This window comes from Paenibacillus apis (assembly GCF_018333295.1).
In the GTDB taxonomy this organism is placed as follows: domain Bacteria; phylum Bacillota; class Bacilli; order Paenibacillales; family Paenibacillaceae; genus Fontibacillus; species Fontibacillus antibioticophila.
The window spans coordinates 1-115343 of the sequence record NZ_BORS01000004.1; the positions used below are offsets into that span (position 1 = coordinate 1).

Below are 115343 nucleotides of genomic sequence, written 5' to 3' on the forward strand. Positions count from 1 at the left end.
ATCGCTTCTTTCACAACTTGTAAACGTTTTTCTTCATTCAGCCTTTTTCCCATACCGATCATCTCCCTTTGTCCTAAGTTTAAATTATTGGGCAGGGAGACTCCAGTTTAATTAGGGGGCCTTGGAGTCAATTCATGATTTGGATTCGAGGTATCCTGTAATATACGGTAGTACTGGGACTTGGACTGTATTAATACCAATTAAGAAGCTTGAGTCTTTTAACAGGATGGTTCCTAATAACAAGGAGTTCCCCAACATACTATTAGAGAACTCTCGTGCTTCTATACATCCGTTTTGTTTAGAGACTAAGTATCCGGATTCATTAATGCATGCAAGACATTTTTCTTCTCCATATTCAGGGACAGTTGAAGATCCGGTAACAGGGACTGCATCCGGAGTAATGGGAGCATATTATCTGAATTATATTATGTCAGGAATAGATTCAGTTAAATTTACTGTTGAACAGGGTCAAGAAATAAATCGAGATGGAAGAGTATTTGTGGAAGCCTATAGAATAGATCAAGAATTAATGGAAATCTATATTTCAGGCAATGCGGTGTTTGTCAAGGAAATAGAAATTTGAGTTTCGAAGAAGAGCCAACATCACCTAACACCGTATTCACGCAACGGGCCATTCGGCCCTTGGTCCGGCAGAAGTTAGAAGCGGATTCAGCGAGGCATTTCAGCTGCAAGGAAGTAGATTCCGCCGAACACACCCTCACCACCTAACCGCATCGCGGCCGGTCCCGTTGGGACCTTAAGGTGGTGGGACGTCGTGAATACTTGAACGTTATACGACAGATCAAATGAAAAGAGAGCCGTTTGGCTCTCAATTAGAAGTTATATTTAATTCATTATGTAATTGAAGAGCATCCTTAAACCCCTGTAAATAAATTTCTCGTTCTAATATTGTATGAACAGAAAGGTCTGCGTCATCGTAAAGAAATAGAGTTTTATGCATATCCTGAGGTAGAAGCTCATGTAACTGTTTGAAGTAAAGATTCCGATCGGATGAGAATTGATTATAGATGGAGTTGTTTTTGAGAAGATCACTATATAAAGCTTCAATTCGATTACTAATCAACGAATCTAGTAAAACTTCTAAAGAATTGTGCATGGATGATCACCGTCCGCTATGTTTTATTTTACGAACAAAAATTTAACTTATTGAATATTATTTTATCATAATGAAATTTGCGGTCAAGACATGTCAAATATATTTTTGATTAAGAAAATATACTTTCATATAATTAAAGAAAAATTCAATTCAGATATGAAGGGGTACCAGATGATAAGTTATAAACCATTTCAAAAATTATTGATTGATCGGGATATTAAGAAACAAGATTTATTAAAAATTACGGGAATTTCATCGGCAACGATGGCAAAGCTCAATACGAATGAATATGTATCGTTAGAAGTAATTGATAAATTATGTACGGCATTAGAATGCCAACCTGGAGATTTATTGGAACATAGAGCAGAACCCAAACAAAGTTAAAGAAGAAAAGAAGATGTGAGTCAATCAGAGAAGCGATTCCGTCGTATAACATAATATTCATGCTTCGGCTCCTCACGGAGCCTTGGTCTGCTGGAAGTATTTTATGAGAGCGCTTCAGCAGACACATTCAACTACGTTGAACGTCATGAATACAGGAACGTTAGACGAAATAAGCCTAGTGGGAAAGGACTATAAAAAAACAAAAGATCTATTTACACAAATGACGATAGCAAAAAAGACTTGGGAAAACATAGATTATTTATATTAAAGGGAGCGAAAAAAGCATGGGGATTATTTACAATGATATGAAAAAAGATTTGCCATCTGAGCAATTACATAGATTATTTGTGTCTGTAGGTTGGTCAGATGGTTCAGATACTCCAGAGATGATAAAAAAATATAATGTTCCGTTTATTAATTCCACTCTTGTAATTTCAGCGTGGGAAAATGAATGTTTGGTTGGAGCAGTGCGGGTATTGAGTGATAAAATGTTTAGGTCGATTATTTATGACCTGCTTGTTTTACCGGATTTTCAAAACAAAGGGATAGGCAAAGAATTAATAAAACGCTGTATTGATCATTTTCCAAACTCGGAATGGTTAGTTCAAACAACAGAAGAAATATCAGGTTATTACGAAAAAAATGGCTTTAAGATTAATAATGATGTGTTTTTATACATACCGTGTAAATTATTTTCAAACAACTAATAGCATAATGTGTAGTTGTGGCAAGATAAACAGAATTATATAACTGGGGTACTAGAAGTTTCGATAATGATAGATAAAGTATTAATTTGTGTATTATGTGAGTGACGGGTTACATCGTCTAACAAAATATTGCCGGTTCCATTCCTAACGTCATTTCACCCAAATTCATGAACCTAAGCCAGGTCTGGCTAAGGTTCATGAACTTCGGCAATACGGATACGTTATAGGAAATCAACGGATATACAAACTTCATAAAACAATATCTGATTATAAGGAGAATATATGAAAATCACTATGGAAATGAGCGAAGCAGCTTATGAAATAGCAAAGAAGGTATATTCAGGGCAAATTACAAGAACTGAAGGAAAGATAGAAATTAATAAGATCACAGGAATGAATGAAGGATCGGCACAAGCGTTTATCACCATATTTTTGGCGATGATGAGTGGAGAAGTCTATAAAAGGGCATTTAATAATGGAACCAATAGATTATTGTTTGAAAGTATAAAAAGAGATTATGGAAAAGAATTTTTTATAAAAGCTTTAAATGCATCCCAAAAGCACGTAAATTATTATTCAACACTAGGTAAAGGAAATCTTTCAGGTCTTCAAAGCATAATAAATGAGATGAGATCCTAGAGTATGTAGCAAGTTGCAGAGAAGTCGTTGACATCCTATAACATAATATTCAAGCTGCGGCTCCTGTCGGAGCCTTGGTCTGCTGGATGCATTTCGAGAAGCAATTCAGCAGACACATTCGGCTTCGCCGGACGTCTTGAATACAGGAACGTTAGCTGAAATCCCTAAATTATATAAAATCAAAGGAGGATATCTCAATGGAGATACTAAAAAGTATTTGGGAATGGACTATAGCCCCTGTACCATTGATTGTAGCTTTATCATTTTACTTTATTCCGATTTATTGGAGACGGTATAAAAGTAATATATATACTCCAATTTATTTTTCTATTTATCCTCTTGCAAAGTTAAACGTTCCTCTGGCTGCTTATTTAGGTGAAAGCTTTATTGATGATTATATTGATGACGATGTCGCTGAAAGAGAGAAAAAAATAATTAAAGTAAAGAGTATTTTTTCCTCTGTTATCTTTGTAATTGTGATTCCATTATTGTTAGCGTTAGTATGGTCTTTTATTCTCACTGAAGAGTAATTTTTTATTGCAACACTAGTAGTTTTAATTTCTGTTGTCTTAAGATTTACTAGCACTATAAGAAACTTTAACAGGTATACAACAGCAAGTTCAAGAAGAGGATTCCTATCGGTTTTTTATGGCTGCGTTCTTTTTGTATTTTTTTATATTTTGCTTAGAGCCCACATTTGGATTTCTCCAATGATTAATTCGAAAAATTATTGGGGTATTATCACACAATTCGGCGATTTCTTTGTGATAGAGGTAATGATAGGTGTAGTCCTTGTAGGAATACTGATTCCTATAATCATCACTCTTGTTTTTGATAAAGAAGTTAGGAGAACTAACTATGAACAATACAAAAAGTGGCAGCAGGAGTCAGCAACAGCTTATTCGGAATTTGAACAAGCAGATCAAGAAGAACCCTCTTCCAGCAGCGATCATTCTAGTTGAATCAGAGTTCCGCCCTCTTCCAATCCGCTTATTTGAATATTTATTCTTTTTATATTGTTCTATTATGGGTCGAGGTCGAATTTTAAAGTTATCTTTAGGTCTTTCTCAAGTTCAATTCAGATATTGGTTAGAGTATTATGGATATAATAAATCATTTTTACAATTTGTTCGTTTGTTTGAGAACCAAAAGTCAAATTATTACATAGTAGAGTGGTATATTAATCAAAATAATTTCAGAGATTTATTAGATTTATCAAAGATATATACTGGTAAGAAGAACATGTATTATGTTAAAAAGTTGGTTGAGGCATTAGAGATAATAAAAATAACTAGGAGTGACAATATGAGTTTTCTTCAAGGTTTAAGTAATAAAAACATAATTGACAATTGGGATACATTAATTAGTCACTCGTTAAAAAAGGCGGACAATATAATCATTGAAAAAATTGAAAAAGGTCAGGATCAACTAATAAAGAGTCGTAAAGAACTTGGCGCTACTTCATGGTTTGTTATTGAGTGTTTTGAACTGCCTGAAAATTATTTTGCTGTGATGTTGGAAGAAGGTCATGTAATTAATTACGTACTATTGAAGTATGATCAAACTAATGATGAGTTTTTTTCAATATATGAATCAAATATAAATGAGAACGATGGATAATTCCAAGAAGTACGGGACATCAGCTAACACCATATTCACGCAACGGGGCTATCGCCCTTGGTTGACAGATGTATCATCATGGAAGAAAGCTCAGTCAACAAACGCCCCAGCCTAAGATAAGAGCTATCTATGGCTGGGGCGTTTCGCGAATACAAGAACGTTAGCCGCCACCTTTGCAAAATACATATTTAAGAAAGAGGAAGCAGGAAGCAATATGTATTAATAGAAGCAGATCGATGAAGATCGGTGTGTGTGGAAGTAATTCAAGAGGGCAAAGGCGGCGTCTAACATAATGTTCCCGCAAGCGGCTGTGGCCGCTGGTCCGCAAGAAGCAGTAAGAAGAATAATCAAATCGGAGTTGAATCAGTAGCGGTGGAGTCTCAGACGGACACGTCTGCAAGGCTAAGTGGCGAAGCCACCCGGCAACCCGATCGCTTCGCTTGACGGGTTAGTAGCTTAAGCCTTTCGACGTCGGGAACACAAATCGTTATCGAAAATTCTCGAAAGAGGTTGAAAAACATGAGCATAAGAGCGACAAGAGCTATTTTTTATAAAGTACATAAAGGTAATGCAACAACTATAGATTACTTGAATTGGGCTTATAGAATGATTGAAGAAGACCAAGAATCCAAATCATTATATATGCTTAGCTCAATGGAAGAGACAGAAAATATATTTAGGTATCAAGATTATTTCAACAGGTCTTTAAGTGAACTAGGAATTACAATTCCTGATTTTGAAGACTGTGCAAGAGAGATTATAAGAAAACTGTGCTTAGAGATCGTGAATAAAACGAAGGATCCATTTGAGGCCACAAAGGACATTTTTAAAGTGACATTTGAGATTGACTATCCAGCGGATTTGTCTGTATGGATTAATTTAGATGAAGGAATTGATAGGATAATTTATGATGACGAGTATTACAAACCAGATGAAAAAGAATTGAAGGAACAAATTGAGTTAGAGGCAAAGAACTATTTAGCTGCTCAAGATGTCGAGAACATCCGATAACATTATATTCACGCTGCGGGTCGGCTGGCGCCGCCCCTTGGTCCGCCCGGGGCATTTCGAGAAGTGGAGTCAGGCGGACAACCCTGCGAACCTAACCGCAGTCGCGGCCGCCCCCGTTGGGGGCTTTAGGTTCTCGGGTTCGTGAATACGGGAACGTTAACTGAAATCAACGATAGTTGAAATAAGAACTCCAAAAAAATTTTTTAATCTTTGGGATAAGCTTGTTTAATGTTAGTTCTATTAAGAAGATAATCGGTGCTGGTTTGGTGGAAGTCGGCAAGTTTAATGAGTATGGCGGTTGGAATATCAACTTCACCGCGTTCATAATTACTGTATATACGTTGACTACAGTTGAGATATGCAGCAATTTGAGTTTGAGTTAAATCCTTATCTTCACGCAAGCTTCTAATTCTTGGGTACATACAAACACCTCCAACATAAAAATACTCTAGCGAGTAATTCGCTATTGAGATTTAGCGATAAAATCGCTAAAATGTTCTTATGAGAAATACAATGGAGGGAATGTAGGATGAGTAGCTTATTAGAGCAGTTGTATTTTGGAGAAATTAGACCAGAAGAAAAGATTATACCAAAGAATCCAGAGTATAAATTGTTGAATAGCGAAATTTCAAGCTTCAAGGAGAAGTTACTCACAAGTCTGACGGAGGATGAGGTAGAGCTTCTTGAAAAAATATATGATCTGTTGAGAAAGTCTTCTTCGATATACTCAACCGAAGTATTCATCTATGGTTTCAAAATGGGTGTTCAAATTGTAACGGAGGCTTATGCGGATGGAAAATAAAGAAGAATTTTAAAGACGGATGATATATTAGAGAGTAAAGTAGCTCGAGGAAGTCGTTGACTTCAGTTAACACCGTATTCACGCATCGGGGCTTTCGCCCCTTGGTTATCAGATGTATAATCATGGAAGAAGCTCAGATAACAAACGCCCCAGCCTAAGATAAAAGCTATCTAAGGCTGGGGCGTTTCGTGAATACTAAGAACGTTAGATGAAATACCTGAAACTGAAACTCTTCGAAGACCAAAAGATGAAATCTAATAAAAACAGGAGGTATGAATAGTGTGGGAATACCTAACTGCTAGATTACTGGTGCTTGTCGTGTTTTGTTTCTCCATGGTACTAATAGTGATATCACCATTGATAAAGAAATATAGTACAGCCTTTTCTAGACTCAGCATTATATCAGGCTGTATTATCTTATTACTTCTTCTATATTTCTTGTTTAGTAGTCCAGTGATAAGGGAACAGATTTATAAGTACGGGTTTAATTAACTAGCATTATCTAAAGAGACTAATACAAATGACAAGAACATTTAAACATGTAAAATATAATTATTGAGAAGATTCGAAGAAGTCAGGAACTTCATCTAACAACGCATTCACGCATCGGGCCTGCGGCCCTCGGTCCGCACCGAGGAATTTCGAAGAAGATGAATCAGACGGACAACCCTGCACTGGCTAAGTCTTCGATCCGGCGGACCGATTGCTGCGCTGAATCGATCGGCAGCTTAAGCCAGTGAGGGGTCGTGAATGCCTGAACGTTATATGAAATCAGCGCAAATCCGAAATAACAAATTGCCTTTCTCGAAGGAGATGAGCTTATTGCTCTATATATTTAGTGGACTGCCTGGTACCGGGAAAACCACATTATCATCGGCTTTAGCGAGAGAACTAAGTGCTACGTATCTTCGAGTCGATGTCGTAGAGCAGGCTATGCGGGATGTTGGAATAGCCATTGAAGGACCTGAGGGCTACATTGTGTGCTATGCAATTGCAGCGCAGAATCTTCAGTTGGGCCTAGATGTAATTGCAGATACAGTTAATCCTATCGAAATCACGCGCCATGCTTGGCGCAACGTAGCGGATTCTCTGGGAATCCCTTTTGTTGAAATTGAAGTGATCTGCTCTGACTATGACGAACACAGGAATCGAATAGAAACGCGCACAGTTGATATTCCAGGCTTTATTCTACCGACGTGGGAGCAAATCAGAAATCGAGAGTATGATGTTTGGGACCGGGACCACATAGTCATAGATACAGCACATCAAACTGTGGAAGAAAGCTTTAATACATTATTTAAACAATTGGAAGATAGATGAAATCCTTAAACTTATGGAGGTAATTATTTGTACAGGTATATCAAGGAAGGCGCTGACATCATATAACACCGCATTCACGCTACGGGACGCTGTCGCGTCCCTTGGTCCGCCCGAGGGTTTTCGAGGAAGAGGAATCCGGCGGACAACCCTACACTGCCAACCGCATCGCGTCCGTTCCCTTTGGTCGCTTAAGGCAGTAAGGGTTCGTGAATGCCATAACGTTATATGAAAGGAATGCAACACAATATTAAAATCAAGGATAGAGGGTTGAACATGGATGAATTGAATAATATTTATCTTCGGAAAATGTCCAGTAACGATATTTCACTTGTTAAAGAATGGTTGAATAAGGCATATATAAAAAAATGGTTCGGCGATCCTCAAGAATGGCTGAATGAAATCAAAAATGATGATGGACGATATTCATGGATAGTTCATCATATAGTTGAATATAATCAAGTTCCGATTGGATTTTGTCAGTATTATGATATTGGTAAGACTGGAGTAGGTTACGCCTGGGATAATGAACCATGTGGAACATATGGAATTGATTATTTGATTGGTGATGAACAATTGTTAGGTAAGGGGATTGGAAATAAGTTGATAAAAGAATTGAATAAACTGGTTATAGATAATGAAAAGCCTGTACAACTGATTGCAGATCCCATTAAGGAAAATATTGCATCTATAAGAGTATTAGTGAATAACGGGTATGAGTTCGATAAAGTAACAGGACTCTATAAATTAATAGTTAAAAATCAACTGGAATAAAAAGCGTATTGGGAAATGATTTTTGGCAAATTCAATGAAGGCATTCTCATCATATAACATCGTATTCACGCTACGGGGTTATCGCCCCTTGGTTGTCAGATGTATAATCATGGAAGAGGTTCAGACAACAACAAACGCCCAAAGATAAGAGCTTTCTAAGGCTGGGTCGTTTCGTGAATACAAGGACGTTATATGAAAGATAGGCAGAGATAGAGAATTATAGTGAAAAGGAAAATACATAAAACCCTCGGGGGATTTATATGGAGCAATGGGAAAGACTAATTGAAATATTGCTAGATGAAAGAGCATCAGATGCTGAGCGGGATGATGCTGCTATGGATCTAAGTGGATATAGTCATGAAGCAGTTATCGAGGCATTAGCGGTAATAATAAAGGATGATTCGGTAGACGACATGATTAAAGCAAGCTGTGGAGAGTCCCTTGGAATGATTTTTATACAGCAAAACAGATTTGAAGAAAAGATTTATAATGAGTTGAAGGGCATAGCAAAAATAGAATTTGATGGATCTATCCGTTCGCAAAAAGGAGAATGGCAGAGATACCCAAACAAGGAAACCTGATGAGTAAGAAGGATCGAGGAAGGCGTGTCCATCAGATGGATTCATGCTTCTGGTATATGCCCTCGGTCTGGCGAAGGAAATTCGGAGAAGCGGAACCTGCCGGACACACTTGGCATTCGCCAAGCGTCGTAAATACAACAACGTATGAAAGATAGGCAATGAATATTTTCAATGAGGTGTTTCTATGAAGAAATCCTTAAAAGATCTTGCAGATAAGACATTAAAATACTTATGCGTTGGTTCGTATATTGAGGGGATTAATTTCTATGGACTTAAGATATTATTTGCTGAAAATGAAGTAAACAAGGCTAGAATAGATGGACAAATATATTTAAATATTGAAGGAAAGTTTGCAGTGCTCCCTTCCCTGCCAGAGTTCTTTCCAACAGCAGATACTTTACCTGAGTTGGATTGGATAGAGCGTTCAAAAATAATTTGTGAACTTAGAATGAAGAAAGTAATAGATCTATGGTTATCGATTGATGTACCGAATCTAATTATTATATTTGAATCAGGTGAAGTCCTTTACGTAAATGGACACAATGATAAATATGAAAGCTGGCAATTAGGGGTATGGGGGAATAAAAATAAATATGAAATATGGGAAATCGTTTGTTGTCCTGGGGATGATATTGCAGTATGGGCACCGGATGATTTTGTTGGCTAAATCAATGATGGCCTATCCATCATATAACATAGTATCTACGCTGCGGGCCATTCGACCCTTGGTTCACACGATACGATAAGCAAAGAAGTGGAATCAGTGAACAACCCTGGGAGGCTAAGTCCCTCGGACCCAGTCGCTTTGCTCCTTTTAAGCCTCTCGGATTCGTAGATACAGGAACGTTATAGGAAATTCCGGCAAACTGTATACAAACATAAAACACGAACAAACATTCTATTAATGAATGGGTATATGTGGTAGAATGAGGAAGTACAATTGAATCTTGGGTGGGCATGGTTTCCCTTTGAAAGGAGGTGAAGCCATGGAGGTTAAAGATGCATTGACAATAATGTTCCTTTTCGGAACGTTTATCCTTGCCCTCTTAACATACATTAATTCGAACAACAAGAGAAAGTAAAAACCCACCCAAAGGTTAGCGCCAGAGGTGGGTTTTTATTGCCCTAGACTCGGAAGGGAATAAACCATCCAAGCCAATTGTATAGCCGAGTGTTCACAGCACTCGGTTTTCTTATATAAATGATACCATATCAAAAAGGCAATGAAAACTCTGATTGCAAAGAAATGATAAGGGCCTGAATAAAGACCAAACAACCTTATAAGGGCAGTATGAAGCAACTCGAAGATGGCCGGAGCATCCTATAACACCGTATTCACGCGGCGAGACCTAACGGTCCCTTGGTCTGCAAGAGGATTTTCGGAGAAGTGGAATCAGCAGACAACCCTGCACTGGCTAAGTCCGTCGGACCCGGGGCTGGCGCCCCTTAAGCCAGTGAGGGTTCGTGAATACAAGAACGTTAGACAAAAGTCCGCAAATACAATCTTATAAATAACTATGTTGCGTACCACTAACACTATATTACTTAAAATGTATTCTAAAAACCGATGTTTATAGTTTAAGTTGAGGAGCAAAATAAATGTCTGAAAAAGAAAATCCCAACATTAATTCAAAGTTAATGGAATGGTTTAATCGACATGGATATCAATTAGAGATGAAATTAGGTAGAAAGATGAATGATGCTAACTACTTCACTAGAAACTCTGAATATTACATTGATCAAGATAGTAACAAATTCAGAGAAATTGATGTAATTTCTCAATTTAAAGAACCAACTGGATTATTAAACATCTTTTTTGTGTTTGAGTGTAAATCATCTAAATCAAATCCGTATGTGCTGTTTACCTCTAAAGATACATTAAACTATCGAAACAAATTTTTATCATTCTCTTATAATTCCCAATTATCAAGAGAAATTTTAACAGAAAACTACAATGAAATTGAAAATATGCCTTGGCTCAATAAAGATGGAAGGATTGGCTATAACCTCGTTCAAGGTTTTAAAGACGATCAATCGAGTACATATCAAGCAGTTACAGGTGTACTCAAAGCTTCAAAGTACACTTTCGACAATATAAGAATTTCTGATGGTTACAATTTTGTCTTTCCAATCATTCTTGTTGAGGGCGAATTATTTGAATGTTATTTAGACGAACATTATGAAACCAAATTTGAATCAATACAGAGAGGTTTTTTGTTGGAAGACATATCTATAGGAAATTCATATTCACCTTGTATATTGGTAATGAGATTTGATTTTTTAGACTCATTTTTAGAAGAAGCCAATAAGTTAACAGATGATTTAACGAATTTAACAAAAAGTAAAATAGTAAATGCATTACATAATATAAGGAATTAAGATAATTTACAACAACAGCTTTTATAAACTAGAATTGCATTTATAAAAGTGATCTGAAGTAACTCGAAGAAGGCGGACAATCGTCTAACACCATGTTCACGCATCGGGCATTCGCCCTCGGTCCGGCACGAAGTTAGCGGCAGTTTCAAAGAGGCATATCAGCAGCAGGAAGTTGATTCAGCCGGACACACCCGCACCACCTGTAATCCCATACGGGGTTAAATGTGGTGCAGCGTCGTGAACACAATAACGTTAGGCGAAAGATCTGCTGATCATATAAACCCATACTTGCATTGTTGATTATAATGGTTAACTCAATTGTCTTATTTGTTAGCACACCGGAGGGTATATGAATCATAAAGAATACAATATATTTAGAGCTATAGCTGTCGGAAATATTGGATTTGTTAAGGATTTTCTCTCAAATGGGGGAGATCCTAACTTTGAGGATAATGGTTGGACATTATTAACATGTGCTATTGAAAATGAAAGAATAGAAATAGTAGAGATTTTACTGAATAATGGGACTGATGTTAATTATAGATCATCTAATGGATGGACCGCCTTACATCAGGCAGTAGACATCTCAATAGACGGGACCATTCAAACAGGCGGAAAGCCAGGGGAAGAACCTATCGATATAATTAAATTTTTATTAGATAAGGGAGCAAATATTAATATTGAAGATATACAAGGGAATTCTTCTTTAGATATTGCTATGAGATATAATTCAAAAAAGATAATAAACTTTTTAAAAGAGTATAGAACAAATAAATAATTCAATAACATTTTAAGAACTGAGCAAAGCTTCGTTTGAGTAACTCTAAGATGGCAGATCCATCGCCTAACACTGTATTCACGCTGCCGCTCCTGACGGAGCCTTGGTCTGCCCGAGGTATTTCGAGGAAGTTGAATCAGGCAGAAAACCCTGCGAGGCTAAGTGTCGCTGGCGCGTCCTTAAGCCTCTTGGGTTCGTGAATACAAGAGACGTTATCGGAAATTCATGTAAGACTTCATAGATAAAGTCACAAAGCAAGATTCTAAAAAAAATTTAAAGGAGCACTATTATGTCTTCTAAATTGATTGGCGCTGCTTCAGTTATCTTTGATTCAGAAGAAAGAGTACTATTAGTCAGACACAGTTATGGAAGAAATAATTGGGATCTCCCCGGAGGCAAAGCAGAATCAAATGAATCGGCTGAAGAGACTGCAACTAGAGAGGCATTAGAAGAAATTGGAGTACAAATTACTGTCGGTGAGATAACAGGTATTTATTACGATCCGACATACGATATGCATCATTTTGTATTTCTTGCTCGAATAGTACAAGATTTAATACCAACTCCAAGTTCGCCAGAGATATTAGAATGTGGATTTTTCAATATACATGTTTTGCCTAAACCTATGAGTGACTTTACATATAATCGTATTCTTGACGCCCTGAACAATAATAGGAAGAAACTATTTCATGAAATTGGACCAAGAAAGTGGATTGAATAAAGTGATACATCTTTGACTGCAATTCAAAGAAGACATGAACTTCGGATAACACCATATTCACGCATCGGGCATACGCCCTCGGTCCGGCAGGAAGTTAGAAGTGGAATCGGAGAGGCATTTCAGTTTCGGGGAAGTTGGAGCAGCCGGACACATCCGCACCACCTAACCGCATCGCGGCCGGTCACTTCGTGACCTTAAGGTGGTGGGACGTCGTGAATACAAGAACGTTATAGGAAATCAGCGCAAAACAAAAATATAAACATAGCTAAACCAAAGATGAAAGGAGAATACTGATGTATGAGAACTCTGAAAAAAAGATATGATTCTTTAGAAAGATCCAACTGTTTCATTGGTGGTAATGATGTGTGGCGTAGCGGGCTCTGGTAAAACTACTTTTACTCAGCAGTTAGAGAAAGATGGTTAAAAAATAACCAAATTCAATTTGAAAAAAGACTCAGGGCGTAGAATAAGCAACCCTGAGCCTTTGTTGCGTTCAATAAAATCGTAAGCCTTGGACGATAATTAAGCCCTAGATTGCCGCTGGTATAGTAGACTGTCGTTTTCCTATCCCAAAAGGCCATATTATTTAGTGCTATTGTCTTATAATAAGAATGTCTCGAGGCGGTCTTCCAGTGCTTTGAATTTGAGATATTTCCGTGTTAGTAAGATTGCGGCCTACCAAGATTAACGAAGATGTGACGTTGTTGAAATTGAAATTACCCAAGTTAGCCACATTTTGACTGCCACGGAACACCCGGAATGACCCCTGAAAGTTAATTCCCGAAAACAGTACAAGTGTTACTTGAGTGCTTTGCACAACATTTCTGAGTCGAAAGCTTGAAAGCGCATTGTCAAACCGAAACGCTCCAAGATCACGAACCGCAACCCCTCCACGTCTGAAGAGGATCCGACGACCAGAAAAATTGGTACCAGACCAAAGTGCAAGACGTACATCACTGTTTGCCAACTAAATCACTCCTTTTCTAAGGTTGATATAGTGTATTGCGGTTTTTATGAATGGTATAGACAAATAGAGCGGGGTGATAGTCTGATTTTACTAAAATAGGATAGGTGTCGGTCGTATGACAAAGAACGCTGATTTAGTCGAAGAATTCAATGAATTTTTTATGGAAGTAGAAAAAAAGTATTACCAAAGGGCTTATGCCGGAGGAGGAGGAAACCTTAAAAAAAGTTAAAACAACGATATGGAAAAGGCATATTTTTACCCTCAAGAGAAGGTTCCTACCCTGTGGCGAAAGAAGGAGATTCGATAAGGAACAACAAGCTTCCAATAGTTTTTCGAAGAAGATGTTGATATCCTATAACACCGTATTCACGCATCGGGGCTACCGCCCCTCGGTTGCCAGATGTATAATCATGGAAGAAGCTCAGACAACAAACGCCCCAGCCTAAGATAAGAGCCATCTAAGGCAGGGGCGTTTCGTGAATACAACAACGTTATCTGAAATCCCAGTTTAAAGGAGTACATAATGATACGTATTGATGATCTCGTGGGTGAAGAACAATTCTATTCTGTATCTGGACTTATTGAGTTTGAAATATTTTACAATCGAATAACGCATTCAGTAAAGTACTATAATCATTCATTGATGAGTTACTATGATTATCTCGAAAGGACAACATTCAAGAGATTTTAAAGTCTGCTGATTCTCAAAATATCTCTGTTACTGAGGATGAACTTTTCACTTCAATCGATGATGAGATTCTGGGGATAAAGTTCAACTATCAAGAATATCAGAAAATGACATTAATTATTATTCTTTTTTCTGAAGTTGAAAAGCTTATTGACAATATCATAATTTCAGATAACACAAATAGCAGTAAGAAGATCAATGGAAAGATAGAAAAGATATTTGAAGAAAACGGTATATACGGGGAAGAGAAAACCCAAATCCTAAGTAGTATAAATTCTCTAAGATTTGTAAGGAATAAGCTTGTCCATAGATACGACCATTGGGATGACGAATTTGAGATACGTGGTCATTTATACAAGGGATTGAATCAGTTGAGTGAAGAAATTCTAGGAGACATTATTAATAATATTATCAGTTCAATTAAGAAAATAGATGAATGTTATATAAAAAATGAAATTGATTGATGAGCTTCGAAGCCTGGGACATCACATAACACCGCATTCACACATCGGCCGCTGTCGCGTCCCTCGGTCGCCCGAGGAGGAAGCAGGGGAGTATATTCAGGCGACAACCCTGCACTGGCTAAGTCTATGACCCGGCCGACCGATCCAGCGCAGCGATCGGTCGGCATCTTAAGTCAGGAGGGTTCGTGAATGCCGAAACGTTATGCGAAACCCTTGCAAATTGCTAGAAACCTTTGAAGTACATTAAAACCACATATGTAAAGGAGTTAAAGAATATATGCTGGTTAAGATATCTCATGTAAATATGAATGATTTTAATAAGTCAAATGAGAGTTTAACTGTGTTCGGGAGAATAATCCCTAAATACGAAAATGATAAATGGAGTTATACCGAAGAGATATATTCGGAATCATATGAAAAACGATATGTCGATGAAGACATTGACAAAAGTTATGTTGATGATGCTAGCAAAGCAGTTTTTTTCTACTATGATGACAAAGACTGCGTAGGGCGGATACGACTTCGTTCTAATTGGAATGGCTATGCTCTAATGGAAGATATATCTGTCGCCAAAAAGTGGAGAGGAAGAGGCATAGGAAAAGAACTCTTGAAAGAAGGAGTTGAATGGGCGAGGAATAATGACTTTGCTGGTCTAATGCTCGAGACACAGGATGTTAATGTATCTGCATGCAGATTTTATGCAAAGAACAATTTTGTACTCGGCGCAGTAGATACTATGCTATACACTAATTTTCAGACAGCTAATGAAAAAGCGATTTTTTGGTATTTGAAATTTGAAGAAGAATAATGAATTAGGGTTTATTCGTAGATCGCATAACACCGCATTCACGCATCGGGCATTCGCCCTCGGTCCGCAAGATGGATTTTCGGGGAAGTGATTCAGCGGACAACCCTGCACTGGCTAAGTCTCCGACCCGGCAAGCCGATCTCTACGCTAGTTCGGCCAGCAGCTTAAGCCAGTGAGGGTTCATGAATGCCAGAACGTTGTATGCAATTGGGGCAAATTCGATACTGAAAGGTTGATCAGATGATGAGTAGTTACACAGACCCGAACTTTAAAAAATGCGCGATCATTACTATCGATACTCAGAACGATTTTAGTTTACCAGGAGCTGTTGCAGAAATTGCAGGCACAGTTAATGTACTGCCACAAATGAAGCGAGTATTGGATGCATGTAGGAGTAGAAATATTCCTATTATGCATGTAATTCGATTATATAAGAAAGATGGCTCGAATGTTGACATTTGCCGTCGAGAATTAATTGAGACAGGTGTGCCAATTGTAACACCAGGATCTATGGGAGCAGATTTAGTTGAAATGATTAGCCCACAAAATTCAGTTCAGATAGACGACGAAGGGCTGCTCCAAGGAAGAATTCAATTAATCGCAAATAATGAATGGGTAATGTATAAGCCAAGATGGGGGGCATTTTATCAAACCGATTTAGAAGTATTTCTAAAAGAGAAGAATATAGATACGCTAATCTTTCTCGGGTGCAATTTTCCGAACTGTCCAAGAACAAGTATATATCAAGCAAGTGAAAGGGACTTTAAGGTGGTCATGGTCGAGGATGCTATATCAGGTGTTTATGATAAGGGTATTCATGAAATGATTAATATAGGAGTTAAAGTAACAAGAACAGAGGAACTTATTAGACAATTTGCAAGCACATACGAAGAAGGCCCCAACAGCATATAACAACGTATTCACGCATCTGCCATTCGCCCCTCGGTCCGGCAGAAGATTGAAGTGATTCGGTGGGGCATTTCAGAGCAGGGAAGCTCATTCAGCCGGACACACCCGCACCACCTAACCGCATCGCGGCCGTCCCTTTCGGGACTCAAGTCGGTGAGGGTTCGTGAATACAAGAACGTTATATGAAATCAGCCAAGAACAATAATAAATTTATGGGAGTACTTGCGATGGAGCGGATCTATAAGCATATTGAAGAATACTCCGATCAAGAAATTGAAGAAATGCTTGAAAGACAAGAAGTAGAAGAACTAATGTACTTATCTCTTTCTGTTGGGATGTATCATCACAACTGGAAATTTGCACAAGATATTTGTCTTAGGTTAGCTCAACATGAGAACCCAATTGTAAGATCTAATGCAATTATGGGAATAGCACATGTTGCAAGAACGAAAAGGAAGTTAGATAAAAGACTCGTTAAACCAATAGTACTTAAAGAACTAAGGGAAAATAAAGAGAATAAAGGGACAATATTAGATGCAATAAGTGATATTAACCTATTTTTAAAGTGGAATCTTGCAAAAAAGCATAATTAGTAAGTCATTCGAGGAAGTGGCTGACATCATATAACATCATATCCACGCATCGGCCCTGACGGCCCTCGGTCCGCGAGAAGCTATTAGCAGAGGAGTGGTATCGCTGACACATCCGCACCGACTAACCGCATCGCGGCCGGCTGCTTTCGCAGTCTTAAGTCGGTGGGACGTCGTGATACACGAACGTTATCAGAAAGATATGCAAATTAACGTTGGAGGTAACTTATGAAGCAGAATGATAAAGTAATCGAATTGACAGCCAACGCTTACTTCGAGTCATACAAATGTTTAATGGATAGTCATATTTCGGTTTGGGACAAAAACAGAGAATCATATTCTGTCTTTTTTGTTCCAGCAATTACAACAGCTGCATTTTCATGCGAGCTTGCAATTAAGAGCATGATTCAAAAAGAGAGCGAGACTATTCCAAAGACTCATGATCTAAATAAACTCTTCTATCAACTAAATAAAAATACCAGGAAAGAAATCATAAAAAACTATTATTGCTTATAACATTAAGGCAGATTTATTTAATTCAACTGATAAAATTAATGAAGATAAATTTAAAGTTCTTCTTTTGAATTACAAAGATACTTTCACTGATTGGAGATATTTCTTTGAAGCTTTACCAAGTTTGGATTTGGATTATACGAAACAGCTTGAAGAGAGGTTTCATATGGAGAGATCAATTAGTTCTAAAATAACTCAATTTATTATATTAATGATACTTTCAGTATTTTGTTTTATATCTGGCCGTAAAGTTATTGCAATACTGGATGCAGACTTCATAAGTCATTCAGCAGTTCCCCTTAAATATTCTTTAATATTTGTCTTTTTGTTGATTGGTATTGGAATAATATTTGGATTCTTAATCAATGTTACATCTGTGTTTGGTAAAGTCATTTTGTGGTGGCCATTTATGCATTTTGCAATTCTATTGCTATGTTATTATTTGGGACAGGTATGGGAAATACTTTTAGGATTAGCCTTGTATACTGTAATAGTATTGCCAATAAACTTAATTGGTGAAGGTGTATCCTTAGGATTTCAGATGAACTGGTTAATATTTCAAAGAAATAACAAAAACATAGTTGTAGTTTTAATTGGATTGCTTTTGAATATTATTGTTATTATTTATGTTATTAATAAGATATCTAAAGATTATCTTGCAAATCTATTCATGTAATCAGAATGCCAAGGTGCTTCGTATAACACCGTATTCACGCATCGGGACTATCGTCCCTTGGTTGTCAGATGTATAATCATGGAAGAAGCTCGGATAACAAACGCCCCAGCCTAAGATAAGAGCTACCTTGGGCTGGGTTGTTTCGTGAATGCAACAACGTTAGGCGAAAATTACAGAAGCATGATTTTATTGGAGGTTAATCAGGGATGATAAGGTTAAAGGAACTCGAAATTAATGATGCTGAAAGACTGGCAGAAATTGATCGATCGGAACAAATTGATTTAATTTATGAGATTCAAGATGGCCAGATGTTAGAAGTTGTAGCAGGGCATGAGTGTCCGAATTGGAATCAACATCAGATTAGAGAAATAATAGAACGATTTAAATATGAACTTTCCAACGGTGGTAAAGCTTTTGGAGCATTTGATAAAGATCTTCTTGTTGGGTTTGCTGTACTGGCACATAAATTTAGAGGGAAGAAGAAAGACCAACTACAATTAGATCTCATGTATGTATCACGGACATATAGAAGACAAGGAATTGGTACCCAACTGATGGAGAAGATAAGTCAAGAAGCTAGAAAATGGGGAGCTGGATCCTTATATATATCATCTACGGAAACGGAATCTGCAGTCAATTTTTATAAGAGTGCTGGCTCTGAGTTGACGGATGAAATTGATCAAGAGTTATTTGAACGAGAACCTAAAGACATACACATGATAAGGATTCTTTGAGAGTAACTCAGGTAAGCTTCGTCTAACACCGTATTCACGCATCGGGGCTATCGCCCCTTGGTTGTCGGATGTATAATCATGGAAGAAGCTCAGACAACAAACGACCCAGCCTAAGATAAGAGATATCTAAGGCTGGGTCGTTTCGTAAATACAAGAACGTTATACGAAACTGGATGAAAGGATTTAAAAAATATGAACATTCAAGGAATAAATCATTTTTGTTTTTCTGTTTCCGATTTAGATAAATCTATTGAATTTTACTCGCAGGTATTTGAAGCAAAGCTTCTAGTAAAAGGAAGAAGACTGGCATATTTTGATTTGAATGGATTGTGGGTTGCATTGAATCAAGAAGATGTTTTTAGAGACCCTAGTAATAGAACTTACACCCATATAGCTTTTACAATCGATAAAGAAGACTTTGAACTAATGATAACTAAACTGAGGAACTTGAAGGTTGAAGTTTTGCCAGGGCGCGAAAGAGAAGAAAGAGATAAGAAATCGCTTTATTTTTTGGACCCAGATGGGCATATGTTTGAATTTCATACTGGGCAATTACAAGATCGTCTAGATTATTATAAAGAAGAAAAAGACCATATGTTATTTTATGAATAATATAAATTTTTTGGGTGATTCATCTAGCTTCGTATAACACCATATTCAAGCATCGGGCCATCCGCCCCTCGGTCTGAAGGATTTTGGGGAAGTAGGGCAGCCGGACAAACCTGCGAGGCTAAGTCCGTCGGACCCGATCGTGTGCGCTCCCTTAAGCCTCTCGGGTTCGTAGATACAGAAACGTTAAGCGAAATAACCCGAAGTATTTTCAGAGAGGAGATCTTAATGAAGTTTCCAATAATAGTTTTGGATTTAGATGGTACACTCCTCAACTCCAAAAAAGAAATATCAGATCGAAATTATAATGCCATTATGGATTGCTCGAATTTGGGGATGAAATTTATCTTTGCAACAGCACGCCCTCCAAGGGCAGTGAGATCGTTTATGAACGAGGAAATACTCAAAGTAGGTTCATTTGTTTATTACAATGGAGCCTACATTGATTGTAAACATACAGGAATTTACAAACATATATCAATTGAATCTGAAGTTACAGCAGAACTCATAGATTACTGTCTCAATTGCAATCCGGATCTTGACTTAAGTTTAGAAGTGAAAGATGAATGGATAACTTTAAGGGAATATGACTATTCAACAGTGATGCAAGTTAAAGACAATCCTATTGTAAAACCATTGGAAGAACTTAAAAGGCTTGAGGCATCAAAAATCTTGTTTTCAGGAAAAATTGATATGATTTCATTTCAAGAGAAATTTAAAATGAAATTAAACATTCTGATTACAGACAATGGAAATCTTGTTCAAGTTTCATCACCGAAGGCTTCTAAGGAAAATGCAGTAGCAGCTTTGTGTAAGGGATGAATGTCTGTCTCGAAAACGTCATGGTTTTTGGTGATGATTTTAATGATATAGGATTATTTAATATTTGTGGCTGGCCCGTGGCAATGGGGAATTCAATAGATGAATTGAAGTTAAGATCTAGAGAGATTACAGAAACTAATGATAATGATGGAGTGGCAATGATCTTGGAAAGACTTTGTGGGTAATTCATGGTTACTTCGCCTAACATCGTATCTACACTGCGTCACTGACGCTCCTTGGCCTGCCCGAGGATTTTCGAACAAGTAGGATCAGGCAAACAAACCTGCACCACCTAACCGCAATGCGGCCGGCGGCTACGTTCCCTTAAGGCTCTCGGGCTCGTGAAAACAAATACGTTATAGGAAATTCCGGAAAAACATATTCAAACATGAAACGCGAACAAACATTCTATTAATAGATGGGTATATGCGGTAGAATGAGGAAGTACAATTGAATCTTGGGTGGGCATGGTTTCCCTTCGAAAGGAGGTGAAGCCATGGAGGTTAAAGATGCATTGATGATCATGTTCCTTTTCGGAACGTTTATCCTTGCCCTCTTAACATACATTAATTCCAACAACAAGAGAAAGTAAAAACCCACCCAAAGGTTAGCGCCAGAGGTGGGTTTTTATTGCCTAGACTCGGAAGGGAATAAACCATCCAAGCCAATTGTATAGCCGAGTGTTCACAGCACTCGGTTTTCTTATATAAATGATACCATATCAAAAAGGCAATGAAAACTCTGATTGCAAAGAAATGATAAGGGCATGAATAAAGACCAAACAACCTTATAAGGGCAGTATGAAGCAACTCGAAGATGGCTGGAGCATCATTAGCCTAACGTTCAGTGGTATATTTTTATGGCTCACCACAGATGCAGTCCTATCCAAAATGAGATTTTGGGTGTTTATGAGTTTGCCATACATAGTTCTATCGGTTGTACCTGCAATAATATCTTATTACTTAACAGGAAACGGAAAAAGCATTATTTTATTTGTATGCTGGATAAATCTTGTAATAGCAGCTTCCGACATTATTAATTCTTTTCTGATTGCTTTGAAACCTAGGCATACAATATTTTATAGAGGTCATTATAAAGTAAAATAGAAATAATGTGGATTTTAAGGAACTTTATAAGTAATTAGAAGAAGTGGCTGATATCCGATACCATTATATTCACGCTGCGGGTCTTACGACCCCTGGTGCCGGCGACTTAGTTTCCTTAAGTCTCTCGGGATCGTGAATACGACAGCGGTTATCAGAAATTGGGGCAAGAATCAAAGACAGGGAGGTGACGTCTTGAAGCCTTTTTTTCACTTTGATACAGAAGAAGCAAGACAAAGTTTACTCGCGAGAGCAAGGAATGTTGCGCTTTGGGCAATTCAACAGTATGAAGTTGATTGGAATTGTTTACGCTTCATTCAATTGTCAGATACCATTACTTACAAAATAGAAACCAATACAATGGGAAATTATTTACTTCGCATACATTCAGAAAGGGTAAACAAAGAAGAAATCATTTCTGAGATTATGTTCCTTAATGAAATAAGGAAAATAGAAGATTTAATAGCGCCTGAAGGAGTTATTAGCCGGAATGGCTCTTATGTTTTGGAATGTGAAACGGAGGATGGGTATCGGAATCCCTGCGTATCAATAATGAGATGGGTCGAGGGAGAGCATTGGAGAGGGGAATTCACAGATAGTCATGTATTTAACATTGGCGTTATGATGGGGAAACTTCATGAAGTTTCTTCGAGTTTAGATGCACCATATAATTTTGTTCGACCTCACTGGGGGATTCCTAGTTTCAGGCAAGAGGTAACCAAACTAGAGCATTATTATCCACGATTTCTATCGGGCGGATCATGGATACTTTATCAAAAAGCCATAGAAAAGATCATCCATCAATTGGGAAGCATGCAACGTGATGCTCGAAACTACGGTCTAATTCATGCGGATTTGCATTCCGGGAACATTGTATTTAACAACACGCTCCCATACCCGATTGATTTTGGGCGATGTGGTTATGGATACTTTTTGTATGATATGGCAGCGGCATTGTTGGAGCTTTATCCAAAACACCGATGGTTATTAATTCAAGGCTATGAGAGCATTATCAAACTTGATAAGGATTACATTCGCGATCTAGAATGTTTTTTCATCATGTTCATGATAGAAAACTATTGTCACCACTCGTCGGATGTTAGAGAAACTCCCAGTTTAATCGAAGAACAAAAATATGCTCTGGCTTATATCACAGAATATATAAATGACAAGCCATTCTTATTTAAAGTGATTGAACCTATAGTTCCCGAAGAATTATAGCCTTTTAGCGAACTCGGGGAAGACCCCAACATCTGATAACACCATAATTCACGCATCGGGCTGATGCCCTCCGTCGCAGACGTGGATTCGAAAAATCGGCTGCTGCGACAACCTCCTTCGGAGGTTCGTGAATACACCAACGTTATGTGAAATTCCAGAAATACAAATAAAATATGAATAAAGAAAGCGAGGATGATGAAACATGGGAGCTTGGGGTTATGGAATTCTTGAAAATGATACTGTGTTAGATTGGGTAGAGGATCTTTTAGAAACACAAGATTTAAGTTTAATTACTGAAGCAATTGAAATGGTGCTTTCTGATAGTGAAATAGAATCATATACTGCAGAAATTGCACTAGGAGCGATAGAAATACTTGCTGCCTTGCAAGATAGACCAGGTAATGAAGAATATGATGAAGAACTTGAAAGCTGGATAAACCGTCATAATGGCCAAGGCAAAGAATTATTAGTGCATTCCCAAAAAGCATTGGGGAAAATCTTATACGAATCAGAATTAAGAGAATTAAGGGAAGGATCCGAAAAGTTTGAGGAATGGGTAAAGATTATCAAAGAATTAGAAGGAAGATTAATGTGAGGTTGATTCAAGATGTCGAGAACTTCACATAACATCGTATCTACACTGCGGGCTACGCCCTTGGTTCGCAAAAAGAGGTAATCATAGAAGTGGAATCAGGCTCACAACCCTGCGAAGCTAAGTCCGTTGGACCCGGTCGTTTACGCTCCCTTAAATTTCAAACCATATAAATTAATCATATTAAGGGGAATTTTCATGATAAAAATAAGAGAAATGACAATTAATGATTATGATGGCTCTTTTGAATTATGGAAACGTACTGAAGGTATGGCACTAAGTAATGCGGATTCTAGAGACTCAATAAATTACTATTTAAATAGAAACATCGGCATGAGTTTTGTATGTGTGGACGAAGAAAAAATAATAGGAACAATATTATGTGGTCATGATGGCAGAAGAGGATATATTTATCATGTAGCAGTAGACCCTAAATATCGGGGACAATCTCTCGGTAAGAAATTAGTTGAAAATAGTCTGAAGAAAATTGAATTGGCAGGAATCGATAAGTGTCACATAATGGTCATTGCTGATAATGAAATAGGAAATAAATTTTGGACAAGAACAGAATGGATAAGAAGAGATGGAATAATATTATATTCAAGTAAGTAAAACGAAATTAATCAGGACCGTAGAAGAGCATATTCTAAGTAATTCGAGGAAGTCCTGACCATCACATAACACCGTATTCACGCAGCGTCGCTATCGCTCCTTGGTTCGGCCGAAGTAGAAGAAGTGGTTTCGGAGAAGTTGATTCAGTAGCAGGGAAGCGTAAGCAGTTGGACAACCTTGCACTGCCTAACCGCATCGCGGCTACTCCCTTTGGTTACTTAAGGCCGTGAGGATTCGTGAATACAGAAACGTTATAGGAAATCAGCGGGAAGCTTGAGAGATAGGGAGTGATCAAAATCAAGTTTATTCTTTTATTCGGTCCCCAAGCCGTTGGGAAAATGACAATAGGTCATGAATTAACAAAAATCACTGACTTAAAATTATTTCACAATCATATGTCAATCGAATTATTCCATCCTTTCTTTGGCTTTGGTAGTGAAACGTGGAGGCTTTCTAATCTTATAAGAAGAGAGTTGTTTGAATCATTTTCTAATAGCAATCAATATGGACTTATTTTTACATATGTATGGGGATTTGATCTTCAAGGAGATTGGGAATTTGTGAAACAAACCTGTGATATTTTTGAATCAAAAGGATCAGAGGTTTATTTCGTTGAATTAGAAGCAGATATTGATGAAAGACTAAAAAGAAATAAAACTAGTTTTAGACTTGATCAAAAGCCAACAAAAAGAAACATCGAACAATCTGAAAAAAACATGTTGAATACTATGGAGAAACATAGACTGAATTCTTACCAAGGAGAAATTCAAAGAGAAAACTATTTAAGGATTAATAACACACATTTAAGTGCTGAAGAAGTTGCAAATCAAATAAAAGTAAAATTCAATTTGTAACAACACGATGTGAGTGGTTCGAAGTTCAGGGATTCGTAAACGCAGAACCTGATTTTGAAGAGCATCATAAAGTTCTTAATGGGTTTTCAGAGCTAATGTACGAAGTATTCGAAGAAAAAGGTGTACATGCTAGGTCTGTGTTTGGAGCGGTTTCTGTAAGAGATAATCTACCAATAATAATCGATTCAATATTTCAAGTGGAAGAATGATAGCTTTATTCTGGGGCAGCTCGAAGATGGATGGGACATCACATAACAATGAAATCACTGCGTTCCTCTCTGAGTCCCTGGGTCGCCAGAGGAATTTTGGGGAAGTGGTTTCAGTCGAAACCTGGACCTACTAAGCGCATGGCACCCATAGACCCCACGGCTTTTAAGTCGGTGAGAAATCGTGTGTGCGGAAACGTTATGTGGCAAGCTTAATTAATGAAGTTACCTAAATATTATGGAGGTGAAGTCATGAATAACATAAAAGAATACTACATGGGTTATGATGAAGAAAACAGGCTCAATAAAGACAATGCACATAGAGTCGAATTCGATACAACTATTCATTTGTTAAATAGATATATAAACAAAAACTCAAGAATACTCGATATTGGAGCAGGGACAGGCCGGTATACTTTTTTTTATGCAAACAAAGGTGCTTCGGTATTCTCAATGGATCTTGTTGAAAAGCATGTTGAAATAATAGAAGATAAACTAAATAAGAGCCGTGGATTGAAAATTAAGGTAGAACAGGGAGATGCTTTAGATTTATCCAGATTTGCTGATGGCGAATTCAGTACTGTACTCTGCATGGGTCCGCTATATCATTTGCATGAGCAAGAGCAACATATGAAGTGTCTAAATGAATGCAGAAGAGTATTACAACCTAATGGTATCTTGGCAGTAGCTTATATAAATAAAAGAGCGCTTATGGAGTTTGGTGAGAACCCTCATTTTGTTGGTTTGGAATCAGATTATATGGAAGCTATTCTAAATGGAATGGATTTCAGAGTTAGGGAACATATTGCTACAGATGGTGTTACCCCAAAGATCGGGAGATTAGTTAATGAATTAAGTGAAAAACAATATAAACGTTGGTTAGATTTCCATATAGAAATGTATAATTCGAAAGCCGCAATTGAAAATACACTCCATGCTTTGATAATAGCAGAAAAGGTTTAGCTCAGACAGCAAACGCCCCAGCCTAAGATAAGAGCTATCTAGGGCTGGGGCGTTTCGTGAATATAAGAACGTTAGCTGAAATACGGAAAGGGAGTAATATCATGAAAATGATAAGTGAAACTAAAGTCTATAAAAGGACTGAGCAATCTTCAATTTATGCTGATATCTATTATCATGGAAGTCAAACTCCGGTTATTATCTATATACATAGTGGAGCACTGATATTTGGTACAAGAAAGTGGTTGCCAATTGAGCAGGTTGAGATATTCAAGAATGCTGGATTTAGTATCATAAGCATTGATTATAGACTTGCTCCAGAGACGAATTTTCAATTAATAATTGGGGACATAGAGGATGCCTTAAATTGGGTTAGATCTACTGCATCGAAAATGTACGATTTTAATACGGATAAGATTGCTCTTATTGGAAGTTCAGCGGGAGCTTACCTTAGTTTGGTCAGTGGAACAATGGAATATAGACCTAATGCAATAGTTTCCTTTTACGGTTACGGTGATATCTTAGGAAAGTGGTATTCTGAGCCTAGCGAATTTTACTGCAAAAGACCAATTGTTAATCTTGTAGAAGCCGAAAAATATCTTAGTGACTATGAAGTATCAGAAGGCTCGTGGGAAAGGTTTGATTACTATCTTTGGTGCCGTCAGCATGGAACTTGGGTTGAAAAGGTAACAGGTTTTGATCGAGATATAGATAGTGAGTTATTAAGAAAGTATAACCCTATCGATAATATTTCTAAGTCCTTTCCCCCAACACTCTTTTTGCATGGGAATAAAGATACTGATGTACCATATGAACAGTCTTTGATAATGTATGAAAAATTACGAAAAAATGGTATTGAAACTGACCTAATTACAGTTGATGGTGCTGATCATGTATTTGATCAAAACATAAATGATGTACATGTTAAAATTGCGTTTGAGAAAACAGTAGAATTTCTCAAAAAACATTTATGTTGAACAAATTTAAGAAGCTCCGTACTTCAGCTAACACAACATTAACACATCGTCACATACACACCTCGGTTGGAAGAAGAAATAGCAGGGAAGTAGGCTCACCAACACAGACCCCGCCTAGATAAGAGACTATCTAAGGCTGAGGCGTTTCGTGAATGCAAGAACGTTACCAGAAAACAGCACAAACGAAAAAAAAGCATATTTCTATCAGAGAAAGAACGATTGCTGCGAAGAATCTGGAAAAACGTTGAATCGATGAAAGGAGGAATTTCGATGCAATTTAAGTTGTATACGGATGTGCATGAGTTTTACAGAGACACCTATGAAGTGCTGATGCGTCATGAGGCACAAAATATGATACCTCTGGGCAATATCATAATTGGGCATGAAGGAAAAGACAAAACAGATTGGCGTGACCCTGTAAATTGGCTTATGGTAACTATTTCGGATGCTAAGGGCATACAACTTACCGCAATAATGACACCGCCACACAATATTACGCTTTATGCAACAGACAACATAATGAACCCAGAGGCTATAAACTGTTTGATAGATGGGCTGGATGGCCGTGAAATTCCAGGTGTGACAACTGAAAAAAACTTGGCAGAGTATTTTGCTAAAGAATATACCTTGCGCAAGGGAATAACTTTTAAAACAACCATGAGCCAACGTATATATGAACTTACAGCAGTAAACCCAGACATTCAAAAGATTGGTATCGTTCGATTGCTAGATGAAAAGGATATTCACTTTTTCCCGTACTGGGCTGAAGCATTTTATGCAGCGGCGAGTTATGGTAAAACAGAAATGTCCATCCCGCAAGATGCAGAGCCTTACCTCTACCGAATAGCATCGAAAAAACTCTATATTTTAGAGGACGACAACGGGATCCCCGTTTCTATGGCAGGTTATACAAGGGAAATGCAGACGGCTATTGGTGTGGCATTTGTATATACCCCTCCATATGAGTGCAGAAAGGGTTACGCTACTTCAATTGTGGCGCAAATAAGCCAACTTGCATTGGACAAAGGATTTAAGAAGTGCGTCTTATATACGGACTTAGCAAATCCCACATCCAATAGCATCTATCGAAAGATAGGCTATATGCCAATTTGTGATTCGCTTCAGCTGAAATTTGAATGGTAAAAGGGGAATATCTTATGAAATTATTAGGTTATAATGAAAGCATAATCTTGAAACAAGGAGGGAATTTCAATGAGGCGAGAAGATATCGAAAATAAGTTAAAGATTGAAAAGAGATTTTTGATGGATCGTTTTTATGTTTCAAAGATAGGATTATTTGGTTCTTTTGCTCGTGATGAACAGACGGAAACAAGCGATATCGATTTATTAGTTGAATTTTCTCGCCCAGTAGGATTTGAATTCTTGGATTTGAAGGATTATTTAGAGTCTGTATTTGACAGAGAAGTCGATCTTGTAACCCCTAATGCCATTAAACCGTACATGAGAGATGAAATTCTTAGTGAGGTACAATATCAGTGAAACGATCGGTCAATGCACTAATGGACATTCTAGAGTCAATTAATCGAATAGAAACTTATCTCGGTGCTGTTAAATATGATGAGTTTTTAGCTAATCAAATGCTTTTGGATGCAGTAATAAGAAACTTAGAAATCATCGGAGAAGCCGCTAGAAATCTTAGCGATGAAGTTAAGAAGAGGTATCCAGAAGTCCCTTGGAAGAATATGATCGGACTAAGGAATGTCTTGATTCATGAATAATTTGGAATTGATGAAAGTATCGTTTGGGAAGTAGCTACAAGAAACCTAAAAGAAGTTAAACCCATTATTGTAAGGGCAATTCAAGAAGAGGGAGACTTCACTTAACACGTATCACGCTGTGAGACCTATTGTCGGACGAATAACCGAAGAAGAAAGCTCAGACAACAAACGCCCCAGCCTAAGATAACAGCTATCTATGGCTGGGGCGTTTCGTGAATACAAGAACGTTACCTGATATCGTCGGGATAAAAACATGTTAAGAATATCAATAATGGAGGTATGGAAATGGATCTACGCTTAACATTCAATGAGGATGTGTCAAACTATGAAAGACTTCGTCCAACATATACAGACGAACTGTTTGACGACGCAATTCGGTTTTCAAGTCTTAGCAGAAATAAAAGGGCGCTGGAAATAGGAATCGGTACAGGCCAGGCAACTTTACCTTTTTTAAATACTGGTTGTAAAGTTACCGCTATTGAAATAGGTGAAAAACTAGCGCAATTTTCTAGGGAAAAGTTTGCGGAATTTAAGAGTTTTGAAGTAATTAATCAAGATTTTGAAAGTGTTCAACTTGATGAAAATGCTTATGACTTAGTTTATTCCGCTTCAGCTTTCCATTGGATACCGCAAGAAATAGGGCTTCCGAAAGTTTATGGACTTTTGAAAAGCGGAGGCGTGTTTGCATGGTTTTCAACCCAACCTTTTCCCGCTCAAGAACATACGCACATACATGAGGCTCTGCAAAAAGTATATGACAAATATAGTGAATTTTTCGGAGAGCAAAGGCCTAAACTAGACCCGCAAATAAAGCAACAACAACTTGAGAAAAAACGTTTGGGAAGATTCAATGCATTAAGACATTACGGATTTGTTGATGTTACTGATAAGTTTTATTATGGCACAAGGACATTTAACGCAAAAGATTATACTATACTAATCAGTACATATTCAGACCATAAGGCAATGCCTGAAGAGATCCGAATACCATTCTTGAAAGAAATCTATGACATAATTGACCGCTGTGGTGGAAAATTCACCCTTTCTGATACTATGTTATTGTGCATGGGAATCAAACCATAACCACTTTAATGCTAATAAGCTTACTCTACAGTATAAGCAAAAAATAAATAAAAAGGAGATAAGAGTTGTATGACAAACCCTATTCAAAACCAAATCAAAGGTGTATTTATTCCGGTTAAAAATATTGAAAGTGCTAGGGATTGGTATTGTAGTTTACTTGGATTGTCTACCGATGGGGAGATCTATTTTGGCCATATTTATGTTTTAATGATGCAAGGAGAAACCAGCATTGTTCTAGATAGCAAGATATATTCGCCAGAAAACGTATATAAAATTCCTGTATTACAATTAGCCACTGATAATATTGAAAAGGCATATCAATTTATGAGATCAAGGAATGTTGAAGTTATTACTGAAATTCAGAATGGTCATTGGTTTAATATTAAAGATCCAGATGGGAATGTATTAATGATTTGTAAGTAAAGATATTTGCGGGCGAATTCCAAGATGTCGTCACCATCAGATAACAATGCATTCACGCGACGGATCGGCAGGCGATCCTTGGTCGCCGAGAGGCATTTTGAGGAAGTGAATTCAGGCGACAACCCTGCGACCTAACCGCGTCGCGGCCACCCCCTTTGGGAGCTTAAGGTCCTTGGGTTCGTGAATACAACAACATTATATGAAATTAATTATGGGGGGAAGGGATTTGAGGGCTACCCAAGATGTACTTAGTATTTGGAGGAAGTTTGACAATTTTCCCATGGAAACAATAACAAAAGCTTGGTATTTTCAATTAGCTTCGGAATTTAAGCAACGAACAATTGAACAAATGAAAACACATAGAGGGCAGTATGGAACTTCAGGAAATTGTTTTGATTTAGCAATGTGGTTAATTCATGAATTCAGACAAGAGAAATTTACTAGTTATGCAATATTAACGCCAGACTCCCACGTTGCTGTGGTTGCATTAAACGAGAAAGGAGATAGGTACTTATGTGATTTAGGTGATCAATGGATTGAACCGATATTAATAGAACAAAATAATGAAGATTATACGGAAGAGTTCATGGATAACTTCTTTCCAGGTGCACAAGTAAAATTGGAATCACAAGTGAATAGCCTATTAGTGACATATAGGAGGCCAAACGGCAAAGAAAGTAAGCAAAAGTATATCCTAGATCCTATATCGGATGAAAGATTAATCGCTGAGGGTGAGAAGACTCAACGTTCTCTAAGGACAGCACTTGTTGAAAGGAGAATTTTTACTGATAGTCAGGTAATCCATTGGGAGTTTGACAACTATATTAGTTTCTTTAGTTCAATGGATGGAAAGCAGATTGAGAAAAAACTTCAAACTATAGAAGAATGGGCTGAACGAATCGGTAACGTAAGTGGTATAGATAAGAGGATCATAAGAAATGCTTTGGAAGTGTATTCGAAGAAGTCCCCCCAGAATTAACATCATATAACACAGTATTCACGCGGCGGGGCTTTCGCCCCTTGGTTGTCGGATGTATAATCATGGTAGATATAGCAGACAACACACGACCCAGCCTAAGATAGGAGCTATCTAAGGTTGGGTCTTTTCGTGAATACAAGAACGTTATCCGAAACCGGCGTGATCGAAAGGAGAAAAACTATGATACTTGGATTATTTGAAGCACATTTACCAGTGAGTAATTTAAATAAATCAATTGAATTTTATTCTAAATTAGGATTAGAAGAAAAATACTACAATTCGCTAGTAGCACCTGCTGGAAAACAACTCTTATGGATGGAGAAGTCATCCCATATGTTTCATCCTGATGATGCTAGAGAGATTGAAAACATATTATTAAATATATTAAATCCAAAGGGAATGTTGTAGTTATTTTTAAGGATGCATGGTACATCACATAACAAAATATTTCTGCATCGTCGCTGGCGCTCCTCGGTCGCTTAGATGGATTTTCGGAGAAGTGAATTCAAACGACACATGCAATTGGGTTAGTGGCATATCCACCCGGACCTACGGCCCTTAAGCCGTTTGGTCGTCAGAAATACGAAACGTTATCTGAAACCATATGCATTCTTTTGACGGGGGATGAATCAAAGTAGTGGAAACGATCATTTACTTCGTAAGGCATGCAGATTCTCCATATGTTGAAGGGCAGGAAAGAAGTCGAGGTCTTTCTGATATAGGTATGAAGGACGCTTTAACAGTAAGGAATATCTTAATGTTTGAGGATATTGATGTTTTTTACTCCAGTCCATATGAACGAGCAATAAGTACAATTCGTCCAACTGCTAACCATTACGGAATGGATGTATTAGTAGTAGAAGATCTTAGGGAGAGAATGATTGGTGATTTCACCCCCAATAGTTTTTGGGACGCAAAACAACAAGTTTATAATGATTATAGTTTTTCTTTCCCCCAAGGAGAAAGTAGTTTTCATGCCCAGCGGAGAGCGTTTGTTGCTCTTTTAGAGATTATTAAAAAGAACAATAACAAGAAAATTGCGATTGGAACTCATGGTGACATTATGACTTTGATGTTGAATGGCTTTAATAAAAACATCGGTTTTGGATTCTGGCAATCAACCTCAATGCCGGACATATACAAGGTTCAATTAAGTGGTCAGAAAATATTGAATATGAAGAGATTGTTCGAGGGATGATTCGAAGATGGCCGAAAATCTTAAACCTTAGAAAGTGTGGGGGAGCTCTTATGACGAATGCATCTGTTCGAGTCATAAAACTGAATGAATTAGATCAATTACTATTACTCTATAAGCATCTAAATCCAGACGACCCAGATTTGAATATTAGCGAGATTCAAAATCATTGGAATGAGATTAACAGTGACCCGTTAATGAAGATCATTGTTGTTGAACATGAGGGAAAGATAATTTCGTCATGTGTTGTAGTTATTATTAAAAATCTTACAAGGGGAGCTAGACCTTACGGGTTAATTGAGAATGTTGTTACTCATTCTGATTATAGAAAACAAGGTTACGGTAGATTAGTCCTTCAGAAGTCAGTTGAAATCGCCAAAGTGCATAATTGTTATAAGGTTATGTTAATGACAAGTTCTAGAATGGAAGGAACTCATAAATTTTATGAAGAATGCGGATTTAAAAAAGGGGATAAGACGGGATTTATAATAAAGATGATGTGAAGGTAACTCAATGAAGCGGCGCCATCCTATAACACAAACGTTATAGGAATAAGCATAGGGAGGAAAACATGAGTAAGTATTCTTTTATAGTTTCAAATATTCCATTACCAGAGGTAGACTTCACAGCAGCAAAGAGAATGAAATATAGGGAATACAAAAAAATAAACAAGGAAAAGGAAAGTAATTCTATTCTAAGTCAATTGGATGATGAAGCAGTGGTTCTAATTATGGACCCAACAAAGATGAATTATCTTAGCGTAACCATTTGTACCAACCCACCCTATGGTTTAGAAGAATATACACAGAAAGATTATATTTATTGGCTCGAGGGTGACTTAGATAACGAAATATGGCAAGAACAACTCTATGAGTATTTGAAAGGGCTAAATAAAGATGGACTAGAAATATGGTCAATATGGTTCGGTGATGGTCCTCAAGATATTAAAGAAATGAAAATTAAATTAGCAGAATCGAAAATAGCGGATTTAGAAGTATTGAAGAGTTTGAGTATGAATTACTGCATAAAAATTGAATGAAGTTGATTAGCTGATTCCAGAGAGATGCCCACATTCTATAACATAATATTTACTCTGCGGGCATACGCCCTTCCTTGGTCGGCATTCGCCGGACACTCAGCATACGCTGAGCCGCAAATACAGGAACGGTATACGATATTAATGCAGAGTAATTTTAAAAAACTCAAGCCCTTTCATGACTTTGCAAAGGAGACAAATATGAACATTCAAATCATTTCAAAAAATTCAGATGAAGAAAGCAAATATGTAAGATTCAAATTAATTGAATTCAATGCAAATCAATTGCCAGATAACATTAAGGATAATTATGAGGAAATTAATCTAAATGTTAAAGATCCGGAAGGCAATATAATAGCAGGTATTCTCAGTGTATTTTGTTGGACTTGGTTGGAGGTTGATATTTTATGGGTCGACGAGAATTATAGGGGACAAGGATATGGATCTAGACTACTAATTGAAGTCGAAAAAATCGCAAAGGATAAAGGGTGTACTTTTATTAAGCTTAATACTTTTAGCTTTCAGGCGCCTGATTTTTATAAGAAACATGGATACAAAGTAATTGCAGCAATTGATAATGCACCTAAGGGACATAAACATTACTACCTAATAAAAGAATTGAATTAAAGTGGGATTTGGAGGGAAAAGTCTATGATTATTAAGAACCATTTCATTTCACATTCATGTACGAAAAATTAACAACAAACTAATTTTCTTTACATATTTTGCGCAGTAATTGTAAAGATCTATTGCGAAAAAATCCTACAATTATAGTTAAAGGAGGTGGCTAATGGATAACTTTAAAGCCCTTGAAAGCGTAGTTGAATATCTGGAGAATGAAATTTCCGGTTCAAATGAAGTTGATTTTACTGTCATTTCAAAAATTGCATGTTGCCCTGCCCCTTTATTCCAGCGAATTTTTGTATATATTACCGGAATAACAATATCCGAATACTTAATGCGTCGTCGATTGACATTGGCGGGTTATGACATAAAAAATAGCAAGGAAAAAATAATTGACATAGCTATGAAATACGGATTTAATTCTCATTCTTCGTTTACTAGAGCATTCAAACAGCACCATAAGATTTCGCCCTCCAGTATTAGAAAGGGAGGAGTTAAGCTTAATGATTATCCTAGAGCCTCCTTCACCAATATCAGAATTGTAGGAGGAAAACGAATTATGGCAGATTTAAAAAGAATTGAATACATGGAATATGGTCCTCGAAAAATTGTAGGCATGATGAAAATGACTTCATTTCAAAAAGCAGGGGAAGAATGCTGGGGTTCAGCCTTTAATGAAGGTTTGTTTGACAAATTCTCCGAAATTGAAAATTGGATCTGCAAAGACATTGATAATTATGTTGGGCTTGGTCACATGAGTAAATTTATCGGAAAGGATAGCTTCCAGTATATCATAGGTAAATTTGTTCAACCTGATGCACCAATCCCAGAAAATATGTATTTTCAGAATATTTCAGCAGGAACAGTGGCTAATGTATGGATCGAAGCAGATAATCTTAACGATATTATTGATTCTGCATATTTAATTTGTTCCGAGGCGATTGAGAAAACAGGATATAAAATTGATCATGAAAACTTTTATTGGTGTGATGTTTACACATACGATAGATACTGCACCCCGCTAGAAAAGGGAGAGAAAATTATTCTTGATTATTTATTGCCTGTTATTAAACGCAAATAGCAAATAAACTTCAATCAGGACGGATCAACTTTTATTTGGTTGGCTCCTTTTTGAGCCGGGCATTTTTTTCAGCAAATGAATTACAACCACGATTAACAAAGGAACTGTGAATCCGGTCAGCTTCCATAGGGGAAGGATTACCGTGATGTGCTCCGTCAATTTTGTTTCGCTTCGGTGCATAATAAAAGCGAATAGCATATTGATGAAAGCCAGCGGAAGTATAAACACGTTCTCATCTTTTAATTTGAATGTACGTACAATTAATTGATTTAATATGAAAAGTGTAAGGCAGGCTTTCATGTAGGAGCTTACAATTAAAGCTATCCCAACAATGAACTCCACCCGCTGAATAATAGGTTGTACATTAATCACTCGCGCAACTTCTACCATCGAATACTTTCTTTCCCCGGCTAAAGGTCCGAAAACAAGGATGGTTGATATCGTGACCGCAATCAAGGTGACCAGAGCGATAACAAACGTAACCGTCAGCTTTTTAGGTAAACCCCGGGCCGGCCGGCGAACAAAAGGAAGGAGCAGGGCAAGCAAGACCGGTTCTGCGTGGGTGAAACCATAGGAAAGGTAGGCGCCATGCAGTACAGGTTTGATTCCGTCAGGGAGAATAGGTAATAGAAATTCGCCGTGATAATTGGGAAAGGATAACAGCATGGTCAAGATGATGAACAGCATTACGGCGAAGATCAAAATGGTAAACATTCTGCTCATGACTTCAATCCCTGCCCGTACCGTCATGGCCACTGTCGTGAAGATCAAGAAATCGAATATGTATTGGGGAGTTTGCCTCATTAAAGAGCTGTTGGCATATTTGCCTACCTCAAACACGATATCCGTACTCATTTCGAACAACAGCGAAATAAACGGGATAGCAATCACAATGGCTGGCAAGGTTCCCAAAATCGCTTGGCTATATTCACTAAAGGATTGTCCGGGATATTCTTTATCCAAGTAAAGGACAAGCAGCAATTGAAGCATGGCAACCGCGCCGGAGAGCAGCAGAGAAATCCACACCCCGTTCTTGGCGAATCCAATTAACGGCCCGGGAAGGTTGACAATAACCGAGCCGGTTAAATAAACAAAAAACAATACGATCAATTGTTCTTGACTTACGATTTGTTTATTCATCAAGATGCTGCTGCTCCTTTTCTAAGACTGTACGTCCAAATACTCGACAATCCGATGCCCCCAATCTTTATACAGCCATGCTGCAAGGGTATGAAGAATCGGCATTCCAAATCCTCCAATATACTCAATCCCAAGATAAATGGAGACAATAACGGTCACTCCATAGGCGATCTTGTCGCGAAGCACCATTTTCTTTATTGTGGCAAGATTATAGAACGTCATTAACAAATAACTCGAAATCACAACGATCATTTTTTCGGCCATTCGTGTGAGCTCCTTTGCTACTTATCCTGAGAAAGCGGTTTTGGCGTGGCGGTTCCGCTATTTTTGATTTCAACGTTTGCTTTAATGTCGATTTGAGTCTCAGCAAAGCGCGCTTCCCAATTCTTCTTCCACCGTTTCCATAGGGCTGGATCTTTACGATAAATCCGGTCTCCTAATCCAATCAGGTCCAATTTCTTATGTTTCATTCGGTTAAAAGTTTCTCTTAAAGATTCTTCAACGGTCCGTGCTGCCGCTTCCGTGAATTTTTTTTCATCTTCCGGAGTTTTTAATTTTGTGCACTTCATCTCTCCAAGAGCTCCCGAGATTTGAACGAATACTTGAAGGTGGACGGCTTCATCTTCAATATGGGGTTTTAGTTTGGAATGGAAAGATAAGACTTCCAGAGAATTGTCATTATCACCGCTCGAATCGCTCTGAGTTTCGCACGGAACGCGGATAATTCCACCCTTGTATTTATTAAGCAGCATATGAATCGATCGGGAATCTTGAGAAGAAACGGTCCCCTGCCATTTTCCTTTTTTTAGGACGGCCATTCCGTCAGCTACTAGCTCTTCTCCTTTTGTTTCGTCTTTTGTGATATAAGGAACTAACGAAATCCCCGTCTGGCTGCGAAGACCAAGGAAGAGATCAAGTAAAGAAGTGTCGGTCGTCTTGTGATTGAACCGGTTGGAATATTTGGTGATCTGCAATAACTGTTGACTTACCGTTTTTTCGATTAAAGGCTTCATTTCCAAATATTGCGATGCTTTTCCGCGGGTAATAAAAAACGAAGAACTAAGTCTAGCCTCATGATCCCGATAAAAGAAATCTAAAATCTCACCGATCGGATAAACTTGCACTAATTGATCTTCGACAATGATGGCCTGCAAATGGCTCCATTGTGCTTTGCGTCCGGTATGAAGGATAATATCCCGAATCCCGTCAAACATCGTTTCGCCCTTTGTTTGCACATTGACATAGGAAATTGCTCCACCGCCTTCCGTTCCCGGCGAACCGCCGGAATGCACCGGCTTGTAGATTTGCACGGTAAGATCAACCATTCCGTTATCGGCTTTGTCGACAGCAAGTCCTAAGATAAAGGAACGATCCGTAAGTTCTGCCTTGTCCCAGCAACCCGGCAGCAATAGAAGGCAGACCATCAGACAGCCGGCAACCGCGATTCTTCGCATCATAAGCCTTCTTTCAAGAAAATTGCCCGTTATTTTTTGGATCCGAATATTTCCTTGCTTCGTGGTGAACGGAGTAACATTTTTAATGGGGCGCGAATGATCGTATCCAACAGTTGCTTAGGTTGAAGAGGCGCTAAAGGGGTTAGATACGGCTGCCCGAGGGATCTGAGACTCGTTAAATGCAGCAAGAGCCAGAGTAAACCGATCATCAGACCGAATCCGCCCAGGATCGTGCTTAAAATCATGAGCGGAATCTTGATAATTCTTAAAGCGGTAGCCATGTTGTATTGAGGAATGGCAAAAGAAGCAATTCCGGTTAAGGCAACGACCACGACCATCGTCGGAGAAGCAATACCTGCGGATATGGCTGCTTCACCAATAACGAGAGCGCCGACAATACTTATCGTGGCACCAATCTGTCTTGGTAAGCGCGCTCCGGCTTCCCGAAGAAGCTCAAAGAAAAATTCCATGATAGCGGCTTCAATAAATGCAGGGAAGGGAATTCCCTCGCGCGCATTCATGATGGCAAGCAAAAGGACGGTAGGAATCAATTCCGGATGAAAAGTCGTCAATGCTATGTAGATGCTGGGCAAGCTTAAAGCAATAAAAAAAGCAATGATCCTCATTAAGCGAATTAGAGAGGAAATGATGCTTCTTTGGTAAAAGTCTTCCGAGGATTGATACATTTCCGTAAAAAGCCCCGGACATATCAAAATCGAACCTGTGCCTTCGACAAGCACGATGATTTTGCCGTCCAGCAAAGCCGCCGCGGCGGTATCCGGCCGTTCTGTATAGCGGTATTGAGGGAATGGAGAATACGTCGAATCCTCAACCCACTCTTCAATAAAAGAGGTATCAAGCACATTAACCTGGTTCATTCCGGAGACCCGCTGTTTTAACTCAGCCAAAACCTCCATGTTAACTGTATTTATCAAATAAGCGACCGCAACTTCCGTTTTGGTGTCCGCCCCAAACGTAAACCTCTCCAATTTTAAATTAGGCGTTTTTAGCCGCTGCCGTAGCATACCGATATTCTTTTGCAGATTTTCGACCGTACTCTCGCGCGGACCATGAACTACGGATTCCGAAACGGGTTCGGTTACTTGCCTGGTGATTAGCGAAGCAATTTTGTAAGACAAAGCTCGATCCCAGCCATTTAAGAAGATAACAAGATGCCCTGTAACAATATCATCAATGACTTCATGCAGATCGGTTACAAGCTTGGCAGAATGCGAGGAAACACCGTGGTTGCTGAAAAAGCGAATGACATCTTCGGGAATGACGGAAATTGCCGGACCTACTTCGTGGGGGACAAGGTCTTGAAGCGATGCTTTCATATAATTTAATGTCTTATTTTCGCTTAATGATTCGAAATAAGCGGAAAATGCTTTGTGTCGAAGCTCCGGTCCAAAGTGCCACTGAAAAACGGAAAAATCACCGCAATATTCAAAACGCGTTTCGAGCCACTTTAAATTAAATTCCAATTCGGGTGAGATCGGTTGGGTATCCGTTTCTGAGCGGGCACCGGAAAAGCTCGTTTGGCTCATGCTGCTAACCTCCGGAAGTGAGAACTACGCAAAATTATTTCCAGTCCAAAGGGGATTCATTCATGTTTCTTGGAAAAACCCCGGGACTAACACCCAGATGGTTAATTAGATGACGAAATCAACCGCTGCTCGTGCGGATTTTGGATTTCCTGACATAATAAACGATTATCAGCAGCAGAGGGATCACAAAAGAAACGGTAAAATCCCAATCTACCCAGGTGGATGGGATTTTTTTCATATAAAAGACAATATCCTTCGATACCAGCTGCGAAAGTCCAAACACGAGAAAACCAACCGGGAATATCAAGGAACGGAAGCTTTTCAGGTTAAACAGTTGGGCGGAACCAAGCGTAAAGGCATAGAAATACAGGGCGGTTTTGAAAAAGGTGGTGATGACCCACACAATGGCCATAAGGGCTTCGATTCGCTGCAGAAAATTGCCGATATTGATTTTTTGGGCCAGAATATAGGCGGCGTAAAATTGATGCTCGGGTAGATAAGCCCCCAAAACGGTTATGGAAAGAAACAAAATCAGATTCAGGACGGCCGCTCCGATAATCAAGATGAGAAAGATATCCCGGTTGGTATGTTTGCTCTTTTTAACGTACGGGTGCACCATTAGAAATACGATCATCTCGCCAAACGGATAACTGATGCCAAACAACACGGAGTGCAGCAATTTGGGCAAAGGCGTATGCATGATCGGGAACAGATTTTCCAGTTGGATCTGCGGAAGCAGCAGAATCATCAATGAAGCGAAAAACAGAATGAACAGCGGCAAAAATATTTCAGCGGCCCTGGCAAGCGTCTCGAGACCAAGACGGAGGCCGTATATCACCAGGAACAGGGTCATGAAGCGAAAAACGGCGCCTGGAGTCTTTTCAAAAATTTGCGTACACATGAAATCCTCGATTTCACGAATGTAGATGGATGTTGCTATTAGAAAGAAAAACAAATAGAACAGGCATACTGCGGTCCCGACCCATTTTCCTAATATTTTGTTAATTTTTTCGATGAGGTTCATCTGTGGATAAAAATAATGTACTTTAAGCGGAATCAGGATGCCGGCAAGCCCCAGCGGCAAGCTGATTAAACCGGCTATCCAGGCGTCCTGATGCGAATCGGCTACCATGGTTAAGGGATAAATCAGCGCCATGTCGCCGACAAACACAAACAGGGCAAGCACAATCAGTTGTCTTGAAGATAAGCGTCCTTTTTCCAAGCTCATGTCCTATCATCCTTCCTCCTATAGCCTACTTTCCGACCCCGGTACGCGAATTTAAGCGCCAGTCTGTGCTAGTATGCCGGTAATGAATTGACAGTATGCTCCCGTTTTGGATTTTTTCGGAATAATAATGAGCGAATAGATTAAAATAAGCAAAAAACGCCTATTGGCGGAGAACCCGGGGGAACGAGTGTGGATAACACAATAAAGTTTGAAGGTCAATTATCGGCCTGCTTGCAGGAGAACGAAACCCTGCTGCAACAAGCGCTTGGCGGGAGCACGGATCTGGTGAAAAAGAAACTCATTCTAGGGACAAACCTGGAGATGTCTTTGTTTTTTATCGATGGCCTGGTGGATACCGGCACCCTTCACAATTCCATCCTTTACTCGCTGACCGAGCGGGGATTCTCCGCATTTGATGAACCGGAAAAGATGGATCCCGCTCAGAAACTGCAAATTCTCAAGGATTGCATTCTGATGGCCGGAGATATAACGGAAATCGCTGATTACGACAAGTTGCTTCATGAACTTTTATCGGGGTGCATCATACTGCTGATGGAGGGAGCAAACACCGCGCTGCGGATCTCCCTACCCGGTTGGGAGGACCGCAATGTCAGCGAACCGAGCTCACAATCGGTTGTACGCGGACCGATGGAGGGGTTTACCGAGCGATTGCGGACCAACACGGCGCTGATTCGGCGGAAAATCAAGGATAGACATCTATGGCTTGAGACGTTTCAAATCGGAAAAGTAACCCAGACCGATGTCGCTATTATGTATCTGGACAACGTTGTCAATGCGGAAATCGTGGCTGAAGTAAAACGGCGTCTGGCCAAGATCGACACGGACAGTATTTTGGAAAGCGGCTATATCGAAGAATTCATTCAAGATACGGCCCTTACCCCGTTTCCCACGATCTATAATTCCGACCGGCCCGATACGATCGCGGCGGGAATTTTGGAAGGAAAAGTGGCCATCCTGGTGGACGGGACGCCGTTTGTTCTGCTTGTTCCTTCCTTCTTTTTGAATTTCTTTCAATCCGCCGAAGATTATTATCAGCGGGCGGATATTGCCACTTTGCTGAGATTCATCCGTTATTTGGCCTTATTTATCGCGATGCTGGCTCCGGCGCTCTATGTGGCCATTACTACGTATCACCAGGAAATGATTCCGACCACCCTCGTGATCAGCCTGGCCGCTCAAAGGGAGGCAGTGCCTTTTCCGGCTTTTGTCGAAGCGATGCTCATGGAGGTCATCTATGAAGTTTTACGCGAGGCAGGCGTAAGAATACCGAAGAATATCGGCCAGGCCATTTCCATTGTGGGGACCCTGGTTATTGGACAAGCTGCCGTAGAGGCGGGCTTTATCTCATCCGCCATGGTCATCATTGTGTCTGTGACGGCGATCTCCAGTTTTGTGATTCCGGAGACGGGAATGTCCATCGCCGTCCGGATCATCCGTTTTGGCCTGATGGCACTGGGGGCGTTTATGGGATTGTTCGGCATTTTGTTCGGACTTTTCATCATCGTGCTGCATTTGGCCGGGCTACGCTCCTTCGGAATGCCTTATATGAGTCCGATCGGACCTTATATTCAAAGCGATTTGAAGGATTCCGTTTTCCGTTTTCCTTGGCCGAAGTTAACAACGAGACCTAAGCAAACGGAGCCGGACGACGTGATCCGGCAAGGACAAACCGAGCGAGAGGAGTCGTAAGCCATGATGAAAACGTTGAAATCAACGCTATGCGGGTTCATGCTGATCCTTTTGCTGCCTGCCTTGCTTAGCGGATGCTGGGAAAGAAGAGAGCTCAATGAGCTGGCTTTTGTCCTGGGGTACGGATTAGATAAGGAGGGAGACCAATATAAAGTAACGATGCAGGTGGTCGTTCCTGCGGAAATCGCCACAACCACCTCAAAGGGAGGCGGAACACCGGTCACCGTTTACGAATTTAAAGTCCCAACCGTTTTTGAAGCGCTGCATAAATTTACCTTAATGAGCTCCAGGTCCAGTTACTTGGGGCATATCCGCGTGTTGGTGCTCGGTGAGGAGCTGGCCCGTGCCGGCATTGGCCCGGTGCTGGATGTCATTACAAGAAGCCGCGAGCCGCGGACGGACTTCTTCATCATCGTTGCGCGGGATGCCACGGCCTCCCAGGTGCTACGGATATTGACGCCGCTGGACAAATTGCCGGCCAACCGGCTGTTTTATTCCTTGCAGACCTCGTCCGAGAGTACGGCCAGAACGTCACCCATCACGATCGATAAATTGATTGCCCGTCTGGTAGCTGAGGGGAGAAACGTCGCATTGTCAAGCGTAGAGATTGTTGGAGACCGTTCCGTGAACGGGTCCGTCAAAAATCTGGAAAGCACGGTGCCCAAAGCAAGTCTGGAGATTCACGGCCTCGCTGTATTCAAGAAGGATAAGCTGATCGGATGGCTCAATGAAGAGGAAACGATTGGCTATAACTATATCATGGGTGAAGTTAAATCAAGCGCGGGCCCGGTGAAGGGAGAGGATGGAAAACCCATCGTGATGGAAGCGCTCCGGACTTCAACCAAACGTAAGGTCAAAATCATCGATGGGGAGCCGAATATTTACATTTCCGTACGCGCCACCGTTAATATTCAGGCTTCGCAGAGTACGGATAAGCTGGATGACGATCAAGTGATCCGGGAATTGGAGAAAAAGGCGGAAGAACGGATCATTTATCTCATGGAAAATGCGGCCGATCAAATTATTGAAAAATACAACTCCGATATTCTGGGGTTTGGCCAACTGATTTACCAATCCCATCCGAAGCTGTGGGAGAAGCTGAAGGAACAGAAGGAAAATTACCTGAAAACGCTGCCCGTTCATTATCAGGCTTCCGTGCATATCAACCGGATTGGGCTCATCGATAAATCATTTCAGGGTGACATAAAGGAGTGAGGCCGAATGGCAAACATGCTGGTCGTTCTGCTGGTTGCTGCATGCTGTATAGCTTTTGACCTGCCTTCCTTGCTTCGCTCCCGTCAATTCGGCCAACTCGCCGTGTTCATCTTGCTCTGGTTGGCCGGGATTGCGGCGACGTTATGCACTGTATTCAAGGTGCAGGTCCCCAGCCCGCTCTATTTGATCATTTGGTTATATACGCCCGTCAATGATTTTTTTCAGCGAATCGTGGGATAGATACCGTACGGGTTACGTCTTTTTGTTGTCTGATGTACGACCCAGCCTAAGATAAGAGATATCTAGGGCTGGGTCGTTTCGTGAATACAAACAACGTTATCTGAAACCGGCGAGGAATATTTTTGCAACCAATCAAACCACACATTCGTTAGTATAAGACTAGCAACATCTTATATAAGGGAGAAAATCATGAGAACTTTCGAAATATTATTAACTCTTCTGTCTTTTATCATGCTGTTTCAGCAAAAAATGCCGAGAAAGATTGTGGCAGCATTCGGAATTGCGAGCATTAGCGTATTGGCGGGACAGCTTTTTTTTGAGGGGTACAGATGGCAAATGGTTTTGATTTATCTGATCTCCGTCGCCCTCGCCTTTATCGCGATCTTCGGAAAAAGGCTTCATATCAGGATGTGGAAGCCGTTGAAATATGGCTTGTATGTTCTAACATTTGCCATGCTGGCGGTCTCCGTCTTCCTGTCTGTATATCTGCCCGTTTTCGATTTGCCTAAGCCTGACGGCGCTTATTCGGTCGGGACGAAGACGTTTCATTTGACCGATTACGGCAGAGAAGAAACGCTGACAAAAAATCCGCATGATAAAAGAGAACTGATGGTCCAAGTATGGTACCCCGCACAAGGTTTGAATGGACAGAAACAGGCACCTCTCTTTCCCGAAGACGCAAGGACATTTCACGAATATATCGAGAGGTTCGCAGATGGATTCGGCCTTCCCGCGTTTGCTTTGGACTATTGGCGCTACATCAAAACCAACTCATACGAAAACGCCACGATTTCATCAGCTGAAGCTCGATATCCAGTCGTCGTAATCAGCCACGGCTTCGGAACAAGCCGGCTGCTGCACGCTTCCCAAGCCGAGCATCTGGCAAGCCATGGATTTGTCGCAGTGGCGATCGATCATACTTACAGCACAATGGCAACGGCTTTTCTAGACGGACGGGTGACAGGCTTAACAACCGAGCAATATATGAACGGGGTTTCCGAAAACAGCAGCAAGCTCGGGAACATTTGGACACAGGACGCCGGCTTTGTCATCAACCAGTTGGATCAGTTGAATCGTGATGCCTTTGAGGGAAAACTCGAAATGGACAACATCGGGATGATGGGTCACTCATTCGGCGGTGCCACGGCGTTTAACGCCGCTTATTCAAATCACAGAATTAAAGCCGGAATTAACATGGACGGCTCACTGTACAATGTCGACGGCAAGCAGGCAATTTCAAAACCGTTTCTGTTCATGGAATCGAGCAGCTTTATGAACATCAAAAACAAGGCACTCAGCGGAAAGATTTCTGATGAAGAAATCAAAAATTCGGGTTTAACGAAAGAAGAATTCAACAAGATGATTGAGGAACGAAAAAAGGAATACAAAATCATAGATCAAGCATCAATGGTGTATATTGAAGGTACGGAGCATTACAACTTCACCGACTTGCAGCTTTATTCAAAACTTTTGAAGCAGCTCGGCATGACGGGCGACATTGACAGCGAACGAAGCGCAGATATCGTGAACCTGTACGTTTTGGATTTTTTCAACAAGCATTTAAAAGAAACCGGCGGCGGCTTGATCAGCAAGCCGAATCAGTCATATCCGGAGGTGGAGTTTCCGAAGGAATAAACCGAAAACTACAGAAAGGGTGCTGGCGGCGGCACCCTCTTTGTCTCATTAACATATACACCCTGGATTGCAAGAACTAAATATTTTTTGTTCTAGTATGATACATAGACGCCGTTTCACTGAATGGCCGCTAAACTCGACATATCGAACTGTGCAGCTTGTAACTCCGCTTCATGCGTGGCGTCGCTAATATTAGCGGAGGTTAGTTACAAATGTTGTCACACTCTGGACCGGAAGTAGTGTTTGGACAAAAGATAATCCCGAAAGTTTTTCTGCCTATTTTGAAAACTCAAACGTATGACAGGGACATAAGGAATAAACATAAAGAAAGATTTTAAAAGACTGATATACATAGAGAGAAAAGTAGCTAGAGAAAGTCGTTGACCTCAGTTAGCACGATATTCACAGAGATGCTTTTACCCCCGGGTTATCAGATGAAAAATCATGGAAGAAGCGCAGATAACAAACGCTCCAGCCTAAGGCAAAAGCTATCTAAGGCTAGGATATTTCGTAATTACGAAAATGCTGAATCCAATAAAATCCAGACAAGAAAGAGGAACCTCATGTATAAAGTTTTTAAAGTCATATGTTTTTCTGTCCTTTTGGTATTAATGAGCGGATGTGGACATGATACACTCCAAGATGCAGTCCAAGCTAAATGGAAATCACCAGTTTTTGTGAAGAACATCGATCAAGAAAATCAATTAGTAATTTACTTGGATCAGACGCAGTATGTCTTTGGAGTTTACGAGAAAAAGAATGGGAAATATTTTTACGATAATAGTCAAAGTTCAGGATGGTCAGCAAGCACTAAGGATGGAATCCCATTCTTTGTAAGTGCTGAATACAAAAAGAATATTGGCAATTTCATATGGGGAGCGGTCTATACTGACATTCCTATTGAGAAGATATTTATTGAGTATGAGAACGGACTAACACAGGAAACGGTGGCAGTGAATAACACATTTATGCTAGAAATGCCCAGCACCTTCAATAGCACTGAGCCCATAATGTTTATGGGAGAGTTATATGATGTAACTGCTTACGATAAGAAAGGGAATGAGATTGTAAGCTGGAGAAATTAATTTTTCAGGTCTTATTTAATACGCTGACAATTTATTGTCCTTTCAAATTTGCACAAGAGAGAAGTTGCTCCTGCTTCTTGTCAAAATTATAATAGATTCTAAATAACTTAGACAATGGAGGCGGGAAGAGTGTCGGCAAGGGATCAGATGATACTTTGGGCACAGGCTGATCTGCATATTGCAGATATCCGCTTTGGACGGCTGCAGCCTGACGAGCGGTTCAGCTATCGCGCTCCGGCGGGGCTCTTTCTCATTTCGGCTTCCGGAGAGGCGCGCATTGAAGCAGGGAGCCTGCGGCATAGCTCGTTGGCTGCTCCGGTTGTTCATGCCGGCAAGGGGAGTGAAATGCGGATCGACGCCTCGCCGCAAGGCTACGAATATTTCCTGTTCTTATATAAAGCGGTGCTGCCAACTGTTCTGCCCGGAGAGCTTGGTGATCCAGAGCAAGCTTTGCGGGACTTCCATTCGTGCTATTTAGTGCCGACGGGAGCGGAGAGTTACTGGCGCAACATAGCGGGCCAAATCTATCAGCTATGGCAAGAGAAGCACCCGCTGTCACGGCTGGATGCCAAGCAGCAGTTCTATTCCTTCGTGTCATTGCTCCTAAAGGAACTGGAGCAGCGGGAGGGGAGAGCAGAGCAGCCTAAGCAGGCGGAAGCGAATCTGGTCGACACCGCCGTGCGGTATATGGAAGCCCATTACAGTGAGCTATGGACGCTGGCATCCTTAGCGGAACGCCTTGGAACAAGCCCACGGCAGCTGCAAAGGGGGTTCAAAACGCGCTTCGGTCACAGCCCCATGGAGCATTTAATCAGCATTCGGCTGGAGCAGGCCAAGCTGCTACTAAGTAAGAATGAACTGCCTATCTCCCGGATCGCCGAGGAGGTTGGGTATACGGACACCTATTATTTCAGCCGCTTGTTCAAAAAATACATGGGTTTGTCGCCCCGCAGCTACAGACAAATAGGGCTGAAGGAGCATAGACCTTCAAATGAAGCCTGTCGGATTTCTCCAACTTTTCCGTCGCAAACGGTCATTGTCCCGTTTGGTGAGGATCGGTATCATCAAGGGGGGAGTGCTTTGCAGGCGTTCCAGGCCTTATTGTCGTTGACCTTGGCATGTACAAGCGGGATCGCCTGCATGGATGCGGCCGGCAAGCTGCTGGTTCCTCATTTGCGGGGTGTGCTTGAGCTTGAACGCCAGCCGCAGCGGATTGCCGTGCTTGACTACCAATATGCCGACCAGCTGCTGGCCCTCGGCATTGTCCCGGTCGGCAGCGCCATGTGCACCATAGAGATCGGCGGCTTGCCAGCCGATCTGCAAAAGCCTTTGGGGCGCATTGTGGATCTCGGGAAGAAGGAGCAGCCCGATTTGTGGGCGCTGGCGGCGCTGGAGCCGGATTTGATCGTGTGCACCTCCTTCCAGGAGGAACATTATACCGACATATCCGCGATTGCGCCGACCGTCATGCTGGACCGCAACGAAGACTGGCGACTGTCGCTGCTCCGCTTTGGAGAACTCGTTGGTCGAACCTGGCAGTCGCTGGAGCAGATCGATGCCTATAACGCCAAGCTGGAGGGGCTGCGTCGCCGGATTGGCAACGAAGGAGCTCCGGAGACGGTGGCTCTGATCCGGCCCCGGGATGGCGGAATTCGTCTGCATTCCGAAAGACATCGTACGGCACGGCTGCTGTATGATGATTTGGGCCTTGCCCTGCCGTCGCTTGCTTCGCAACAGCAGGGTACCAGCTCGCTGATTCCGCTGCAGGAGCTCTCTCAACTCAGCGCGGACCGCCTGTTCATATTGACTGACAATACGAATAGAGAGCAGATTCGGCAATGCCAGGAAAGCCAGGTCTGGAGACAGATGAGCGCGGTGCGCGCCGGTCAGGTTCGCCATTTCCATACGGCTCTCTGGACGGGGTATTATGGTCCGCTGGCTATGAGCAGGGTTGTTGACGAAATCGCCGAGGCATTGTTGCCTTCCCGCTAGTGCTTTACCAGTTGGGCCTATTAATTTGCACAATGAAGCTAGAGTGCCGGACGGAGCAAATGAAATCATTTTGTTGCAAGGGGGATATAGCAATGAACGGGGATCAATTTATCAATTCACTACGGGACAGGCGCTTATGAGCCGCCTCGTTACGCTCTCGCCGCAGGAAGCGGCGGAGCTGCAGCAGCAGTTCGGGTTAACCGCCGCTGAGGAGGCCTGTCCTCCGGATGATCCGGAGGCTTCTCTGGCCTACTCGCCATCGGCAGCGATCACTGCAGCGGCGCTATTGAAGCAAGAGAGCTGCCTTCTCTACCTTGATGAACTGGCAGCCCGACTTGGCACCGATTCGCGGCCGATCGCCGCTTCGATGCTGGCCAAACGGTACGCGGCCCTGTCCGCTGTGCCGTTTTTTTATGCACTGACCTGCTATGACCGGGCGCTGGAGCTTCCGCTGGAAGCTGTGCAGCTGCGCGTCGGAAAGGGCGCTGGTGTTCCATGGCTGGAGGGGCTTTTAGTGAGCGGGGAGCTGTTTGCTACCGGCCCTGCCGGAAGGATGCGGGAGCCGTGGCGTCTTGAAGCGGCCGAGCGCTACCTCCGCCTTCATCTGACCCCGCTGTGGCAGGCGCTCTCCCGCTATTCGGGCTTGCCGGAGATAATTCTATGGGAGAACGCGGCAGTGCGCATTTACTCCTTGTATGAAAAAAGATTGCCCGCTGGCGATAAGGCCGCGACAGCCCGTATTGCCGAGGATTTACATTTTCTGCTGAAGGAGCTGCCCGCAGAGCCATTTGGGCAGCGGAGTCAGCCGTTGGCGTTTTTTTACGGAACCGAAGGTGACACAGAAACAGCACCGAAGAGTAAATCGCCGCAGTCCCGGGTGCGGAAGACCTGTTGCTTGTACCATTGCGTATCCGCCAAAGCGGATTACTGCACGGCTTGCCCCAAGGTGGCTCGCCCGGCAAATAGTCGGCAGCTTGCTGCGGAAGCTGGAGAAGTCCGGCAGAGCAAGACGGATACGGCGTCGCAAATATGCAAAAGGGATGACGCATAAGTTCATTTTCAAGCAAGTACCCTCATGCGATAATGATAATCAATATCACTCATGATCAACTATTGATTATAGAGAACTAGGGGGAATCAGGTTCATGCAACATCTCAACAAGGACAAGCAGCACAGAGGTTTTGGGTTAAAAATGCTGTTATTATGGACGACTATGCTGGCGCTGCTGGCTGGCTGCGCGCAAAACGGAGGCAACACGGCTGCGCCGCCGCCGGCAGAGCAAACACCGACAGAGCAGACGGCAGCGCCTGCAAGCACGGATGCAGAACGGACGATCAAGCATGCGATGGGCGAAGAGGTTGTCTCGGGAACGCCGCAGCGGGTCGTTACCCTGTTCCAAGGCGCGACGGATTCGGCGCTGGCGCTTGGTGTTAAGCCGGTAGGCGCTGTGGAGTCGTGGATTGAACAGCCTTGGTACAATTATATCCGCGAGCAAATGGACGGCGTTGTAGATCTGGGCTCGGAGAACCAGCCGAATCTGGAGGAAATTGCTGCGCTCAAGCCGGATATCATTATCGCTTCCAAAACCCGGCATGAAGAAATCTATAGTCAGCTTGAGGCGATTGCTCCGACGGTCATGACCGAAGAGGTGCATATCTGGAAAGATTCACTGGCCTTGACGGCTGCGGCATTGAACAAACTGGAAGAAGAAAAGGCGTTCTTGCAGCGTTGGGATAGTGAAGTCGCCGACTTCAAGGAGCAAATGGGCGACAAGCTGAAGCTGGAAGCCGGGATCGTTGATTTCCGCGCCGACCATGCACGCATTGTCTACACAGGCTTCTCCGCGCTGGTGCTGGATGAGCTGGGGATTGCCCGGCCAGCGAAGCAACAAGGTGAGGATTGGGGCGTGAAGCTGGTGTCCAAGGAGAATATTCCGCAAATGGACGCAGACATTATTTTTGACCAAACCAGCACCTCACGGGATGACGGCCGGCTTGATCTGCGCAAAGATTGGACTCAGCACCCGCTCTGGAGCAATATTAAAGCTGTCAAAAACAACCGTGTCTACGAGGTGGATACCGCGATTTGGAACAATGGTTCCGGTCCGTTGGCCGCTGAGGGAATGCTTGAGGATCTTAAAGAAATTTACGGGCTGAATAAATAGAGACTGTTGATTCTTATAGTAGATGCGGCGGCAAGCGCCTGCGGCCTTCCTTGTAAAGGAGCTGCGGCTTGCCGTTTCCGTGTTTTTGGCTCAAGGAGCCATACAAGTCAACAAGAAGGAGGATCATGGTGAAGCCACTTTTTAAACATAATAGCGGCAGGCTGCTCGGGCTTCTGGCCGCGCTACTGCTGCTATTGCTCGCCTTCGTCGCCAGCATTGCGCTGGGTACAACATCGATCGCCCCCCTCAAAACGCTGCAGGCACTGATTCGTTACGATCCGACCGACAGCGATCAGATTATTATCGTTACGACACGGCTGCCGCGCGCGATGTTCGCGTTGACTGTCGGCGCTTCGCTGGCGATGGCCGGAGCGATGATGCAGGCGCTGACGCGCAACCCGCTCGCTTCGCCGGGGCTGTTCGGCATCAATTCTGGCGCGGTGCTGGCCGTCGTGCTGGCGCTGACGCTATTGCCGCTGACCTCGCTGTCTCAGCTGATCTGGGCTGCTTTTGTCGGCGCAGCCGTGGCCGCGTTGCTGGTATATGTGCTCGGTTCCTTGGGCGGTGGCTTGACGCCGATCCGCTTGATCCTGGCCGGCTCGGCGCTTAGCGCGCTTTTCGGCGCGCTGACCCAGGGCGTGCTGGCGCTGGATGAATCCGGGCTGCAAAATGTGCTGTTCTGGCTGGCCGGCTCCGTTGCGGGCAAAGATATGGACACCTTGCTCCAAGTGCTGCCCTATATGCTGACCGGCGGTGTCCTGGCACTGACGCTGGCCTATTCGTTAACGATTCTCAGCGCCGGTGAGGAAGTGGCCAGAGGTCTCGGGCAGCGCACCTCGCTGGTGAAGACTCTGTCAGCGGTGGCAGTCGTCCTGCTTGCCGGCAGCGCGGTTTCCGCCGCCGGTGCTATCGGCTTCGTAGGGTTGGTTATGCCGCATTTTGCCCGTTATTTTGCCGGCAATGATTACCGGTGGGTCATTCCTTATAGCGCTGTATTCGGGGGGATTCTGCTGCTGCTGGCCGATCTTGCCGCCCGCTTCCCGGTGCAGCCGGGCGAGTTGCCGCTAGGTGTCGTCACCGGCTTGATCGGCATGCCGTTCTTCATCTATATTGCCCGCACCGAGTTCACACAAAGGGGGGGAAAGCATGACGAATCCCGTACCGATGCCTAACCGCAAACTGCCTGCTTCGGCTGCTGCCCGCAAACGAAAGACGCTCACTCTGTTGCTGTTGTTGGCGCTGCTGCTGATCATCTTTGTGCTGAGCGCCTGTCTAGGTAGTAAATGGGAGTCGCCACTGGCGGTGCTGCAGACAATCTTCTTCCGCGGCGGAGATTCCGCCTTTGTCATCGGCATGCTGCGCCTTCCCCGCCTGACGCTGGCGCTGCTGGCCGGCGCGGGACTCAGCCTGGCCGGCACGGTGCTTCAAGGCCTCATCCGCAATCCGCTCGCTTCGCCGGATGTGCTGGGGATGACCGGCGGAGCTTCCGCAGCGGCGGTTGCCTTTATTACCTTCTCCGGCGGAGCAATCAGCATTCGCTGGCTGCCTGTGGCGGCGATGGCCGGGGCACTGCTCGTGTCAGGACTGGTTTATGCGCTGTCCTGGAAAAATGGAGTGGCTCCCGCCCGCCTTGTCCTGATCGGGGTTGGCGTATCCGCAGGCATGGGGTCAGTTACGATGCTGCTACTGGCATTTAGCCCAGTCACCTCTGCCAGCAAGGCTTACATCTGGCTGATCGGCAGCGTTTACGGCGCTTCCTGGCAGCAGGTGCTTACTCTGCTGCCCTGGACGCTGATCTTCGGCGCAATCGCCTGGGCCAATGCTCGCAATTTGAACGTCCATCAGCTCGGCGAACAGGCTGCTACCGGTGTTGGCGTAGCTTTACAACGGCAGCGGCTCGGGCTGATGCTCGTTACTGTGGCGCTGGCCGGTTCGGCGGTCGCAGTTGTCGGCGCAATCGGCTTCATCGGCCTGATCGGGCCGCATATTGCGCGGCGGCTGGTCGGCGCTTCCCACGGGGCGCTGCTGCCGGCATCCGCACTCATTGGCGCGTTGCTGCTGTTGCTCGCCGACACGGCCGGGCGCACGCTGTTCCAGCCGCTCGATATTCCGGCCGGTGTGTTCACGGCCGCGATTGGCGCGCCTTTTTTCATCATGCTGCTGCTGCGTCAGCGTCGCCAACCCGGCGGTTCGTGAGGGGAAATAAGCCTTCACAAAGTAAAATTGCGATATGTTATTTACGAAAGGGCAGTTGCCAATATTTGCAATTGCCCGTTTTTGTTTATACGAAATAATAATGCCAAAGCACCGAACATTTGTTCTTCTCAAGAATAGTAGATGATGGTACAATAGGAAAGAGAAGGATCATTGAAACTTAGGCATGAATTTAAAATTGCAGAAAGGAAAGGAAAATTTTAATGGATCAACGTCTAATGATCGTCAAGAATAACATTGAACAAAACGGTTGTTACTGTATGAGAAGTATGAAGAATCATTCGGGTTATCTCAAGAAAATAGAATGGACTGAGGCAAACTTTGATCAAGGATTAGAATACTTGCAAATCAAAGACGGGAAAAAGACATTGGGTTTTATAGAATATGCCCCTGGAGAATTCTCTTGGAGAGTCATTCATGCGGACAATTATATGGTCATTCACTGTATATGGGTGGGTTCTCCAGGAACAGGATTAGGTTCTCAGCTAGTTCAATTATGTTTGGAAGAAGCCAGACAACGGAAAATGAAAGGTGTAGCTGTATTAACGAATGCTGATACGGGATGGGCGCCTAGTAAAGAGTTATTTATAAAAAACGGCTTTGCTTTTGTTGAAAGTGGGCCTTATTCATTTGAACTATACGTATACTCGTTCGAGGATAGCTCATTGCCGTATTTTCCTGCGAATTGGAATGAACGTTTGGCAAGGTTTTCTGAAGGGCTGACGATATTAAGAACAGACCAATGTCCTTATTTAGAAATAGCTACAGATAACCTCATTAAAGCAGCAAATACAGCGAATATTCATCCCCATATTATTCATCTTCAAGATCGGGCACAGATGATGGAGTTATCGCCCACACTTTACGGTGTATTCAATGTTATTTATAACGGGGAGTTAATTGCCTATCATCGAATGACAGAGAGGTCTTTTTTGAAAGCTCTCAAAGAGAATGAGTAAAGGACTTTTATGAGTAATCAAGGAAGCAATCACTTCAGATAACATAATATCCACGCTATACGTCCTTGGTCCGACATGCGCCGAACACCCTGCATACGCTGGGGCGTGAATACAGGAACGATATAAGCAATTGCTTGTAACCAATATTAATGAAGATAATGGTATGTATTTGGAGGTAAAAGAAATAGAAAATGGATATCTCTTTATTTAGATCTGGACTTAATGAAGCCTCAAAAATTCACGAAATGCAAATCAAAGCATTTTTACCATTGTTAAACAAATACCGAGATTATGAAACCAATCCTGCTAATGAACCTTTGGAACGAGTGATTGATCGATTAAAGCAAGCTTATACGGACTATTACATAATACGTAATTCTAACATTTCAGTTGGTGCAATTAGAATTCAAAGAAAAGAAAATAATATTTACCGGGTAGGACCTGTATTCATTTTACCCGAATATCAAGGTAAAGGAATTGCGCAAAAAGTATTTTCTATTATCGAAGATATGTATAACGATGCGAGGTTTTGGGAGTTAGATACTATATTACAAGAGCAGGGGAATTGTTATCTCTATGAAAAACTGGGCTATAGAAGGACAGGGGAAATAAAACAAATTAATGATGAGATGACAATTGTGTCCTACGAAAAGCATTTGAAAGGTCTATAAGACCTTATTATAAGTGGCTCAGGGAGCCAGAAATTTTGATGTAATAATCATTGTTTTAATCTCTTATATGATTGTGAAGGAAAACCATTCAAATAGTATAATCAAGGAAGTAGCTCAGATACACATGACCCACACCAAGGTAGGAGTTATCTTAGGCTGGGTCGTTTCGTGAATCCAAGAACGTTATCTGAAACTAATTAGTTGTGTGAGGTGAATATGATCATTTTCTTCTTTTGGCCACTCATGATTCTATCCATCATACTGTCATTAATTGGTGTTTGGATGAAAAAGTCAAGGTTATTATTTGTGGCAGCGATTTTTATAATACCGATGTCGTTATATCTCGCGGCTACTCCGCGTTTTATGATTTGGGGATTAATTTTTCCGTGTTTTTATATTGGATCTGCATATTTTGTTAGGATTGGAAAAACTCGACATGCAATTTTGATTAATCTTCCAGTTTATTCACTTATTGGTTGGATCGGTTTTACAGTACTCAGCCAATGACATTAAGAGTGACGGCCGGATTATTGAACGGGTTCCATTACTATTTTTCAGAAGACTTACAATAAGGAGAACACAATGAAGAAAATACTAGCCAACCATTAAGGGTGAGAAAGCTAATATTACGATTCACCAGTTGTTAGCCCACACAAGTGGAATCCCACCGTGGAGTATTCGGTAATTCCTGAAGGTACCTCAGACGATATATTTGAAAAAACGATACATAATGTGTCTGACATTGTATTAGGCCGTTAAATTTTAATCACTCATTCTCGATACCCTTTCTGCCTCAATAGATTTATCATCTGCGTGAGATTAAGAGGCGTCCACCTTTTAATCTCACGCAGACGAGCTTACATTAGGAACAATAACAACAAACCTGCTGCAAGGCAATAATAGGCAAAATATTTCAGGTTGCCCTTCTCCATGATGTTCATTAGCCACTTCATGGACACATAAGTGAAAATCAAGGAAGCGATGAAGGCAGCGGCATATGGCACCCACAGCGTCGACATTTCTGAATCGTTAGCAATATCAGTGACGCTTAAAACAAGTCCGGCTAAACTAATCGGAATATATAGAAGGAAAGAAAAACGCAGCGCAGTTTCTTGCCGCATACCCACTGCAATTGAAGTGATGACCGTGGCTCCAGAACGGCTAATACCCGGGATAAGTGCTACCGCTTGAGCAAGTCCAACGATAATGGCATCCTTAAGCTTCAGATCCCCGTCACGCTTTACTCCTCGCAGATTGCGAATCAACCATAAAGCTGTCCCCGTAATAAGCAAGGTTAGACCAATCATTTTGGCAGATGAAAAAAACATTTCTATCTTGTCCTTAAAAAGCATACCAATGATACCCGCAGGAATTGTACCCACGACAATATAGACGATAAACATAAAATCAGAGCGATACTCGGGTTTTCGAGTACGCAAATAACGTAGACCATTTACGGTCAGTCTGACAAGCATTTCTCGATAAATGATAACAATGGCCAGTAGCGATGCTGTATTCAAAAAGGTTTCAAAAGCCAGTCCGCGGTGTGGGAGTCCAATCAGTTGCTGCACGACAATCAAGTGTCCGCTTGAAGAAACAGGAATTGGTTCGGTAAATCCCTGTACTGCGCCAAGAAGCAAATATTTGAGTAGTAATAACAAATCGTTCATTTACGTATCAACCTTTCTTCGTTGCGATATACCTTCTTTTTTTACATAGTCGGCATTGATGATTAGGTAAGAAGCTTATATTTGTCGGGAGAAGCGTCTTAATCCAGCATATATAAGAATGCAATGAAAAGCTAGGCCTATCAGGAACTGAACTAGATGAGCAGCCTGGATGGACTCTGTATGGCCAAGACTAAGGTAAAGCTGAAAAGGCCAATAAGCCGGAAGCCAACTCCCGAGCCAGTGCCAGGGAGCCGCCGCCAAATTTGAGCATAGTGCAACAAGAACTGAAAGACTAATAAATTTGGTTAGGGCCAGTCCTTCAAGTAATAGACCAAGCGCCGATGGATCAGAGAAGGTTAGCAAGACTAGTGAAGGAGCCATATAAGATTCCGGAATCGCATGCAAAATGCCGACATACACGGAGCAGACGATCAAATAGACCAGATAGTAACGATGCCTCCATTGATAACAAACGTCAAACCAAACAAGTCGCGTTAGTCTCATGGCGTCTTTCTCCCCGCGGCGGCGATAAGGATGTTTTCGTGGCGAGTCAATGAAGAGGATTTGTCCGTTCATCATAAAACCCACCCTGTCGCATAACTGCTCCGCCGCTTGCATGTTATGGGTCGTAATGACAATCGTCGCCCCAGCTTCACGTCTGGCTTCAATTAATTGTTTCAGATTGTCGGCATGTACGGGGTCGAGACCCGATGTTGGCTCGTCGAGAAACAGCACTTCCGGGTTGTTCAGAACGGAACGGCAATAATTAAGCCTCATTTTCATGCCTTTGGAAAAGGTCTCTACTTTTTTGTGGGCGGCGTTCACGGAACGAACTTCCTGGCCTAGCACCCGGACCGAGCCGCTATATGTCTTTAATTTCCCGATCAGAATTTGTTGAGCTGTACTCTTGCCGGCCCCCGATGGTCCCAGAAGGCCAAAGATTTCTCCTTTCTTGATCTGAAAGTGAATGCCGTGCAGCACAGGATGTTCTGTAGCAGGATAGGTATATGTTAAGTTAGTCGCCTCGATCATAAGGGGACTCTCACCGTCCGAATCCGACAGCTAACCTCGCAAGCGACATAAGAGAGGCATCCATGCCACTTGTGTCAACCCTATTTGTTTAATGCAATTCTTCAAAAGTTCCTAGATGCTACTAAATATAGCAAACGTCATATTTTGCAGACGATATTGTAGTTTTCCGGCGAAGCAACCGAGTCTGCTTACCTCAAACAGCTACCAGGCAAGGATATGGTCATCCTCGGCAGTCCTAGGCTAATTTATATATGTGAAATGAGGTACTTAGTGAGGTATAATATCAGGGAAGCGGCAAGAAAGGAAATGGCCGTAAAAATCTAATTCAAGGATGATAATACGATGAAGCGATTTGATTTAGTCAGCTTGGACATGTTTCAAACATTAGTAAATGTTGATTCAAGAATAGAACAGATATGGAAACCGATCTTGTCGAATACCTATACATACAAAGCAGCTGAAGAGCATGCTCAACTGCTGCTAGGTTATTTTTTTGAACACTGGGTGCAGTTGAAAAATACAAAGCAATTCTTTTTAATAAAGGAAGTATATGAAAGAAGTTTTGTAAGTGTGTTTGAGCATTTAAATATTTCATACGATCCCATAGCTGCAAGTAAGATTTTGTTAGATGAACATACATTGTCGGAATTTTATGAGGACACACTGAAATGCTTAGATCGGCTCTCGATAGAGTATAAAATTTGTATTATAAGTGATGCTGACGACGCAATGATCCCAGGGTTTTATCCTGATTACGGAATCGATATCTTTACTTCAGAACGATATAAATCTTATAAAAACGATGATGCTAATACTATGTTCAAAGAAATGCTTAAATTATATAATATAGACCCCAGAAAAGTTATTCATATTGGAGACTCGGTGTCGGATGTAGTGGGAGCAAAACGAGAAGGAATAATAGCATGTTGGTTAAATCGTAACAAGAAGATTTGGGATCATGAGGTGAAGCCTGACTTTGTAATAGAGACACTAAATGATTTAGAAGAGATTTTGTAAGCAAAAGATGGAAGCAGGTCACCAAGAGGGGAGAGGGATGAACATGCAAACTCAATCTGCTGTTTTAAAGATACGGCAAACTGAAGAATCAGATTTAACATTTGTTATAAGTACCGAAAACGATCAAGAAAACACGCCATATATTGGACAATGGACATTCGAACAACACTTGAACTCATTAACAAATGAAGATATGAGGCATTTGATCATTGAGAATTATAGTGGAGATAAAATTGGATATGTAATATTGACTGGATTGTTAGATTCGAATAAAGCTCTATGTATTAAGCGCATAGCTATTCAGTTGAAGGGTAAAGGATACGGTAAAGAAACATTGAAACTTATAATCAGGTGGGTTTTTGAAAATACGGGGACTCATCGATTATGGTTAGATGTTAAAGATTTTAACAGTCGTGCTAGGCATACATATGAATCAGTAGGTTTTGTCTTTGAAGGGACACTTAGAGACAGTATTTTCAAAGGAGATAGATTCGAATCACTTTCTATAATGTCTATTCTTAGCCATGAATATAGGAGCAGGAATTAGGCGGAATTTAAAAACCAAACGGTAGAAGGATGCAATCGTGATGTTATCAAATATTTTGAACTAAGTAGAGGGAAAATTATGAAAAAAATACTCGTAGCTTTGTTTTTTACTATATGTTTAACAGGATGCTCTAACTCAAACGAATTGAATCAAGGATTGAGTGAAGCTGGAAGTCAGAATACAGAGCATATATCTTACACCAATAGTACACTTGGGTTTTCATTAACAATCCCAAACACTTGGAAGGATTTTTATACCATTTACGAGTGGGCCGATGGCATTGATTTTTATTTTATTGGTGAAAGTGATGCTAGTCAAGGTTTTGATACTCAACTAGTAAAAGGCCTGTACCTATTTTCTATTGGTAAAGAGAATTATGTTCAAGAAAATGGTGATTTTCTAGACGGTATAACACAAATTGGGACAATCGAGGGTTATAAGTTTTATTCTTATACAGGTACTGATTGCTCCATGTGTATCTTAAAAGATGAAACAATGGATTATTCGTCGGAAGAACTAAATAAAATGAACAATGATTGGGAAAAGGCGGTTGTTATGTCTAGTGAGAAAGAAATAGTGTTGAGTTCTTTTAGAGTTGCTCAAGAAGATTAATTGAATTTTAGAGGATTGAAGATATACCAAGGTGGCAGGAGCCATCTGCGGGGATCTCGTAGGGAGGGGATAAAATGCACCGGAATGATGCGATTGATACAATCACTTTCTATTTTGAATCATGGGTTGAGAATGATTTCTCGAAATTCTCGCGAGTAATACATGATGAAGCCATCGTAAGAGAATGCACAGGGGCAATTATCGAAGGTAAAGATGAATTGAGAAAATGGTTCACTCAATGGAATGAAGATGGAAACAGAGTAGTGCATTGGATCATAAAGTACATTGGGTTTGATAAAGAAAGTGTGTCTGCATTTGTTGAGTGGGAATTCAAATGTATTTTCGAAGGAAAAGAATATGAATGGAATGGCGCTAGTATTGTGTATTTTAGAGATTCATTAATTATAGAGTTAAATGAATATGAAATGAAACAAGAAAAGTTTTTCCCGTATAGATAAGCCCAAAGGCATAGCACCTGTGGAAGGACGGATGACATGTGTAATTTAAAGCTCGTAAAACCTCATTTAGATCTGAAGGATGAATACCTGTCTTTTTATCAAGAATGGAAAGACTCTGGCGAAGATATGGTGCCTTGGGTCATTAGCAGGGATCCCAGTAGTTTTGAGGCAATGCTTGAATTTCTGGAGGCTCATGAGAAGGGCGTCGGGTTACCGGAGGGATGGGTTTCAGACTCCACGTTCTGGTTGATTGATGATAGAGATAGGGTGTTAGGTGCTGTAAACATAAGACATCGGTTGTCTGAATTTTTGTTTAACGCTGGCGGCCATATAGGATATGGCATTCGACCATCTGAACGAGGTAAGGGATATGCATCGGCCTTATTGAAGCTTTCGCTAGTTGAAGCTAAGAAGCTCGGGATAGAGGATGTTTTAGTTGTTTGTGATGCCTGGAACATCGCTTCAGAAAGAACCATTATTAAGAACGGTGGAAAAGCGGATAGGGATTACATTGAGGAAGATGGCAACGTAATTAGAAGATATTGGATAAAGAGTTCTTAAGAGAAAATACATACAAGAACGTTATCTGAAATTAATGCATGGGGAGAAGATTATGAGGAGAAAAATAATTGTTCTTTTTATCCTATCGGTAATTGCATTAATTTTTATTTTTTCTAGTGGCTATAGGCTTGATAGTCTAAGTGCCGCAAGAGCAAATAGTTTTATTCCAAAGGATGCAGTTCTGTTAGATCAGGTTGATTATGACTGGGGATCCGTTTTTGTTTTTAATTCGTCGGAAAAACCAATAACGGCAATTAGTTTGAAAAAAGCCGGCTTTCTTTGGGTTTCGAGAATATCAGTTTATTACTTTCACAATATGGATCCTATAAAAACGATTGGCGGTGTAACATTAGCTAATGAAAATGAGAGGGCAACTGTAATGAGTATTATAGTTGACGATCCCCGAGTTACTTCATTAGAAATAGGCCCTGAAGCAGAGAGGCAAAGTAAACAGGTGATATTAGGTGAACCAATTACTTTTTCATGGAATAAATCAATTGACTGGCAAGATCTGAATCCACAAGCATTGGACGATGAGGGAAGAGTAAGATACGAATATAGATATGCTCAATCTAATTTCATAACGGCAGAAGATTTAAGATGGTACCCGGTAGAAAGTTGAAAAAAGTAGAAGGTTGAAGCTTGTGTATTTTCGTTACATGATACATGTATAAAAAGTGAACAAGTTTAATTCGGATGATGTGTGGATACAACTGGACAGCAGTTCCACGTATATTGCAAACCAACTTTCAAATGAACATTTCAAAGGTGCATTACACTGTTCACTTTAGAGGCGCCAAACATTTAAGTCTAACCGATTTGCCTTATACTCGCATATATTAGCAAACACATGAAGTAGCAATATGAGAATTCCAATTGATAGGAGACGTAAAGCAACTCACGGCCTTCCCTTTTTGGTTAGGAATAAGTGTCACGCCTTACGCCTCCCTTTATGATGTCGATGAATGAATAGAGAAAAGCTAACTCAAAAAGGAATCTTTGACTTCATCTACGAGATCCCATTGGGACCATGCTGCTTCAAGCAGGTTACCTTGGTCATCTCGAAAATAAAAATACTTTGCTTCGCCATCCCCTAAAGAATGAATAGCCTCAACCTCAACTCCCTGACCACTCAGGTATTGATGAGTGAACTCAATATCAGGACAATTAATGGTAAATACAGGATAAGGGGAAGCATTTCTAACAATCGAAAGGGGTTTGTCATCTGATGTCTCGACAAGCACAATTGCAATCGCGTGCTTATGAGGAAAATGCAAAACGGCAATTTGAGAGCCTCTGTCTTCAAATTGATTCACTAACTGTAATCCAAGCTTGTCCCTATACCATAGAACCGTTTTCTCAATATCCGTTGTAGGTAAGTAGACGTATCCAACTTGTGTAGCTAAAAGCTTCATACCTTCCTCCTTACACAGATACCATGAATCTGTGACAATAGATTTTTCAAAGCTAAGCCAGGTTGAAAGGAAATTACTTCCTGGCTTTTATTAGCGTACCGATTTCTACACGGCTTGGCAAGTTTTTTATGGAGTCACGTTATGACCTTTTTGTTTACTCGCTCCTAAAGGTGATAAGGATTGCTTGCGACATTGACAAGTAAAATTTGACCCTGTATATTAAAAAATGACATGCGCGTCACTTTTAATGCACAGGTATAGAGTTGGCTATCCCTAAAGCGGCGCCAATGGATTATGGAGAAAAATGATTGAACAGAACGAATAGAGGTGGGGGATAAACATGAAGCGTAATGGTAAAAGAACCCTGATTGCAGTAGCCGGAGGTATAGCGCTCTCCGCTGTTGCGATATTTTTGTTGCTGAACATGTATCTCTCCCCCAGGGCAGATGCCGATGCTGTGCTGGAGTTTATTCAACAGAATCCGGAGAAGGCCGCGTTCACGATGCTTAACAACCAGGAATCGCTTGTGGAGTATCAGGCGGACCGGGCAATGCCGCTTGCCAGTGTGGCCAAAATAATCGTAGCGGTAGAGTACGCGCAGCAAGCAGCTCAAAATAAGATTGATCCCGATCAAAGGGTGTCGCTGGATGAGCTGAACCGCTATTACATCCCGAAGTTGGATGGAGGGGCTCAGGAGGAATGGGAGCAATCTCTGAGCTCGGTTATTGACCATTCATCGGTGCCATTGAGAGAGGTTGTCAAAGGCATGATATCGTTCAGCAGCAATGCCAATATGGAGTATTTAATAGAGATTCTGGGACTTGAGGCGATTAATCTTAATTTGGAAAAGCTGGGATTGCAATCACATGAGCCACTCTATCCCTTTTATTCCTCCTTATTTATTCCTTATTTGTTGATGACGGATTACGAGGACTTGACAGACAAAGAAAAAATCGAGAGGGTCAAAACGGAACTGAAGGAGATGCCTCAGGATAGGTTTCGAGAATTGGCCATGGAAGTCCATGAGAAGCTGCGGGGAGATGAGGACGGTTCCTTCCAACAAGCGGTGCAAATAGAACTTTGGTATGACGATGAAATAGATAAAATCAATTCAGATCGAATGGTTAGTGCCGCAGCGACAGATTATGGCATACTGCTGTCCAAGATCAATAGCCGGAAATACTTTACGCCGGAGGTGCAGACATATCTGGATGAAGTGATGGAAACGGCGATGCAAAGTGAAGGAAATAAGCAGCAGTTTGACCATCTAGGATTTAAAGGCGGCTCTACGAACTACATATTGAATTCAGCGATTTATGCGATTGACAAGAAGGGAGATCATTCCGAGATTGTCTTGTTTATGAATCACCTGTCTGAAAAGGAGATGGAGAGACTTTCCCGTCATCTAAACGAATTTTTATTTCGTGCATTGACTTCCGATGAGTATCAAGTCAAAGTCTCTGAAGTATTAGCTGAAGGAGGCATGGAGGGAGAATAGAATTACACAGATTGAGGTGAGAAATGATGGCCATTGAACAGTTGGATATGGAAAGGTTATGGCAGTATTGGGAAGAAGAACTGGCGTTGACCGGACTGCATCGTCATGCCTCGCGGATTCGTCAGCAATTGTCGCCGGTCCATGATACAGAATATCGAATTGAATTGGAATGGTTTCCCGAATCGGTACAGGGTAAGAATGAGGGGAATCCTCCCGGGGCTGTCATGGTTGAACTGGATGGACGCACTCGCGTGTTAATTTCCTTCCACAGCGTTCAGGAAGCGAAGAGGCTGCAAGGAATGCCAGGCATAACGCCGCAGCAAGCCAAAGCCCGTGCTCTGCAATGGGTGGAGCGCTTTGCCGGATTGACGGAGCAGGCAGGCAATCTGGAGCTTGTCCAAGCGAATGACAAGGAGGAAGCTGCCGTCTTTTCGTTCAGACGGACGCGGGACGGCATTCCCTTTTATCCTCCGATGCCGATTCAGGTCAGGGTGGCGTGGAATGGCCAAGTGGTTGCTTATTCCGATTACAGCGGTCACATGGCTCAGGACATTCCCGTATACAACTCGCCGCAAGCATCGCCGTCCACTGAACAAAAACGTCAGATCGCACTGGCGAACTTTGAGCTTATCTATGCTCCGGAGTCCAGTGAGTTTCCGGCCTGGTTCTATGGTGTTGGGGAGACCTTTCTGAATACAACAACCGGCGAAACGATGCCGTACGAGCTGCATGTTCCATTCCTGGGACAAGCTCCGCTAAACAGGCGGCTTGTTTGGGAGCACGACTCTGAGGGAGGGAATAGGGAGCCGCTTCAGACACCAAGCAGCATCGGGGAACGTGTGGTGCAGCATGTGTCGTCAAGTGAACGCAGTGATGGGGTAATCGATTGGGACGCCGTGCACCCCGATGCCGTTCCTATCAGTCGTGAGGAGCTTGAGCGTATATATGAGGCCGTATGCGGGTGGGGCAGCAGGATATATCCCGATGAATCCGGGCAATGGAAGATGACTCGCGTCCTGCGTAAGAGCGGGATGCTCGTAGCCATCCTGGAGCGTTACGACGCAGGCTATACGGCTGTATTTCGAGTCAAGGTGATGGTGGATCGGGAAAGCTTCGACGTGATCGGCGATATGAGAGTAGGACATCTGCCCAAGAAAGCTCCGGTTGTGATGGATAAGGAACAGGCGTTTCAGAGAATCGCCGCCTCGGTGGTGTCCAAGCCCTATTTCGTCTGGCACTCCCAGAAGAGGGGCTATCAATTAATGTACATGATCGATTGCTCGTGTATGGTTGATGCTCATAGTGGAGAAGTTGTAACGTAGGCCGTACATCATGAAGCATATCCCGGATTTCAAACCAATTTGGAACTAGGGAATATGAATCATAGAGGAGGACCATTCATGAATGGTACTAGAGTGTTCTTAATTGCTGTTGTTTCCTTAGCACTGTTGAGTGGTTGCGCTGCTCATACAAATAATAATTCCTCAAATCTGCTGCAGGATTCAACTGAAAATATTCGATCTTCTCAAGAAGTCGAGTCTTGGATCAACGAAGCGGAGACCCCAAGCGAACAGTTTATGATGGATCTAAGAGAGACATTGAATTTATCTTTTAAGATCTTTGACGCGATGGAGAATAATCAATATTCATTCCTGGAATCGACAAAAGCCAAAGAAATAACAATCGACAAAGAAAACAATCAGATCGTTTACAAATACTATGGTGAAGAGATTCGGTCTGATTTTCTTAAAGGATTAAATTTCAGCAACTTAGAATATTGGGGTTCGGGTTATAACGAAGATGGAACCGGCTTTCAAATTGTGTTTGCGAACTACTTTCAGGACACTCATGGCACCATCTATTTCGAGTTCATTAGAGAAGGGGATCACTGGGTATTTAATGGCTTTACAACAAATGCCTGAGGTTGAGGAACAAGACTGCGACACATGATGTTACCATCGAAAGACTCCGGAATTAAGGGGCGCACCGTAATTAAGATTCATGAAAACAGAACAATTGTTCTTCACCTTATTGGTAGATGATGGTACAATAGGAAGGACAATTGAATCTTGAGTGGGCGTGGTTTCCCTTCAAAGAAGGTGGAGCTATGGAAGTTAAAGGTGCATTGATGAGGATGTTTTTATTTGGATCATTCAGCCTCGCAGTTCTCACTTACATTAATTCGAACAACAAGAGAAAGTAAAAACCCACCCCAAGGTTAGCGCCGAAGGTGGTTTTTTTTCTGATCGCTTAGAAGTGAACCAGGATAGCCCTTATTGTACCAAGACGAGATAGCAGAAACTGAAAATGATAGTAATAAGTTAGTTTTTAGATTTAACAATGGAATTTATTAGACGAGGAGATAAGCTGTGGAAAAAAATGGATTATTAAGAATGGACAATGTCGGCATCGTTGTGGAATCCCTTGATGAGGCAATTTCTTTCTTCGAGGAAATTGGCTTGAGCCTAGAAGGGCGAACCACGGTTGAAGGTGAATGGGCAGGTCGCGTAACTGGCCTTGGTTCTCAGTGCGTAGAGATTGCTATGATGGTTACCCCAGATGGGCACAGCCGACTTGAACTTTCGAGATTTCTCACTCCACCTACGGTATCAGATCACCGGACTGCTCCTGTAAACTCCCTCGGTTATTTACGCGTCATGTTTGCAGTTAAAGACATTGATGAAATGGTATCCAGACTGACTAAGCTTGGTGCACAGCTCGTTGGCGAAGTAGTCCAATATGAGAATTCGTATCGTCTTTGTTACATTCGAGGAATTGAAGGACTTTTAATCGGTTTGGCGGAACAACTAGATAAGAAATAAGATATAGCCTTACTGAAATATCTACATGACCTACTTGCATCAATGTGTAAATATAAAAGAGGTGCTATCGTGTTATCCGAGAAAGCTAAAGAGGCGTATACTGATTATCTGGATGCATCGATTCATTATTGTAATGATAATTTATTTGATTATATTGGAACAAAATTAAAAATCGATTATGTCATTACAGATAGTATGGAGTTTAATGCTAATTGTAGCTTGTTGCCTGAAGGTTCTTACAAACTAAATATTAGGTTTGAAGTTTTTGAAAAGATATTTAAGATTCTAAATACGCTCTTATATGAAAAGAATATGAAATTCTATACTATCGTATCCGGGGAGCGAAAATACGATCTTAAAAAGGCAAATATTTACTTAGAGCTTATGCATCACATTTCTTGTAGGTTAATTATCTATCACGAACTAGGGCATATCTTTAATGGACATTTAGATTATTACAATTCTCTTAGCATGAATCAACAAAAATTATCATTGTTTATGGATTCTCGTCAGAATCAATTACTTCCTTTAGAGAGTCAGGTTCTGGAAATGGATGCAGATGCTTTTGCAGCTACAAGACTAATTGGACAATATACCTACTCTCCTAATATCAAATCAATTAACGATATTGAGACAACTTTATTAAAAAACCAACTTCATGCTTTATTGCTAGTCATTATAAGTTCATGCATTACATTCAGCATAATGGGGTTAGGATATAAAAGAGAGTCCGTGAATCACCTGGAATCTAAGTATCTTCCACTTAGAACAAGACAAGATTATTATGTTAGATGCGTCTTAAATGCTTACAAAGTATTAAATAACGTAGACTTAGATGCAGATCTTGAATTGTTGGATATTAAATTCTACAGAGAAGTTTTATACAATATTGAACAATATGTAAACTTGTATCACCGTGAAGCCTTAGGATTCCAAGAAAAGGAGATTGATTCAAGTAATAATAGAAATGAAATGGATACAGCTTTAATTAGGCACTCAGATTTTTTGGAAACTTTCTGAAAAAATGAAATGAGAGACAAATTATCACCATTCGCATATTTTCATTTGGCTGAATGATATAGGTTTGGAAGGGCCTCTTAGTCAATGTATAATCATGGAAGAGCGCAGACAACCAACGACCCATCCTGAGATTAGAGTGATCTAAAGGCTGGGTCGTTTTTCAGCTTAAAGGACGTTATCTTGAAAGATACACAAAGCTTTATGTGAGGGTGATCGGTATGAAGCAAGGAACCATTGTGTTGTTGAACGGAACTTCAAGTTCAGGAAAGACTAATATTTCTGTTGAACTGACAAATCAGAAAGAGATCCTTTTTCATCATTTATCAATAGATGATTTCTTTAATAATTTCAATGAATTTATTGATAAAAAGTTTCCGGATTTTAAGCCTGCAAGAGAAGTAGATGATCACGTTGTTGCACAGATCATTTTTGATCCCATCCTCTCCATGTACTATTCGACAATTATATTGTTTTCAGAAATGGGCTTGAATGTAATCGCAGATACGGTGATCGATAACGATAAGAGGTTTAATGAGTGTCTTGATGCATTCTTTGATCAGCCTACATTATTTATAGGTGTAATGTGCTCAAGGGAAGAACTCGTGAGCAGAGAGCAAAAAAGTTGAGGAGATGCTATTATGACGGGACATTTAGGCTTCTCATATGTAGGCTTGATTTATTTATTAATGTTATTTATTCCAAATATGATTTGGAGTAAGAGTCAAGCAACGGATAATAAAATAACTCATGAAAATAAAGTATTAATAGGGTTTGAACGGGTTGGACAAGCAGGCTGTACAGGTAGTGCGTTAATTTTCAGTGATTTTAACATGGCAGCGTTTTCGGCTTGGAGTTTGTGGCTAATAGCATCATTTTTACTCATGATTTTTTATGAACTTTGTTGGATTAGATATTTTACTAGTGAGCATACAAAGGGGGATCTTTATCGTAGCTTTTATGGAATTCCCGTACCGCTTGCGAGTCTGCCTGTTATGGCTTTTTTATTATTAGGGATTTATGGGAAAGTTATATGGTTGATTGCATTTGCTATCATCCTTGGCATAGGACATATCGGTATACATATTCAGCATTTAAAAGCGATAAAAAGAATAAGTTGAATTATTCGTCGCATGTCTAATATCGCGGATAATAACAATTGGAGCAGATAAACATATTGAACTAGCGTACGGCTGGAGAAACATGAATGCATTCATGCGGCGGGCCGACTGACGCCTTCCTCCAAATCTATAAAATGAAGGTGCATTCAATGAAGAAGCTTATTGTAATAAACGGAACAATGGGAGTCGGGAAAACTACAATCTGTAAAGAATTATATAAGTCACTGGATAACGCTGTATGGTTAGATGGTGATTGGTGCTGGATGATGAATCCGTGGATAGTCAATGAAGAAAACATCAGAATGGTCGAGAACAACATTACATATTTACTTAGAAGCTTTTTAACAAATTCTACATTCGACTATGTTATTTTCAACTGGGTTCTTCATCGAGAGGGAATTTTAGACGGCTTACTTGATCGGTTGAGTGACTTGGATTTTCAGGTTGAAAAAGTTACTTTAACGTGTTCAGAAGTTGCATTGCGACAAAGGATGGAGCACGATAATAGATCAACAGAGCAGATAGCTTTAAGCGTCGAACGATTAAGATTGTACGAGAATATGGATACTAGTATTATTGATACAACTGAAATGCCCATTGAAGAGATTGTCAGAAGAATAGAAGATATAATTAAGTTATAGTCAATTCTAAATTAAAAGAATTTTATGAATAGAAAGGAAGATGCTTTATGCAAAAAGCAATCATAGTTTGGTTCTTTTCAGAGAAGAGAAATAATTTGGATGAGCTCAATAATCTATTATCAGATGGTTGGAAAGTAATGAGTCAAAAACCAATGGGAGCTGGTGAAACTAATGTTGCACTCTCATTAGTCATTGTTGAAAAATAGTATTCCCGCAACAGGCTTTAGCCGCTGGGTTGTCTCAGATATATAAACTTGGAAGAAGCGTAGACAACAAATGACCCATCCTAAGATAGATCTATCTAAGGCTGGGTCGTTTTGGGATTACAAAGACGTTCTGAAAGAAAGGAGTTGAGCAATCTGAAGGCAAAAGCAGTATTGTTCGATTTGTTCGAAACATTGGTGACCGAATTCTCTGAAGGCAAAAGAATTTCAAATCGGAACTATGATTATTTCGAGCTTCTGGGACTTCCAAATGAAGAATATAAAAAAGAATGGAGAATACGAAGCAAAGCTCGAATGACGGGTATTTTTCCAGATTATCCTTCTGTTATTAGAGACATATTAATAAAGCGGGAGCTAAGTTATAAGGAAGAATCAATTAAATTCCTATACGAGGAGAGAATGAGAGAGAAAGAAATTCCATTTCGTAAGATTCGGCCTGAGATTATTGATCTGTTATCTTTCCTTAAGAGCAGGAAGGTTAGCCTTGGATTAGTAAGTAATTGTACAGAAGAGGAAGTAAGGTATTGGGAGGAGAGTGGTCTTTCAAAATATTTTGATGTTGCAATTTTTTCTTATGAGGTTGGGTATGCGAAGCCGGATGAAAGGATTTACAAGTTGGCATGTAACCATCTGGAGGTTGACCCCCGGGAATCCATTTTTGTGGGCGATGGTGGTTCAGATGAATTAACGGGAGCCTATAATATCGGGTTAACACCTATTCAAGCAACGTGGTTTAATTCTTATATAGAAAGCAACTTCACTAAAGCTGCTGATCCCTTAACTTTAAAGGAAATGTTAAAGGATATTTGAATTTGATCTCGAATAAGCTGGAAAAGCGGAAGAGCAAGTCGTGGGATTTGCATGTGGTCATACAACCGAGAAGAAGACCTAGTATTAAGTAAGGAACTAACGCAAAATCGAATGATAAATCAACAAAACAGTGAGGGAAATTAAAGATGAGAATTATATTTGAGGATTTGAAAAAAGATATAAAAACGATATTAAGAACTTGATTCTGGAGCATGCAATGATAGTTATATAAACATCTAGATCATCATTCAAAACAGTTTGGCGTATAGCTAATGAAAACAAAAAAACTAAAGGATGAATATCGATGAATACCCAATTTCAAATTACACAGGCATCCATTAATGATTTAGAAGAGTTAGTTGCTATCTTTGATCAATATCGCATTTTCTATAATCAAGCCGCTGATCCGGAAGGAGCAAGACAGTTTCTATTTGAAAGATTTGAGCATCAAGAATCCATTATTTTCATAGCTAGGGACATTCAGACCGGAAGGGCAGTAGGCTTTACCCAGCTATATCCGGTATTTTCATCTATATCAATGAAACGGTCATGGATTTTAAATGATCTATATGTAATTGAAGAATATCGAAAACGGGGGGTAGCAACACAACTTTTGAATTCGGCGAAGGAATTCGCATTTTTAACAAGAGCTAAGGGAATCGAATTATCTACATCTCACTTAAACTTAAGTGCTCAAAGCCTATACGAATCTTTAGGGTATAAGAAAGATGATGAATATTTTCACTATTACTTAACTATCTGAGGAGGATGCAATGGAGCTTTATCATTTCAGCAGCGAATCAAACATTGCTCTGTTCAAACCAAGGGTAAAACATAATCGAAGGATATGCCGCCGGTTGTCTGGGCGATTGATAAAGCACACGAATTCACTTTTTTCTTTCCTAGAGACTGCCCAAGAATTGTATATACAAGATCGCAAGGTATGAAAGAAGAGGATGAGCGAAGGTTTTTCGGAGGAAGCAACTCGAATATTATTATTACAGTTGAATCTCATTGGTTTTAGGCAATTAAGGAAGCAACCATTTATCGATATACGTTGCCAAGCGCAGGATTTGAATTGTTCGATGAGACGGCTGGGTATTATATATCCGAACAAACTGTAAAGCCTTTATATATGCAGCCGATGCAAAATTTAATGGAAAGAATTCTGGATTTAAATATTGATCTCAGATTTACCCCCAACCTGTACCCACTTAGAGAGGCTATACTAAATTCAAGTATTACAGACTTTGGGATACATAGATTTGAGAATGCAAAGGCGACCTAGCCTAAGATAAACGCTATCTAGGGCTGGGTTGTTTCGTGAATTGAGCTTAATAACGGGCCAATGTTAAATGGAAAAGCTTGATAATCAATTATGGAGGTAAACTTATGGAGAATGGAAGAATCTTAGGAATAGCATACAATGTAATTCCTGTGTCCGATATCGAGAGGTCCGCAGAATGTTTCGTTAAACATTTTGGATTCAATATTAGAAATCAGAAGATGTGAAGGTTGGAGTAATTAGTGATGAAGGCCGATATGGAAAGTTCTTTGTATTAGAGGACCGCTAACACAGCAATATTTTGGAGGGATGGTTCAATGAAGATAGCTTTAGTCCTATTTAATGGAGTAACTTTTCTGGACTTTGTCGGATTTTATGATGTCATTTACCGATTAAGCTTATTTAATAAAACGAAAGATACTACATGGGATATTTGTGGATTAACTGACGAAGTAACCGATGAGCTTGGAATGCGGGTTAAAGTGAATGTCATCAGACCCGATTTATCCAAGTATGATCTCGTGTTTATTCCTGGAGGCATGGGAACCAGAAAACTAAAGGATGATACTGAGTTTATTGACTGGATTCGATCTGCGGAATCTGCAACTTACAAGATCTCTGTATGCACTGGCTCGCTTCTATTGGGAGCCGCAGGCTTCTTGAAGGACAAGAGGGCAACCACCCATCCTAATGTTTATGATTTATTGGAACCCTATTGTAAAGAAGTCATAAAGACCCGAATTGTCAAAGATAGGAACGTGATAACGGCAGGAGGAGTAGCTACCTCAATCGACTTGGGTTTATTTTTAATTGAACTGTTTGTAGGAGCGGAGGAAGTGAATATCGTAAAGAAGCAGTTAGATTATCCTTATACAGCTGTAGGAATAGTTGAGGTGTAGAGCGGCAAGATTCCGTGTTATTTTTATCATTTACAGATTGGGAACGTTCGTTCTATAATTGATCCAATTATATCAAGTAAAGGAGAGGATTTGAATGATTACAAGGATTTCAACCCCCTATAGCTATTCTTCCGCGGTTGTTGCAGGGGACTATGTGTATCTTGGCTTACATCGGGGATTTGGAGAGAACTTCAATGAACAAATACATAATACGCTCTTAAATCTCAAAAGAACTCTATCGGAGTGCGGCATGTCGTTAGAATCTCTAGTTAAGGTGAATGTGTACCTGAAAAATATAAAAGATTTACCAGAAATGGAGAAGGTATTTCTTGAGTATTTTGAAATGAATAAATTTCCTGCTCGAATGACATCTACTACTGAATTTTTTGATAATGACTGCCTCATGATGATTGATGGTGTTGCGTATAAAGCAATAGAATAAAGGGACTAAGAAGACTACAAGTGTATAAGGAGTAGAAAAGGATGTTTGAACCTACCCTATATAGGGTTAATTCGCTGTTTCGACATCATCAAATTAATGATGAAATTGTACAGATAGAAAGGTTATCTGGCACGACGGCGGGCTTTGTTTTGAAACTGGAATCAAAACAAGATCATACCTATATTCTGAAATTTGATAACCCTAACGAAATTCATTTAGTTGAACATTTACTTAATACATATGAGGATTCAATATTATTACCCAAAGTCTTATTAACGGCCCAAGACAGATCCTATTTTGTGTATACCTTCATTGAGGGTACCACTCATTATAACCGTGGTTCAAAGAAAAATTGGCTCAAGATCCTAGTTAAAGATCTACTTAATAAATACGTGGAATATAAAGAAGAGAGTATTTGGGGCAGAATTGAATATCCAAGACAGACATGGAAGGAATTTAATGAAATAAGTATTGAAGAAGCCAGGATCAATTTAGGCAACATATTATCGATAGAGGATTATAATTACGTAAAACGGAAAGCTGCTCAATTGTTTAATAATGATTCAGGGCAAGGAAAGAGGTTCTTATTGCATGGCGATACAGGGGTTCATAACTTTGTTTATAATAATTCAACATTAACTGGAGTTATAGACCCCTCTCCTATGGTGGGACCTATTATTTATGATTTTCTTTATGCGTTTTGCTCTTCGCCTGATGATATTACTGTTGAAACCTTGTTTACCGCATCTGATATTCTCGAACAAGTAAGAATAGAAAAATCGAGGCTGATTGAAGAAGTAATTATTCAACTCTATTGCCGAATTGGCCTTAGTGTAAAGCATCATCCAGGTGATTTGTCGGATTACATGAAGGCATGGGAACACTGGATACAATTGTGTAAGAATCTCGATGAGGGCACTACTATCATATAAGACTTATAGATGCAACACGGATCATAAATCGAAGACTCTATAGGGATCATTTATCCATAGATACTTAATAAAGCTATTCCGGAGGGACAATGAAAAGAGTATTAGTTATTGGTTGCCCAGGATCGGGCAAGTCGACTTTTTCTTCAAGACTTAGCAAAGAATCAGACATACCTGTAATTCATTTGGATACAATTTACTGGAAGCCAGGATGGATTAGCTGTACTGATCAGGAGTTTGATGAAATACTTAGAGATTTATTACTTCAAGAAACTTATATCATGGATGGGAACTATTCAAGAACAATAGAATTTAGATTATCTTTTGCGGATACGGTTTACTTTTTTGATTATTCACGATATCTATGTCTTTACCGGGTAATAAAAAGGAGGATTATGAATCATGGTAAAACCGGAGAGTACATGGGGAAGGACTGCCAAGAAAGTATTAATTATAAATTTTTAAAGTCCGTATGGAATTTTAGAAAAATTCAACGAGTGCAAATCATGAATGTATTAGATGAGTACAAGGGAAGTAAGGATATTGTTATTTTCAGAAAGCCGAAGGAAGTAAAAAACTATTTAAAGAACACAAACGACTCAGCCTAAAGAGCTATCTATGGCTGGGTCGTTTCTTGAATTGTTGCTTATGTTTATTCCTGGAGGCATGGGAACCAGAAAACTAATCTGTCAAATGACTCGTCATCGCCGATAAGCTTATTCTACTTGTTTTTTTTAGTGATGGATCCTTTCTCATGGGCTTGTTGCAATTCCTGGCTGCCCCGGTCTTTGATATGCTGAAATGCCTCATCGATAGTTTGTTTATTCTCAAGAATAGAGGTGGTCTCTTGGGACACAATTTCAGCAAAGGCGTCCTCGAAGCCTTGGGGCAAGTGCTCATAACGCTTGTTGAAATTCCGCGGTTTGGTCAATTCGTAAAATACGGCAAGTGATCTCCCGTTCATCTCGCTTACGAATGAAGATCTGACGGAAAGCGAACCATCGGTAGTCCGTGACAACGTTTTGGCGACCTCGGGGCCATTGATGTATTTGATGAATTCCCATGCTAATTTTTTGTTAGGAGAATTGGCATTGATTCCGAATATCTCCGTAAGTCCCATGGCAATCGTAGCATCGGGTTCGGCAGGATCCACGGGAATCGTGGCAAGGCCCCAGTTGATCGTTGAACCGCTCTGATCTTCAGCTTGCGTGATCTGATTCAAGTAATAGGATCCCTCAAGGACCATCGCAGCTTGCTCCTTCAAAAACAAATCCTCTGAAAAAAAATCGCTCGACGGATCAAAAATCGCACCTGACTTGTATGCCTTAACAATATTCTCGTAAATCGTGCGCCATGCTTCCGAATCCATCGTGAGGCTTGTTCCGTCTGCACTAGTATAAAAAAGCCCGTGGGTTCGAGCAACATTACTCAATAGATCAAATATGGCATTGCTGGATGTCGTGCTGGAAGTTAGACCATAGATTCGTTCCCCGTCTGACCCATTTGTCGGAAATCGTTCAGCCAGTGCGAATAGCTCCTGCCAGGACATGCGATCTCTAGGCAATTCAATATTATACATTTGAAACAAATCCATGTTGTAATAGAGTGCACTTCCGGAAAATGTAGGAGCCAAACCGTAGAGCATACCTGCCCCTTGTTCCTTCAACGATTCCGTAACAAATGGAAGAATGCTATCGAGGTCGAATTGATCCTGCTGGATCACGGAATCCAAGGGAAACAGCATACCGTTATCCACTGCATATGAATAATTACTCTCATTCAGAAGAATGACATCCGGTTGCCGTTCCTCCACGTATTGTTGCAATGCCTTATTGATATCTTCGCCGGCATAATTGAACATCCATTGCGAATTAACGACCTCGAGCTCTACGCCCGGATATTTGGTGATAAACAAATTTCCATATTTTTGGAAAAAGAGGCCTTCGTGAACATACATGACTTTCAGCGGGCCTTCCAATTTCCCTTCCAATTTGCTGTTACCTGCATTGTTCGAGCAAGCACTTGTAAGAGCCAACAGCAGTGCTAATCCGAGAAGCACACCTCTTAGTCTTAAGCATTTGAACATACAGATTCTTCCTCCCCCTGTTCATTCACATACCATTGTGCCTGTAAGTCAAACATGTTCGCATATTCGCCATTTAAAGCGATGAGAGCATCATGATTCCCTTGCTCGATTAATTCTCCATTTTTCAATACAAGAATATGGTCTGCGATCTTACAGGATGCAAGCCGGTGCGAGATCATGAGCGTTGTTTTGCCTTTAGCTAATTCGGCAAATCGCTCGTAAAAATAAGCCTCCGAGATCGGATCGACCGCAGCGGTCGGCTCGTCAAGCAGCATAATTGGCGCGTCCTTGAAAAAAGCTCTTGCGAGAGCTATTTTTTGCCACTGACCATAAGAGAGTTCTTGTCCGCCTTCAAAGATAGGATCCAGCTCCGTGTCCAAACCATGCTTAAAACTGCTGGCAATCTGCTCTATGTCAGCTTTATGAGCGGCCGAGTAAATGAGATGATCGCTGTCCATTTGTTCGTAATGACTTAATCCAATGTTCTCACGAATCGAAAATTGATATTGCACAAAGTCTTGAAAAATGGCCGAAATGTTGGCTTTCATAGATACGTTATCTATGTTAGCGATCGGGATGCCATCGATTAACACGGATCCGCTGCAGGGCTGATAAAGTCCTACCAGGCATTTAGCCAAGGTGCTCTTACCGGCACCATTTTCACCGACGATGGCAATCGTTTGCCCTGCTTGAATTTTAAAGGAGATATTTCGTAATCGTTGCACTTCACTGCTCGGGTAGGAGAAGCATAGGTCTCGGACCTCAATCTGATGATTCAACTTGAACGGAGCAAGGGACTGCTCCTGGTGAGGATGTTCTTCCGGGAAGTCAAGAAATAAGAAAAGCTCTTTGAGAAATAAGGATTCCTCGTACATTAAAGATAAATTATAAGTAGCACTTTGGATGACGGCCTGGGTTGTAATAAAGGCTTGAGATAGTGCAACATAATCCCCCAGGGAAAGATCCCCGTTACTGCACATCCATACGATATAAGCAACGCCTACCATGTTCGACAATATAATGATGAGCTGTGCCAAAAATCTGCTGGTTTCAGATTGCTTGGTTAGTGCAGCTTTCTCATTAGCATTTTTCCAATAGAGGTGCTTCCATTTTTGCAGCAGAAAGGGGGTGAGACGAAAGAGCTTCATTTCTTTGGCTGCCGAGCGGCCAGTCATTAATCCCATAACGTAATTGGATTTGCGCTCTGCAACGGTTTGATTCATCATCTGAGCATAACGCCGCTGTCCTATCTTCAAATTAACGATTAAGGAAGGAACGAACAAGAGAATCATGACGATCGCAAACCATACATCAATCCGCGCCAAGTAAATGATGAACCATATCAGGGTTAGTGCCTGCTGCAGCAATTGCATAAGCGTACTAATCACCGTCAGGCCCCGAAATGCCATGCCTTGCGATACACGTTGCAGTTGGTCATAATATTCAGGCTTATCGAAGAAAACCAGAGGCAGATGAGAAGCTTTGATCGCGATTTGCTCATCTATATAAAAGGCGGCTCGTTGCTTTAAATGGACAACCAAATATTCGTTAATACTCTGAATGGCATCCGATCCAATCATCAGGAGAAACTGCAGGAGTAACAATAAGAGAGCCATTTGGAGCTCGTTATGGCCTTCTATGACTTTCGTTATCGTATTTACGGTTTCCTTGACGATCCAGATTTGAGCAAGCGGAATGAAAGCAAGGATAGCATAGCAAGTGCAGGACAAGGTTAATCTTCCCGGTGATGTTCTCCACAGTAATGGAATGATACGTATAAGGGTGTTGAGATTCTCGGCCATGCTCGTCTTCTTTGTGACGGTCATATGAGTCTGCTCCTTATGTAATATCAATAGGATAAAGGGAGGAGAAATCCTCCTCCCCGTCATGTATTAGGGCTTTCTAGCATTCGCACTTGTAGTAGATGGTTCCTTCGCAGTAGTAATGACGGAGTTTTTTGGTTGTGGAGCCCGGACAGTAGGTTGTAGTACAGTAGCTGTATTGGCAGTTACCCATATTATCACCTCCTTTCAAAAGGCAGGTAGAATACTTCGACTATGCGGTTTGCCCAAGCTCGAAGAATTCATCGCTGTCCAGGAGCAACTGGAGATGCTCTTCCGTATTAATAGTTCCTTTGGCGATGACTTTGTGATTCGTCGATATAGCATAAGCAAACGGAAAGATCGTTGTCTCCAAGCTTTCCATCATGGATTCAGTCAGCACGCCTACAGGAATGGACAGAGCATATCTCGCAGCTAATTCAATCACCTCTTGGGGTTCGCCCATAACCATGAGCACGAAGTGAATATTTTGATTTCGTTCAGCTACGCGATTTAGACAAGGATATAGGGTTGAACAAGCCCCGCATCCGATGGCCGTCATAATAAATATCGTAGGCTGCGCTTGTTGAATAGCGATCTGGCGGTTGTTTTCTGAGAGAGCAGGGACACTTGCAATCGGAAAGGAGGCGCCTGCTTCTAGACCATGATGTCTCATGCCTAGCTTGATATCTAAATGCTTCTTGAATAAGGTAATGACACCGATCGAAAGCAAGAGAATAAGGATCCATTGGACGTAAAGGGTGGTCAAAAGCATGGTATTGCTCATCAATTTGTCCTCCTACATTTCAGATTTGCGCTTACGATACTCTAACTGAATGTTGAATAGGTTTAAAACAAGCAGAAAGCCTAGGGTGAGAAAAGTAGTCGCCGCAATTTCGTGAACGTTGTCAAAGGCTACGTAAGTAGTGATATCTGCGATGTTTACCAAAAGAACTAAATTGAGCGTAATGAGCAGGAGGATTCTTATGTATGAAATGAGGCCGAATCGTTCATTGCTCAAATTTCCGAAGCACTGACAGCGGACGCCTGTTTTTTGTCCAGTGTAAGTAGCCCATAAAAAACCTAGAGATAAGCAAATGAAAGCGATTACCGAACCGAGCAGAGTTGATTGGCTTAAATACCCGATGCCGATTATCAGCTCAAATAACGGAATCAACCAAGCTCCCGGACGTAAAAGCGGATAAGGCAAATTAAGGGCCATTAAGGTTCTGCGAAAAGATTTCATGCTTGCCCACTTTAACGTGGCGGAGATCATTAGCAACATAAACAGTACCATTCGGATTAAGTCCAGTATTTGCATTGAGCAACTATTCCCTCCCATCCTTTGCGCAATCGTTTGCGCATGTGGCATTAAAAATGAAGAGATACGATCGATCATACTCTTCTTTGTCCTGAATGCTAAATTAAACCATATTTGTTAACTTGGACCGAGTATAAAACGCATACAATATTTTGTCAACACCCTATTTTTTAACATCAGAGATTTGAGAATTCCAGGGTTAAAATGATTGAATTGGATAATATTGACTTGAGTTTGCGAAAAAGGTAACGTATAAATTGCTAGTTTGGAGGGAGGAATCGAATGTGAAAAATGTAGAAAATGGTCAAAAAATCGGAGAGTTAATCCCCGATAAATCTTACATAACTCAACATAATACGACATTGAATTTACGTGCTATCAGAAAAAGGAAGGTTCTTTTCTTTATTTCACTGCATTGTGTACGGTGCATCGATTTATTGCCTGAAATTAAGAAAGTACGGGAACCAAATACGGAGATTCTTTTATTTTCCTCAGCTGATCAGGAGGATTTACAAGAGTTGGACCATTTTTTCCAACAGAAGATTTCAATTGTCTCTCTTAGCCGCGAGCAAGCAAAGCTTGATTTTCAAGTCTATGATTATCCATTTTGTGTTGTCGCGGATACCAGCCACTGTATATACAGCAAAGGAGCAGCTTATAACGCGGTGGATGTTATGGAGCTTATTCATCACCGCGGGGGAAGTAAGTTCTTGAAGATGTTTGGCAAAAGGATATGATCAATTACTTGGGAGGCCGATCCTATGAACAAGCTATATTTTGATTATTGCGCATCCGCACCGCTGCATCCTCAGGTCATTCACAAGCTCATAGACAGCTCCGTAAATTTGTATGCAAATGCATCCTCTACCCATGAAATGGGATTTGAAGTAAATCGAATAATTGAAGCATCAAGAGAAAGGATAGCGAATGTACTCCATGTAAAACCATCCGAAGTTATTTTCACCTCGGGGGCAACCGAAAGTAATAATATGGCGATCTTAGGGGTTGTTCGGGCCTACATGAAGCGAACCAGTCAAATACCTCACCTGATTCTATCTGAAATTGAGCATTCGTCGGTGTACAATTGCTGCAAGCAATTAAGGGATGAAGGAGTTGAAGTAACGTTCTTAGGCGTAGATAGGTCGGGAGTAGTCGATCCTTCTGCTTTAGAAAAAGCTATTCAAGATAATACAGTGCTCGTAAGTATTATGCACGTAAATAATGAGACGGGAACGATTCAGCCCGTTCAGGAAATCGGAAAGCTGCTAAAAACTAAACCCGCCATTCAATTTCACGTGGATGGTGTGCAAGGCTTTGGCAAGGCAAACTTAGACCTTGAGGATATTGATTTGTATACATTATCTGGACATAAAATGGGGGGACCTAAAGGTATCGGGATCTTAATGGCAAAAGAGGGAGTGGAGCTGATGCCGCTTATGTACGGCGGAAATAATGAATTTGGGCACAGGCCTGGAACGACCAATGTCCCTGGAGTAGTATGTTTAACCGAAGCGGTTGAATTATCCATTGCGGAACAAGTTGAAAAGACGGCGTATTTGACTTCATTACATCATTTTATTTATTCGAAGCTACAATCCATTCCTGAACTTATCATAAATACCCCTGAACCCCCTTTGTCAGCGCCGCATATCATAAACTTTTCTTACCAAAACAAGGGAATTACCTCCGCGATCATGATCAGTATTCTTGCCAAGAAAAATATCGTCGTATCGTCGCAATCCGCATGTTCATCCAAGGCTAAAGAGAGCCGTGTTCTAATGGCAATGACCCATAATGAAGAGATTGCATCGAGCAGCATTAGGCTTAGCTTACATGAGTCTGTTAGCTTTGAGGATGCAAAATATTTAGTAAATTCAATTACAGAAATGATTGATCAAATCAAATCGACTAGTAAATTTCAATTGCTGCTCCATCAAAAATAAACTAAAATTAAAGTATATGACATGGATATATAACAGAATTAGGTTATCAGATGTATAATCATGGTAGAAGCCAAGACTCCAAACGACTCACCCAAAGATAAGAGCTATCTATGGGCTGGGTCGTTTCTTGGTAATTTGATGAAAACAGGGCTATATAAGTTGAACTATAAAACTACGTAGAAAGGGCATAAGTGTGAAGTGTGCTGAAGAAGCGTAAGCGTTCGCCTTTGTGAGTGGATTCCTACCTTATAATATTTTAGTTCAATTAGAGAAATCCGCGAACAACAGCGATCGTAAGCACACTTCACACGTTGCCTCCAGAACGTAAAATTCAGTAGTTCAACTTATATAGCAAAAAAATAATGTTAGGGGGATTTATGAATATGGAGCTTAAAGAAATCAATCAGAACTTAGAAGTAACTAGAGCCGAATTACTTGGAATTCTTGACGGGTTGAGCGGAGATCAAATAAACAAACGGAAAGATGCTGAAAGCTGGAGTATTAGCCAGGTTTGTCAGCACCTTTTTAAAACAGAAGAGTTATATATCGTAGCCATCAGGAGGGGATTAAAGAGCAAGGAAGATTCAGTTATAGAAAACAAGCCGGTTGAATTTCTACTTGATCGAAGAAATAAATTAGAAGCACCTGAAATTGCAAGACCAACCAATGAATTATTAGAGTATCAGGTGATCATTGAAAGTTTAAACAACACAAGACAAAAGCTGCATGAACTTTTAAATGCGGTAGAAGATCCATCGGTGCTGAGTAGAAGGCATTATACACACCCGGTGTTTAAAGAGATGTTATTAATTGATTGGCTGAAATCCCTGTATGTGCATGAACAAAGGCATATTAAACAAATTAAAGAAATTATAGATGAACATTAGACAATCAATCTATGTGAAGAACGGCTTTTCCAGAGAATTTCCGTTCCTTGAGATCACGAGCCACGGTGGCAATGTCGTTCCAGTTAGCCTCCACTTCGATCCGGGGAATCAATCGTTTTTCTATGACGAGCCGGGCCAGCAAACTCAGATCGTCTGCGACTGCGTGACGAGTGGCCTCCTCACCTAGGAAGAAGCTGTACAAGGTTTTTCCGCCGCTGGTCACCAGATTCATCATATCGATGGTCGCGGTATTCGAAGAAGAGAATCCTAGCGCAACGCAAACTCCTTGAGGCGCTAGCTGCGGCAGTAAAGCCGCTAGTGTATTGCCGCCTATGGAGTCGATGACGAGATCAAACGGTCCAAACTGGCGGGCAGATGAAATTGCGGAATATCCAATAATCACTTCGTCGGAACCGGCCTCACGAACAAGCGCGGCCTTCTCTTCCGTGCTTGCCGTACCTACAACGAATGCGCCGGATTGGGCTGCAAGCTGATGGGCAAATAGCCCGACTCCGCCGGTAGAGCCAGTAATGAAAATGCGCTTACCAAGCAGCATGCCGCCTTTTCGGAGTGCATAAAGAGCCGTGAGTCCTGCCACGGGGAGGGTTGCTGCCTCCGCAAAAGTGAGCTTTTCCGGGATTTCTGCAAGCATCGATACAGGGGCGGCGATTTGCTCGCTCCAGGCTCCCATCGGGAGCAAACCAACAACCCGGGCCCCTTTTTGCGGACCTGTGCCGCTCTTGGCCGGCTCGATGACAATTCCGGCGAAGTCCCAGCCGGGGCGGCTGGAAGCTTTCGAATCGTTAGCGTCTTTGATTTCACCGCGATTGAGAGAGAAGGCTTTCACTTGCACGAGTGCTTCCCAAGGCATGGCTTGTGGGGGGGCAACTTTTTTGAATGCCAAATTTGACGGGGCTAGCGGATCAGTTACAATGGTACGAATCATAGGGTTTCTCCTCCATGTATGGTGGTGTGCCATTAGATATTTTTCATTTTCAATGAGGAGTATACTTTAAATACATGTTAGACCCAAGTGCAGAATTACACTTCATAAGAAGGGGAGAGAAGATGGATCTAGCTGCGGAGAATTCAAGACATAAAATTGTCGTGGGTGAAATTGAAGCGCTGCGGATAAAACGGCAGCAATCGCTTGCCTATCAACCCAACCCGCATTTGAAACGATTTACTCAACAAGAGCTTAATGACGAGGCTTTTCCTTCGTATAAAAACTTGCTGGTTGGTCGTACGCGCCGTATACCGGCTCGTCAGACGATGATAACGATTGCAGAATATTTGGAGTGTACATCCGATGAGCGCAATGATTTGCTGTTGGCAGCCGGTTATCTTCCGATTCAGACCGAATTGGAGGGAAGGCCGTTGGAGCTTGCATTGGAGCGGGCCCGGCAAACCATGAAAGGCATTCCTTTTCCTGCGATGATTGTAACCCACACCCAAGACATCAAGGGGTTTAATGAGTCGTTTAGCCAATTGTTTGATATCCCTTTCGACCGTTCATATGACGGATTAATGAATAGGATCGATTTACATTTTAATTCGGACTTACCTGTAGGGCCTCGCTCCACTTTCGACAAAGCGTCATTTGAGCAGTGGGAAGAGCATGCCAAAAACGGGATACGTGCCTTCAAGAGGGAGCACATGCTCTCGCGTTATGATAAGTGGTATCAAGAATTGTTTGATCGAGTTCAAAAATATAACGTGGGCGACTATCTGGATGTGCCGGATATAGAGGCAGGGGCTGACCATACTCAAACGATATTAGCCGAAAGGAAAAGCTCCGGTGAGCTTGTTCCGATTCGCTACAGACAGATTTCAATTTCTGAAGGTAACTGCTTGTATCCGCAAATTGAGGTTTTCCTGCCAGTAGATACTGCGGCCCATGCAGTATTCGAGAACCTGGGATGTCCCGTTGATTGTACATCTTTTGGTATATGAACCGATCCTGGATGGTTTGAGACGAGAGGTGTACGAAGAGACGGGGTTAACTGTTATAGAAGTAGAAGGCAGTCAGAAATATGTGGATACGCGGGGCATCAATCCAGATTTCGAGGTGGAATGCCTGGAACCGTTTTGTGTATATCAAACCATTAAAGGGCCGGTTGATTCTGTAGGTATGTATTTTATATGTAAGGCAGAAGGCAATCTGTTAGTAGTTGGGGATGAGACTAAGGATATACGATGGGTACCCATTGATGAAGTCAGTAGACTGATGATTGAAGATCCTAGACAATTTTCAGACGTTGACCGGGCAGGAATTAAGTATTATTTAAAGCACAGATTTGAGAATTAGTTCAGAAACGGGGATGTTCATGGCCTACAAATCGATTTTAATTGACCAAATAACTGCATGTTACAACGATAAGAGTTGGTTCATTCCTCTTGAGGAAATATTGAGGGATTTAACATCAAAAGAAGCAGCCTATAAAAGCGATGAAAAACAATCTATATGGTCCATTGTGAATCATCTTATTTTTTGGAATGAGAGATGGCTTGAGCGTTTTGAAACTGAGAATATTATAATGAGTAGTACGATTAATAACGATGAAACTTTTTATTTGGATCCAAATTGCATCAATGAACATGAATGGAAGAAGACACTAATTAGACTTGAAAATATATTTAGCCGTTGGATAGAAGCGTTAGAAAAATGCGAAGAATCAAAGCTAACTAAAGTGATTCCTGATTACTATGGTGCTGCCTGGTGGGGCGTGGTTTCAAATTTATCTATTCATAATGCCTATCATATTGGGCAAATCATGTTACTAAAAAAGCAAATGAAAGATAACTAATCTCAGGAGAGGGTTTATTGAAGAAGTATGTTGAGATAGGGATTGGCAATACGTGGATGATCAGAACGGAAATTGAGCATGAAGATGGAACAGAGACTGAAATGAAAGGCATAGTCAGACCGTTTAGATTAAGGTCAGTTTATTTGAGGCTTTGGATAAGAAGGACCGTTCTCATTCTTGATCTTAAAGAAGGGTTCAAGATTCAGACCAAGAGTAGAAAGAAGTTCAAAATAATACTTGGCTTTTACGGGGTTTGATCAAGAGCAGGACAATTTAGAGACTGTTGGCTAATAGAGTATGAAGAGATTAAGCATATATAAAATGAAGGGGATTTATCTCGAATAGGTTTTATAAAAGGCTGAACTGCGAGGTGGATTATGATTTTTTCTGTGATGCAATTGACGGGTGGAATTATACTCTCATTAGGCTTTATACCGCAGATTGTTCAGATTTTTAAGACCAGGTCTGTAAAAGACTTAAGCTTGAAGTCGTATTTGTTAATGTTATTCGGAATCAGCCTTATGGAAGTTTATGCAGTCAGTTTAGTGGTTGAAGGAACAGGGTTGGCTTTTTTAATGACGAACACCCTTTCATTTATGATGGTATCAATTGTTATCTTGCTGATTTTGCGATTTCGTTCTCGCTAAAGGAGTAGAAATGAAGAAACTAATCGTTCTGTTTAACATGAGGGAATAACAGAGAGAAGGATTGAAAAAATCGATCGAGAGGAGTCATTATGGCGTATACACAGCAAGAAATCGAATTCATCAGGCAGCATTCTCTTGACATGGACAAGAATCGGAGGTTTCCGAAGGCCGTTCTTGATTTTATTTACGACCGGCGTCTATTTCATCTGTTCGTTCCGAATCAGTTGGATGGAAGAATGACGGAGCTGCCGGAGGCTGCTCGTCAATTTCAAGCATGCTCCAGGATCGATGGCAATCTGGGCTGGGCGGTAACCATTGGAGCGGGCGGCGGATTTTTCGCGGCGTTGCTGGAGCACGACGTCAGCCAGCAAATTTTCGCTCGGCGAGAGGCGGTTATTGCAGGCAGCGGGATGCCGACGGGGACGGCCAAGCGGGTCGAAGGAGGCTATATCGTCAGCGGGAGCTGGAAATATTGCAGCGGCTCGTCTTATGCAACGACCTTTACGGCCAATGCGGTAATCGAGGCTGCAGAGACATCGACTGAATCGGATTGTACAGTATCTGCATCTGTAGAGAAGGAGATACGTGCTTTTGCTTTTCATCCGGAGCAGATCCGTATTCATCCGGATTGGAACGCTTTCGGCCTTCGGGCGACGGCTAGCCACACCATTGCAGCGGATGAAGTTTTCGTTCCGGAACATCGGACATTTATGTTTGACAAGACAATGGGTTTTGAGAACGAACCCATCTATCGTTATCCATTCCTGCCGTTCGCACAGGTGTCCTTTGCGGCGGTGGCTATCGGCATTGCCGAGCATTTCCTCGAAGCAGCTGAAGCTTTGGCTGTAGAGAGAGGCGGCGGGACCTACGTTATGGACAAACTTAAAAAGCACTCCGATTTCCTTCGGGATTTCACGACAACCTTTTACAAGAGCGTTGAGGCCTCCTGGCGAGAGCTGCTTCTTCAAGGAGGAATATCGGCTTCCACTGAAGCGGAAATAACCGCTGCGAGCATTGGGGCAGCCAAAACAGCGTTAACCTGCGGTCAAGCCTTATTTCCGCTGTTAGGGTTGGCAGCAGCCATGGAAGACAGCGAGGTTAACCGGTGCTGGCGAGATCTTCAGACGGCATGCTCCCATTCGCTGCTGCGGAGCTATTCTTAAGGCCATTTCAGAAAGGAGTCGCATCGGATGTCGATGCGGCTTTTTTGCTATGTTTGCCTGAACTGGATGAATATCATACGAGTAAAGCAGATTCCTTCCTTAATCAGCCCGGATGTTTTTATTTTCTCAAAGTTATTTTGCGGTTGCATTATCTACCAAAATTTATTAATCTATGTCATGTAATGTAATAATATTACAAAATATTAAAATTCAAGGAAACGAACAAACGAGGAGGAATGTATTGTGAAGAAATCATTGATTTTCTTTATGGTGTTGGTCATCGTTTTGTGTTCCCTTCCCCAAGCTCCGGCAAATGCCGCGAGCGCTCCGCCCCCAACCTGGCAAGAGCACTGGTTTGAGCATAAGGAGTTGCTCAAGTTGGCGCACTATAATGATGAGGTGGCGGTTTATGTAGATGATGATATCGACCCGAATCAAATTGGCTGGATCTACTCGACGGCTGCCGATGTATGGAGATATACCAAGCAAACTTATGGCTCCATGGGCGGGGATGGTCGACTTTACGTCATTGTCCATAATAAAAAGTATAGCGGCGGCCATCCGGGCTACGCTTATAACGCCGACCACGACTACCGCAATGTCATCGATATCGGCGGCTCCGACTTCAAAAGTCCAAGCGGCTGGAATCTGGATATCCTGGTTCATGAAGTGGCCCATATCGTGGAGTTCGCGGCCAATGACACCAAGGGTTCCCCAGCCTTCAGACTGTGGGGAGACAGCAAGTGGGCTGAAATTTATCAATATGATGTATATAAAGCATTAGGATTAAACAGTGAAGCCCAGCGAATTTACAATAGCTTCACCAGCAAGGCGGAAAATTTCCCGCAAGCAGGAACCTACTGGTTTATAAACTGGTATTATCCGATTTATAGTAACTATGGAGAAAAGCAAGTGCTGACGAGATATTTCCAGTTGTTGGCTCAACACTATCCGAAAAATTCATCCGGTCAGTATACGAGAAATATGAATATGGGCGAGTATGTACACTTTATGAGTGGCGCGGCCAAGGCCGATTTGAAATCCCGTGCCGTCACTGCTTTTGGCTGGCCAAGTGAATTCGAAAGCCAATATCAGGCGGCACGTAGGGAATTCCCTCAAGTCACCTATGGGGACACGATCTCGGAGGGAGCTATCTTCTATGGGAACGCCAATTATGAGGGTTATGCTGTAGCACTTGGGGCAGGCTCCTACAACTACAATGAAATGGTAGCTGCCGGTATTGCAAACGATACGCTTTCTTCGTTGAAGGTAACTCCTGGCATTAAGGTCACCCTCTATGAACATTTGAATTTTGGCGGCGCGCAAAGGGTGATTACGTCGGACGTTGCATCTCTCGGTGATTTTAATGATAAAACGTCCTCTCTCAAAGTTGAAAGAATACCTGTAGTTTATAGGGATGCCGATTACAAGGGGGCCGCTGTCAGCCTGGATGTCGGCAGTTATAGCGTAAGTGATCTAGTCGCTAAGGGAATCCCCAACGACTCGATTTCTTCACTAAAAGTACCGAGCGGCTACAAGGTCACCCTTTATGAGCATGGCGATTTTCGGGGAGCAACCAAAGTGTTGCTGGGTGATACTTCCTATCTCGGTAATGACTTTAATGACAAGACATCTTCCATAAAAGTAGAGCGGACCTCTTAGATCGATATCATTGATGACGGGAAACTATGAATCTTTCATGGTTTCCCTTTTATTTTCTATTTATGAAAAACAACTTACCGTTTAAAGAACGGGACAAGCTTTGTGTGCGGAAACCTATTGACGTTATCTAGATGACATGATAATATTTGACCGAATAACTAACATGTCAGTAATCAAAATAGCATGTTAGTATGTTAGTTCTTGCTTTTTTATTCCTAATTTAAGGAGGGCATTTTGTGGATGTAACGAACTATGTAATTGGTTTCTTGATGGTTTTATCATTTTTTGGGCTCGTGTGGTATTGCGTGAAGGGTTACAATCTCATGGTTGGTTTTTTCATCATGTCGGTGCTGTGGACGGGTATCGCTTTAATTGGCAATGCGATTTCGCCCAATTCTATGATGGAAGGGCAGACGTTCGTTTCCGTGCTGACAAATGTATTTCAGACAGGGCCGGAGAACTATGGCAAGGCCATTCTTGTAAACGTTTTCTTCGGGGCGTTTTTTGGCCGAATCCTGATGGACACCGGCATTGCTGCCACACTGATTCGTAAAGTGGTAGAACTAGGCGGAGACAAACCGCGTGTGACGATGTCGCTGCTCTGTATTGTGACAGCTGTTATTTTTACGTCCATGACCGGGATTGGCCCCGTCATCTCCATCGCTGTTATCGTGCTCCCGATCATGTTGTCCTTAGGTATTCCTTCCTCAGTAGCGTTATTCTCCTTCATGGGCTCCATTATGGCCGGGATTTTCGGAAATATCGTGAACTTCAAACAGTATCAAGCCTTTTTCGCTACCGCCAACGAAAGCTATGCCAGCTACGATTACAACGACTACTTTACCTTCGGGATGATTGCGATGGCCGTCTCACTGGTCATCGTGCTTATTGTGGCCAACCTGTCTATGAACAATAAAAAAATCTCTCGTGCCTGGGCAGCCACTACACCTGAAGAACAGAACACTAATGATGCGCCTGCTATTTCCTGGATTTCCATTATTCTGCCGGTCATCGGCGTGGTCCTGTTCAAAATCCCGATTATCTTCGGATTTATCTTTGCGGGCTTGTTCGCCCTGTTGACCTGCGGCAAGCTTAAAGGCGGATTTGCGAGTATTTGCCGGATGTTATCCAAGCAGTTCGCAGATGGTGCCATTGATGTGGCGCCGATGATCGGATTCTTGCTGACCCTTGCGATGTTCAACAATGCCGCTACATATGCCTCGCCTTATTTTAAAATTCTGTTCGGCGGCGTGATGCCGCAGACAGCCTTGTTATTATGTATTGTGTTTGCCATCCTGACACCGCTTGGCTTCTTCCGCGGCCCGATGAACCTGGTCGGCTCGGGGGCGGCTATTCTGGCTGTAGTCGTCTCGACGGCGGCATGGCCCGTGCAATTTCTGTACCCGTTGTTCGCCGTTACGACGGTGGCGCCGCAGCATCTGGACGTCACCCAATCCTGGGTTGCCTGGGGATTTGGTTATACCAAGGTTCCAGCCAGAGACTTCATGAAGATGTCTATTCCTTCCGGCTGGATAATCGGAGTTATACTTTGTGCCGTCGTGTTTGTGATGTACGGCAGCTTGGTTTAATAGAGCAAGCCGGTTGCCGTACTTAAGGGCGGTAACCGGCTATATAAGGATTGGAGGACAAACATGAGTAGAATCATTCGCATGGGAATTGACGTAGGGGGAACTCATACCAAGGCGGTAGCCATTGACAATGAAACCCATGATATTATCGGAAAATCCTCGGTCAAAACTACGCATGACGACCCGCGAGGCGTGGCTGCCGGAGTCGTCAGATGCTTCCAGAATTGCTTGACGGAAAATCAGATTCAACCAGAGGATGTTGTTTTTGTCGCGCATAGCACCACACAAGCGACCAATGCGCTGATTGAAGGGGATATCGCCCAGGTTGGCATTATCGGGATGGGCAAGGGGGGATTTGAAGGTTTTCTGGCTAAGAGGCAGACGAAGTTGTCAGACATTGACTTGGGGAACAGCAAGGCAATTAAAATATATAATCATTTTATCAATGTCAAAAAAATGACGGAAGAGACCGTGGTGCAAGTGATCGAGGACCTGGAAGGGCTGGGTGCGCAGGTGATTGTTCCGTCGATGGCCTTCGGCGTGGATAATGGCAGACCGGAGCAGCTCGTCCATGAGAAAGCGGAGAACAAAGGGCTTCCTACCACCATGGCGTCCGATATTACGAAGCTATATGGATTAACCCGCCGCACAAGAACGGCGGCGATTAATGCCAGTATTCTCCCTAAGATGCTGGATACGGCCAATTCCACCGAGCAATCCGTTAATGAGGCCGGCGTGCATGTGCCGCTTATGATTATGCGTGGTGATGGGGGAGTCATGGAGATTAGTGAGATGAAGAAGCGCCCCATTCTCACGATGCTCTCTGGTCCGGCCGCTTCGGTGATGGGCTCTTTGATGTATTTAAGAGCCTCCAACGGAGTTTATTTTGAGGTCGGTGGAACCACAACGAATATCGGCGTTATTAAGAATGGTCGGCCTGCCATTGACTATTCCATCGTTGGCGGTCATCCTACCTATGTCAACTCGCTGGACGTTCGGGTGCTTGGGGTAGCCGGAGGGTCCATGGTTCGTGCTGACAAGAACGGGGTCATCGATGTGGGTCCAAGGTCTGCGCATATTGCCGGGCTTGACTATGCCGTATTTACCGACCCGGCTAACATCCAAGGACCTAAGGTGGAATTCTTCTCGCCCAAGCCTGGAGACCCTGCAGATTATGTGGCGATTCGGCTGGAGAGCGGGGAGCGGGTGACCATTACCAACTCCTGTGCAGCTAATGTGCTTGGCTTGGTCAAGGAAGATCATTTCTCCCATGGCAATGTTGAAGCGGCGAGAAAGGCGATGCAGGCGCTGGCCGATTACTGCGGTTCGACAGTCGAGGATATTGCCCGGCAAATCATGGAGAAGGCGTACGCCAAGATTGAACCTGTTATTTTGGCGCTGGCGGACAAATACAAGCTGGAGAAAGATCAGATTTCTCTCGTGGGTGTCGGCGGCGGCGCAGCTTCGTTGATTGTTTATTTTGCCGAGAAGATGGGGCTGAAATATAGTATTCCTGAAAATGCGGAGGTTATCTCTTCGATTGGCGTTGCGCTGGCCATGGTTCGGGACGTGGTGGAGCGGATCATCCCATCGCCTTCCAAAGAGCAAATCAGTGCCATCAAGCTGGAAGCGATGAATAAGGCCATCCAAAGCGGGGCCACACCGGAAAGCGTAGAAATTCATATCGATATCGATCCGCAAACCTCGAAGGTCACGGCCATAGCTACCGGTTCTACAGAAGTGAAAACCAATGAGTTATTAAAGGAATGCAGTGAAGAAGAGCTGCAAGAAATATCCGCAAGCGATATGCGTATTCCGGTGGAGCGGACGCAGCTCTTGCAAAAGACGAGATACTTTCATATCTTTGGCGAAAAGACCGACAAGCCAGGAGATGCCGGGGCTATTCGTATTGTGGATAATAAAGGGTTTATTAAAATCCAGCGCGGTCGTGCGCTGGCGATCAAGACGACAGCCGGCAACTATTTGCAAGCTGTGAAGAAGCTGTGGGAGGATATGGCCGTATATAAAACAGAGCTTATTGCCCGGCCTGATTATTATTTATGTATCGGAGCAAGAGTTATGGACTTTACAGCATCCGAATTTGAACAATTGGAGCTGCTGATGGATATCGAGGTGTCCACCTTCGAGCCGGATGAAGAAATTATCGTGGTTGCCGCCAATATGAAGCAAAGCTAAGCTCGTTTGAGAAATGGAGGGTTTATGCGGAATCCGAACCAGTTGGAGGATATGATCGGGACGCTGTTGCAGGTGGACGACCAAGCCTGGGGAGCGTATGCCTTCTCCAGAGATGTACTGAAGCGCCGAATACGCCCGGAGCAAATGGCGAAGATGACGGACGAAGCCATTTGCTGCGGTAAAAATTATGCTAAGCGCATGATCGCTCATTACGGCTGTAAGGATGCACGCATGCTTGCCGAGAAGATGAAGATCAAGGTTCAGTTTGAGCCCTCTTCCATCACAGGCAATCGGATTCTGTTCGCCTGCTATACGCCGCCGGACCACATCGCCATTATGGATGAACCCATACGCAGGGCGGCGTTATTGGTATCGCAGGAGGCCCCGGGTTTGGTTGAACTATTCCGGCAAGATGATATAATGAATACTATCTTGGGGCATGAAATATTTCATGCTGTAGAGGATCGGTATGAATCGGAAATGTATACGCGGACCGAAAAAATAGTCCTGTGGCATTTTCTTGGTTTGCAGAACTGCTCGAAGGTACGCGCGCTTAGTGAAATCGCCGCCATGTCGTTTACTCGGGAACTGAATAGACTAGACTATTCCCCGTTTATTCTGGATTTTCTGTTGTATTTCAGTTACGATTCCTCCGGCGCAGAGAGCATTTATCGTGACGTTCTAGGAGTGGGTTCAGGAAGGTGTAGGGAAGCCGTTGAAGATCATGAATAACAGCAGCTCATTAAACGATGTAACTTACAATAAAATCAAAGAAGACATCATGAACATGGCGCTCGAGCCAGGGATGGACGTAAGTGTTCAGAAGCTGTCCGAACGTTATGGCGTCAGCCGAACGCCAGTTCGAGAAGCGGTTGTGCGCTTGCAGCAGTCCGGGTTGGTGGAAATCTATCCGCAACGCAAAACGGTGGTGTCCAAGATTGACCTGCAGCGGGTACGTGAGGAATGGTTCATCCGGACTTCGCTGGAAGCCGCGGTGGTGGATGATTTCATTCGTAAATGCAGCGAACTGGTTGCGGACACGATGCAGGAACTGATTAACAAACAGAAGAAGTATATGGACAAAAAGCATTTTATCGAGTTTTACCATAAGGATAATCGCTTCCATCAGTTGATCTTCGAGACAGCGGGGGTATCGCTTGCCTGGTATACCATCGAGGAGGTGGCCTCCCACTATAACCGGATTTGTCTGCTGCATGGCAAAATGGAGGGTGCGCGGCAATCTCATATTTCTCAACATGAGAACATGGTGGCCGCCATTCGGCGTCGTGATGCCGAGGCCTTGCGCCAAGCGGTGAAGGAGCACTCGGGCAGCCTGCTGGAGCAAGTGAATAGCATGTCCAAGCAGTACCCGCAATTTTTCTAATAGATATTTAATAGATAATGATGATGCTACATGAATAAAACCGCAGACACCCCGCTATGGGATGACTGCGGTTTTTTGATTACGCTTGACAACTATGGCTGCCAGTCGACCACCATCGTACCGACGCCGCTTGCCGGGGCGGTGTAGGTATGATTAGACCCACCTTCCCAAGTGACGACGGTGCCATTTTTCTTGATAAATTTGAATTGCAGCTCTGTTCCGGCGGGCACGCTTACATCATAGTACCAGGACGGATAAGCGGCAATGATCTGATTGAAGAACGGACCGATCGCTTTGTCCGGGTCCCAGTTGCCTAGCTCAGTAGTATTGCCGGTTAAGTAAACATTCTCACCGAAAGCGGTGGTGGCGTTATTCACGACGAAGCGGACTGATACCTGATCACCTGTCAGCAGGTTGAAGCTATTATAGCTGTTGCTGTCCACGGAGCTTGCCGTGCGCACCTTGATACTCTGCTCGCCAGCAGTAGCCGAAGGAACAATCACTTGAATCTGGGAATCCTCCCATCCTGTGATCTGGCTGCCGGTGACCGCTGTAGTGCCGAAGTAGACTGTACCTTTGGTATTCCCAAAACCGCGTCCGTCAATTGTCAGTGTCGTACCGGCTTTGCCCAAATCCGGTCCGATATTGCCGATGATCGGAGCTGTCTCGTTAGCCGCAAATTGCCATACGGCAGCAGCTCCCGCAGGCAAGGTGAATGCAGTTACGGCACCTGCAGAATTAACGGTTATGCTGTTACCATTTAGCAATCCACCCAGTTCATCTACATAGGTGCCAGCGGGAAGCGAGGTTAGCAGACCGGTTATGGATGCTGATGCCGTCTCACTGCGGTTAATGGCAATCAGGGCTGTGCTGCTGCCGAATTTACGCTCATAAATATAGACGTCGTTATTGATCCAGCGCTCTTGCGTGCTGCCATAGGCGATGGCCGGATTGGACTTGCGAAGCGGGGCCAGCTTGCCGATGACTTGATAAGCGGTGGTATCTGTCGAGAAGCCGGTCATGAAGGAGCGGTTCGCCGGATCGCCATTGCCGGACATATATTGCTCTGTACCGTAATAGATAGCCGGTACGCCGCGCGAGGTAAGCGTGAAGGCCAGTGCTTGCTCTAAGCGGCGATTGTTATTTCCAAGCTTAAAGCGATCCATGTCATGGTTGTCAATGAAAGTAACCTGATCCTGGATATGCGTGTAATCGCCTTCGGTTTCGACCAGCATGTTGTTCAGTCCGTACATATTGTCGCTATTATCGCGGAACACTTGGCGTACCTTTTGTCCGAAGCGGAAATCGAGCAGACTCATACCGGATTCATTGGCGAAGTCAATATTGTTTGGGTCATATTCGCCTACGCCAAGGAACCATTCGCCGAAGGTAAATACCGGCTCATAGTTGGAGATATATGACATCCAGTTCTTCTGCCAGCCTGGCGGCATATGCTTGACCGCATCTACCCGGATACCGTCGATGCCCATATCGAGCCAGAGCTTGATGGCCTCTTTGAAGTAAGCGTCTGTTCTGTTATTGTGATGATTGATATCGGCCAGATCATATAGATTCCGATAGATGCCGTCCTCCAATGAGGAGAAATCAGTTCCCAGATTATGATGGAAGATACCGTTTGTATCACCGGTATAACCGGCAATCAGATTGCCATTATCGTAAAGCTTGCCATTTTCTGCGAAGGATGGTTGTGTCTCGGAGGCCGGTGAGGTATGATTTGGAGCAAAATCAATAATAATTTTGATGTTATTGGCATGAGCCGTGTTAATCAGATTCTGGAAGTCGCTCATGCTTCCGAACGCCGGATTGGTTCGCTTGAAATCCCGTGCCCAATAACCGTGATAGGCGGTGCTGTTTTCGCCCGAGTAGTTGATGATGCTATAGATGTTCTCTACAGGCTGGGAAATCCACAACGCGCTTACGCCCATTCCTGCAAAGTAACCATCGTTGATTTTATCAATAATTCCTTGCCAGTCTCCGCCACAGTATAGCTTGAGGCTTGTACACCCTGGGGAGTAAGCTCCTCCGGTTGGGTTATTGGAAGTATCCCCGTCTGCAAAACGGTCAGTTACAATCTGATAGATAACATCAGTGGAGAAGCCCTGTTTGTTGAGAACCGAGGTGTCAGGTGCTGCGCTTGCCGAAGGAATGGCCATGAACGGATTAAGCCATGAAGTGAATAGAAAGGTGGAAGCAATCACTGCAATCATTGATTTTTTAATCATCCATCTCATTGATCAAGCCGCCTTTCAAGTTTTTTTGTACTGTCTTGCGGGTGAAGCTAGACAACCTCCTTTCCTGCTGCCCATACAAATAACCCCGCAATCTTCGGGTGGAAGATTACGGGGTTGTTCCTGAGTCAGCTCATGATCAGGGAAGCAGTGCCCTCAAATTATAAATGGATACCCTCGGCATATAGTTATAAGACGCACGTCAAGGATACGCTTTCATTTTAAATTACAATCCCATATCTGTCAAATGATAACATATTTTAAAAGAATAGATGATGATTAGAAGTTTATTGGTTTAGCGCTTTGGTCGGATACATGAATAGAGAGGAACTGCTATAATTTCCCTGTGTGGTAACAACTTTTGATGCTGCCTCTAAATGTCTGGACCATGATAAGCATATCTAAAAAGGAGGATAGAGCTATGATTAGTGATTCCGATTTGAAGCACCTGCAATCACTGATGTTCTCTTGAATATTAAAGAAGAATAGGAGATAACAATGTCCTGGAGTCAAGCCCTTAAAGCATTTTGCGATCTTTATACAGCATCAAAATTATCAACCAAGTGGATTGTAGTCGGATCCGTTGGCTCGGTATTGCAACATGCCAGCATGAGCCCAAATGACTTGGATATCTATGTTAAAGATATTGAAGCTGTGAAGCAACTAGCAGGACTGCTGGCTCAATACAATTTAAAGAAAAAGTCTGAACGATCCTATTTTGATTCGGATTGGCGTTCTTCTGATGAAGAACCCTACTTTACTCAATCCTTTTCTTCAGGTTTTACATGGACGAAAGGCAAGTGGAAGATTCAAGATTTTGATGTGGAAGTCGTACACATCTCCAATTCTGCCGGAATACCTGATTCAGATTCAGGTGAAGGCATTTGGGAGGGCGGCAGATATATTTGGGAACTAATAAAGCATGTTGAATTTGAAAACCATCTCGTTCCGGTCGTGCCGTTGGAGATTCAATTGGAATCGAATATCAGAAGGAAGAGACAAGATCGGGTAGATGCTATTTTGAATGCATTCATGCTTCATGGTTATGACAAGGATTTATTAGCGAAAGCATTATCGAGTACTAGTAAAGGTTCATCAGAAACAGTTGCCGCGCTTTTATAATTTGATCATTTTTCGTTATTTTTTGGAGAACAGGAGATGGTCTATTGCAGCTCAGTTTTTGGGAGAAAATGATTGACGCTTTTCGTTACAACGATGCCTTATGGCATAATATTTTTCTTACGATTATTTATGCTTTGTTCGCCTTTGCGGCTTGCTTCGCGGTAGGTAACTTTATTCGTTCAGCCAAACGAAGTGAAAACCGCGATGTGACGGAGCGACGAAATTCACCTCGTCCTTGGAAGACCCTCTATTTTACCTTTGGAGGAGCTTTTGGCCTTCTGATTATTCCTTTACTCATATTCGTTATTCTCAGCATTGTTTTGGGGGACGCCAGCAGTGCAAGAGCGAACAACCAGATCATTGTGTATGAACAGGACAACCATCAGGTGGCCGTTACGGTCGTAAAGAAGTTTACAGCTACTTCACAGGAATATGGCATTACCTCAGGAACAACCCATTCCTATTTGCAGGCTGTAGATATGAAGCGAGGACAAACATTATGGAAGATCAAGCTCCCTGATGGGAGTGAAACCAAAACTATACTCGGGGAGACGGAAGCGAACATCATTGTTTTTAACGGAAAAGGCATTTCAATCGTCGATAAATCAAGTGGTGACGTTATCGCAGACCAGAAGACCTTTATCAAGAACAGCCCTGCACTTGATGGGCAGTTCGCTCCTAATCAGGATTGGTATATCTGGGAAGATCATGGACAGCTTCTTCGTTTCAAAGGGGCGGACGGGCAGCTCTATGAGCTCGATCTCACCAAATTTACAGGCAAGGCTGTGCAGAACGTAGAAGCGAATAATTATCTTGATCAGCATGCCGGTCATTCTCTTTTCGATCCCGGGAACAACGGTCTTGTGCTATTAGCTAAGTCGGGCCGGGAAGACGGGCGTTACATCACCTTCTTGGGGCAAGAAGAGGTGCAAGCATTGAGCGTTCAGGAGCTTGAATCGTCGAGCTTCTCCAGCGAACGGAGGCAGCTCTACATCGGAAGTCTTCATCAGATGGGCAAGCTAACGACAGAAGACCTTAAGCCTATTGTTGATCAATTCTTCATTCATGGAGGCTTCTTAGCCGATCTTGAATCAGATGCAAGCAATCCCTATGCATTCACCAGCCCGCCGGAATTCAAAAGCCTGGTTAAAGAACCTGCAGCCCCTGATCCGGATCAATACAGAGACAGGGATGCTTTTTACAAGGATCGAGACAAATACGATAAAGCTAGAGAAGCTTATAGAGACCAAGAACAGAAATATAATGATCTGTTTAACAAATTAAAGAATCGCGGAGGCTATGTTACCGAACTAGCACCTCTATCAACAGGCCAGGAGGGTACCTTTGTGGTAGCTCATCAGGATTCCACCCTACCCGATGCCCATCTGCTTTTAAGTGCTGTAGATACCGTGAATGGGAAGCTGCTCTGGACGATGGATACGAGTATGCAGTCCCTAGGAACGCATAAAGTGCTGGACGGTTCCCTGGTCATTATGGGGATGTCCCGTTCAATGGAGATTACAGACATTCTAAAAATTTCGCTATCCGACGGTCACTTAACTGGCTTTAATCTAAAATATGAGCGAAGCTACGAACGCTCCCCCTCTTAATCAAAACGCTCTGCAGATGGATTTCTTCCATACTGTAGAGCGTTTTTTATAACGAAAGACTCAGATGACGCCGCTTCTGCGCATCAGGGCTATCGCCCTTTCGGTTATTGGATGTATAATTGTGGAAGAAGCTCAGCAACCATTGATCCAGCCTGAGATAAGAGTTATCAAGGGCTGGGTTGTTTTGCAAGTAACAAATGCGAAGTAAATTCTTAAGCAGGATATGAAGGCGCAGGTTATATTTTGGAGGTAGCAGAAGGTCGTATCTTAATTGTTGAACAAAAATATTTGAATAAGACTTGGAAAGAAATCATGAATGATTACGTTGGAGAAGCAATCTGGCTAAGAACTAAAACAAAAGATTTAAAGCCAGGCCAAAGAATTTATTACCGGATAAAAGGCGGAATTAATGATTCATATCCATCACAAGCAGATGCTAAAGAAATAAAGATAATCAATGAATAATTATGAAGTGGCACTATTAATCCTGCCTTTTGACGGGTTCACAAACATAGGAGGAAAATCGAGTGAAGTATATGGATCATCCAAATAAGAAATATCATGTTCTTGCAAGAGGTGTAATGATCTCCTCTGAGTATATTTTTGTAGCGCATTGTATCGGAATGGATAATACATTCTTGCCTGGCGGTCATGTTGAATTTAATGAAGGGTTAAAGGATACCTTGAGCCGAGAGATCGGGGAAGAATTAGGATTATCATGTGAGGTTAGCGGATATTTAGGAGCTGTGGAAGCTGAGTTTGAGGATCTTGATACCTATCATCAAGAAATTAATCATGTATTCACGGTGAAGATTCAGGATATTAATCACAAAAGAAACCCAAGCTCAAAAGAAGATCATTTGGAGTTTTACTGGATCCACATTAAGGACATGGAGAAACACAATCTCCAACCTCATCCAGTCAGAACATTAATAATGAATTACTTAGAGAATAAAGTCCAAGGGTCCCATTTTTTAAGCACTTTTGATGATGGAAGTAGAGTGTAATTCGAGAAAGAACATACAAGTAGGAGGGATGTAATGACGTGTTAAATCAAATCCATATTGTTGGGGCATCTGGTTCGGGTACGAGTACGCTTGCCAAAGCAATATCAAAGGAGTTTGGCTATAAGCACTTCGATACAGATGATTATTACTGGTTACAAACCGAAGAACCATTTACAGAAGCACGACCAATTGAGGAAAGAATTAAATTACTTACGGCGGATCTCCAAAGCCATCCAAAATGGGTTTTATCGGGATCCTTATGTGGATGGGGGGACTTATTTATTCCGTATTTTGATCTGGTGATCTATGTATGGATTCCTAAGGACATCCGAATGAAAAGACTGAGGGATCGAGAAATATCAAGATATGGAGAGGATATTGACTTTGGTGGAAAGCGATATGAGTCATATCAGAAATTCATAGCATGGGCATCCCAATATGATGAAGCGGGAAGAGAGATGAGAAGCAGGGCATTGCATGAGGAATGGTTGGAGGCATTGCCATGTAAGGTCGTGAGATTAGAAGGAGATATAGAGGTTGAGGAGAAGCTGGACTATTTGAAAGAGCTCTTAGTGTAAAGAAAATAAAGTTGTAGACCTACGTAAGTTCCTTAATAGGTAATTGAAAATGATGTTGAAACTTATTTCTCATACGTCAGTCCCACGTTAGGTATTATAGAATATGTTTTATCGTTAAGAATTGGATGAATGTAAATAGTACATATGGGGGTAATTAAGTTTTGAAAACTCACTACTATCTCAGTTGGTTTAATGATTTTTTCCCAGAGAAGCTGGTCAAATGGTTGCATGAGGATATAACAGACAGAAAATCGCTTGTTATGATTAGCGGGCAACCGTCTGGTTATAAAGATGAGCAAGTTAACATTGATGATATTTATGAAAGGGCATGGTTTGATCAGGCTAACATTATTTTTGATGAATATCATTTTATTGATTACCGCATGCAGAAGGAAGATGCCCAGCGATTCATTCGAAACGCTTCTGTCATTTTTTTATGCGGCGGATATCCTGTTTTGTAGAATGATTTTTTGGTGGAATATGAATTATCGGATGCGATTAAGAACAGCAATGCCTTTACAATGGGTGCCAGCGCTGGTGCGATAAACATGTCTGCAAAATGGTTATGCTCGAAAAACGGTGGCCATAAAGTTGACACGAGTACGATTTATAATGGTATAGGCTTTGATCGGTTTGCCTACGAATCTCATTCTAGACTCGACTATGCTGCGCTGGTTCAAGGCTACCTGTTCCCCTTGTCTGAGGAGATGGATGTTTATGCGGCAGAACAGGAGAGCGCTATGCGTGTAAAGGACGGCAAAATAGATATAATGGGTAACGTATATTTAATTTCCCACTCAAAGATTCAGAAATTGGCTGAGACGTTTTAGTTAGAGTTAGTGGCTGTGACCTGTACTTAGATTAGAACATATTGTAGCAGGACTATAGACATGGTATATTCTCCCTGAGGATCTATTTTTTCTCTCTACATCAATAAATAGAATATATTCATCATGTTCCATGCTAAGCACGCTATACTACTTCGCCATTCGTCGCAGATCCTGCCACTTTTTTTTATTTATCATAAATTAACGGAAGTAAGCAAAGGGAATTATGGCAGATGAATGGAATTAGTATAATTAAGGACTGTTAGAGGTTTCTGATGTAGTACAAGGAGGAATTTCACTGAGATATTTCCCTAGGTTTCTTTTATTTATGAGTGTGTATATGCTTATCCCACTTTTAATAGTCTATACCATTCACTATTTAGATCAGTATGTAATTGAGTCTGAAAGGTCCGACGTACTTTCATTTGAGTCTATATTGACATGGATTATTGGTTATTATGTCATTGGTATGTTGAATATAGTGTTTTTTCCAGAGGGGAAAAGAGAGTGAGCTTTTTTGTAATTTGGATAATAGGGCAAGTGCTTATTGGGCTTGGATTTGTCTTCTTCGCTTTTCATGATACACAGACAAGTTATGGTAATGGTTTTATTATTTTTTCGTGGGATTTTGGAATAAGGTTGTTTGCATTTTCGTACAGCCTGATCTATAGTCTTATCTTTTTTCTTATTGCCCATGGAATTATTCATAAAAGGAAGAACAGCGTTCTAAAAGGAGAGAATTATGAGCAATCTTAAGCAGATTCTGCAGCAGGTTAGAGACACAACCACACTATTCCAAATGATCTTACCGTCGAAGATTTGACCTTGGCGATGATAAATAATATCGGAGCAATAGATAGTGAACTGTGGGATGAACTAATCTACAGTACTTTCAGTCACGGATACTTGGTAAGAAGCTGAGCACTGATTTTCTATCCTGCTTATACCTCTGGCCTTAGAGTATCATGCGACAGAACCCTTTTTATCAAATGAACAATATGATGATGTGTACTCCAGAGTGTGTGATTATTTTATCCATGAACAGGATGCTTCTACTTACTGTTCTTCAGATCAATGTATTGAAATATTAAGTTTGGTTAAAAGAAAGTCCTGTATCAATTCCTACACGTTCATTAACGGTGAGGATGATAGAGTGGCAGAAGTAGTATTTCGAATTGTCGAGAGAGGTCTTCTAAGCAAACATATAATATCCGATTGGATCAAGCAATTCAGTGGAACTACATATAGTAACAGTTATCCTAAAGATGATATCCTACGAACCAACACTAAAAATCTACTTAGAAGTATTTGTTTTAAACTTATGTCTCAGGATACAGATTCGCACAAGGACCTTACCGAAGATCTAATCCATGTTCTTTCAGAAATGTAGTTTAGTCAGATGTATGGACTGAGAAAATCACAAGTTAGATCATTTACTTTGAGATGTAGTACGAGGTGGAACAATGGGCAGCTGTTCAAAATGTCAGAATACGAATGTCATCCAGAGAAGCTCACTTCTTACAAGGCTATTGCTATCAATCTACATTTTTCTTAATTTTTACTTTTTTACGGGTGAAGTTGATTACGGGGCAATAATCGCACTACTTCCTTTACTCATTCCTTATCATCATGTTTGTATGGATTGTAACGCTGATTTTTGGGGAGCACCCAAAATTAGAATTCGTAATTTCTGGTTGGAAAATCTTTCTGAAAAGTATTTATTGGCAATGGCACCTTCAATACTTACAATGACGATTTTGATTCTTAAATTCCCTTACACAGGGCTTGAACGCATTGTATATTTACCTGCCATTTATGTTATAAACAGCATTCCAATTCTGATCTATCTCCTGAAATTTAGTAAAATTAACGGTATATTTAATTTATTCTTAGGGTTATTTATACAATTGGTAACAGTAGTACTGTCCATATTATTTTATCCCAAATGAGGTTTGATAATGATCATTCAAATGAATCAAGATAATATGAACGATTATAGCAGTTCAAATGAGCATTTCATTGTTTTTGGACGTCTAGTGCCTAGATACGAGAATGATGAATGTGGATCAAGTAAGAAATCGAACACTCGAATTTTTCAAGTCTGTTAATGATGATTGGTTGGATACGGAAGAGGATTTTTGGTATGAGAAAAAGGCAAATTACTATTTCATGTGGTTCCATGTTTTTGAGGATGAACTCAATCATAGAGGTCAAATCAGACTGATCAGAAACAGACTGAAAGTAAAATGAAATGGATATCACATGATAAGGAGCAAACTTGATGACGATCATTTATATGGTTAGGCATGCTGAATCACCGTATGATGAAGGCAATGAGAGAACAAGAGGGCTGACTGAAAAAGGAAAATCGGATGTTGAAAAAGTAACACAAGTGCTTATTGATGAGGGGGTAGACGTTGTTATCTCTAGTCCTTATACACGAGCCGTACGGACTGTAGAGGGGACAGCCCAACACTTTCATTTAGAAGTTGCAACGTTTGAAGATCTTCGTGAGCGTGACTTTGCCGCAGAAGATGATGTGATTGATAGAGGCAAATTAATGTCCAATATCAGAGAGAATTTCAATGACTCGGAATATGCTCTGTATGGTGGTGAGTCTAATGCTGAATGCCAAAGGAGAGCCATTGCAGTGCTTAAGTCGATTGTACAAGAGCATACCGGAAGAAAAATTGCAATTGGAACACATGGTCTGGTAATGACGCTAATGTTGAGTTATTTTGATTCCAGCTATGGGTTTCCTTTTCTAGAACAATTAAATAAACCTGATATATACAAACTGCACTTTGAAGACTTCGAATTAATTGAAGTAGTGAAGTTATGGGGATGAGTATCGATAGACGATTCAATGCGGGTTCAGGGAGGAATGCCACATAAATTTTGTGTGGGACAGAAGCAAGCCTAACGTGAGATATCCCCAAGAGGTCAGGGACTCCAAGCTAAATGAAATTGTGCATAGGGAGTCCTGGATCATTGAAGGAGTTCATCATAAGTGGGGACAGGACAGCTTCAGAGAAGCAGATGTCATATGTATCATTTGCCCAAATAAATATCAAAGAGACTTTAGAGTCGTTAAAAGATTTATTCGAACCCGCCTGGGTATGGAGTCGTCGAATTACAAGCAAACCCTTAAAAACTTATACCAAATGCTATTTGTATGGAACAGAGCCTTTGATCAAGAGAATCTGAAGGTTATCATGAAAATAACAGAACAATATGCCGAGAAGAGAGTGCTGCTAAGGAACAATAATCAAATAGTGGAGCATATAGAAAACTTGGTTCAATCAGAGAGGGGTGTCCTATGAATCTTGATGTTCTTTACGAAGACTTTCCTATCATTGAGGGTAACAGGCTTAGCTTGAAGAAGATAGAAGTAAGTCATCTGGATGATGTATTTTCGATTTATAATAATGACCGTGTATTTGAATATTGCGGGATTCTTCCCAAACATAATATCGAGACAGTAAAAAATATGATCGGACATTTTGAACGCGATTATAATAAACGGTCCAGAATCAAATGGGGGGTCCTTATTCCAGGATCGTCCGGCAAGCTGGTGGGGATCATTGAGGCATTTGATTTTAACTCTAAAGTCAATATGGTTACCATCGGGTATTATTTTGATGAGAATTATTGGGGTCAAGGCTTTGCTACAGAGGCGGTCCAGCTTCTAACCCGTTTTTTATTTGAACAAGTCAACCTAAATCGAATCCAAGCAGAAGTCATGCCGGCTAATGAAAATTCAAAGCGTGTACTGCTCAAGAATGGGTTCCTGAAAGAAGGAACTCTGAGACAAGCCAGCGTATGGACGGGAAAGGGCATTGTCGATTTAGAATTATACGCGCAGCTGAAGGAAGATTATAAGCCCTAAAAAGTCTTTTCATGCAGCTTGCTAAATAATACATCGGGAGTGATAAGCATATGGACATAGCTTCTGAAGTCATTCAGAGCATTTTAGTGAAGTTTAAGTCAGAACGGAAATGGACCCTGCAGGCCCTAGCCCAATTGTCGGAGGAGGATATCACTTGGTCGCACACTCCGGAAAGCAACAGTATTGCAAATTTAGTGAGCCATATTCGAGGCTGTGTTCATTCAAGAATTGAGACGATCTATTTTGATATCCCGGACACTCGAGAACGAGATAAGGAGTTTGAACCTGGACTTCAATTATCACATGAAGAAGCTTATCGAATGGCAGCAGAAGCCTTCGATATCATCATTCAGTATCTTGAGCATCTCCAAGCTCATCCAGAGCTATTATTGTCCCAGCCGTTCATAAATCGTCCCCCTCTGACTTATAGCCAAGTGGATAATGAGACAACCGCACTGAACCTTATGATCGCAATGGTTAGAGAAATTCATTACCATACAGGGCAAATCATCTATGCCGCCAAGATTAGAAAAGGACGATTAGAATGGCAATATGACTGATTCGAGGAGAGGGATGACATGAAAAGATTGATATTTGTTGAGGGAATTCCCGGCTCTGGAAAGTCCACCTTAATGAATTGGAGGGATAATTATGAAATGGATCGATCTAACTCATATCATGCGAAATCGTCTCCCTGTGTATCCGGGTGATAGTGAGATGGAATTGGTGCAAACCAATGAATTGGCGAAGGACGGCTATTGTAATCACCAATTAACAGTCAATATGCATACAGGCACTCATATCGATGGACCGATGCATTTAATCCCTTCGGACCGGTACATAAGTGATTTCCCGTTGGACACATTTATAGGAAAAGGCACCTTGATCCATGCTGCTGGAATGTCCCAAATTGATTATAAAGAGGAGTATGAGGACTTCATCCAGGAGGGAACGATTCTAATTCTTTACACCGGGCATAGCAGCTATTTTGGTGAAGATAACTACTTTTCAGAACATCCGACTCTGACCAAGGCGTTTGCTGAGTTATTGGTCCGCAAGAAGATCAAGCTGATCGGAATGGATACCCCCTCACCAGACAAGCATCCCTTTGAAATTCACAAATATCTGTTTGAAAATCAGGTGCTTATAGCTGAGAACCTAACGAATCTGGATCGTTTGCTAAGTGCAAAGTCTTTTGAAATCATTGCGCTGCCTTTATTTATACATGCAGATTCATCGATTGCTCGGATTATTGCACGGGTTGAGGAATAAAGATGAGAGGAGGCTGGTCGCCCCCTCTCTATTTAAATTACATGCTTCCATGCTGATCCAATATATGAATAATAACGGGGGAAGAAACAATTAAGAGTGTGAGTCTAGAAATTAAGAAAATCGCCCGTTTTGTTTTCATTTCCATATACCCCTTCTATTATATTTTTGTAGGCTGAAAGCGTAACAACGTCACTTTTATCTCGAAATTTTTCAAATAAACCTACACAATTTAATATACGTGATTTCAAATTAATGGATACAGATTTTTCCAGGGATCTAATGAGATATTCAAATCCACCCTTATATTCATGAATGTTGAGGTAATAGTAGGATAGTTCATAATAAAATCTCGCTAAGCGTTCTTCAGTAATTTGCCTTGTGTAGGTATTTTCCTCAGAACCAATATTTACAAGCTGGCCTATATCCATCCTGCGGATAATTTCATCTATGTTGATGCTGTACCGATTGGCTGCCGATACGACATTTAGAAAGGCCAGAAGCAACTCCTCGGCATTAGATTCCATGTAAGAAAGATATTCAGTAAATAAAGTCGAATCACCCGCCGCTATTCGTGTTGCCATTTTGTTAACCTTGGCCCAGACATGGAATTTATTTTTCCAGAGTAAGCTCGATTCATCCTCTTCCTTTACCCAATTCAGGCTGGAATATAAATCGATAAAATCTAGAGCTCTCAGGTAGTCTCCTCTTGCTTCGTAAACACTGCCCAGCAGCAAATCAGAGTAGGCTATATACGTAAAGAGTGGCCGCACAGGTTCCTGCTCAAGATCAAAGGGCTTCTTTAGTTGATAATAAAATTCTGCCTTTTCTTTAAGTTTTAGGGCAATTTCTTCTACTTTGTCCCAGTGGCGTAAAGAGCGGTATGTATTCGCAAGATCCTTTAGTGCTTCTAGGTGGTTAAATCCATCCAAACGATCAACAAACATTTCATATTGAATTGCAGTTTGATAGTTCTTCTCTTGGTTAATTCCAAGTCTGCAGGTAAAGAGTCTGTATTGGCAGAGAGCCAGTCTCTCGGAGTGCTGATTTTTCTCGCTAAGAGCAACATTTTCATAAATAATGCGCGCTGCTTCCTTTTGACCGTTTCGAAAAAAATTCTCTGCCATTTCAAAGAGCACTTGTGAGTACATTAGGTTATCGAGTAACAACTCAACAGATTTTTGAATGAGGTCCAGGCGGCCAGCTTCTTCACAAGCAAGTAAAAAAGGCTTGATACGACGCCAATTGGGAGTTGCTTCGACTAAAACCTCCTTGAAATACTGGTCGTAAAATAGTCCCTTATTCTCTCCTAAGCCCTCAGTAATCATGTCCAATTGCTCTATCGTTACTTTTCTATGCCCGTTTAGAATGTAACTAAGAGAGCCAACATTGAGTCCTACTTTATTTGCAAACTGGTGCAGGTTTATACCCTTTTGCTTCATATATTCATTTAGCATGGAACGAAATGTAGCATTAGATTGCAAGCCATCACCACCCGGGAGTCATTTGCTTTTTTCAATAATATCCATTTTATGATTGACGGTCAATTTCTCTTTTTTAGGGATAGATCTCGAATGGGATGTATCCCTTCTTTATGCTTGGAGTAAAGATAACAGCCAAAAGGGACAGGGGATGGTATAATTAGGGAAATTAGTTTGTGAGCTGGATACAAGGAAAAGAGGACTTATATGGGATATATTTCTGAGCTAAGAGAGCTAGTTGGAACCAGGCCTATTATTTTGACGGGTGTGACGATCATCGTCTTGAATAAAGACAATCAAATCCTTCTTCAGAAAAGAACTGATACGGGAGATTGGGGAGTCATTGGAGGCGCGTTAGAATTAGCGGAGACATTTGAAGACGCAGCAAAGAGAGAGTTGTATGAGGAAGCTGGTTTAAACTCTAGTGAATTTAAATTTATCACTTTATTATCCGGCAAAGATATGTATTATAAATATCCTCATGGAGACGAGGTCTATAACGCCATAGTCGTCTTTGAAGCGATGAATGTATCAGGCATCCCAACAATCAATGATGATGAAGGGTTAGAATTGAAATATTTTAGCTTAGAGGAATCCATAGATCAATTAAATCCAATGACGCATAAGATTTTGAAGAAGTCGGGATATATTCACTGGTAGTTCAAATAATACTTAATTGTATCATTATCAGCACGAATATTTCGGAAACAGCCATTAATTCCGGTAAAAGGCTTGATCCGATGTATGAGACAGATCAGTTAATTAGAAAACTTCAAGGAATCTATTCGAAATGGGAAATTTTACAGCAAACTGTAAAGCCCTATGAACTTGAAATTGAGAGAGACGGGCAACGAATTTTACTGCAGGGCGACGTACTAACATGGGCAGTGAGAAAGATGCAATGAAGAACTTGCTGAGGGAATGAAAGAGAAATTACTAAAGGAAAGCATAGCTTAATACAGGGCAGAAACGGAGGAGTGGAATGGGGAAAAGAGTGCTTTTTATTGTCATGGTTGTGGTGGGGCTGTTACTCATAGTCAATAATCATCTGCATTATACGCCAGGAGATTATTTGTTTCAATGGATCGGAGTGCCGCCTTGGACGAAAGGACATAACACTGGAGTTCATCTCCCTGTAGTGATCGGGTTGCTCCTGCTGCTTATCGGAGGAATTGGAACCATCAGAGTCTATCGCCATAAATATCCCAAGATCCGAAGTCGCCTCATTATTTCCTGTATCGTGTTTATTATTCTATTTCCAATAGCAACGGAGCAATTTATGTTTCTAGTGCATCGCAACACAACTGGAGTAGGATCCGTCGATATTCATGTGAAGGAGAGCGAATGTCAGCTTCGGACCGAAGATGACTATGTGAAGGCTTATTGTTCCATTCCTGTCTTTAACTATGGAGATGAAGTCCAACTAACATTAAGACCTGTGTATGATCCTGATCTAATCGAGTTCGAAGAGACGACACTTTCTGTAGAACCTCACTCCAGGTTTACTCTTGGCTTGGAGTTTCGCGGAAGTACGCAGCAGGATGGAAATAATATCTTCGGCAGCTTCCGTGGAGAAGGCATCGAAATTAAAATTCGCGGAGAGAAGAAAGTATTCTATTGAATTGAGGTCAGACATGAAGACTCGTAACTAAAGGAGAATGTTGATGTCTAGAATCATGATCATCGGATCCGGTGGAGCCGGAAAATCAACGTTGGCCAGACAGCTTGGAGAAATTCTGGATTGGCCGGTATATCATCTGGACACGTATTACTGGAAGCCGGGCTGGGTCCCTACTCCGAATGAGGAGTGGGATGTATTCCTGGAAGAGCTCGTTCAAGAGGAGAAATGGATTATGGACGGGAATTATGGACGAACACTCGATATAAGATTGAAGCAGGCAAATGTAATTATATTACTGGATTTTTCCAAGTGGATCACGGTCTATCGGGTACTTAAGCGAAGAGTGATGTATCAAGGCAAGAGCCGTCCTGACATGAATGAGGGTTGTCCGGAAAGCCTGGATCTTGATTTTGTGAAATGGGTGTGGAGTTTTAGGAAGACGAAGCTTCCAGGCATTATGGAAAAGATTCAGCAGCACAAGGACAAGAACGTCATTATTCTGAAATCTCCGAAAGAAGTAAGGAGGTTCCTGGCACATGCAGGAGAATTAAAACGATGAGCCTTTTTTTGTACCATTATTTTGAGAAAGAACAGGGTCCTTTCAAAAATTTATCGAAACTGTCGGTGCAAGATGCTATTGAGGTGTCGCACGTAATACGCAAGGAGGGCAACATATTCGCCAGTCAAAGGAGTGACGAATACATTGTCATCAGACGAGAATTGGAAAAGATCGCACGGGAGCAATTTATCCTTAAGGGTGGAAAGCCAACCAATACGTATCCTCATTACATGACCCTAGGACCTTGTTCTTGGCTTCAGTCCTGGTACAAGGAAGCTGCCTTTCTTAAGCTAAGCTGGGATGTCATCCCCAAGGAATTGATGAGCTTTACGTACGGAGATTTATTCCCAACCATGCGGTATGAGGACAATAAGCCTTACAGAAAGCAAGTCTATACAAGAGAGGAAATTGTTGGGGTTATTGATCAGTTTAGGTTGCCGCAAGATTGGAATGCCGATGGATCACGAGGGCCGGAGCGATACATTGAAGTGCAAATCTGGGATGAGCAAATACTGGAAGCTTTGATTCAAGGTTTGTCTTTTGATTAGGAGGTAACGAATTGAAGAAGATCATCATGGCGGTATCAGCACTGCTAGTGATTTCTGTTGTAATGAATATCGTATTATACAACAAATCGAAGAAAGCAGACCGCTACGAGGTTGCCGTGGATACAGCACTTGGCTATTTTTCTTCGGAATACAGAATAGGCTCTTTGCATGAATCTTTGGAGAAGGCCCTATCTGAGCAAAGGCTGGATTTTGGAGAATTGGGGAGATTCAACAATTATTATAGGGATGATCTGAAAAAAGTAAGCACAATGCATCGCCAGTTAACTCTATTATATGGACCTATCTTTGGCTACGAGCAATACGATCGGATCAGCAGTATTGGAACGAATAATTTGTTCAATCTGCTTGAGGATTGCTCGATATTTTTTGATGATCTCGGTGAAAACTCAAAAAATTCTCTGTCGAATGATGGAGAAAGGCAATATGTAGATCTCGGCAAATTAGATGATGAAGTGATGGCTGGCGTTATGATTATAACTGAGATTATCAGTGAACTTGAAGCTATACGAAGCTCCAGCTACGACCAAAAATCCGGAAGCGATTTGGCTGCTCTACATGACTATTTACTGAGAAGTGCAGATTACTTTGACACCACGGATTTGCAGGAAAAAGCAAAGATGATAGAGAGCTTGAATGCCCATGGGAAGCAGGTGTGAAAAGTGAAGAAGCTCATCATCGACCGAAGAATCTTAGCCGGATTGATATTAATCATAACTGGCTTTGTACTTCTGTTGATTGCTCCCCTGCTGTTGGATAAAGGAAGAGCTGATTTATTTATCATGAGTGGTTACGGGGCCTCCCTATCAGAAACGCCTGCAGAGAATCAAGTCTTATCCTACTCCCTAGATTTAAGCAATAATGGCAGATCATACTATAAAATTAAAAGTTTAGAGCCTGTAATTTCGCAAGAAATGGAACCTTATGTGCTAGAGGGGATCACAATAGTCCCTGTGAATAAGAAATTAACTCCCAACATAACGATTAAGATTCACGTGAGTTAAAAGTAAATACTAGCCATATGAATCAAGAGGAGATTAGAGACCTATTATACGATTTGAAACAGTTTACGATCATCTATGATGATAACCAGGAAATGATTTTGGATAATGAAATTCCGAATAATAAAGAGAATCAGATAAATATCGCGGATGTGTACACCCGAATTTTTCAGACCATAGCTTCTTATAGATAAGGAACGAAATGAGCATGATGAGTCAATTTAGGAAACTTTTCACTTTTCTAATCGTTATCTATTTAATGATCCTGATGTATTGGATGTTATTCGGGTTCGGTAGAACTCCGCAGGATGAGTATATGTACAATTTACAACCATTCGTTACTATAGGCCAGTTCCTTCAGGTGAGCCGCTTCACTCCGAGGGCCTGGATGATAAATCTGCTTGGGAATATTGGCGTATTTGTCCCATTTGGAGTTTTGATGCCTGTTGTATTTAGAATGAAGCCGCTAAAAGTGTATGCCCTATTTCTAGTTGGCTTGATTACTTTGGAGCTTACACAATTACTTTCCAGGCGGGGAAGTCTCGACGTGGACGATGTGATATTGAATTCACTTGGTTTTTTTATCGGGTATGGGATATATAAGGCTGCAGCACAATATTTCAAATCAAGAAAAGAATAATGCATCTGTAATGTGGGGTGAGCGAAATGAGAACCTTACTGCTTGGAACTCCCTCTATTGCTGCTTCCATCCTTATTTACATATTTACGAACTAACCAACAACGGCATGAGGCTGAGCGTTTGACTGAATATGTAGTGAACAATCGCCGAGCAGAGGGAGGATCCCATGTCAGAATATTATTGGGACAATAAAATCGACTATCTCAAAAATACCCGCTGGCTATATTACAATGATGATTATCTTCAGTTTTTAGTGAGGGATGTATGGAAAGTCAGCAGGCCGGTCAGCATGATTGATTATGGCTGCGGATTTGGTTATTTGGGGCTCAAGCTGCTTCCTTTGTTTCCGAAAGGAACAACCTATACAGGGATTGATCAAGGAGAACAACTAATTCAAGAAGCAAAGGAAATCTTCTCGAATCTTCCCTATCAGACCAAGTTTATCGTTCGTGATATTGAAACTGAACCGGCCGCTGAGCTAGAGCAAGAATATGATATAGCCGTCAGTCATGCGTTTTTACTACATATGAATAATCCTGAGAAAATACTGCAGCAATTAATAAGCAATGTGAAAGAAGGCGGAAAAGTTATCTGCTTTGAGCCGCATTGGGTTGGCAGCATGGCGAATTATCATTTGGAGGGTGCCAGGCAAAGTGAAATCATTAGACTTGGTATCCTTCAGAAATTATTTGAAGAAGATCGGATGCATAAAGGAAAAGACGGAAATATCGGAATGCGTTTGCCGATCCTGATGAGTCAACTGGGCCTGAAAAATGTAGGGTGCAGAATCAGTGATAAGGTCAATTTTTTAGATCAGAACATGGCCGAGCAACAAAAAAGGAACCTCTATCATTCGTTAAGAGAAGAGGGCATAGGTCAAGAACCTGCAGACTCCACCAAGATGATTAATAGCTTGATGGGTAGGGGATTAAGTCTAGCAGAAGCCACTGAGCAGTATAAAGCTGAATTGACTTTTTCAAGCGTATTTCACGAGTCCTCTTGGCTTGCTTATGCAGCGGGTATGAAGATTTCATTTGGAACGGTGTAGTGAAATCAGACTGTCCGTTTAAGTACCTGAGATTATAGAAGGGCAGGTGATCCCCGATAACTCAATTGCTGAAAATAAACACCATCGCAGTTCTGTACGCTCTTTATGTGTTCATACCAACTGAGCTAATGGTTAATGTGTATCGAATCCATAGATTGACTGGATGGGAATTCAGGACAATAAATAGCCTGTCAAATATTGTTCTGTTAGCCGGGATTATTCTGGGATCTATCTTTTTCTATATGATAACTGCAAGGTGGCTTGTTCCGTCGAAATGGAATTTTATTACGATGCTGCTCTGGCTGCCGTACTTTTTATTGTTCGTATTTATTTTTGCCGTCCTGTTTCCTATGACAAACGGCGGGGATGACCCCAATCCAGCGACGGGTTTAATTCTTTTGGGGATGCTGGTGTTGTATCCCTTTTATATTTTTCTTATCAATTGGATGAGCATGTTTACTAAGAATCCAGAAAATGTAACAGACCAATCTAAGTGAAGGAGCAATGATGATGGCAAAAACAACCTCGGAGATGGTAGAAGAATTCAGCGGATTTATTTCTTATGTTCAAGAACTAGGGGGATTAAGTGAAGAACATTGGAATAACCCGATTGCAGAAGGGAAATGGACGCTGAAGGATATTGTAAGCCATATGATGCTTTGGGATAAGTATTTTTATGAGGAAGGTATTGAGAAGATTACATTGGGACAACCCGTAACGGTAAAGCATCTGAACTTCAACGAATTCAATGCCAATGCCATGGAGTATGCAAAGGGTCAAACGAAAGATTCGATGATTAAGCAGTTTGTGGAATGCCGCAGCAAGATTATTAATGTGGTCAGCGAACTGCCGGAAGAAGATCGCTTGAAAGAGTATAAGGATGGAGACGGGAAGAAATTTTCGATCAGGGGATATTTAAGAGGTTTTGTTCCGCATGATAAACACCATAGGAAACAAATTGATAAGTATTTGAAAAGTATCGTAGAAAGGTGATCCTATGACTAACCATTATCAAATAAGTAGACGAACGCCTACGCCAGAGGAGTACAAAGCTCTTTGTGCAGCTGTTGACTGGGCGGATTATATGAACTTAGAGGTTGCTGAGGCCTCTTTACAGCAGTCAGTCTTTGCGGTGGTTGCCCAACTCGGAGAGGAGATTGTCGGGATGGGGAGAATCGTGGGGGACGGGAAAATTTACTTTTATATTCAAGATATCGCCGTGGCGCCGGAGCATCAAGGCAAAGGAGTCGGCAGTATGATTATGGATGAAATTACGGAGTTCTTGAAGGAAAACGCTCCAGAGAAGGCCTTCATCGGTCTCTTTGCCTCGCAGGGCAGGGAAACATTTTATCGCAGATATGGTCTCCATAATCATGATGGCATGACAGGAATGTTCGGTGTTATGCATAGGCGGGAAATTAAATGATGGCATCGAGATGGGTACTCTTGTCCTTATTATCTCTCCTTATTCTCCCTTTAAGCAGCTGCGGTATGTCATCGAGTATGGAAAACGTAATAACAGCATTGCCTGAAGCCGATCCGATCGAAGAACCTGCGGAAAATTCGCAACAATCTCTGATTTCAGGAAATCCGATTGATGAGGCATTTAAAACGGATTTTGATATCGCATCCTCTACACCGGAAATAAATTATCTATCTAATGTTTATCTTGAAGCCTGGCAGGACGAATGGGATAATATCACTACTGCACTGCTGAATCAGTTCGAAATGGATGAAGACCGGCAGGTGATCAGGGATTACCGCTTGAACTTCCAGGCTTATGCAGAAAGCTTGTATGAGGTGGAATGGCTGGACTATACAGATACCACTGTTCCTGCGGAGGAGCACCGTTTGGTCGGAACGGGAGCCATGAGTGCTGCTGCGCTGGCCCAAGCTTCCGCATACAAGCGTGAGGTGCTCTTATGGATTGACCGGTATTATATCGAGGACAGCTATAGTTACAAATATAAGGGCTCCGGCGCACAGTTGCTTCAGAGAAGAGATAGAGAATAAGCCGACTTGACATATGTGTGGTATAATTAATTTATAGACAATTTCAGACGGCATAGGGAGTGCCCCAAGCTAAGGATTTTGTTATCCAGGTAGCTTCGGGGTTTTTCCAATATGTAAGGGAGGCGAACCTGTGTTTAAGATTGGAGAGTTTGTTGTATACGGTCATAGCGGAGTCTGCCAAGTTACATCTATTGATTACCCGGAACTTGCATTTCATGTCGGGGATAAGAAGCTTTATTATAAGCTGGAACCGGTATGCAGCACAGAAGTGATCTATACGCCGGTGGATACGAAGGTGCTGATGCGGCCGGTCATCTCTTCTGAACAAGCCCGTCAGCTGCTGGACCGAGTAAGAGAGGAGAGCAAGGCCCCAGCTGATGTACGGTCCAATATGCAGGATGAATATGATGCATTATTAAAAAATCAGGAATGTACAGGCTTGCTCCGGATTATTAAAAACATCCAGTACAAGAAGAAGGACAGCCTCCAGAGCGGTAAGAAGCTGACAATGACAGAGCAGAGAATATTGAAGCAGGCGGAAGAATTGCTCAGCAGTGAGCTATCGGTTGTCATGGACAAGGATTTAGAAGCGATAAAATCAATTATAGACGATGTAGTTACAGAGTGGCTGGCAAGAGTATATGTCTAACTACTCAGCCTTTAATGGGGCTCTCTCTCGGCACTGTTGTGCCCGGGAAGAGGGTCCTTTTTTGTCTTATCATTGCCAGATTCGAAATGATGCAGAGAAGGAAAATGATTGTTTCAGGAGAACATGTATATAGGACAATCCATGATCTAATTTGACGAT

133 protein-coding genes and 7 pseudogenes are annotated in these 115343 nt (G+C 41.7%); 122 read left to right on the forward strand and 18 right to left on the reverse strand.

The features are described from left to right. Positions 1 to 121 precede the first annotated feature (121 nt). On the forward strand, positions 122 to 583 hold the full coding sequence (locus tag KI362_RS06615; RefSeq protein ID WP_301625823.1) for a PhzF family phenazine biosynthesis isomerase: 462 nt from the start codon (positions 122 to 124) through the stop codon (positions 581 to 583). A 246-nt stretch (positions 584 to 829) separates the two neighbouring features. Here KI362_RS06615 and KI362_RS06620 read toward each other — a convergent pair whose 3' ends face one another. Then, positions 830 to 1117, reverse strand: coding sequence for a hypothetical protein (locus KI362_RS06620; protein ID WP_301625825.1), 288 nt, complete (start codon positions 1115 to 1117; stop codon positions 830 to 832). Between the two features lie 171 nt (positions 1118 to 1288). On the opposite strand from KI362_RS06620, the gene KI362_RS06625 reads away from it, so the two are divergent. The 6 genes from KI362_RS06625 (at position 1289) to KI362_RS06650 (ending at position 5478) form a co-directional block, all read left to right on the forward strand. Beyond that, the gene (locus KI362_RS06625; protein ID WP_301625827.1) at positions 1289 to 1501 is read left to right on the forward strand and encodes a helix-turn-helix domain-containing protein; all 213 of its coding nucleotides are present in this window, start codon (positions 1289 to 1291) and stop codon (positions 1499 to 1501) included. Positions 1502 to 1806: 305 nt separating this feature from the next. After that, positions 1807 to 2208, forward strand: coding sequence for a GNAT family N-acetyltransferase (locus KI362_RS06630; protein ID WP_301625828.1), 402 nt, complete (start codon positions 1807 to 1809; stop codon positions 2206 to 2208). A gap of 282 nt (positions 2209 to 2490) precedes the next feature. Further along, positions 2491 to 2847 carry a hypothetical protein gene (locus tag KI362_RS06635; RefSeq protein ID WP_301625829.1) on the forward strand — a complete coding sequence of 119 codons (357 nt, stop codon included), beginning with the start codon at positions 2491 to 2493 and terminating at the stop codon, positions 2845 to 2847. A gap of 197 nt (positions 2848 to 3044) precedes the next feature. Then, positions 3045 to 3377: a hypothetical protein gene (locus tag KI362_RS06640; RefSeq protein WP_301625830.1), complete on the forward strand. Its 333-nt coding sequence runs from the start codon at positions 3045 to 3047 to the stop codon at positions 3375 to 3377. Between the two features lie 328 nt (positions 3378 to 3705). Then, entirely contained in the window at positions 3706 to 4467 is a 762-nt protein-coding gene (locus KI362_RS06645) for a hypothetical protein (RefSeq protein ID WP_301625831.1), read from the forward strand. Positions 4468 to 4986: 519 nt separating this feature from the next. Further along, positions 4987 to 5478: a hypothetical protein gene (locus KI362_RS06650; protein ID WP_301625833.1), complete on the forward strand. Its 492-nt coding sequence runs from the start codon at positions 4987 to 4989 to the stop codon at positions 5476 to 5478. 203 nt (positions 5479 to 5681) lie between these two features. Here the strand turns inward: KI362_RS06650 and KI362_RS06655 are convergent, their stop codons facing one another. Further along, entirely contained in the window at positions 5682 to 5900 is a 219-nt protein-coding gene (locus KI362_RS06655) for a helix-turn-helix domain-containing protein (protein ID WP_178023818.1), read from the reverse strand. Positions 5901 to 6007: 107 nt separating this feature from the next. Here KI362_RS06655 and KI362_RS06660 point away from each other — a divergent pair, with 107 nt between their 5' ends. From KI362_RS06660 to KI362_RS06700, 9 genes are all read left to right on the forward strand, one after another. Then, positions 6008 to 6280 carry a DUF6809 family protein gene (locus tag KI362_RS06660; RefSeq protein ID WP_301625836.1) on the forward strand — a complete coding sequence of 91 codons (273 nt, stop codon included), beginning with the start codon at positions 6008 to 6010 and terminating at the stop codon, positions 6278 to 6280. A gap of 822 nt (positions 6281 to 7102) precedes the next feature. Beyond that, positions 7103 to 7600, forward strand: coding sequence for an AAA family ATPase (locus KI362_RS06665; RefSeq protein ID WP_301626395.1), 498 nt, complete (start codon positions 7103 to 7105; stop codon positions 7598 to 7600). A gap of 225 nt (positions 7601 to 7825) precedes the next feature. Then, on the forward strand, positions 7826 to 8371 hold the full coding sequence (locus KI362_RS06670) for a GNAT family N-acetyltransferase (RefSeq protein WP_301625838.1): 546 nt from the start codon (positions 7826 to 7828) through the stop codon (positions 8369 to 8371). Positions 8372 to 8631: 260 nt separating this feature from the next. Then, positions 8632 to 8952: a hypothetical protein gene (locus KI362_RS06675; protein ID WP_301625840.1), complete on the forward strand. Its 321-nt coding sequence runs from the start codon at positions 8632 to 8634 to the stop codon at positions 8950 to 8952. Between the two features lie 184 nt (positions 8953 to 9136). Beyond that, on the forward strand, positions 9137 to 9619 hold the full coding sequence (locus tag KI362_RS06680; protein WP_301625842.1) for a hypothetical protein: 483 nt from the start codon (positions 9137 to 9139) through the stop codon (positions 9617 to 9619). Between the two features lie 319 nt (positions 9620 to 9938). Continuing rightward, complete coding sequence (gene comI, locus KI362_RS06685; RefSeq protein ID WP_229752580.1) at positions 9939 to 10034, forward strand: competence inhibitor ComI; 96 nt, start codon at positions 9939 to 9941, stop codon at positions 10032 to 10034. Positions 10035 to 10551: 517 nt separating this feature from the next. Further along, positions 10552 to 11331, forward strand: coding sequence for a hypothetical protein (locus KI362_RS06690; RefSeq protein ID WP_301625845.1), 780 nt, complete (start codon positions 10552 to 10554; stop codon positions 11329 to 11331). A 349-nt stretch (positions 11332 to 11680) separates the two neighbouring features. Next, positions 11681 to 12109, forward strand: coding sequence for an ankyrin repeat domain-containing protein (locus tag KI362_RS06695; RefSeq protein WP_301625847.1), 429 nt, complete (start codon positions 11681 to 11683; stop codon positions 12107 to 12109). A 289-nt stretch (positions 12110 to 12398) separates the two neighbouring features. Beyond that, entirely contained in the window at positions 12399 to 12830 is a 432-nt protein-coding gene (locus tag KI362_RS06700) for an NUDIX hydrolase (protein ID WP_301625850.1), read from the forward strand. A gap of 592 nt (positions 12831 to 13422) precedes the next feature. On the opposite strand, the gene KI362_RS25480 is transcribed toward KI362_RS06700, so the two are convergent. Further along, the gene (locus tag KI362_RS25480) at positions 13423 to 13797 is read right to left on the reverse strand and encodes a hypothetical protein (RefSeq protein WP_071784161.1); all 375 of its coding nucleotides are present in this window, start codon (positions 13795 to 13797) and stop codon (positions 13423 to 13425) included. 795 nt (positions 13798 to 14592) lie between these two features. Between KI362_RS25480 and KI362_RS06705 the strand changes: the two genes are divergently transcribed. The 31 genes and pseudogenes from KI362_RS06705 to KI362_RS06855 all read left to right on the forward strand — a co-directional run bounded on the left by KI362_RS06705 (position 14593) and on the right by KI362_RS06855 (position 35295). After that, positions 14593 to 14949 carry a hypothetical protein gene (locus KI362_RS06705; protein ID WP_301625852.1) on the forward strand — a complete coding sequence of 119 codons (357 nt, stop codon included), beginning with the start codon at positions 14593 to 14595 and terminating at the stop codon, positions 14947 to 14949. A 277-nt stretch (positions 14950 to 15226) separates the two neighbouring features. Next, positions 15227 to 15757: a GNAT family N-acetyltransferase gene (locus tag KI362_RS06710; protein ID WP_301625854.1), complete on the forward strand. Its 531-nt coding sequence runs from the start codon at positions 15227 to 15229 to the stop codon at positions 15755 to 15757. Positions 15758 to 16000: 243 nt separating this feature from the next. Continuing rightward, the gene (locus KI362_RS06715; RefSeq protein WP_301625856.1) at positions 16001 to 16669 is read left to right on the forward strand and encodes a cysteine hydrolase family protein; all 669 of its coding nucleotides are present in this window, start codon (positions 16001 to 16003) and stop codon (positions 16667 to 16669) included. Between the two features lie 179 nt (positions 16670 to 16848). After that, entirely contained in the window at positions 16849 to 17259 is a 411-nt protein-coding gene (locus KI362_RS06720) for a hypothetical protein (RefSeq protein ID WP_301625858.1), read from the forward strand. 225 nt (positions 17260 to 17484) lie between these two features. After that, positions 17485 to 17772, forward strand: a complete 288-nt coding sequence (locus tag KI362_RS06725; RefSeq protein ID WP_044478146.1) for a HEPN domain-containing protein — start codon at positions 17485 to 17487, stop codon at positions 17770 to 17772. Between the two features lie 64 nt (positions 17773 to 17836). Beyond that, positions 17837 to 18445, forward strand: coding sequence for a hypothetical protein (locus KI362_RS06730; RefSeq protein ID WP_301625861.1), 609 nt, complete (start codon positions 17837 to 17839; stop codon positions 18443 to 18445). Positions 18446 to 18651: 206 nt separating this feature from the next. Continuing rightward, positions 18652 to 19179, forward strand: a complete 528-nt coding sequence (locus KI362_RS06735; protein WP_301625863.1) for a GNAT family N-acetyltransferase — start codon at positions 18652 to 18654, stop codon at positions 19177 to 19179. Between the two features lie 192 nt (positions 19180 to 19371). Beyond that, positions 19372 to 19791: a metallothiol transferase FosB gene (gene fosB / locus KI362_RS06740; protein WP_301625865.1), complete on the forward strand. Its 420-nt coding sequence runs from the start codon at positions 19372 to 19374 to the stop codon at positions 19789 to 19791. Between the two features lie 225 nt (positions 19792 to 20016). Beyond that, positions 20017 to 20610, forward strand: a complete 594-nt coding sequence (locus tag KI362_RS06745) for an HAD hydrolase family protein (RefSeq protein ID WP_301625866.1) — start codon at positions 20017 to 20019, stop codon at positions 20608 to 20610. A gap of 20 nt (positions 20611 to 20630) precedes the next feature. Continuing rightward, the gene (locus tag KI362_RS06750) at positions 20631 to 20795 is read left to right on the forward strand and encodes an HAD family hydrolase (protein ID WP_301625867.1); all 165 of its coding nucleotides are present in this window, start codon (positions 20631 to 20633) and stop codon (positions 20793 to 20795) included. A gap of 311 nt (positions 20796 to 21106) precedes the next feature. Further along, positions 21107 to 21202: a competence inhibitor ComI gene (gene comI, locus KI362_RS06755; RefSeq protein ID WP_301625869.1), complete on the forward strand. Its 96-nt coding sequence runs from the start codon at positions 21107 to 21109 to the stop codon at positions 21200 to 21202. A 238-nt stretch (positions 21203 to 21440) separates the two neighbouring features. Beyond that, positions 21441 to 21716: pseudogene (locus KI362_RS06760) on the forward strand (DUF3267 domain-containing protein); the annotation flags it as partial. 192 nt (positions 21717 to 21908) lie between these two features. Beyond that, positions 21909 to 22934 carry a phosphotransferase enzyme family protein gene (locus tag KI362_RS06765; protein WP_301625870.1) on the forward strand — a complete coding sequence of 342 codons (1026 nt, stop codon included), beginning with the start codon at positions 21909 to 21911 and terminating at the stop codon, positions 22932 to 22934. Between the two features lie 202 nt (positions 22935 to 23136). Beyond that, on the forward strand, positions 23137 to 23529 hold the full coding sequence (locus KI362_RS06770) for a DUF4259 domain-containing protein (RefSeq protein WP_301625873.1): 393 nt from the start codon (positions 23137 to 23139) through the stop codon (positions 23527 to 23529). 195 nt (positions 23530 to 23724) lie between these two features. Further along, positions 23725 to 24138 (forward strand): GNAT family N-acetyltransferase, encoded by a 414-nt coding sequence (locus tag KI362_RS06775; protein WP_301625874.1) that lies wholly within the window; start codon positions 23725 to 23727, stop codon positions 24136 to 24138. Between the two features lie 296 nt (positions 24139 to 24434). Beyond that, complete coding sequence (locus tag KI362_RS06780) at positions 24435 to 24992, forward strand: shikimate kinase (RefSeq protein WP_301626397.1); 558 nt, start codon at positions 24435 to 24437, stop codon at positions 24990 to 24992. 20 nt (positions 24993 to 25012) lie between these two features. Beyond that, positions 25013 to 25201 (forward strand): annotated as a pseudogene (locus tag KI362_RS06785) (RidA family protein); the annotation flags it as partial. A 249-nt stretch (positions 25202 to 25450) separates the two neighbouring features. Beyond that, positions 25451 to 26161, forward strand: coding sequence for a class I SAM-dependent methyltransferase (locus tag KI362_RS06790; protein ID WP_301625876.1), 711 nt, complete (start codon positions 25451 to 25453; stop codon positions 26159 to 26161). Positions 26162 to 26262: 101 nt separating this feature from the next. Next, positions 26263 to 27135, forward strand: coding sequence for an alpha/beta hydrolase (locus tag KI362_RS06795; RefSeq protein WP_301625878.1), 873 nt, complete (start codon positions 26263 to 26265; stop codon positions 27133 to 27135). A 270-nt stretch (positions 27136 to 27405) separates the two neighbouring features. Next, on the forward strand, positions 27406 to 28278 hold the full coding sequence (locus tag KI362_RS06800; RefSeq protein ID WP_301625880.1) for a GNAT family N-acetyltransferase: 873 nt from the start codon (positions 27406 to 27408) through the stop codon (positions 28276 to 28278). Positions 28279 to 28347: 69 nt separating this feature from the next. Further along, positions 28348 to 28635 carry a nucleotidyltransferase family protein gene (locus KI362_RS06805; RefSeq protein WP_301625882.1) on the forward strand — a complete coding sequence of 96 codons (288 nt, stop codon included), beginning with the start codon at positions 28348 to 28350 and terminating at the stop codon, positions 28633 to 28635. Continuing rightward, on the forward strand, positions 28632 to 28874 hold the full coding sequence (locus tag KI362_RS06810; RefSeq protein ID WP_301625885.1) for a HepT-like ribonuclease domain-containing protein: 243 nt from the start codon (positions 28632 to 28634) through the stop codon (positions 28872 to 28874). Before KI362_RS06805 ends, KI362_RS06810 begins: the two co-directional genes overlap by 4 nt. A gap of 285 nt (positions 28875 to 29159) precedes the next feature. Then, entirely contained in the window at positions 29160 to 29957 is a 798-nt protein-coding gene (locus KI362_RS06815) for a class I SAM-dependent methyltransferase (protein ID WP_301625887.1), read from the forward strand. A gap of 69 nt (positions 29958 to 30026) precedes the next feature. Continuing rightward, the gene (locus tag KI362_RS06820) at positions 30027 to 30380 is read left to right on the forward strand and encodes a VOC family protein (protein WP_301625889.1); all 354 of its coding nucleotides are present in this window, start codon (positions 30027 to 30029) and stop codon (positions 30378 to 30380) included. A 280-nt stretch (positions 30381 to 30660) separates the two neighbouring features. Further along, complete coding sequence (locus tag KI362_RS06825; protein ID WP_301625892.1) at positions 30661 to 31359, forward strand: hypothetical protein; 699 nt, start codon at positions 30661 to 30663, stop codon at positions 31357 to 31359. 180 nt (positions 31360 to 31539) lie between these two features. Further along, a pseudogene (locus KI362_RS06830) lies at positions 31540 to 31620 on the forward strand (VOC family protein); the annotation flags it as partial. 376 nt (positions 31621 to 31996) lie between these two features. Beyond that, complete coding sequence (locus KI362_RS06835) at positions 31997 to 32557, forward strand: histidine phosphatase family protein (protein ID WP_301625893.1); 561 nt, start codon at positions 31997 to 31999, stop codon at positions 32555 to 32557. 50 nt (positions 32558 to 32607) lie between these two features. Then, positions 32608 to 33057, forward strand: coding sequence for a GNAT family N-acetyltransferase (locus tag KI362_RS06840; RefSeq protein WP_301625895.1), 450 nt, complete (start codon positions 32608 to 32610; stop codon positions 33055 to 33057). A 68-nt stretch (positions 33058 to 33125) separates the two neighbouring features. Next, positions 33126 to 33593 carry a hypothetical protein gene (locus KI362_RS06845; RefSeq protein ID WP_301625897.1) on the forward strand — a complete coding sequence of 156 codons (468 nt, stop codon included), beginning with the start codon at positions 33126 to 33128 and terminating at the stop codon, positions 33591 to 33593. 198 nt (positions 33594 to 33791) lie between these two features. Beyond that, positions 33792 to 34217 carry a GNAT family N-acetyltransferase gene (locus KI362_RS06850; protein WP_301625899.1) on the forward strand — a complete coding sequence of 142 codons (426 nt, stop codon included), beginning with the start codon at positions 33792 to 33794 and terminating at the stop codon, positions 34215 to 34217. Positions 34218 to 34380: 163 nt separating this feature from the next. Continuing rightward, entirely contained in the window at positions 34381 to 35295 is a 915-nt protein-coding gene (locus tag KI362_RS06855; protein WP_044478164.1) for a helix-turn-helix domain-containing protein, read from the forward strand. A gap of 24 nt (positions 35296 to 35319) precedes the next feature. Here KI362_RS06855 and KI362_RS06860 read toward each other — a convergent pair whose 3' ends face one another. From KI362_RS06860 to KI362_RS06880, 5 genes are all read right to left on the reverse strand, one after another. Then, complete coding sequence (locus KI362_RS06860) at positions 35320 to 36435, reverse strand: GerAB/ArcD/ProY family transporter (protein ID WP_301626399.1); 1116 nt, start codon at positions 36433 to 36435, stop codon at positions 35320 to 35322. A 21-nt stretch (positions 36436 to 36456) separates the two neighbouring features. Beyond that, positions 36457 to 36699, reverse strand: a complete 243-nt coding sequence (locus tag KI362_RS06865; RefSeq protein WP_044478166.1) for a hypothetical protein — start codon at positions 36697 to 36699, stop codon at positions 36457 to 36459. Positions 36700 to 36716: 17 nt separating this feature from the next. Further along, entirely contained in the window at positions 36717 to 37889 is a 1173-nt protein-coding gene (locus KI362_RS06870; protein WP_301625903.1) for a Ger(x)C family spore germination protein, read from the reverse strand. Between the two features lie 29 nt (positions 37890 to 37918). Then, on the reverse strand, positions 37919 to 39373 hold the full coding sequence (locus KI362_RS06875) for a spore germination protein (RefSeq protein ID WP_306432822.1): 1455 nt from the start codon (positions 39371 to 39373) through the stop codon (positions 37919 to 37921). 181 nt (positions 39374 to 39554) lie between these two features. Next, the gene (locus tag KI362_RS06880; protein WP_301625907.1) at positions 39555 to 40664 is read right to left on the reverse strand and encodes a GerAB/ArcD/ProY family transporter; all 1110 of its coding nucleotides are present in this window, start codon (positions 40662 to 40664) and stop codon (positions 39555 to 39557) included. 189 nt (positions 40665 to 40853) lie between these two features. On the opposite strand from KI362_RS06880, the gene KI362_RS06885 reads away from it, so the two are divergent. The 13 genes from KI362_RS06885 (at position 40854) to KI362_RS06945 (ending at position 54550) form a co-directional block, all read left to right on the forward strand. Then, positions 40854 to 42374, forward strand: a complete 1521-nt coding sequence (locus tag KI362_RS06885; RefSeq protein ID WP_301625910.1) for a spore germination protein — start codon at positions 40854 to 40856, stop codon at positions 42372 to 42374. A 3-nt stretch (positions 42375 to 42377) separates the two neighbouring features. Continuing rightward, positions 42378 to 43589 (forward strand): Ger(x)C family spore germination protein, encoded by a 1212-nt coding sequence (locus KI362_RS06890; protein WP_301625912.1) that lies wholly within the window; start codon positions 42378 to 42380, stop codon positions 43587 to 43589. Positions 43590 to 43595: 6 nt separating this feature from the next. Further along, positions 43596 to 43829 (forward strand): hypothetical protein, encoded by a 234-nt coding sequence (locus KI362_RS06895; protein ID WP_049894817.1) that lies wholly within the window; start codon positions 43596 to 43598, stop codon positions 43827 to 43829. Between the two features lie 189 nt (positions 43830 to 44018). Next, positions 44019 to 45464, forward strand: coding sequence for an alpha/beta hydrolase family protein (locus KI362_RS06900; RefSeq protein WP_301625915.1), 1446 nt, complete (start codon positions 44019 to 44021; stop codon positions 45462 to 45464). 434 nt (positions 45465 to 45898) lie between these two features. After that, a complete protein-coding gene (locus tag KI362_RS06905) occupies positions 45899 to 46549 on the forward strand; it encodes a hypothetical protein (RefSeq protein ID WP_301625917.1) in 651 nt (216 codons plus the stop codon). A 129-nt stretch (positions 46550 to 46678) separates the two neighbouring features. Then, positions 46679 to 48541 (forward strand): AraC family transcriptional regulator, encoded by a 1863-nt coding sequence (locus tag KI362_RS06910; RefSeq protein ID WP_301625919.1) that lies wholly within the window; start codon positions 46679 to 46681, stop codon positions 48539 to 48541. Positions 48542 to 48584: 43 nt separating this feature from the next. Further along, complete coding sequence (locus tag KI362_RS06915; protein WP_301625921.1) at positions 48585 to 49592, forward strand: IucA/IucC family C-terminal-domain containing protein; 1008 nt, start codon at positions 48585 to 48587, stop codon at positions 49590 to 49592. A 94-nt stretch (positions 49593 to 49686) separates the two neighbouring features. Then, positions 49687 to 50706, forward strand: coding sequence for an ABC transporter substrate-binding protein (locus KI362_RS06920; RefSeq protein WP_301625923.1), 1020 nt, complete (start codon positions 49687 to 49689; stop codon positions 50704 to 50706). 22 nt (positions 50707 to 50728) lie between these two features. Then, entirely contained in the window at positions 50729 to 50851 is a 123-nt protein-coding gene (locus KI362_RS06925) for a hypothetical protein (protein ID WP_301625925.1), read from the forward strand. After that, a complete protein-coding gene (locus tag KI362_RS06930; RefSeq protein ID WP_301625926.1) occupies positions 50832 to 51878 on the forward strand; it encodes a FecCD family ABC transporter permease in 1047 nt (348 codons plus the stop codon). Before KI362_RS06925 ends, KI362_RS06930 begins: the two co-directional genes overlap by 20 nt. Then, a complete protein-coding gene (locus tag KI362_RS06935) occupies positions 51853 to 52902 on the forward strand; it encodes a FecCD family ABC transporter permease (protein WP_301625928.1) in 1050 nt (349 codons plus the stop codon). The genes KI362_RS06930 and KI362_RS06935 overlap by 26 nt, the downstream gene beginning before the upstream one ends. A 236-nt stretch (positions 52903 to 53138) precedes the next feature. After that, positions 53139 to 53879, forward strand: a complete 741-nt coding sequence (locus KI362_RS06940; protein ID WP_301625930.1) for a GNAT family N-acetyltransferase — start codon at positions 53139 to 53141, stop codon at positions 53877 to 53879. Positions 53880 to 54070: 191 nt separating this feature from the next. After that, positions 54071 to 54550, forward strand: a complete 480-nt coding sequence (locus KI362_RS06945) for a GNAT family N-acetyltransferase (protein WP_301625932.1) — start codon at positions 54071 to 54073, stop codon at positions 54548 to 54550. Positions 54551 to 55407: 857 nt separating this feature from the next. Here KI362_RS06945 and KI362_RS06950 read toward each other — a convergent pair. After that, a complete protein-coding gene (locus KI362_RS06950; protein ID WP_301625935.1) occupies positions 55408 to 56220 on the reverse strand; it encodes an undecaprenyl-diphosphate phosphatase in 813 nt (270 codons plus the stop codon). 75 nt (positions 56221 to 56295) lie between these two features. Next, on the reverse strand, positions 56296 to 57252 hold the full coding sequence (locus KI362_RS06955; RefSeq protein ID WP_301625937.1) for an ABC transporter ATP-binding protein: 957 nt from the start codon (positions 57250 to 57252) through the stop codon (positions 56296 to 56298). 342 nt (positions 57253 to 57594) lie between these two features. On the opposite strand from KI362_RS06955, the gene KI362_RS06960 reads away from it, so the two are divergent. From KI362_RS06960 to KI362_RS06985, 6 genes are all read left to right on the forward strand, one after another. Beyond that, on the forward strand, positions 57595 to 58269 hold the full coding sequence (locus KI362_RS06960; RefSeq protein ID WP_301625939.1) for an HAD family hydrolase: 675 nt from the start codon (positions 57595 to 57597) through the stop codon (positions 58267 to 58269). Between the two features lie 37 nt (positions 58270 to 58306). Then, entirely contained in the window at positions 58307 to 58816 is a 510-nt protein-coding gene (locus KI362_RS06965; protein WP_301625941.1) for a GNAT family N-acetyltransferase, read from the forward strand. Between the two features lie 78 nt (positions 58817 to 58894). Beyond that, positions 58895 to 59428, forward strand: a complete 534-nt coding sequence (locus KI362_RS06970) for a hypothetical protein (RefSeq protein WP_301625943.1) — start codon at positions 58895 to 58897, stop codon at positions 59426 to 59428. 74 nt (positions 59429 to 59502) lie between these two features. Next, positions 59503 to 59886 (forward strand): nuclear transport factor 2 family protein, encoded by a 384-nt coding sequence (locus tag KI362_RS06975; protein WP_301625945.1) that lies wholly within the window; start codon positions 59503 to 59505, stop codon positions 59884 to 59886. Positions 59887 to 59922: 36 nt separating this feature from the next. After that, positions 59923 to 60447: a GNAT family N-acetyltransferase gene (locus tag KI362_RS06980; protein ID WP_301625946.1), complete on the forward strand. Its 525-nt coding sequence runs from the start codon at positions 59923 to 59925 to the stop codon at positions 60445 to 60447. 52 nt (positions 60448 to 60499) lie between these two features. Further along, positions 60500 to 61069: a hypothetical protein gene (locus KI362_RS06985; protein ID WP_301625947.1), complete on the forward strand. Its 570-nt coding sequence runs from the start codon at positions 60500 to 60502 to the stop codon at positions 61067 to 61069. A gap of 358 nt (positions 61070 to 61427) precedes the next feature. Here the strand turns inward: KI362_RS06985 and KI362_RS06990 are convergent, their stop codons facing one another. After that, entirely contained in the window at positions 61428 to 61862 is a 435-nt protein-coding gene (locus KI362_RS06990) for a VOC family protein (protein ID WP_301625948.1), read from the reverse strand. Positions 61863 to 62202: 340 nt separating this feature from the next. Here KI362_RS06990 and KI362_RS06995 point away from each other — a divergent pair, with 340 nt between their 5' ends. The 17 genes and pseudogenes from KI362_RS06995 (at position 62203) to KI362_RS07070 (ending at position 74158) form a co-directional block, all read left to right on the forward strand. Continuing rightward, complete coding sequence (locus tag KI362_RS06995; protein WP_301625949.1) at positions 62203 to 63360, forward strand: serine hydrolase; 1158 nt, start codon at positions 62203 to 62205, stop codon at positions 63358 to 63360. 47 nt (positions 63361 to 63407) lie between these two features. Continuing rightward, entirely contained in the window at positions 63408 to 64682 is a 1275-nt protein-coding gene (locus KI362_RS07000) for a YcdB/YcdC domain-containing protein (protein WP_301625950.1), read from the forward strand. A 78-nt stretch (positions 64683 to 64760) separates the two neighbouring features. Then, positions 64761 to 65282, forward strand: coding sequence for a hypothetical protein (locus KI362_RS07005; protein ID WP_301625951.1), 522 nt, complete (start codon positions 64761 to 64763; stop codon positions 65280 to 65282). A gap of 212 nt (positions 65283 to 65494) precedes the next feature. Beyond that, complete coding sequence (locus KI362_RS07010) at positions 65495 to 65563, forward strand: putative holin-like toxin (protein WP_301626401.1); 69 nt, start codon at positions 65495 to 65497, stop codon at positions 65561 to 65563. 166 nt (positions 65564 to 65729) lie between these two features. After that, positions 65730 to 66182: a VOC family protein gene (locus tag KI362_RS07015; RefSeq protein ID WP_301625952.1), complete on the forward strand. Its 453-nt coding sequence runs from the start codon at positions 65730 to 65732 to the stop codon at positions 66180 to 66182. Positions 66183 to 66251: 69 nt separating this feature from the next. Further along, positions 66252 to 67202 carry a hypothetical protein gene (locus KI362_RS07020; RefSeq protein ID WP_301625953.1) on the forward strand — a complete coding sequence of 317 codons (951 nt, stop codon included), beginning with the start codon at positions 66252 to 66254 and terminating at the stop codon, positions 67200 to 67202. A gap of 218 nt (positions 67203 to 67420) precedes the next feature. Then, positions 67421 to 67819, forward strand: a pseudogene (locus tag KI362_RS07025) (phosphotransferase-like protein); the annotation flags it as partial. 21 nt (positions 67820 to 67840) lie between these two features. Next, positions 67841 to 68320, forward strand: coding sequence for a hypothetical protein (locus tag KI362_RS07030; protein WP_301625955.1), 480 nt, complete (start codon positions 67841 to 67843; stop codon positions 68318 to 68320). A gap of 149 nt (positions 68321 to 68469) precedes the next feature. After that, the gene (locus KI362_RS07035) at positions 68470 to 68961 is read left to right on the forward strand and encodes an AAA family ATPase (protein WP_301625957.1); all 492 of its coding nucleotides are present in this window, start codon (positions 68470 to 68472) and stop codon (positions 68959 to 68961) included. 47 nt (positions 68962 to 69008) lie between these two features. Next, positions 69009 to 69167, forward strand: a complete 159-nt coding sequence (locus tag KI362_RS07040; RefSeq protein WP_301625958.1) for a hypothetical protein — start codon at positions 69009 to 69011, stop codon at positions 69165 to 69167. Positions 69168 to 69278: 111 nt separating this feature from the next. Beyond that, positions 69279 to 69995 carry an HAD family hydrolase gene (locus tag KI362_RS07045; RefSeq protein WP_301625960.1) on the forward strand — a complete coding sequence of 239 codons (717 nt, stop codon included), beginning with the start codon at positions 69279 to 69281 and terminating at the stop codon, positions 69993 to 69995. 304 nt (positions 69996 to 70299) lie between these two features. After that, the gene (locus tag KI362_RS07050) at positions 70300 to 70758 is read left to right on the forward strand and encodes a GNAT family N-acetyltransferase (RefSeq protein ID WP_301625962.1); all 459 of its coding nucleotides are present in this window, start codon (positions 70300 to 70302) and stop codon (positions 70756 to 70758) included. An 84-nt stretch (positions 70759 to 70842) separates the two neighbouring features. After that, positions 70843 to 71283 (forward strand): annotated as a pseudogene (locus KI362_RS25510) (DUF6886 family protein). A gap of 314 nt (positions 71284 to 71597) precedes the next feature. Further along, entirely contained in the window at positions 71598 to 72179 is a 582-nt protein-coding gene (locus tag KI362_RS07055) for a DJ-1/PfpI family protein (RefSeq protein ID WP_301625964.1), read from the forward strand. 94 nt (positions 72180 to 72273) lie between these two features. Then, positions 72274 to 72621, forward strand: coding sequence for a RidA family protein (locus tag KI362_RS07060; RefSeq protein ID WP_301625966.1), 348 nt, complete (start codon positions 72274 to 72276; stop codon positions 72619 to 72621). Between the two features lie 41 nt (positions 72622 to 72662). Next, positions 72663 to 73553 carry a phosphotransferase gene (locus KI362_RS07065; protein WP_301625968.1) on the forward strand — a complete coding sequence of 297 codons (891 nt, stop codon included), beginning with the start codon at positions 72663 to 72665 and terminating at the stop codon, positions 73551 to 73553. 89 nt (positions 73554 to 73642) lie between these two features. Next, positions 73643 to 74158, forward strand: coding sequence for an AAA family ATPase (locus KI362_RS07070; RefSeq protein ID WP_301625969.1), 516 nt, complete (start codon positions 73643 to 73645; stop codon positions 74156 to 74158). 113 nt (positions 74159 to 74271) lie between these two features. Here KI362_RS07070 and KI362_RS07075 read toward each other — a convergent pair whose 3' ends face one another. From KI362_RS07075 to KI362_RS07090, 4 genes are all read right to left on the reverse strand, one after another. After that, positions 74272 to 75636, reverse strand: a complete 1365-nt coding sequence (locus KI362_RS07075; RefSeq protein ID WP_301625970.1) for an ABC transporter substrate-binding protein — start codon at positions 75634 to 75636, stop codon at positions 74272 to 74274. Beyond that, complete coding sequence (locus tag KI362_RS07080) at positions 75621 to 77462, reverse strand: ABC transporter ATP-binding protein (RefSeq protein WP_301625971.1); 1842 nt, start codon at positions 77460 to 77462, stop codon at positions 75621 to 75623. Before KI362_RS07080 ends, KI362_RS07075 begins: the two co-directional genes overlap by 16 nt. A gap of 229 nt (positions 77463 to 77691) precedes the next feature. Continuing rightward, positions 77692 to 78243 carry a thioredoxin family protein gene (locus tag KI362_RS07085; protein WP_301625973.1) on the reverse strand — a complete coding sequence of 184 codons (552 nt, stop codon included), beginning with the start codon at positions 78241 to 78243 and terminating at the stop codon, positions 77692 to 77694. Positions 78244 to 78255: 12 nt separating this feature from the next. After that, positions 78256 to 78855, reverse strand: coding sequence for a MauE/DoxX family redox-associated membrane protein (locus KI362_RS07090; protein ID WP_301625974.1), 600 nt, complete (start codon positions 78853 to 78855; stop codon positions 78256 to 78258). Positions 78856 to 79061: 206 nt separating this feature from the next. Between KI362_RS07090 and KI362_RS07095 the strand changes: the two genes are divergently transcribed. The 3 genes from KI362_RS07095 to KI362_RS07105 all read left to right on the forward strand — a co-directional run bounded on the left by KI362_RS07095 (position 79062) and on the right by KI362_RS07105 (position 81607). Then, positions 79062 to 79514 carry a hypothetical protein gene (locus KI362_RS07095; protein WP_301625975.1) on the forward strand — a complete coding sequence of 151 codons (453 nt, stop codon included), beginning with the start codon at positions 79062 to 79064 and terminating at the stop codon, positions 79512 to 79514. A gap of 24 nt (positions 79515 to 79538) precedes the next feature. Beyond that, positions 79539 to 80720 (forward strand): cysteine desulfurase family protein, encoded by a 1182-nt coding sequence (locus KI362_RS07100; RefSeq protein ID WP_301625976.1) that lies wholly within the window; start codon positions 79539 to 79541, stop codon positions 80718 to 80720. A gap of 383 nt (positions 80721 to 81103) precedes the next feature. Further along, entirely contained in the window at positions 81104 to 81607 is a 504-nt protein-coding gene (locus KI362_RS07105) for a DinB family protein (protein ID WP_301625977.1), read from the forward strand. Between the two features lie 4 nt (positions 81608 to 81611). Here KI362_RS07105 and KI362_RS07110 read toward each other — a convergent pair whose 3' ends face one another. Then, the gene (locus tag KI362_RS07110; RefSeq protein ID WP_301625979.1) at positions 81612 to 82553 is read right to left on the reverse strand and encodes a zinc-binding dehydrogenase; all 942 of its coding nucleotides are present in this window, start codon (positions 82551 to 82553) and stop codon (positions 81612 to 81614) included. A gap of 122 nt (positions 82554 to 82675) precedes the next feature. Between KI362_RS07110 and KI362_RS07115 the strand changes: the two genes are divergently transcribed. From KI362_RS07115 to KI362_RS07165, 11 genes are all read left to right on the forward strand, one after another. Continuing rightward, entirely contained in the window at positions 82676 to 83560 is an 885-nt protein-coding gene (locus KI362_RS07115; RefSeq protein ID WP_301625980.1) for a hypothetical protein, read from the forward strand. Then, entirely contained in the window at positions 83505 to 83915 is a 411-nt protein-coding gene (locus KI362_RS07120) for an NUDIX hydrolase (RefSeq protein ID WP_301625981.1), read from the forward strand. Before KI362_RS07115 ends, KI362_RS07120 begins: the two co-directional genes overlap by 56 nt. Positions 83916 to 83934: 19 nt before the next feature. Next, positions 83935 to 84414, forward strand: coding sequence for a DinB family protein (locus KI362_RS07125; protein ID WP_044478214.1), 480 nt, complete (start codon positions 83935 to 83937; stop codon positions 84412 to 84414). A gap of 17 nt (positions 84415 to 84431) precedes the next feature. Then, positions 84432 to 84671 (forward strand): DUF3977 family protein, encoded by a 240-nt coding sequence (locus KI362_RS07130; RefSeq protein ID WP_301625983.1) that lies wholly within the window; start codon positions 84432 to 84434, stop codon positions 84669 to 84671. A gap of 135 nt (positions 84672 to 84806) precedes the next feature. Beyond that, positions 84807 to 85061 (forward strand): PQ-loop domain-containing transporter, encoded by a 255-nt coding sequence (locus KI362_RS07135; protein WP_233500629.1) that lies wholly within the window; start codon positions 84807 to 84809, stop codon positions 85059 to 85061. A gap of 89 nt (positions 85062 to 85150) precedes the next feature. Continuing rightward, a complete protein-coding gene (locus tag KI362_RS07140) occupies positions 85151 to 86224 on the forward strand; it encodes an acyl-CoA dehydrogenase (RefSeq protein ID WP_301625984.1) in 1074 nt (357 codons plus the stop codon). A gap of 243 nt (positions 86225 to 86467) precedes the next feature. Continuing rightward, positions 86468 to 87886, forward strand: coding sequence for a beta/gamma crystallin-related protein (locus KI362_RS07145; RefSeq protein ID WP_301625987.1), 1419 nt, complete (start codon positions 86468 to 86470; stop codon positions 87884 to 87886). A gap of 236 nt (positions 87887 to 88122) precedes the next feature. Next, positions 88123 to 89475, forward strand: a complete 1353-nt coding sequence (locus KI362_RS07150; RefSeq protein WP_301625989.1) for a citrate transporter — start codon at positions 88123 to 88125, stop codon at positions 89473 to 89475. A gap of 63 nt (positions 89476 to 89538) precedes the next feature. Beyond that, positions 89539 to 91671: a hydantoinase/oxoprolinase family protein gene (locus KI362_RS07155; RefSeq protein ID WP_301625991.1), complete on the forward strand. Its 2133-nt coding sequence runs from the start codon at positions 89539 to 89541 to the stop codon at positions 91669 to 91671. Positions 91672 to 91695: 24 nt separating this feature from the next. Beyond that, positions 91696 to 92403, forward strand: coding sequence for a hypothetical protein (locus tag KI362_RS07160; protein ID WP_301625993.1), 708 nt, complete (start codon positions 91696 to 91698; stop codon positions 92401 to 92403). Beyond that, complete coding sequence (locus KI362_RS07165; RefSeq protein ID WP_301625995.1) at positions 92396 to 93055, forward strand: GntR family transcriptional regulator; 660 nt, start codon at positions 92396 to 92398, stop codon at positions 93053 to 93055. Before KI362_RS07160 ends, KI362_RS07165 begins: the two co-directional genes overlap by 8 nt. A gap of 92 nt (positions 93056 to 93147) precedes the next feature. On the opposite strand, the gene KI362_RS07170 is transcribed toward KI362_RS07165, so the two are convergent. Then, the gene (locus KI362_RS07170) at positions 93148 to 95307 is read right to left on the reverse strand and encodes an alpha-amylase family glycosyl hydrolase (protein ID WP_374705629.1); all 2160 of its coding nucleotides are present in this window, start codon (positions 95305 to 95307) and stop codon (positions 93148 to 93150) included. Positions 95308 to 95802: 495 nt separating this feature from the next. Between KI362_RS07170 and KI362_RS07175 the strand changes: the two genes are divergently transcribed. From KI362_RS07175 to KI362_RS07225, 12 genes and pseudogenes are all read left to right on the forward strand, one after another. After that, entirely contained in the window at positions 95803 to 96426 is a 624-nt protein-coding gene (locus KI362_RS07175) for a hypothetical protein (protein WP_301625997.1), read from the forward strand. A 44-nt stretch (positions 96427 to 96470) separates the two neighbouring features. After that, a complete protein-coding gene (locus KI362_RS07180; RefSeq protein WP_301625999.1) occupies positions 96471 to 98036 on the forward strand; it encodes a PA2928 family protein in 1566 nt (521 codons plus the stop codon). Positions 98037 to 98279: 243 nt separating this feature from the next. Beyond that, on the forward strand, positions 98280 to 98501 hold the full coding sequence (locus KI362_RS07185; protein ID WP_301626001.1) for a DUF3221 domain-containing protein: 222 nt from the start codon (positions 98280 to 98282) through the stop codon (positions 98499 to 98501). Positions 98502 to 98572: 71 nt separating this feature from the next. After that, entirely contained in the window at positions 98573 to 99043 is a 471-nt protein-coding gene (locus KI362_RS07190) for an NUDIX domain-containing protein (RefSeq protein WP_301626405.1), read from the forward strand. Positions 99044 to 99081: 38 nt separating this feature from the next. After that, positions 99082 to 99621, forward strand: coding sequence for an AAA family ATPase (locus KI362_RS07195; protein WP_301626003.1), 540 nt, complete (start codon positions 99082 to 99084; stop codon positions 99619 to 99621). 161 nt (positions 99622 to 99782) lie between these two features. Further along, positions 99783 to 100451: pseudogene (locus KI362_RS07200) on the forward strand (cyanophycinase). A 934-nt stretch (positions 100452 to 101385) separates the two neighbouring features. Beyond that, a complete protein-coding gene (locus KI362_RS25515; protein WP_374705635.1) occupies positions 101386 to 101838 on the forward strand; it encodes a DUF2785 domain-containing protein in 453 nt (150 codons plus the stop codon). Positions 101839 to 102509: 671 nt separating this feature from the next. Further along, a pseudogene (locus KI362_RS07205) lies at positions 102510 to 102698 on the forward strand (DinB family protein); the annotation flags it as partial. A gap of 28 nt (positions 102699 to 102726) precedes the next feature. After that, positions 102727 to 103296, forward strand: a complete 570-nt coding sequence (locus tag KI362_RS07210) for a histidine phosphatase family protein (RefSeq protein WP_301626005.1) — start codon at positions 102727 to 102729, stop codon at positions 103294 to 103296. Positions 103297 to 103767: 471 nt separating this feature from the next. Beyond that, positions 103768 to 104337: a GNAT family N-acetyltransferase gene (locus KI362_RS07215; RefSeq protein ID WP_301626007.1), complete on the forward strand. Its 570-nt coding sequence runs from the start codon at positions 103768 to 103770 to the stop codon at positions 104335 to 104337. A 50-nt stretch (positions 104338 to 104387) separates the two neighbouring features. Beyond that, a complete protein-coding gene (locus tag KI362_RS07220; protein ID WP_301626009.1) occupies positions 104388 to 104897 on the forward strand; it encodes a DinB family protein in 510 nt (169 codons plus the stop codon). A gap of 91 nt (positions 104898 to 104988) precedes the next feature. Next, a complete protein-coding gene (locus KI362_RS07225; protein ID WP_301626011.1) occupies positions 104989 to 105609 on the forward strand; it encodes a cyclase family protein in 621 nt (206 codons plus the stop codon). A gap of 104 nt (positions 105610 to 105713) precedes the next feature. On the opposite strand, the gene KI362_RS07230 is transcribed toward KI362_RS07225, so the two are convergent. Beyond that, entirely contained in the window at positions 105714 to 107090 is a 1377-nt protein-coding gene (locus tag KI362_RS07230) for a helix-turn-helix domain-containing protein (protein ID WP_301626013.1), read from the reverse strand. A 204-nt stretch (positions 107091 to 107294) separates the two neighbouring features. Here KI362_RS07230 and KI362_RS07235 point away from each other — a divergent pair, with 204 nt between their 5' ends. The 13 genes from KI362_RS07235 (at position 107295) to KI362_RS07295 (ending at position 115184) form a co-directional block, all read left to right on the forward strand. Continuing rightward, positions 107295 to 107747 (forward strand): NUDIX hydrolase, encoded by a 453-nt coding sequence (locus tag KI362_RS07235; protein WP_301626014.1) that lies wholly within the window; start codon positions 107295 to 107297, stop codon positions 107745 to 107747. A gap of 322 nt (positions 107748 to 108069) precedes the next feature. Next, positions 108070 to 108708, forward strand: a complete 639-nt coding sequence (locus KI362_RS07240) for a hypothetical protein (RefSeq protein WP_301626015.1) — start codon at positions 108070 to 108072, stop codon at positions 108706 to 108708. Between the two features lie 43 nt (positions 108709 to 108751). Then, positions 108752 to 109267: a DNA topology modulation protein gene (locus tag KI362_RS07245; RefSeq protein WP_301626016.1), complete on the forward strand. Its 516-nt coding sequence runs from the start codon at positions 108752 to 108754 to the stop codon at positions 109265 to 109267. Positions 109268 to 109332: 65 nt separating this feature from the next. Further along, a complete protein-coding gene (locus KI362_RS07250; protein ID WP_306432823.1) occupies positions 109333 to 109815 on the forward strand; it encodes a hypothetical protein in 483 nt (160 codons plus the stop codon). Between the two features lie 11 nt (positions 109816 to 109826). Further along, the gene (locus KI362_RS07255; RefSeq protein ID WP_301626020.1) at positions 109827 to 110492 is read left to right on the forward strand and encodes a hypothetical protein; all 666 of its coding nucleotides are present in this window, start codon (positions 109827 to 109829) and stop codon (positions 110490 to 110492) included. A gap of 3 nt (positions 110493 to 110495) precedes the next feature. Beyond that, on the forward strand, positions 110496 to 110837 hold the full coding sequence (locus tag KI362_RS07260) for a hypothetical protein (RefSeq protein WP_301626022.1): 342 nt from the start codon (positions 110496 to 110498) through the stop codon (positions 110835 to 110837). Between the two features lie 256 nt (positions 110838 to 111093). Beyond that, positions 111094 to 111474 carry a VanZ family protein gene (locus tag KI362_RS07265; RefSeq protein WP_262362646.1) on the forward strand — a complete coding sequence of 127 codons (381 nt, stop codon included), beginning with the start codon at positions 111094 to 111096 and terminating at the stop codon, positions 111472 to 111474. Between the two features lie 166 nt (positions 111475 to 111640). Beyond that, positions 111641 to 112522: a class I SAM-dependent methyltransferase gene (locus tag KI362_RS07270; protein ID WP_301626024.1), complete on the forward strand. Its 882-nt coding sequence runs from the start codon at positions 111641 to 111643 to the stop codon at positions 112520 to 112522. Between the two features lie 290 nt (positions 112523 to 112812). Continuing rightward, a complete protein-coding gene (locus KI362_RS07275) occupies positions 112813 to 113019 on the forward strand; it encodes a hypothetical protein (RefSeq protein WP_233500632.1) in 207 nt (68 codons plus the stop codon). 34 nt (positions 113020 to 113053) lie between these two features. Further along, entirely contained in the window at positions 113054 to 113515 is a 462-nt protein-coding gene (locus tag KI362_RS07280) for a DinB family protein (protein ID WP_301626027.1), read from the forward strand. Positions 113516 to 113519: 4 nt separating this feature from the next. Next, positions 113520 to 113948, forward strand: coding sequence for a GNAT family N-acetyltransferase (locus KI362_RS07285; RefSeq protein ID WP_301626029.1), 429 nt, complete (start codon positions 113520 to 113522; stop codon positions 113946 to 113948). 77 nt (positions 113949 to 114025) lie between these two features. After that, a complete protein-coding gene (locus KI362_RS07290; RefSeq protein ID WP_301626031.1) occupies positions 114026 to 114535 on the forward strand; it encodes a hypothetical protein in 510 nt (169 codons plus the stop codon). Between the two features lie 130 nt (positions 114536 to 114665). Continuing rightward, a complete protein-coding gene (locus KI362_RS07295; protein WP_301626033.1) occupies positions 114666 to 115184 on the forward strand; it encodes a CarD family transcriptional regulator in 519 nt (172 codons plus the stop codon). The last annotated feature ends 159 nt before the right edge of the window (positions 115185 to 115343 follow it).

Bases quoted from the DNA above. Each gene is read 5' to 3' on its own strand.
- KI362_RS06620 (WP_301625825.1), bottom strand. From the start codon at position 1,117: ATGCACAATTCTTTAGAAGTTTTACTAGATTCGTTGATTAGTAATCGA.
- KI362_RS06625 (WP_301625827.1), top strand. From the start codon at position 1,289: ATGATAAGTTATAAACCATTTCAAAAATTATTGATTGATCGGGATATT.
- KI362_RS06630 (WP_301625828.1), top strand. From the start codon at position 1,807: ATGAAAAAAGATTTGCCATCTGAGCAATTACATAGATTATTTGTGTCT.
- KI362_RS06635 (WP_301625829.1), top strand. From the start codon at position 2,491: ATGAAAATCACTATGGAAATGAGCGAAGCAGCTTATGAAATAGCAAAG.
- KI362_RS06640 (WP_301625830.1), top strand. From the start codon at position 3,045: ATGGAGATACTAAAAAGTATTTGGGAATGGACTATAGCCCCTGTACCA.
- KI362_RS06645 (WP_301625831.1), top strand. From the start codon at position 3,706: ATGAACAATACAAAAAGTGGCAGCAGGAGTCAGCAACAGCTTATTCGG.
- KI362_RS06650 (WP_301625833.1), top strand. From the start codon at position 4,987: ATGAGCATAAGAGCGACAAGAGCTATTTTTTATAAAGTACATAAAGGT.
- KI362_RS06655 (WP_178023818.1), bottom strand. From the start codon at position 5,900: ATGTACCCAAGAATTAGAAGCTTGCGTGAAGATAAGGATTTAACTCAA.
- KI362_RS06660 (WP_301625836.1), top strand. From the start codon at position 6,008: ATGAGTAGCTTATTAGAGCAGTTGTATTTTGGAGAAATTAGACCAGAA.
- KI362_RS06670 (WP_301625838.1), top strand. From the start codon at position 7,826: ATGAAAGGAATGCAACACAATATTAAAATCAAGGATAGAGGGTTGAAC.
- KI362_RS06675 (WP_301625840.1), top strand. From the start codon at position 8,632: ATGGAGCAATGGGAAAGACTAATTGAAATATTGCTAGATGAAAGAGCA.
- KI362_RS06680 (WP_301625842.1), top strand. From the start codon at position 9,137: ATGAAGAAATCCTTAAAAGATCTTGCAGATAAGACATTAAAATACTTA.
- comI (WP_229752580.1), top strand. From the start codon at position 9,939: ATGGAGGTTAAAGATGCATTGACAATAATGTTCCTTTTCGGAACGTTT.
- KI362_RS06690 (WP_301625845.1), top strand. From the start codon at position 10,552: ATGTCTGAAAAAGAAAATCCCAACATTAATTCAAAGTTAATGGAATGG.
- KI362_RS06695 (WP_301625847.1), top strand. From the start codon at position 11,681: ATGAATCATAAAGAATACAATATATTTAGAGCTATAGCTGTCGGAAAT.
- KI362_RS06700 (WP_301625850.1), top strand. From the start codon at position 12,399: ATGTCTTCTAAATTGATTGGCGCTGCTTCAGTTATCTTTGATTCAGAA.
- KI362_RS06705 (WP_301625852.1), top strand. From the start codon at position 14,593: ATGACATTAATTATTATTCTTTTTTCTGAAGTTGAAAAGCTTATTGAC.
- KI362_RS06710 (WP_301625854.1), top strand. From the start codon at position 15,227: ATGCTGGTTAAGATATCTCATGTAAATATGAATGATTTTAATAAGTCA.
- KI362_RS06715 (WP_301625856.1), top strand. From the start codon at position 16,001: ATGAGTAGTTACACAGACCCGAACTTTAAAAAATGCGCGATCATTACT.
- KI362_RS06720 (WP_301625858.1), top strand. From the start codon at position 16,849: ATGAAATCAGCCAAGAACAATAATAAATTTATGGGAGTACTTGCGATG.
- KI362_RS06725 (WP_044478146.1), top strand. From the start codon at position 17,485: ATGAAGCAGAATGATAAAGTAATCGAATTGACAGCCAACGCTTACTTC.
- KI362_RS06735 (WP_301625863.1), top strand. From the start codon at position 18,652: ATGATAAGGTTAAAGGAACTCGAAATTAATGATGCTGAAAGACTGGCA.
- fosB (WP_301625865.1), top strand. From the start codon at position 19,372: ATGAACATTCAAGGAATAAATCATTTTTGTTTTTCTGTTTCCGATTTA.
- KI362_RS06745 (WP_301625866.1), top strand. From the start codon at position 20,017: ATGAAGTTTCCAATAATAGTTTTGGATTTAGATGGTACACTCCTCAAC.
- KI362_RS06750 (WP_301625867.1), top strand. From the start codon at position 20,631: ATGGTTTTTGGTGATGATTTTAATGATATAGGATTATTTAATATTTGT.
- comI (WP_301625869.1), top strand. From the start codon at position 21,107: ATGGAGGTTAAAGATGCATTGATGATCATGTTCCTTTTCGGAACGTTT.
- KI362_RS06770 (WP_301625873.1), top strand. From the start codon at position 23,137: ATGGGAGCTTGGGGTTATGGAATTCTTGAAAATGATACTGTGTTAGAT.
- KI362_RS06775 (WP_301625874.1), top strand. From the start codon at position 23,725: ATGATAAAAATAAGAGAAATGACAATTAATGATTATGATGGCTCTTTT.
- KI362_RS06790 (WP_301625876.1), top strand. From the start codon at position 25,451: ATGAATAACATAAAAGAATACTACATGGGTTATGATGAAGAAAACAGG.
- KI362_RS06795 (WP_301625878.1), top strand. From the start codon at position 26,263: ATGAAAATGATAAGTGAAACTAAAGTCTATAAAAGGACTGAGCAATCT.
- KI362_RS06800 (WP_301625880.1), top strand. From the start codon at position 27,406: ATGCAATTTAAGTTGTATACGGATGTGCATGAGTTTTACAGAGACACC.
- KI362_RS06805 (WP_301625882.1), top strand. From the start codon at position 28,348: ATGAGGCGAGAAGATATCGAAAATAAGTTAAAGATTGAAAAGAGATTT.
- KI362_RS06815 (WP_301625887.1), top strand. From the start codon at position 29,160: ATGGATCTACGCTTAACATTCAATGAGGATGTGTCAAACTATGAAAGA.
- KI362_RS06820 (WP_301625889.1), top strand. From the start codon at position 30,027: ATGACAAACCCTATTCAAAACCAAATCAAAGGTGTATTTATTCCGGTT.
- KI362_RS06825 (WP_301625892.1), top strand. From the start codon at position 30,661: ATGGAAACAATAACAAAAGCTTGGTATTTTCAATTAGCTTCGGAATTT.
- KI362_RS06840 (WP_301625895.1), top strand. From the start codon at position 32,608: ATGACGAATGCATCTGTTCGAGTCATAAAACTGAATGAATTAGATCAA.
- KI362_RS06845 (WP_301625897.1), top strand. From the start codon at position 33,126: ATGAGTAAGTATTCTTTTATAGTTTCAAATATTCCATTACCAGAGGTA.
- KI362_RS06850 (WP_301625899.1), top strand. From the start codon at position 33,792: ATGAACATTCAAATCATTTCAAAAAATTCAGATGAAGAAAGCAAATAT.
- KI362_RS06855 (WP_044478164.1), top strand. From the start codon at position 34,381: ATGGATAACTTTAAAGCCCTTGAAAGCGTAGTTGAATATCTGGAGAAT.
- KI362_RS06860 (WP_301626399.1), bottom strand. From the start codon at position 36,435: ATGAATAAACAAATCGTAAGTCAAGAACAATTGATCGTATTGTTTTTT.
- KI362_RS06865 (WP_044478166.1), bottom strand. From the start codon at position 36,699: ATGGCCGAAAAAATGATCGTTGTGATTTCGAGTTATTTGTTAATGACG.
- KI362_RS06870 (WP_301625903.1), bottom strand. From the start codon at position 37,889: ATGCGAAGAATCGCGGTTGCCGGCTGTCTGATGGTCTGCCTTCTATTG.
- KI362_RS06880 (WP_301625907.1), bottom strand. From the start codon at position 40,664: ATGAGCTTGGAAAAAGGACGCTTATCTTCAAGACAACTGATTGTGCTT.
- KI362_RS06890 (WP_301625912.1), top strand. From the start codon at position 42,378: ATGATGAAAACGTTGAAATCAACGCTATGCGGGTTCATGCTGATCCTT.
- KI362_RS06895 (WP_049894817.1), top strand. From the start codon at position 43,596: ATGGCAAACATGCTGGTCGTTCTGCTGGTTGCTGCATGCTGTATAGCT.
- KI362_RS06900 (WP_301625915.1), top strand. From the start codon at position 44,019: ATGAGAACTTTCGAAATATTATTAACTCTTCTGTCTTTTATCATGCTG.
- KI362_RS06905 (WP_301625917.1), top strand. From the start codon at position 45,899: ATGAAAAATCATGGAAGAAGCGCAGATAACAAACGCTCCAGCCTAAGG.
- KI362_RS06920 (WP_301625923.1), top strand. From the start codon at position 49,687: ATGCAACATCTCAACAAGGACAAGCAGCACAGAGGTTTTGGGTTAAAA.
- KI362_RS06925 (WP_301625925.1), top strand. From the start codon at position 50,729: ATGCGGCGGCAAGCGCCTGCGGCCTTCCTTGTAAAGGAGCTGCGGCTT.
- KI362_RS06930 (WP_301625926.1), top strand. From the start codon at position 50,832: ATGGTGAAGCCACTTTTTAAACATAATAGCGGCAGGCTGCTCGGGCTT.
- KI362_RS06935 (WP_301625928.1), top strand. From the start codon at position 51,853: ATGACGAATCCCGTACCGATGCCTAACCGCAAACTGCCTGCTTCGGCT.
- KI362_RS06940 (WP_301625930.1), top strand. From the start codon at position 53,139: ATGATCGTCAAGAATAACATTGAACAAAACGGTTGTTACTGTATGAGA.
- KI362_RS06945 (WP_301625932.1), top strand. From the start codon at position 54,071: ATGGATATCTCTTTATTTAGATCTGGACTTAATGAAGCCTCAAAAATT.
- KI362_RS06950 (WP_301625935.1), bottom strand. From the start codon at position 56,220: ATGAACGATTTGTTATTACTACTCAAATATTTGCTTCTTGGCGCAGTA.
- KI362_RS06955 (WP_301625937.1), bottom strand. From the start codon at position 57,252: ATGATCGAGGCGACTAACTTAACATATACCTATCCTGCTACAGAACAT.
- KI362_RS06960 (WP_301625939.1), top strand. From the start codon at position 57,595: ATGAAGCGATTTGATTTAGTCAGCTTGGACATGTTTCAAACATTAGTA.
- KI362_RS06965 (WP_301625941.1), top strand. From the start codon at position 58,307: ATGAACATGCAAACTCAATCTGCTGTTTTAAAGATACGGCAAACTGAA.
- KI362_RS06970 (WP_301625943.1), top strand. From the start codon at position 58,895: ATGAAAAAAATACTCGTAGCTTTGTTTTTTACTATATGTTTAACAGGA.
- KI362_RS06975 (WP_301625945.1), top strand. From the start codon at position 59,503: ATGCACCGGAATGATGCGATTGATACAATCACTTTCTATTTTGAATCA.
- KI362_RS06980 (WP_301625946.1), top strand. From the start codon at position 59,923: ATGTGTAATTTAAAGCTCGTAAAACCTCATTTAGATCTGAAGGATGAA.
- KI362_RS06985 (WP_301625947.1), top strand. From the start codon at position 60,500: ATGAGGAGAAAAATAATTGTTCTTTTTATCCTATCGGTAATTGCATTA.
- KI362_RS06990 (WP_301625948.1), bottom strand. From the start codon at position 61,862: ATGAAGCTTTTAGCTACACAAGTTGGATACGTCTACTTACCTACAACG.
- KI362_RS06995 (WP_301625949.1), top strand. From the start codon at position 62,203: ATGAAGCGTAATGGTAAAAGAACCCTGATTGCAGTAGCCGGAGGTATA.
- KI362_RS07000 (WP_301625950.1), top strand. From the start codon at position 63,408: ATGGAAAGGTTATGGCAGTATTGGGAAGAAGAACTGGCGTTGACCGGA.
- KI362_RS07005 (WP_301625951.1), top strand. From the start codon at position 64,761: ATGAATGGTACTAGAGTGTTCTTAATTGCTGTTGTTTCCTTAGCACTG.
- KI362_RS07030 (WP_301625955.1), top strand. From the start codon at position 67,841: ATGACGGGACATTTAGGCTTCTCATATGTAGGCTTGATTTATTTATTA.
- KI362_RS07035 (WP_301625957.1), top strand. From the start codon at position 68,470: ATGAAGAAGCTTATTGTAATAAACGGAACAATGGGAGTCGGGAAAACT.
- KI362_RS07040 (WP_301625958.1), top strand. From the start codon at position 69,009: ATGCAAAAAGCAATCATAGTTTGGTTCTTTTCAGAGAAGAGAAATAAT.
- KI362_RS07050 (WP_301625962.1), top strand. From the start codon at position 70,300: ATGAATACCCAATTTCAAATTACACAGGCATCCATTAATGATTTAGAA.
- KI362_RS07055 (WP_301625964.1), top strand. From the start codon at position 71,598: ATGAAGATAGCTTTAGTCCTATTTAATGGAGTAACTTTTCTGGACTTT.
- KI362_RS07060 (WP_301625966.1), top strand. From the start codon at position 72,274: ATGATTACAAGGATTTCAACCCCCTATAGCTATTCTTCCGCGGTTGTT.
- KI362_RS07065 (WP_301625968.1), top strand. From the start codon at position 72,663: ATGTTTGAACCTACCCTATATAGGGTTAATTCGCTGTTTCGACATCAT.
- KI362_RS07070 (WP_301625969.1), top strand. From the start codon at position 73,643: ATGAAAAGAGTATTAGTTATTGGTTGCCCAGGATCGGGCAAGTCGACT.
- KI362_RS07075 (WP_301625970.1), bottom strand. From the start codon at position 75,636: ATGTTCAAATGCTTAAGACTAAGAGGTGTGCTTCTCGGATTAGCACTG.
- KI362_RS07080 (WP_301625971.1), bottom strand. From the start codon at position 77,462: ATGACCGTCACAAAGAAGACGAGCATGGCCGAGAATCTCAACACCCTT.
- KI362_RS07085 (WP_301625973.1), bottom strand. From the start codon at position 78,243: ATGAGCAATACCATGCTTTTGACCACCCTTTACGTCCAATGGATCCTT.
- KI362_RS07090 (WP_301625974.1), bottom strand. From the start codon at position 78,855: ATGATCGATCGTATCTCTTCATTTTTAATGCCACATGCGCAAACGATT.
- KI362_RS07100 (WP_301625976.1), top strand. From the start codon at position 79,539: ATGAACAAGCTATATTTTGATTATTGCGCATCCGCACCGCTGCATCCT.
- KI362_RS07105 (WP_301625977.1), top strand. From the start codon at position 81,104: ATGGAGCTTAAAGAAATCAATCAGAACTTAGAAGTAACTAGAGCCGAA.
- KI362_RS07110 (WP_301625979.1), bottom strand. From the start codon at position 82,553: ATGATTCGTACCATTGTAACTGATCCGCTAGCCCCGTCAAATTTGGCA.
- KI362_RS07115 (WP_301625980.1), top strand. From the start codon at position 82,676: ATGGATCTAGCTGCGGAGAATTCAAGACATAAAATTGTCGTGGGTGAA.
- KI362_RS07120 (WP_301625981.1), top strand. From the start codon at position 83,505: ATGCAGTATTCGAGAACCTGGGATGTCCCGTTGATTGTACATCTTTTG.
- KI362_RS07125 (WP_044478214.1), top strand. From the start codon at position 83,935: ATGGCCTACAAATCGATTTTAATTGACCAAATAACTGCATGTTACAAC.
- KI362_RS07135 (WP_233500629.1), top strand. From the start codon at position 84,807: ATGCAATTGACGGGTGGAATTATACTCTCATTAGGCTTTATACCGCAG.
- KI362_RS07140 (WP_301625984.1), top strand. From the start codon at position 85,151: ATGGCGTATACACAGCAAGAAATCGAATTCATCAGGCAGCATTCTCTT.
- KI362_RS07155 (WP_301625991.1), top strand. From the start codon at position 89,539: ATGAGTAGAATCATTCGCATGGGAATTGACGTAGGGGGAACTCATACC.
- KI362_RS07160 (WP_301625993.1), top strand. From the start codon at position 91,696: ATGCGGAATCCGAACCAGTTGGAGGATATGATCGGGACGCTGTTGCAG.
- KI362_RS07165 (WP_301625995.1), top strand. From the start codon at position 92,396: ATGAATAACAGCAGCTCATTAAACGATGTAACTTACAATAAAATCAAA.
- KI362_RS07170 (WP_374705629.1), bottom strand. From the start codon at position 95,307: ATGAGATGGATGATTAAAAAATCAATGATTGCAGTGATTGCTTCCACC.
- KI362_RS07175 (WP_301625997.1), top strand. From the start codon at position 95,803: ATGTCCTGGAGTCAAGCCCTTAAAGCATTTTGCGATCTTTATACAGCA.
- KI362_RS07190 (WP_301626405.1), top strand. From the start codon at position 98,573: ATGGATCATCCAAATAAGAAATATCATGTTCTTGCAAGAGGTGTAATG.
- KI362_RS07215 (WP_301626007.1), top strand. From the start codon at position 103,768: ATGAATCTTGATGTTCTTTACGAAGACTTTCCTATCATTGAGGGTAAC.
- KI362_RS07220 (WP_301626009.1), top strand. From the start codon at position 104,388: ATGGACATAGCTTCTGAAGTCATTCAGAGCATTTTAGTGAAGTTTAAG.
- KI362_RS07225 (WP_301626011.1), top strand. From the start codon at position 104,989: ATGAAATGGATCGATCTAACTCATATCATGCGAAATCGTCTCCCTGTG.
- KI362_RS07235 (WP_301626014.1), top strand. From the start codon at position 107,295: ATGGGATATATTTCTGAGCTAAGAGAGCTAGTTGGAACCAGGCCTATT.
- KI362_RS07240 (WP_301626015.1), top strand. From the start codon at position 108,070: ATGGGGAAAAGAGTGCTTTTTATTGTCATGGTTGTGGTGGGGCTGTTA.
- KI362_RS07245 (WP_301626016.1), top strand. From the start codon at position 108,752: ATGTCTAGAATCATGATCATCGGATCCGGTGGAGCCGGAAAATCAACG.
- KI362_RS07265 (WP_262362646.1), top strand. From the start codon at position 111,094: ATGATCCTGATGTATTGGATGTTATTCGGGTTCGGTAGAACTCCGCAG.
- KI362_RS07270 (WP_301626024.1), top strand. From the start codon at position 111,641: ATGTCAGAATATTATTGGGACAATAAAATCGACTATCTCAAAAATACC.
- KI362_RS07275 (WP_233500632.1), top strand. From the start codon at position 112,813: ATGCTGCTCTGGCTGCCGTACTTTTTATTGTTCGTATTTATTTTTGCC.
- KI362_RS07280 (WP_301626027.1), top strand. From the start codon at position 113,054: ATGGTAGAAGAATTCAGCGGATTTATTTCTTATGTTCAAGAACTAGGG.
- KI362_RS07285 (WP_301626029.1), top strand. From the start codon at position 113,520: ATGACTAACCATTATCAAATAAGTAGACGAACGCCTACGCCAGAGGAG.
- KI362_RS07290 (WP_301626031.1), top strand. From the start codon at position 114,026: ATGGAAAACGTAATAACAGCATTGCCTGAAGCCGATCCGATCGAAGAA.